The organism is Amycolatopsis sp. lyj-109 (assembly GCF_046548995.1).
GTDB lineage: Bacteria > Actinomycetota > Actinomycetes > Mycobacteriales > Pseudonocardiaceae > Amycolatopsis.
The window spans coordinates 340,211-453,810 of record NZ_JAJPWR010000004.1 but is presented as its reverse complement, the minus strand read 5'-3'; the positions used below and the strand labels follow the sequence as shown (position 1 = coordinate 453,810).

Annotated in this window: 103 protein-coding genes and 1 pseudogene (2 of these 104 running past the window's edge); 45 read left to right on the top strand and 59 right to left on the bottom strand. The window is 69.6% G+C overall.

The annotated features are described in order from the left end of the window. The 7 genes from ACLJQF_RS11895 to ACLJQF_RS11865 form a co-directional block, all read left to right on the top strand. Window positions 1–940, top strand: the 3' portion of a protein-coding gene (locus ACLJQF_RS11895; RefSeq protein ID WP_410608321.1) for an ABC transporter permease. The gene continues 50 nt to the left of window position 1, outside the view; 940 of the gene's 990 nt are visible here — the last part of the coding sequence; its start codon lies beyond the left edge, outside the window; its stop codon occupies window positions 938–940. A 15-nt stretch (window positions 941–955) separates the two neighbouring features. Further along, entirely contained in the window at window positions 956–2,770 is a 1,815-nt protein-coding gene (locus ACLJQF_RS11890) for a dipeptide/oligopeptide/nickel ABC transporter permease/ATP-binding protein (RefSeq protein ID WP_410608320.1), read from the top strand. Beyond that, complete coding sequence (locus ACLJQF_RS11885) at window positions 2,767–3,729, top strand: ABC transporter ATP-binding protein (protein WP_410608319.1); 963 nt, start codon at window positions 2,767–2,769, stop codon at window positions 3,727–3,729. Before ACLJQF_RS11890 ends, ACLJQF_RS11885 begins: the two co-directional genes overlap by 4 nt. 288 nt (window positions 3,730–4,017) lie before the next feature. Next, entirely contained in the window at window positions 4,018–6,459 is a 2,442-nt protein-coding gene (locus ACLJQF_RS11880) for a glycoside hydrolase family 2 protein (RefSeq protein WP_410608318.1), read from the top strand. Further along, window positions 6,460–7,308: a LacI family DNA-binding transcriptional regulator gene (locus ACLJQF_RS11875; protein WP_410608317.1), complete on the top strand. Its 849-nt coding sequence runs from the start codon at window positions 6,460–6,462 to the stop codon at window positions 7,306–7,308. It begins immediately after the preceding gene. Between the two features lie 251 nt (window positions 7,309–7,559). Beyond that, window positions 7,560–9,002 carry a glycosyl hydrolase gene (locus ACLJQF_RS11870; RefSeq protein ID WP_410608316.1) on the top strand — a complete coding sequence of 481 codons (1,443 nt, stop codon included), beginning with the start codon at window positions 7,560–7,562 and terminating at the stop codon, window positions 9,000–9,002. A 111-nt stretch (window positions 9,003–9,113) separates the two neighbouring features. Further along, complete coding sequence (locus ACLJQF_RS11865) at window positions 9,114–10,130, top strand: LacI family DNA-binding transcriptional regulator (protein WP_410608315.1); 1,017 nt, start codon at window positions 9,114–9,116, stop codon at window positions 10,128–10,130. Between the two features lie 49 nt (window positions 10,131–10,179). Here the strand turns inward: ACLJQF_RS11865 and ACLJQF_RS11860 are convergent, their stop codons facing one another. Both ACLJQF_RS11860 and ACLJQF_RS11855 read right to left on the bottom strand, forming a co-directional pair. Continuing rightward, complete coding sequence (locus ACLJQF_RS11860) at window positions 10,180–11,280, bottom strand: ricin-type beta-trefoil lectin domain protein (protein WP_410608314.1); 1,101 nt, start codon at window positions 11,278–11,280, stop codon at window positions 10,180–10,182. Between the two features lie 101 nt (window positions 11,281–11,381). After that, entirely contained in the window at window positions 11,382–12,545 is a 1,164-nt protein-coding gene (locus tag ACLJQF_RS11855) for an ROK family protein (protein WP_410608313.1), read from the bottom strand. 125 nt (window positions 12,546–12,670) lie between these two features. Between ACLJQF_RS11855 and ACLJQF_RS11850 the strand changes: the two genes are divergently transcribed. From ACLJQF_RS11850 to ACLJQF_RS11835, 4 genes are read left to right on the top strand one after another with little or no spacing between them, the layout of a single operon-like run. Then, entirely contained in the window at window positions 12,671–14,833 is a 2,163-nt protein-coding gene (locus tag ACLJQF_RS11850) for an alpha-galactosidase (protein WP_410608383.1), read from the top strand. A 10-nt stretch (window positions 14,834–14,843) separates the two neighbouring features. Next, window positions 14,844–15,722: a carbohydrate ABC transporter permease gene (locus ACLJQF_RS11845; protein WP_410608312.1), complete on the top strand. Its 879-nt coding sequence runs from the start codon at window positions 14,844–14,846 to the stop codon at window positions 15,720–15,722. A gap of 10 nt (window positions 15,723–15,732) precedes the next feature. Then, window positions 15,733–16,668 carry a carbohydrate ABC transporter permease gene (locus ACLJQF_RS11840; RefSeq protein ID WP_410608311.1) on the top strand — a complete coding sequence of 312 codons (936 nt, stop codon included), beginning with the start codon at window positions 15,733–15,735 and terminating at the stop codon, window positions 16,666–16,668. Between the two features lie 20 nt (window positions 16,669–16,688). Then, window positions 16,689–18,038 (top strand): ABC transporter substrate-binding protein, encoded by a 1,350-nt coding sequence (locus ACLJQF_RS11835; RefSeq protein WP_410608310.1) that lies wholly within the window; start codon window positions 16,689–16,691, stop codon window positions 18,036–18,038. Here the strand turns inward: ACLJQF_RS11835 and ACLJQF_RS11830 are convergent. After that, the gene (locus ACLJQF_RS11830) at window positions 18,016–18,681 is read right to left on the bottom strand and encodes an NAD(P)-binding oxidoreductase (protein WP_410608309.1); all 666 of its coding nucleotides are present in this window, start codon (window positions 18,679–18,681) and stop codon (window positions 18,016–18,018) included. The two genes, ACLJQF_RS11835 and ACLJQF_RS11830, sit on opposite strands and share 23 nt — an antisense overlap. Before the next feature lie 19 nt (window positions 18,682–18,700). Beyond that, on the bottom strand, window positions 18,701–19,132 hold the full coding sequence (locus tag ACLJQF_RS11825) for a VOC family protein (protein WP_410608308.1): 432 nt from the start codon (window positions 19,130–19,132) through the stop codon (window positions 18,701–18,703). Between the two features lie 153 nt (window positions 19,133–19,285). Here ACLJQF_RS11825 and ACLJQF_RS11820 point away from each other — a divergent pair, with 153 nt between their 5' ends. Next, window positions 19,286–19,963 carry a GntR family transcriptional regulator gene (locus ACLJQF_RS11820; RefSeq protein WP_410608307.1) on the top strand — a complete coding sequence of 226 codons (678 nt, stop codon included), beginning with the start codon at window positions 19,286–19,288 and terminating at the stop codon, window positions 19,961–19,963. Here ACLJQF_RS11820 and ACLJQF_RS11815 read toward each other — a convergent pair. Beyond that, window positions 19,929–21,590 (bottom strand): AMP-binding protein, encoded by a 1,662-nt coding sequence (locus ACLJQF_RS11815; protein ID WP_410608306.1) that lies wholly within the window; start codon window positions 21,588–21,590, stop codon window positions 19,929–19,931. The two genes, ACLJQF_RS11820 and ACLJQF_RS11815, sit on opposite strands and share 35 nt — an antisense overlap. Before the next feature lie 11 nt (window positions 21,591–21,601). Further along, window positions 21,602–23,266 (bottom strand): CocE/NonD family hydrolase, encoded by a 1,665-nt coding sequence (locus ACLJQF_RS11810; RefSeq protein ID WP_410608305.1) that lies wholly within the window; start codon window positions 23,264–23,266, stop codon window positions 21,602–21,604. 134 nt (window positions 23,267–23,400) lie between these two features. On the opposite strand from ACLJQF_RS11810, the gene ACLJQF_RS11805 reads away from it, so the two are divergent. The 3 genes from ACLJQF_RS11805 (at window position 23,401) to ACLJQF_RS11795 (ending at window position 25,846) form a co-directional block, all read left to right on the top strand. Further along, entirely contained in the window at window positions 23,401–24,504 is a 1,104-nt protein-coding gene (locus ACLJQF_RS11805) for a GAF domain-containing sensor histidine kinase (protein ID WP_410608304.1), read from the top strand. Then, the gene (locus ACLJQF_RS11800) at window positions 24,498–25,103 is read left to right on the top strand and encodes a response regulator (protein ID WP_410608303.1); all 606 of its coding nucleotides are present in this window, start codon (window positions 24,498–24,500) and stop codon (window positions 25,101–25,103) included. The genes ACLJQF_RS11805 and ACLJQF_RS11800 overlap by 7 nt, the downstream gene beginning before the upstream one ends. Before the next feature lie 584 nt (window positions 25,104–25,687). After that, on the top strand, window positions 25,688–25,846 hold the full coding sequence (locus ACLJQF_RS11795) for a hypothetical protein (protein ID WP_410608302.1): 159 nt from the start codon (window positions 25,688–25,690) through the stop codon (window positions 25,844–25,846). 199 nt (window positions 25,847–26,045) lie between these two features. On the opposite strand, the gene ACLJQF_RS11790 is transcribed toward ACLJQF_RS11795, so the two are convergent. The 3 genes from ACLJQF_RS11790 to ACLJQF_RS11780 form a co-directional block, all read right to left on the bottom strand. Then, on the bottom strand, window positions 26,046–26,654 hold the full coding sequence (locus tag ACLJQF_RS11790; RefSeq protein ID WP_410608301.1) for a hypothetical protein: 609 nt from the start codon (window positions 26,652–26,654) through the stop codon (window positions 26,046–26,048). A gap of 97 nt (window positions 26,655–26,751) precedes the next feature. Further along, complete coding sequence (locus ACLJQF_RS11785; RefSeq protein ID WP_410608300.1) at window positions 26,752–30,297, bottom strand: CHAT domain-containing protein; 3,546 nt, start codon at window positions 30,295–30,297, stop codon at window positions 26,752–26,754. A gap of 10 nt (window positions 30,298–30,307) precedes the next feature. Then, window positions 30,308–32,863 (bottom strand): caspase family protein, encoded by a 2,556-nt coding sequence (locus tag ACLJQF_RS11780; RefSeq protein ID WP_410608299.1) that lies wholly within the window; start codon window positions 32,861–32,863, stop codon window positions 30,308–30,310. A gap of 116 nt (window positions 32,864–32,979) precedes the next feature. Here ACLJQF_RS11780 and ACLJQF_RS11775 point away from each other — a divergent pair, with 116 nt between their 5' ends. Further along, complete coding sequence (locus tag ACLJQF_RS11775) at window positions 32,980–33,516, top strand: response regulator transcription factor (protein WP_410608298.1); 537 nt, start codon at window positions 32,980–32,982, stop codon at window positions 33,514–33,516. A gap of 11 nt (window positions 33,517–33,527) precedes the next feature. Here the strand turns inward: ACLJQF_RS11775 and ACLJQF_RS11770 are convergent, their stop codons facing one another. Together ACLJQF_RS11770 and ACLJQF_RS11765 are read right to left on the bottom strand one after the other, a co-directional pair. Next, window positions 33,528–33,776, bottom strand: coding sequence for a hypothetical protein (locus ACLJQF_RS11770; RefSeq protein ID WP_410608297.1), 249 nt, complete (start codon window positions 33,774–33,776; stop codon window positions 33,528–33,530). A gap of 3 nt (window positions 33,777–33,779) precedes the next feature. Next, entirely contained in the window at window positions 33,780–37,214 is a 3,435-nt protein-coding gene (locus tag ACLJQF_RS11765; RefSeq protein WP_410608296.1) for a helix-turn-helix transcriptional regulator, read from the bottom strand. 1 nt (window position 37,215) lies between these two features. Here ACLJQF_RS11765 and ACLJQF_RS11760 point away from each other — a divergent pair, with 1 nt between their 5' ends. Further along, window positions 37,216–37,713, top strand: a complete 498-nt coding sequence (locus tag ACLJQF_RS11760) for a hypothetical protein (protein ID WP_410608295.1) — start codon at window positions 37,216–37,218, stop codon at window positions 37,711–37,713. A 34-nt stretch (window positions 37,714–37,747) separates the two neighbouring features. On the opposite strand, the gene ACLJQF_RS11755 is transcribed toward ACLJQF_RS11760, so the two are convergent. The 4 genes from ACLJQF_RS11755 to ACLJQF_RS11740 all read right to left on the bottom strand — a co-directional run bounded on the left by ACLJQF_RS11755 (window position 37,748) and on the right by ACLJQF_RS11740 (window position 44,378). Continuing rightward, entirely contained in the window at window positions 37,748–41,350 is a 3,603-nt protein-coding gene (locus ACLJQF_RS11755; protein WP_410608294.1) for a hypothetical protein, read from the bottom strand. Continuing rightward, entirely contained in the window at window positions 41,347–42,297 is a 951-nt protein-coding gene (locus ACLJQF_RS11750) for a hypothetical protein (RefSeq protein WP_410608293.1), read from the bottom strand. The genes ACLJQF_RS11755 and ACLJQF_RS11750 overlap by 4 nt, the downstream gene beginning before the upstream one ends. 1 nt (window position 42,298) lies before the next feature. Further along, window positions 42,299–42,733: a hypothetical protein gene (locus ACLJQF_RS11745; RefSeq protein ID WP_410608292.1), complete on the bottom strand. Its 435-nt coding sequence runs from the start codon at window positions 42,731–42,733 to the stop codon at window positions 42,299–42,301. A 793-nt stretch (window positions 42,734–43,526) separates the two neighbouring features. Next, on the bottom strand, window positions 43,527–44,378 hold the full coding sequence (locus tag ACLJQF_RS11740; protein WP_410608291.1) for a LysR family transcriptional regulator: 852 nt from the start codon (window positions 44,376–44,378) through the stop codon (window positions 43,527–43,529). Window positions 44,379–44,446: 68 nt separating this feature from the next. Between ACLJQF_RS11740 and ACLJQF_RS11735 the strand changes: the two genes are divergently transcribed. Together ACLJQF_RS11735 and ACLJQF_RS11730 are read left to right on the top strand one after the other, a co-directional pair. Further along, entirely contained in the window at window positions 44,447–45,424 is a 978-nt protein-coding gene (locus ACLJQF_RS11735; RefSeq protein ID WP_410608290.1) for an EamA family transporter, read from the top strand. Then, on the top strand, window positions 45,372–46,640 hold the full coding sequence (locus tag ACLJQF_RS11730; RefSeq protein ID WP_410608289.1) for an alpha/beta fold hydrolase: 1,269 nt from the start codon (window positions 45,372–45,374) through the stop codon (window positions 46,638–46,640). Before ACLJQF_RS11735 ends, ACLJQF_RS11730 begins: the two co-directional genes overlap by 53 nt. A 257-nt stretch (window positions 46,641–46,897) precedes the next feature. Here the strand turns inward: ACLJQF_RS11730 and ACLJQF_RS11725 are convergent, their stop codons facing one another. Continuing rightward, the gene (locus tag ACLJQF_RS11725) at window positions 46,898–50,248 is read right to left on the bottom strand and encodes a glycosylhydrolase-like jelly roll fold domain-containing protein (RefSeq protein WP_410608288.1); all 3,351 of its coding nucleotides are present in this window, start codon (window positions 50,246–50,248) and stop codon (window positions 46,898–46,900) included. Between the two features lie 263 nt (window positions 50,249–50,511). On the opposite strand from ACLJQF_RS11725, the gene ACLJQF_RS11720 reads away from it, so the two are divergent. Beyond that, window positions 50,512–53,700: a family 78 glycoside hydrolase catalytic domain gene (locus tag ACLJQF_RS11720; RefSeq protein ID WP_410608287.1), complete on the top strand. Its 3,189-nt coding sequence runs from the start codon at window positions 50,512–50,514 to the stop codon at window positions 53,698–53,700. Between the two features lie 17 nt (window positions 53,701–53,717). Here ACLJQF_RS11720 and ACLJQF_RS11715 read toward each other — a convergent pair whose 3' ends face one another. Both ACLJQF_RS11715 and ACLJQF_RS11710 read right to left on the bottom strand, forming a co-directional pair. After that, window positions 53,718–54,416, bottom strand: coding sequence for a TetR/AcrR family transcriptional regulator (locus ACLJQF_RS11715; protein ID WP_410608286.1), 699 nt, complete (start codon window positions 54,414–54,416; stop codon window positions 53,718–53,720). Continuing rightward, window positions 54,382–55,155 (bottom strand): TetR/AcrR family transcriptional regulator, encoded by a 774-nt coding sequence (locus ACLJQF_RS11710; protein WP_410608285.1) that lies wholly within the window; start codon window positions 55,153–55,155, stop codon window positions 54,382–54,384. Before ACLJQF_RS11710 ends, ACLJQF_RS11715 begins: the two co-directional genes overlap by 35 nt. 107 nt (window positions 55,156–55,262) lie before the next feature. On the opposite strand from ACLJQF_RS11710, the gene ACLJQF_RS11705 reads away from it, so the two are divergent. The 3 genes from ACLJQF_RS11705 (at window position 55,263) to ACLJQF_RS11695 (ending at window position 57,846) form a co-directional block, all read left to right on the top strand. After that, window positions 55,263–56,321 (top strand): zinc-binding dehydrogenase, encoded by a 1,059-nt coding sequence (locus tag ACLJQF_RS11705; protein ID WP_410608284.1) that lies wholly within the window; start codon window positions 55,263–55,265, stop codon window positions 56,319–56,321. Between the two features lie 37 nt (window positions 56,322–56,358). After that, window positions 56,359–57,072 carry a DUF998 domain-containing protein gene (locus tag ACLJQF_RS11700; protein WP_410608283.1) on the top strand — a complete coding sequence of 238 codons (714 nt, stop codon included), beginning with the start codon at window positions 56,359–56,361 and terminating at the stop codon, window positions 57,070–57,072. Window positions 57,073–57,336: 264 nt separating this feature from the next. Continuing rightward, window positions 57,337–57,846, top strand: a complete 510-nt coding sequence (locus tag ACLJQF_RS11695; protein WP_410608282.1) for a nuclear transport factor 2 family protein — start codon at window positions 57,337–57,339, stop codon at window positions 57,844–57,846. A gap of 62 nt (window positions 57,847–57,908) precedes the next feature. Here ACLJQF_RS11695 and ACLJQF_RS11690 read toward each other — a convergent pair whose 3' ends face one another. Then, window positions 57,909–58,244: an ArsR/SmtB family transcription factor gene (locus ACLJQF_RS11690; RefSeq protein ID WP_410608281.1), complete on the bottom strand. Its 336-nt coding sequence runs from the start codon at window positions 58,242–58,244 to the stop codon at window positions 57,909–57,911. A gap of 176 nt (window positions 58,245–58,420) precedes the next feature. Here ACLJQF_RS11690 and ACLJQF_RS11685 point away from each other — a divergent pair, with 176 nt between their 5' ends. Together ACLJQF_RS11685 and ACLJQF_RS11680 are read left to right on the top strand one after the other, a co-directional pair. Then, the gene (locus tag ACLJQF_RS11685; RefSeq protein WP_410608280.1) at window positions 58,421–59,272 is read left to right on the top strand and encodes an NAD(P)H-binding protein; all 852 of its coding nucleotides are present in this window, start codon (window positions 58,421–58,423) and stop codon (window positions 59,270–59,272) included. Window positions 59,273–59,424: 152 nt separating this feature from the next. Then, a complete protein-coding gene (locus ACLJQF_RS11680; protein WP_410608279.1) occupies window positions 59,425–59,928 on the top strand; it encodes a MarR family winged helix-turn-helix transcriptional regulator in 504 nt (167 codons plus the stop codon). Here ACLJQF_RS11680 and ACLJQF_RS11675 read toward each other — a convergent pair. The 6 genes and pseudogenes from ACLJQF_RS11675 to ACLJQF_RS11650 all read right to left on the bottom strand — a co-directional run bounded on the left by ACLJQF_RS11675 (window position 59,890) and on the right by ACLJQF_RS11650 (window position 64,365). Next, the gene (locus ACLJQF_RS11675) at window positions 59,890–60,741 is read right to left on the bottom strand and encodes an Lrp/AsnC family transcriptional regulator (protein ID WP_410608382.1); all 852 of its coding nucleotides are present in this window, start codon (window positions 60,739–60,741) and stop codon (window positions 59,890–59,892) included. The genes ACLJQF_RS11680 and ACLJQF_RS11675 overlap by 39 nt on opposite strands. 3 nt (window positions 60,742–60,744) lie before the next feature. Then, window positions 60,745–60,912: pseudogene (locus tag ACLJQF_RS11670) on the bottom strand (AsnC family protein); the annotation flags it as partial. Continuing rightward, window positions 60,909–62,132 carry an FAD-dependent oxidoreductase gene (locus ACLJQF_RS11665; protein ID WP_410608278.1) on the bottom strand — a complete coding sequence of 408 codons (1,224 nt, stop codon included), beginning with the start codon at window positions 62,130–62,132 and terminating at the stop codon, window positions 60,909–60,911. The pseudogene ACLJQF_RS11670 and the gene ACLJQF_RS11665, both read right to left, overlap by 4 nt. Beyond that, window positions 62,129–62,611, bottom strand: coding sequence for a cupin domain-containing protein (locus ACLJQF_RS11660; protein ID WP_410608277.1), 483 nt, complete (start codon window positions 62,609–62,611; stop codon window positions 62,129–62,131). The genes ACLJQF_RS11665 and ACLJQF_RS11660 overlap by 4 nt, the downstream gene beginning before the upstream one ends. Before the next feature lie 156 nt (window positions 62,612–62,767). Next, a complete protein-coding gene (locus ACLJQF_RS11655) occupies window positions 62,768–63,406 on the bottom strand; it encodes an NADPH-dependent F420 reductase (protein ID WP_410608276.1) in 639 nt (212 codons plus the stop codon). Beyond that, window positions 63,403–64,365 (bottom strand): NAD-dependent epimerase/dehydratase family protein, encoded by a 963-nt coding sequence (locus ACLJQF_RS11650; protein WP_410608275.1) that lies wholly within the window; start codon window positions 64,363–64,365, stop codon window positions 63,403–63,405. Before ACLJQF_RS11650 ends, ACLJQF_RS11655 begins: the two co-directional genes overlap by 4 nt. Window positions 64,366–64,496: 131 nt before the next feature. Between ACLJQF_RS11650 and ACLJQF_RS11645 the strand changes: the two genes are divergently transcribed. Further along, window positions 64,497–65,438, top strand: a complete 942-nt coding sequence (locus tag ACLJQF_RS11645) for a LysR family transcriptional regulator (RefSeq protein ID WP_410608274.1) — start codon at window positions 64,497–64,499, stop codon at window positions 65,436–65,438. Here ACLJQF_RS11645 and ACLJQF_RS11640 read toward each other — a convergent pair. After that, window positions 65,429–65,644 (bottom strand): hypothetical protein, encoded by a 216-nt coding sequence (locus ACLJQF_RS11640; RefSeq protein ID WP_410608273.1) that lies wholly within the window; start codon window positions 65,642–65,644, stop codon window positions 65,429–65,431. The two genes, ACLJQF_RS11645 and ACLJQF_RS11640, sit on opposite strands and share 10 nt — an antisense overlap. Window positions 65,645–65,698: 54 nt before the next feature. On the opposite strand from ACLJQF_RS11640, the gene ACLJQF_RS11635 reads away from it, so the two are divergent. From ACLJQF_RS11635 to ACLJQF_RS11625, 3 genes are all read left to right on the top strand, one after another. Further along, window positions 65,699–66,067 carry a DUF1330 domain-containing protein gene (locus tag ACLJQF_RS11635; protein ID WP_410608272.1) on the top strand — a complete coding sequence of 123 codons (369 nt, stop codon included), beginning with the start codon at window positions 65,699–65,701 and terminating at the stop codon, window positions 66,065–66,067. After that, complete coding sequence (locus ACLJQF_RS11630; protein ID WP_410608271.1) at window positions 66,067–66,819, top strand: alpha/beta fold hydrolase; 753 nt, start codon at window positions 66,067–66,069, stop codon at window positions 66,817–66,819. Before ACLJQF_RS11635 ends, ACLJQF_RS11630 begins: the two co-directional genes overlap by 1 nt. 305 nt (window positions 66,820–67,124) lie before the next feature. After that, window positions 67,125–68,060 carry an alpha/beta hydrolase gene (locus tag ACLJQF_RS11625; protein ID WP_410608270.1) on the top strand — a complete coding sequence of 312 codons (936 nt, stop codon included), beginning with the start codon at window positions 67,125–67,127 and terminating at the stop codon, window positions 68,058–68,060. Here ACLJQF_RS11625 and ACLJQF_RS11620 read toward each other — a convergent pair. From ACLJQF_RS11620 to ACLJQF_RS11610, 3 genes are all read right to left on the bottom strand, one after another. Beyond that, window positions 67,999–68,601, bottom strand: coding sequence for a TIGR03086 family metal-binding protein (locus ACLJQF_RS11620; protein ID WP_410608269.1), 603 nt, complete (start codon window positions 68,599–68,601; stop codon window positions 67,999–68,001). The genes ACLJQF_RS11625 and ACLJQF_RS11620 overlap by 62 nt on opposite strands. An 87-nt stretch (window positions 68,602–68,688) precedes the next feature. Further along, entirely contained in the window at window positions 68,689–69,582 is an 894-nt protein-coding gene (locus tag ACLJQF_RS11615) for a TIGR01777 family oxidoreductase (RefSeq protein ID WP_410608268.1), read from the bottom strand. A 21-nt stretch (window positions 69,583–69,603) separates the two neighbouring features. After that, on the bottom strand, window positions 69,604–70,677 hold the full coding sequence (locus ACLJQF_RS11610; RefSeq protein ID WP_410608267.1) for a medium chain dehydrogenase/reductase family protein: 1,074 nt from the start codon (window positions 70,675–70,677) through the stop codon (window positions 69,604–69,606). Window positions 70,678–71,112: 435 nt separating this feature from the next. Between ACLJQF_RS11610 and ACLJQF_RS11605 the strand changes: the two genes are divergently transcribed. Both ACLJQF_RS11605 and ACLJQF_RS11600 read left to right on the top strand, forming a co-directional pair. Beyond that, complete coding sequence (locus tag ACLJQF_RS11605) at window positions 71,113–71,973, top strand: NAD(P)H-binding protein (protein ID WP_410608266.1); 861 nt, start codon at window positions 71,113–71,115, stop codon at window positions 71,971–71,973. Window positions 71,974–72,112: 139 nt separating this feature from the next. After that, complete coding sequence (locus tag ACLJQF_RS11600) at window positions 72,113–73,012, top strand: NADP-dependent oxidoreductase (protein WP_410608265.1); 900 nt, start codon at window positions 72,113–72,115, stop codon at window positions 73,010–73,012. A gap of 31 nt (window positions 73,013–73,043) precedes the next feature. Here the strand turns inward: ACLJQF_RS11600 and ACLJQF_RS11595 are convergent, their stop codons facing one another. Together ACLJQF_RS11595 and ACLJQF_RS11590 are read right to left on the bottom strand one after the other, a co-directional pair. Then, a complete protein-coding gene (locus ACLJQF_RS11595; protein ID WP_410608264.1) occupies window positions 73,044–73,952 on the bottom strand; it encodes an SDR family NAD(P)-dependent oxidoreductase in 909 nt (302 codons plus the stop codon). Beyond that, window positions 73,949–74,560, bottom strand: a complete 612-nt coding sequence (locus ACLJQF_RS11590; RefSeq protein ID WP_410608263.1) for an NAD(P)-dependent oxidoreductase — start codon at window positions 74,558–74,560, stop codon at window positions 73,949–73,951. The genes ACLJQF_RS11595 and ACLJQF_RS11590 overlap by 4 nt, the downstream gene beginning before the upstream one ends. An 84-nt stretch (window positions 74,561–74,644) precedes the next feature. On the opposite strand from ACLJQF_RS11590, the gene ACLJQF_RS11585 reads away from it, so the two are divergent. Continuing rightward, the gene (locus ACLJQF_RS11585; protein ID WP_410608262.1) at window positions 74,645–75,214 is read left to right on the top strand and encodes a helix-turn-helix domain-containing protein; all 570 of its coding nucleotides are present in this window, start codon (window positions 74,645–74,647) and stop codon (window positions 75,212–75,214) included. A gap of 188 nt (window positions 75,215–75,402) precedes the next feature. Here the strand turns inward: ACLJQF_RS11585 and ACLJQF_RS11580 are convergent, their stop codons facing one another. Then, a complete protein-coding gene (locus ACLJQF_RS11580) occupies window positions 75,403–76,605 on the bottom strand; it encodes a sensor histidine kinase (RefSeq protein WP_410608261.1) in 1,203 nt (400 codons plus the stop codon). Further along, on the bottom strand, window positions 76,602–77,261 hold the full coding sequence (locus ACLJQF_RS11575; protein ID WP_410608260.1) for a response regulator transcription factor: 660 nt from the start codon (window positions 77,259–77,261) through the stop codon (window positions 76,602–76,604). Before ACLJQF_RS11575 ends, ACLJQF_RS11580 begins: the two co-directional genes overlap by 4 nt. A 96-nt stretch (window positions 77,262–77,357) precedes the next feature. Between ACLJQF_RS11575 and dacB the strand changes: the two genes are divergently transcribed. Both dacB and ACLJQF_RS11565 read left to right on the top strand, forming a co-directional pair. Further along, window positions 77,358–78,860 carry a D-alanyl-D-alanine carboxypeptidase/D-alanyl-D-alanine-endopeptidase gene (dacB, locus tag ACLJQF_RS11570; protein WP_410608259.1) on the top strand — a complete coding sequence of 501 codons (1,503 nt, stop codon included), beginning with the start codon at window positions 77,358–77,360 and terminating at the stop codon, window positions 78,858–78,860. A gap of 11 nt (window positions 78,861–78,871) precedes the next feature. Then, complete coding sequence (locus ACLJQF_RS11565) at window positions 78,872–80,008, top strand: serine hydrolase domain-containing protein (protein ID WP_410608258.1); 1,137 nt, start codon at window positions 78,872–78,874, stop codon at window positions 80,006–80,008. 84 nt (window positions 80,009–80,092) lie between these two features. On the opposite strand, the gene ACLJQF_RS11560 is transcribed toward ACLJQF_RS11565, so the two are convergent. Continuing rightward, complete coding sequence (locus ACLJQF_RS11560; RefSeq protein WP_410608257.1) at window positions 80,093–81,757, bottom strand: aminotransferase class V-fold PLP-dependent enzyme; 1,665 nt, start codon at window positions 81,755–81,757, stop codon at window positions 80,093–80,095. Here ACLJQF_RS11560 and ACLJQF_RS11555 point away from each other — a divergent pair. Then, on the top strand, window positions 81,705–82,118 hold the full coding sequence (locus ACLJQF_RS11555) for a LysR family transcriptional regulator substrate-binding protein (protein WP_410608381.1): 414 nt from the start codon (window positions 81,705–81,707) through the stop codon (window positions 82,116–82,118). The genes ACLJQF_RS11560 and ACLJQF_RS11555 overlap by 53 nt on opposite strands. Window positions 82,119–82,350: 232 nt before the next feature. Beyond that, entirely contained in the window at window positions 82,351–83,403 is a 1,053-nt protein-coding gene (locus ACLJQF_RS11550) for a methyltransferase (RefSeq protein ID WP_410608256.1), read from the top strand. A 68-nt stretch (window positions 83,404–83,471) separates the two neighbouring features. On the opposite strand, the gene ACLJQF_RS11545 is transcribed toward ACLJQF_RS11550, so the two are convergent. The 5 genes from ACLJQF_RS11545 to ACLJQF_RS11525 form a co-directional block, all read right to left on the bottom strand. After that, window positions 83,472–84,173: an AfsR/SARP family transcriptional regulator gene (locus ACLJQF_RS11545; protein WP_410608255.1), complete on the bottom strand. Its 702-nt coding sequence runs from the start codon at window positions 84,171–84,173 to the stop codon at window positions 83,472–83,474. 677 nt (window positions 84,174–84,850) lie between these two features. Beyond that, on the bottom strand, window positions 84,851–85,126 hold the full coding sequence (locus ACLJQF_RS11540) for an acyl carrier protein (protein WP_410608254.1): 276 nt from the start codon (window positions 85,124–85,126) through the stop codon (window positions 84,851–84,853). After that, window positions 85,123–86,346: a ketosynthase chain-length factor gene (locus ACLJQF_RS11535; RefSeq protein WP_410608253.1), complete on the bottom strand. Its 1,224-nt coding sequence runs from the start codon at window positions 86,344–86,346 to the stop codon at window positions 85,123–85,125. The genes ACLJQF_RS11540 and ACLJQF_RS11535 overlap by 4 nt, the downstream gene beginning before the upstream one ends. Then, the gene (locus ACLJQF_RS11530; protein WP_410608252.1) at window positions 86,343–87,605 is read right to left on the bottom strand and encodes a beta-ketoacyl-[acyl-carrier-protein] synthase family protein; all 1,263 of its coding nucleotides are present in this window, start codon (window positions 87,603–87,605) and stop codon (window positions 86,343–86,345) included. The genes ACLJQF_RS11535 and ACLJQF_RS11530 overlap by 4 nt, the downstream gene beginning before the upstream one ends. A gap of 184 nt (window positions 87,606–87,789) precedes the next feature. Beyond that, window positions 87,790–88,200 (bottom strand): lipocalin-like domain-containing protein, encoded by a 411-nt coding sequence (locus ACLJQF_RS11525; RefSeq protein ID WP_410608251.1) that lies wholly within the window; start codon window positions 88,198–88,200, stop codon window positions 87,790–87,792. 291 nt (window positions 88,201–88,491) lie between these two features. Between ACLJQF_RS11525 and ACLJQF_RS11520 the strand changes: the two genes are divergently transcribed. Then, complete coding sequence (locus tag ACLJQF_RS11520; RefSeq protein ID WP_410608250.1) at window positions 88,492–89,313, top strand: aromatase/cyclase; 822 nt, start codon at window positions 88,492–88,494, stop codon at window positions 89,311–89,313. Next, complete coding sequence (locus tag ACLJQF_RS11515; protein WP_410608249.1) at window positions 89,310–90,065, top strand: cyclase family protein; 756 nt, start codon at window positions 89,310–89,312, stop codon at window positions 90,063–90,065. The genes ACLJQF_RS11520 and ACLJQF_RS11515 overlap by 4 nt, the downstream gene beginning before the upstream one ends. Before the next feature lie 58 nt (window positions 90,066–90,123). Here the strand turns inward: ACLJQF_RS11515 and ACLJQF_RS11510 are convergent, their stop codons facing one another. Continuing rightward, window positions 90,124–90,531 carry a MerR family transcriptional regulator gene (locus ACLJQF_RS11510; RefSeq protein ID WP_410608248.1) on the bottom strand — a complete coding sequence of 136 codons (408 nt, stop codon included), beginning with the start codon at window positions 90,529–90,531 and terminating at the stop codon, window positions 90,124–90,126. Between the two features lie 187 nt (window positions 90,532–90,718). Between ACLJQF_RS11510 and ACLJQF_RS11505 the strand changes: the two genes are divergently transcribed. Continuing rightward, window positions 90,719–92,134 (top strand): MFS transporter, encoded by a 1,416-nt coding sequence (locus ACLJQF_RS11505; protein WP_410608247.1) that lies wholly within the window; start codon window positions 90,719–90,721, stop codon window positions 92,132–92,134. 83 nt (window positions 92,135–92,217) lie between these two features. Here the strand turns inward: ACLJQF_RS11505 and ACLJQF_RS11500 are convergent, their stop codons facing one another. The 7 genes from ACLJQF_RS11500 to ACLJQF_RS11470 form a co-directional block, all read right to left on the bottom strand. Beyond that, window positions 92,218–92,805, bottom strand: coding sequence for an NADPH-dependent FMN reductase (locus ACLJQF_RS11500; RefSeq protein WP_410608246.1), 588 nt, complete (start codon window positions 92,803–92,805; stop codon window positions 92,218–92,220). A 159-nt stretch (window positions 92,806–92,964) separates the two neighbouring features. Continuing rightward, window positions 92,965–93,399, bottom strand: a complete 435-nt coding sequence (locus ACLJQF_RS11495; RefSeq protein WP_410608245.1) for a group I truncated hemoglobin — start codon at window positions 93,397–93,399, stop codon at window positions 92,965–92,967. A 25-nt stretch (window positions 93,400–93,424) separates the two neighbouring features. Next, complete coding sequence (locus tag ACLJQF_RS11490; protein ID WP_410608244.1) at window positions 93,425–94,480, bottom strand: aldo/keto reductase; 1,056 nt, start codon at window positions 94,478–94,480, stop codon at window positions 93,425–93,427. A gap of 29 nt (window positions 94,481–94,509) precedes the next feature. Then, window positions 94,510–95,322: an LLM class F420-dependent oxidoreductase gene (locus ACLJQF_RS11485; protein ID WP_410608243.1), complete on the bottom strand. Its 813-nt coding sequence runs from the start codon at window positions 95,320–95,322 to the stop codon at window positions 94,510–94,512. Beyond that, complete coding sequence (locus tag ACLJQF_RS11480; protein ID WP_410608242.1) at window positions 95,319–96,392, bottom strand: methyltransferase; 1,074 nt, start codon at window positions 96,390–96,392, stop codon at window positions 95,319–95,321. Before ACLJQF_RS11480 ends, ACLJQF_RS11485 begins: the two co-directional genes overlap by 4 nt. 138 nt (window positions 96,393–96,530) lie before the next feature. Further along, entirely contained in the window at window positions 96,531–96,965 is a 435-nt protein-coding gene (locus ACLJQF_RS11475) for a cupin domain-containing protein (protein ID WP_410608241.1), read from the bottom strand. Between the two features lie 134 nt (window positions 96,966–97,099). Continuing rightward, on the bottom strand, window positions 97,100–98,407 hold the full coding sequence (locus ACLJQF_RS11470; RefSeq protein ID WP_410608240.1) for an amidohydrolase family protein: 1,308 nt from the start codon (window positions 98,405–98,407) through the stop codon (window positions 97,100–97,102). Window positions 98,408–98,676: 269 nt separating this feature from the next. Between ACLJQF_RS11470 and ACLJQF_RS11465 the strand changes: the two genes are divergently transcribed. Genes ACLJQF_RS11465 through ACLJQF_RS11445 form a run of 5 tightly spaced genes read left to right on the top strand, consistent with a single transcriptional unit; the run spans window position 98,677 to window position 102,934 of the window. Next, window positions 98,677–99,942, top strand: a complete 1,266-nt coding sequence (locus tag ACLJQF_RS11465; protein WP_410608239.1) for a cytochrome P450 — start codon at window positions 98,677–98,679, stop codon at window positions 99,940–99,942. After that, window positions 99,939–100,343: an SCP2 sterol-binding domain-containing protein gene (locus ACLJQF_RS11460; RefSeq protein WP_410608238.1), complete on the top strand. Its 405-nt coding sequence runs from the start codon at window positions 99,939–99,941 to the stop codon at window positions 100,341–100,343. The genes ACLJQF_RS11465 and ACLJQF_RS11460 overlap by 4 nt, the downstream gene beginning before the upstream one ends. After that, a complete protein-coding gene (locus tag ACLJQF_RS11455; RefSeq protein WP_410608237.1) occupies window positions 100,340–100,645 on the top strand; it encodes a hypothetical protein in 306 nt (101 codons plus the stop codon). Before ACLJQF_RS11460 ends, ACLJQF_RS11455 begins: the two co-directional genes overlap by 4 nt. A gap of 19 nt (window positions 100,646–100,664) precedes the next feature. Continuing rightward, window positions 100,665–101,990, top strand: a complete 1,326-nt coding sequence (locus tag ACLJQF_RS11450; protein ID WP_410608236.1) for an alpha/beta hydrolase family protein — start codon at window positions 100,665–100,667, stop codon at window positions 101,988–101,990. Beyond that, the gene (locus ACLJQF_RS11445) at window positions 101,987–102,934 is read left to right on the top strand and encodes a quinone oxidoreductase family protein (protein ID WP_410608235.1); all 948 of its coding nucleotides are present in this window, start codon (window positions 101,987–101,989) and stop codon (window positions 102,932–102,934) included. Before ACLJQF_RS11450 ends, ACLJQF_RS11445 begins: the two co-directional genes overlap by 4 nt. Window positions 102,935–102,969: 35 nt before the next feature. On the opposite strand, the gene ACLJQF_RS11440 is transcribed toward ACLJQF_RS11445, so the two are convergent. The 12 genes from ACLJQF_RS11440 to ACLJQF_RS11385 all read right to left on the bottom strand — a co-directional run bounded on the left by ACLJQF_RS11440 (window position 102,970) and on the right by ACLJQF_RS11385 (window position 112,667). Further along, complete coding sequence (locus ACLJQF_RS11440; protein WP_410608234.1) at window positions 102,970–103,899, bottom strand: NADP-dependent oxidoreductase; 930 nt, start codon at window positions 103,897–103,899, stop codon at window positions 102,970–102,972. Next, complete coding sequence (locus ACLJQF_RS11435) at window positions 103,896–104,357, bottom strand: cupin domain-containing protein (RefSeq protein WP_410608233.1); 462 nt, start codon at window positions 104,355–104,357, stop codon at window positions 103,896–103,898. The genes ACLJQF_RS11440 and ACLJQF_RS11435 overlap by 4 nt, the downstream gene beginning before the upstream one ends. Further along, on the bottom strand, window positions 104,326–105,330 hold the full coding sequence (locus ACLJQF_RS11430; RefSeq protein WP_410608232.1) for a helix-turn-helix domain-containing protein: 1,005 nt from the start codon (window positions 105,328–105,330) through the stop codon (window positions 104,326–104,328). The genes ACLJQF_RS11435 and ACLJQF_RS11430 overlap by 32 nt, the downstream gene beginning before the upstream one ends. A gap of 127 nt (window positions 105,331–105,457) precedes the next feature. Then, window positions 105,458–105,724, bottom strand: a complete 267-nt coding sequence (locus ACLJQF_RS11425; RefSeq protein WP_410608231.1) for a DUF6510 family protein — start codon at window positions 105,722–105,724, stop codon at window positions 105,458–105,460. Between the two features lies 1 nt (window position 105,725). Further along, window positions 105,726–106,448 carry a ferredoxin reductase gene (locus tag ACLJQF_RS11420; protein WP_410608230.1) on the bottom strand — a complete coding sequence of 241 codons (723 nt, stop codon included), beginning with the start codon at window positions 106,446–106,448 and terminating at the stop codon, window positions 105,726–105,728. Beyond that, window positions 106,418–107,008: a sulfite oxidase-like oxidoreductase gene (locus ACLJQF_RS11415; protein ID WP_410608380.1), complete on the bottom strand. Its 591-nt coding sequence runs from the start codon at window positions 107,006–107,008 to the stop codon at window positions 106,418–106,420. The genes ACLJQF_RS11420 and ACLJQF_RS11415 overlap by 31 nt, the downstream gene beginning before the upstream one ends. 295 nt (window positions 107,009–107,303) lie before the next feature. Continuing rightward, complete coding sequence (hpxZ, locus tag ACLJQF_RS11410; protein WP_410608229.1) at window positions 107,304–107,729, bottom strand: oxalurate catabolism protein HpxZ; 426 nt, start codon at window positions 107,727–107,729, stop codon at window positions 107,304–107,306. Next, window positions 107,726–109,339, bottom strand: coding sequence for a regulator (locus tag ACLJQF_RS11405; protein WP_410608228.1), 1,614 nt, complete (start codon window positions 109,337–109,339; stop codon window positions 107,726–107,728). Before ACLJQF_RS11405 ends, hpxZ begins: the two co-directional genes overlap by 4 nt. Before the next feature lie 21 nt (window positions 109,340–109,360). Further along, window positions 109,361–110,053, bottom strand: a complete 693-nt coding sequence (locus ACLJQF_RS11400; protein WP_410608227.1) for a cysteine hydrolase family protein — start codon at window positions 110,051–110,053, stop codon at window positions 109,361–109,363. A gap of 26 nt (window positions 110,054–110,079) precedes the next feature. Further along, window positions 110,080–110,778: a cysteine hydrolase family protein gene (locus ACLJQF_RS11395; RefSeq protein WP_410608226.1), complete on the bottom strand. Its 699-nt coding sequence runs from the start codon at window positions 110,776–110,778 to the stop codon at window positions 110,080–110,082. Window positions 110,779–110,853: 75 nt separating this feature from the next. Continuing rightward, window positions 110,854–111,456 carry a response regulator gene (locus ACLJQF_RS11390; protein ID WP_410608225.1) on the bottom strand — a complete coding sequence of 201 codons (603 nt, stop codon included), beginning with the start codon at window positions 111,454–111,456 and terminating at the stop codon, window positions 110,854–110,856. Window positions 111,457–111,527: 71 nt separating this feature from the next. Next, window positions 111,528–112,667: a sensor histidine kinase gene (locus tag ACLJQF_RS11385; RefSeq protein WP_410608224.1), complete on the bottom strand. Its 1,140-nt coding sequence runs from the start codon at window positions 112,665–112,667 to the stop codon at window positions 111,528–111,530. A 108-nt stretch (window positions 112,668–112,775) separates the two neighbouring features. Between ACLJQF_RS11385 and ACLJQF_RS11380 the strand changes: the two genes are divergently transcribed. Beyond that, a protein-coding gene (locus ACLJQF_RS11380) for an ABC transporter ATP-binding protein (protein ID WP_410608223.1) crosses the window boundary here: on the top strand, window positions 112,776–113,600 show its 5' portion. 60 nt of this gene lie beyond the right edge of the window; 825 of the gene's 885 nt are visible here — the first part of the coding sequence; it begins with the start codon at window positions 112,776–112,778; its stop codon lies beyond the right edge, outside the window.

Below are 113,600 nucleotides of genomic sequence, written 5' to 3'. Positions count from 1 at the left end.
GGCGCTGACGCTCAACTTCTTGATCCCGCGCCTGTTCCCCGGCAACCCGGTGGACGTCCTGCTCGCGAAACTGGCCCAGCGCGGCGCGACCCCCGATCCGTCGGTGCGCCGCGCCTACGAGCTACTGCTCGGCACCCACAGCGACGAGTCGCTGTGGGCCCAGTACCTCAGCTACCTCGCCCGCTTGGCGCACGGCGACCTCGGCGTGTCGGTCAGCGTCTTCCCCGCCAAGGTGTCCGACGTGATCGCCCAGGCGCTGCCCTGGACGGTCGTCCTGGTCGGCATCGCGACCCTGCTGTCGTTCGTGCTCGGCGTCGGGCTCGGCATGTTCGTCGGCTGGAAGCGCGGCACCTGGCTCGACGCCCTCGTGCCGGGGACCACGGTACTGGCCGCGGTTCCGTACTTCTGGCTGGCGCTGCTGCTGGCGGCGCTGCTCGCCGGCGCCCTGGGCTGGTTCCCGCTGCTCGGCGGCTACGACGTGGCCCTCGATCCGGGGTGGAACGCCGACTTCCTCGGATCCGCCGTCTACCACGGCACGCTGCCCGCGCTCACCATCGTCGTCTCGTCGGTCGGCGGGTGGCTGCTCGGCATGCGCAACATGATGGTGTCCACCGGGTCGGAGGACTACGTGCTCACCGCGCAGGCCAAGGGACTGCGCGACGGCCGCGTGATGCTGCGCTACGCCGCCCGGAACGCGGTCCTGCCGTCGGTCGCCGGGTTCGCGATTTCGCTCGGCTTCGTGGTGTCCGGGTCGATCGTCACCGAGCAGGTGTTCGCCTACCCCGGGATCGGCTCGAAGCTGCTACAGGCGGTGCAGAACAACGACTACGCGCTGATGCAGGGCATCTTCCTGATCATCACGGTGGCCGTGCTCGGCGCCAACCTCGTGATCGACCTGGTGTACGGGCTGATCGACGCGCGCACCCGGGTCCGGGCCTGAGAAGGAGAACGACACGTGACGAATCTCAGCCCCGAAACCACCACCGGCGCGCCGATCCTGACCCCCGTCCGCCGGGGCCGCGTCAGCGGACTGCGCGCGGTCCTGCCGGCGTGGTCCCCACGCCTCGGCGTCGGACTCGGCCTGGTCACCGTCATCGCCCTGTTCGGGATCTTCGGCCCGTTGTTCGTCGGCGACCCCGACGCCATCCGTGACGCCGGCCTCGCCCCGCCGGGCGACGGTCACCTGCTCGGCCTCACCCAGACCGGGCAGGACGTCTTCGCGCAGCTGGCGTACGCCACCCGCGGCTCCCTCCAGATCGGCCTGATCGTCGGGGTGCTGGCGACCGTGCTCTCCGCGTTCTTCGGCGTCATCGGCGCCTACGCAGGCGGCGTCGTCGACGAAGTGTTCTCGCTGTTCTCCAACATCATGCTGGTCATCCCCGGCCTCCCGCTGGTGATCGTCATCGCCGGGTTCGTGCCGCCCGAATCCCGCGGCGCGTGGACGGTCGCGCTCGTCCTGGCCATCACCGGATGGGCGGCTTCGGCCCGCGTCCTGCGCGCCCAGACGCTGTCGCTGCGCAATCGCGACTACGTCGCCGCGGCGCGGGTCGCGGGGGAGAAGCGCTGGCGCGTCATCACCGTCGAAATCCTGCCCAACCTGCTGCCGCTGCTGGCGTCGCAGTTCGTGTTCGCGGTGATCGCGGCGATCCTGTCCGAGGCCGGGCTGTCGTTCCTCGGTCTCGGCGCCTCGAACTCCTCGACGCTGGGGACGATGCTCTACTTCGCCCAGAACGGGTTCGCCCTCCAGCGGGACGCCTGGTGGTGGTTCGTTCCGCCCGGGCTGGTCATCGCCCTGTTCGGCTGCGGGCTCGCGTTGATCAACTTCAGCATCGACGAGATCATCAACCCGAAGCTGCGGGTGGCGGGCCGGCGGCGCCGGGCCGAACGGCCGGAAACCCGGGCGGTGGCCGAGGTCGGGGCCGACGTCGTGCTGAGCGTCGACCACCTCGACGTCGTCTACCGCACCGCGAACCCGGTCCACGCGGTCAAGGACGTGTCCCTCACGCTCCGACGTGGCGAGATCCTCGGCCTGGCCGGGGAGTCCGGGTGCGGGAAGACGACGCTGGCCTACGCGATCAACCGGCTGCACCGGCCGCCCGCGGAGGTCACCGCGGGCGCGGTCGTCCTGCACGACCGCGACGGGCCGGACATCGACGTGCTGGCCCTGGAACACGAGCAGCTGCGCGCGTTCCGCTGGGACCGCCTCTCGATGGTCTTCCAAGGTGCGATGAACGCGCTGAACCCGGTGACCACCGTGCGTTCGCAACTGGCCGACGTCCTGACCACCCACCGCCCGGAAATGCCGAAGGCGCAACGGAAAGCCAAGTGCGAGGAGGTCCTGCGGCTGGTCGGCGTCGATCCCGGCCGGCTGGGCTCGTACCCGCACGAACTGTCGGGCGGGATGCGGCAGCGCGTGATGATCGCGATGGCCCTGCTGCTCGACCCGCAGGTGATGATCATGGACGAGCCCACGACCGCACTCGACGTCGTGGTGCAGCGGGGGATCCTGAAGGAGATCCTGCGGCTGCGGGACGAGTTCGGCTTCGCCGTCATCCTCATCACCCACGACCTGCCGCTGCTGCTGGAGATCGCCGACCGGATCGCGGTGATGAAGGACGGCGAGATCGTCGAATACGCCGCGGCCGAGCGGATGTACCGCGCGCCGTCGCACCCCTACACCCGGACGCTGCTCGAGTCGTTCCCGAGCCTGACCGGGGAGCGCGGGGCGTTCCTGCGCGACCAGGCCCTCGCCGAAGGAGGCGTCCGGTGACCGAGCTGGTGGTCCGCGACCTGGTCAAGGACTTCCGGATCCGCGACGGGGTGCGCCGGTCCCGGCTGCGCGCGGTCGACGACGTGTCCTTCACCCTGACGCCCGGCCGGACGACGGCGCTGGTGGGCGAGTCCGGGTCGGGGAAGTCGACGATCGCCCGGATGGTCGCGCGCCTCGAGTCGCCGACGTCCGGCCGGATCGTGGTCAGCACCGACGACGGCACCGAGGTCTCCGGCCGGACGTATCGCGACCACGTGCAGATGGTCTTCCAGGACCCGTTCGCCTCGCTGAACCCCTTCCACACTATCGAACACCACCTCGCGCGGCCGCTGCTGCTGCACGGGCGCGCCAAGGGCCGCGAGGACACCTGGCGGCAGGTCCTGCACCTGCTGGAGCGGGTCAACCTGACCCCGGCCGACGAAATCGCGAGGCGGCGGCCGCACGAACTGTCCGGCGGTCAGCGCCAGCGCGTGGCGATCGCCCGGGCGCTCGCGCCCGGCGCGAAGGTGGTGATCGCGGACGAGCCGGTGTCGATGCTCGACGTCTCCATCCGCCTCGGGGTGCTCAACCTCCTGGGGCGGCTGCAGCGCGAGGACCACCTGGCGGTGCTGTACATCACGCACGACCTGGCCACCGCCCGCCACTTCGCCGACGACATCGCGGTGCTCTACCGCGGCCGGATCGTCGAACGCGGACCGGCCTCGGAGGTGATCCTGCGGCCGAAGCACCCGTACACCCAGCTGCTCGCGGCGGCGGCCCCCGATCCCGACAAGCGGGGGACGGTGGTGGCGGAGCCGGCCGATCCGGTGGGCGGCGGCCTCGGTCCCGGCGTCCACAGCGGCTGCACGTTCCGCGACCGATGCCGCTTGGCAATGGACGTCTGCGCCACGACACCGGTGGAGGAGAAGGTGGGTGAGGCGCACTTCGCGCGATGCTGGTTCTACGGAGCGCGCCCATGACATCGAGGGTTCTTGGCCGCGAGTGACTCATTCGGGACCTCAGGCGGTGCTGTTGGCGAAGTCGGGCCAGGGTCCGGCTTACCGTCCTGCCGCAGGTTGTCGTGAGTGGTATTTAGGGTTCTAACCCTAAATACCACTCACGACAAGTCGCGAGACCACCCGACTACCGAAGCGGCTTTGCCGCGGCCCTGCTGGAGTGTTGTCTGAACCATAACGCGTTGACTTACTTAAGTCAGTTGAGTAACAATCTCGCAAGAGGACGTCCCTGTCGCGTTAGGAGTGCCCCAGATGAACCGCCAGGAACTGCACGAGGGCTGGCGGATCGAGGCCGTGGCCGGTCCGGTTCCGGACCCGGTCCGGGGCCGGGCGCTTCCCGCCACCGTGCCGGGTTCTGCCCATCTGGACCTGCTGGCCGCCGGCTTGATCGATGATCCCTACCGTGACACCGCCGAGGCCGACGTGGCGTGGATGCACCGGGCCGGATGGCGCTACACGCTCGAGTTCGAGTCCTCGGCGCCTGCTGCGGCGGAACGCGCGGATCTCGTCTTCGACGGCCTCGACACCGTGGCGACCGTGACCCTCAACGGCCGGCAGCTCGGGCAGGTTGCCAACATGCACCGCACGTTCCGCTTCGACGTCCGCGGGGTGCTGCGGGACGGTACGAACACCCTGGTCGTCGAGTTCGCGAGCGCGCTGACCCACGCCGAGGCGGTCGAGGCGGAGCTGGGCTGGCGCGACCACGCCTACCCGAGCCCGTTCAACATGATCCGCAAGATGGCCTGCTCGTTCGGCTGGGACTGGGGACCCGACCTGCAGACCGCGGGCATCTGGAAGCCGGTCCGGCTCGAGCGGTGGACCACCGCCCGCCTCGCGTCGGTGCGGCCGCTGGTGACGGTCGACGAGGACGGAAGCGGTCGCGTCACGGTCCACGCGGACGTCGAGCACGCCGTGGCCGGCGAGCGGCTCGAGCTGGTGGCGTCGATCCCAGCCGGAAACCGGACCGCGCGCGCCACCATCGAACCGGGCGAAACCCGGGGGATCGTGACGCTGACGGTGCCGGACGTCCGGCTGTGGTGGCCCGCCGGATACGGCGAACACCCGCTCTACGACCTCGAAGTCGACCTCGTCGGGTCCGGGACGGCGCTTGACGCCTACCGGCGCCGCATCGGGTTCCGGACCATCACCGTCGACACCGAACCGGACGCGATCGGCACCCCGTTCACGTTCGTGGTCAACGGCACGCCGGTGTTCGCCAAGGGCGCCAACTGGATCCCCGACGACCACTTCCTCACCCGGATCACCCGCGACCGGCTCGCCCGCCGGGTCGACCAGGCCCTCGGGGCGAACCTCAACCTGCTGCGCATCTGGGGTGGCGGGATCTACGAGACCGAAGACTTCTACGACCTCTGTGACGAACGCGGTGTCCTGGTGTGGCAGGACTTCCCGTTCGCTTGCGCCTCGTACCCCGAGGAGGAGCCACTGTGGACGGAGGTCGAGGCGGAGGCGCGGGAGAACGTCGCCAGGCTGACGCCGCACGCCTCCCTCGCCCTGTGGAACGGCAACAACGAGAACCTCTGGGGATTCGCCGACTGGGGCTGGCCCGAACAGCTCGATGGCCGCACGTGGGGCCTGAAGTACTACACCGAGCTGCTGCCCGCCATCGTCGCCGAGCTCGACCCGACCCGCCACTACGCACCGGGGAGCCCGTACAGCCCCGGTGACGTCCACCCGAACGACCCCGACCACGGCACCCGGCACGAGTGGGACGTGTGGAACCGGATCGACTACACCCACTACCGCGACCACATCCCGCGGTTCTGCTCGGAGTTCGGCTTCCAGGGGCCGCCCACGTGGGCCACCCTGACCCAGTGGATCCACGACGACCCGCTCACGCCGACCTCGCCGGCGTTCCTGCTGCACCAGAAGGCCGAGGACGGCAACGGCAAGCTCGACCGCGGTCTGGCGGCCCACCTGCCGCGGCCGGAGGCGTTCCCCGACTGGCACTGGGCGACCCAGCTCAACCAGGCCCGCGCGGTGGCCTTCGGGATCGAGCACTTCCGGTCGTGGTGGCCGCGCACCGCGGGGGCCGTCGTCTGGCAGCTCAACGACTGCTGGCCGGTCACCTCGTGGGCCGCGATCGACTCGGACGAACGGCTCAAGCCGTTGTGGTACGCCCTCAAGCACGCGTTCGCGCCCCGGCTGCTGACGGTCCAGCCGCGCGACGGCGAAGACGTCGTCATCGCGGTCAACGACACCGCCACGCCCTGGTCGGGTGATCTCGAACTGGAAACGCGGACGGTCGCCGGGCAGGTCACCGGGCGACGTACACTGCGGTTCACCGTGCCAGCCCGCTCCACAGCCGAGCTGGCACCGGCCGGGACCGGGGAGGAGGTGCTCGTGGCGACCACCGAGGACACCCGGCTCGTGCACGTCTTCGGCGAAGACCTCGAGCACGACTACGAGCCCGGTCCGCTGACTGCCGAGGCCGCGGCGGTGCCCGGTGGCTACCGCGTCGACGTCACCGCGTCCGCACTGGCGCGGGACGTCGCCCTCCTGGTGGACCGCGTGGCGCCCGACGCCGTGGTCGACGACATGCTGGTGACCTTGCTGCCCGGCGAAACCCGGTCGTTCGTGGTCCGCACCGCGGGCACTGTCGATCCGGCCGCGTTCGCCGACCCGCTGGTGCTGCGGTCGGCGAACGCACTCGGCTCCCCGGTGATGAGGTCCTAGATGAGTACGCACCACCCCTCCGGCGCCATCGGCCTGGTGCTGGCCCGCCCACCCCGGCTGCTCGGCACCGAGCCGTTCTTCATGGAGTTCATCGCGGGCATCGAACAGCACCTCGCCGACTGGGACCTGTCGCTGCTGCTGCACGTGGTGTCCACACAGGACGCGGAGCTGGCGGCGTACCGGCGGTGGGCGGTGCAGCGGATGGTCGAGGCGACCGTCGTGGTCAACCTGGTCGACGACGACCCCCGGCCGGCCCTGCTGCGGTCGCTGGACATGCCGGCGGTCCTGGTCGGCGAGCCTGCCGACAATCACGGCTTCCCGGCCGTGCGCACCGACAACGCCGGACCGGTCCGGGAAGCCCTGCAGGTCCTCCTCGACCTCGGCCACCGGCGCATCGCGCGGGTGACCGGCCCCGCGCAGCTGCTGCACACCCTGGCCCGCACCGACGCGCTCGTCACCGGCTGCCGCGAGGTGGGCATCGAGCCGCTCCTCGCCGAGGGCGACTACTCCGAAGAGTCCGGAGCGAAACGCACCACCGAGCTGCTTTCCGGGGCCGAGCCGCCCACCGCCATCCTCTACGACAACGACGTGATGGCGCTGGCAGGACTCGGCGCCGCCAAGTCCCTCGGCGTCCGGGTTCCGGACCAGCTCAGCATCATCGCCTGGGACGACTCGACCCTCTGCCGCCTGGCCACGCCCTCGCTGACCACGATGAGTGTCGACGTGCACCAGTACGGCGTCTCGGTGGCCGAATCGGTGCTCGAACTGGTCGACGGCGGCCCGGTCACCGAACGCTGGTCGCCTGCGGCGAAGTGTGTACTGCGCGCCAGTACCGCTGCGCCTGCCTGAGCCTCGCTATTCGAGGCGGCGCATTTGCCGGCGCGACCCGCCGAGACGTCCTTATTCTGTGCTGCGCAATTCTGTTCGCGTGACGAGCTAAACTTCTTAAGTTTCCCGCGCGAACTTATTTGCGCGGGGTTTCCCGGTGTCGGGTCCGGTTGTTAGAATTTCCGATTGGAAGCGCTCTCAGACGCTGTTATCCCTTCATGCCGTGCCCCCTGCGAGGCGGGCCGGCCTTCATCGCGGTCAAAGGAGATGCGATGTCGTTCCCTCGAAGTTCGCCACAGGCACGAAGCCGGCTGGGCCACTGGGGGAGGAGAGCCGCCCGAGTCCTGGCGGCGTCAGCTCTCGCCGTCCCGTTGCTCGTCACCGGCGGTACCGCGTCGGCGGCCCAGACCGGAGCGCTCGTCAGCGCGGCTTCCGCCCGCTGCCTCGACGTGACCGGCAACGTGCAGACCGCCGGCACCGGGATCCAGATCTGGGACTGCAACGGTCAGGCCAACCAGCAGTGGACCGTTACGGACGCGGGTGAACTGCGCGTGTTCAGCGGTTCGATGTGCCTGGACGCCGGGCAGACCGCGGCGGGCACAAAGCTGCAGATCCAGGCCTGCACCGGTGCCGCGAGCCAGAAGTTCACCCTGCGTTCCGACGGCAGCATCTACGGCGCCCAGTCGGGATTGTGCGCCGACGTGAACGCCGCGGCGACCGCGAACGGCACGACGGTCCAGCTCTGGGGTTGCCACGGCCAGACCAACCAGCGGTGGACCGTAGGCGGCGGCGGGTCGAACCCGCCCGGCCCCTGCTCGGCCAATCCCGTCAACCCGCGCGCGACGACCCAGGCGAAGAAGCTGCTCTGCTACTTCTACAGCCAGTACGGCAACCACATCATCTCGGGGCAGGAGGAGTCCACCTGGGTGGCCGGCTCCGAGTACGAGATGAACTACATCCACGACCGCACGGGCAAGTACCCGGCGATCCGCGGCATGGACATCGAACAGGACGGCGTCGGCGGACGCGGCGTGTCCTGGTGGAACGCCGGTGGCATCCCGATGGTGGGCTACCACATGGGTGCGCCGACGAAGCCGGACACCTACGAGGGCAGCCAGATGGCCGTGTCGATCAACGCGGTGCTCACGCCGGGAACGGCCGAGTACGCCTCGTTCACCCAGCGGCTGGACAAGGCCGCCGCCCAGTTGCAGATCATGGAAAACGCCGGAGTTCCCGTGCTGTGGCGCCCGTTCCACGAGGCCGGGGGCACCTGGTTCTGGTGGAGCAAGGAAGGCGGCTCCCAGTACAAGCGGCTGTGGCAGTTCGAGTACAACTACTTCACCACCACCAAGGGGCTCGACAACCTGGTCTGGCTGCTGCCGTTCAACGGTCAGCCGAGCTCGTCGTTCTACCCGGGAAAGTCCGTCGTCGACATCGCCGGTTCGGACACCTACGCCGGTGACTACGGACCGCAGACCAGCCTGTTCAACGCCACCAAGAACATCGTCGGTGGCACGATCCCGATCGCGCTGCACGAGAACGGCCCGATCCCCGACCCGGACCAGCTGCAGTCGTCGAACACGCGGTGGGTCATGTTCAACACCTGGCACACCGACTGGCTGACCAACACCTCGCACAACTCGATCAGCCAGCTGCAGAAGACGTACAACAGTTCGTATGTGGTCACGAGGGACGAAGTTCCCAATCTGAAGTGACCGGCTCTCGCCCCGGACGGATTCTTCCGTCCGGGGCGGGTCCAGTCGAATTCGCGAAGATTTGCGACTGCGGGGTGCCCCACGGCTGAACCGGTTTTGTCCGGAGGTGTGATGAAGCGTCCGACCATCAGGGAAATCGCCGCGCAGGCCGGGGTGTCGCAAGGGGCCGTATCCTATGCGCTCAACGGCCGCCGTGGGGTCTCCGAGGCGACGCGCAACCGGGTCGTCGAGATCGCCCGGCAGCTCGGCTGGACCCCGGGCGGCGGAACCCATCGCCACGTTCGCCGGTCCAGGGCACTGGGAATGGTGGTCAACCGGACGGCGACCGGGCTCACCGGGGAGCCGTTCTTCGGCGCCCTCATGTCCGGGATCCAGCGAGAGCTGGCCACGGGATCGGTGTCACTGCTGATGCAGACCGCGCCGAGCTGCTCCGCCGAACTCGAGATCTACCGGCGCTGGCACCGCGAGCAGACCGTGGGCGGCGTCCTCCTGCTCGACCTCCGGATCGGCGACACCCGGCCGGACGAGCTTGCCGCGATCGGCTTGCCCGCCGTCGCGCTCGGCGGCCCGCTGGACCGGTCCGATGCGCCTTCGGTGTGGATGAACGACCGGCAGGCGATGCGGGGTGTGCTCGAATACCTGGCCGCGCTCGGGCACCGGTCCGTGGTCCGCGTCGCTGGTCCCGAGACGTTCGTGCAAACACGGACCCGGACGGATGCGTTCGCGGCCGCGGCATGCCACCTCGGTCTGGCGGACGCGCGCACGGTTCACGCCGACTACAGCGAGGAAGGCGGCGCGGACACGACTCGCCGCATCCTGAAGTCGAAGCGGCCCCCGACCGCGCTGATGTTCGACAACGACGTCATGGCGGTGGGTGGCCTGGGGGCCGCGCAGGGGCTCGGTCTCCGGGTTCCGGCGGACCTGTCCATCGTCGCCTGGGACGACTCGGTGCTCTGCCGGCTGGTCCACCCGGCGTTGTCCGCGGTGCAGCGGCCGATCGCCGAGTTCGGTGCGCTGGCGGTGTCCGTGCTGCGGCGGAAGATCGACGGCGGGAACGCTGTCGACACGTGTACCTCGACTCCGGTGTTCGCCGTCCGGGGGAGCACCGGGCCGCTGCGCCGGCGCTGACCTCCCGGGGACACGCGGACCGGGTGGGCCCGGTCCGCGTGCGGTCTTCTCAGCGCCGGGACCAGCGCTGGTTCGCCTGCCCGTTGCAGGTCCAGAGCGCCACCGGAGTTCCGTTGGCCGTCTGCTGACCACTGGCGTCGAGGCAGAGGCCGGACTGCCGTCCGGTGATCGAGCCGTCGGCGTTGAGCGTCCACTGCTGGTTGGCCTGGCCGGTGCAGTCCCAGATGTCCACCGCGGTGCCCGGTGACGTGCCTTGCCCGGCGGCGTCGAGGCAGCGGCCGCTCCCGCCCCTGATCTCGCCGGCCGAGCCGAACGTCCACGCCTGGTTGGACTGGCCGTTGCAGTCCCAGAGCTGGAGCTTGGTCCCGTTGGCCGTGCCGGCCCCGGTGACGTCGAGGCACCGCCCGGATTGGCCGCCCACTACGGTGGCGCCGGTCGGCGTGCTGCCACCGCCGAGGGCGGCGGTCAGCGCCGGGTACCACCGGCTTTCCATCTTCTGGATTCCGGTGGTGCTGTTCGGGTGCACGCCGTCGACGGTGTCGGCGGACGTGCTGAACCCGGTCCACTGGTCGACGACCGTGATCGGGGACGCGGCCGTCGAATGGGCCTGGACCCAGCCGGGGATGGCGTTGTCGAGGTCGACGACGCGCTGGCCGCAGGCGGAACAGTTGGCCGGGTTCATCGGGAGGATCTTCGCGACGATCACCTTCATCGCCGGATTGCTCGCCCGCATCTGGCCGAGCAGACGGCTGTAGGCGTCGAGGATGGCCGTGGTGCCGATATTGCTCCAGATGTCGTTGGTGCCGAGGTGCATGAGCACGATGTCCGGCCGGGTCGCGCCGAGCCAGCCGGGCAGTTGGTTGTTGTTGGCGATGCCGGTGGCCAGGTAGCCACCGTGGCCTTCGTTCTCGCCGTCATAGGAAAACCCGCAACCGGGAGCCGGCAGCGTTCCGACGAAGTCGGTGTTGGTGTGTCCGGTGTTCTGCAGGTGCCGCCAGAGCAGCGCGCGCCAGCAGCCCGGCGAGCCGGTGATCGAATCGCCGAGCGCCATGATGCGCACGGGCGCCGCGGCGGACGCGGCCGTGGGGACGGTGAGAACGGCGACCAGCGCGGTGAGCACAAGTGCGCAATAGCCGAGGAATCTGTGCACGATACCTCCTGAGGGCGATCGACCGGCCACTGTGGACGGTCGACTTGGAAGCGCTCTCAGGCGGGGAAGACGTTAGCTGCACGCGATCGAGTTGTAAACCCTCAGCCGACGCTGACGGTCCGGCCGGTGAGCGCGGCGCGGATGGCCAGTGCGGCACCGGAACGCGCCCATTCGCCGAAGTCGAAGGCCTGCACGTCGAGGTCTAGTTGCGCGGGATCCGGTTCGTAGGACTTCCCGATGCCTTCCCGCACCCGGTCGGCGGCCACCTCGTACAGCGGCAGCCCGTCGCCGGTCAGCACGACCTTCTGCGGGTCGACGAGGTTCGCGACCGTGCCGATGATGATGCCGAGGGCGAAGCCGGCATCACCGAACACCCGCCGCGCGGCGGGCTCGCCCGCCCGTGCCCGCGCGACGGCGTCGGCGTAGTCCGCGGCGCCGAGTGCCCGCACGATCGACTCGTTCAGGAGGTAGCTGGCGGCGCAGCCGCGGTGGCCGAGGTCGCACACCGGGCCGGACTGGTCGACGACGAGGTGGGCTGCCCGCCCGGCGGTGCCGTGCGCGCCCTCGACGAGTTCGCCGTTGAGCACCAGACCGCAACCGATGCCGACGCCGATCGTGACGAGGACCAGGGACCGCAGCCCGGCACCGGCGCCGAACCAGTGCTCGGCGGCGGTCAGTGCCTGGACGTCGTTGTCCACCGCGGTCGGGAGGCCGGTCGCCTCGGCGACGAGGTCGGCCAGCGGGACACCGGACCAGTGCAGATACGCGGATCCGTGCACCGACCCCGCGCGTACCGTGCCGGCCAGCGTCACGCCCGCGGCGGTCAGGTCCGGGAACGTGGTCCGCAGCGCCGAGGCGACTTCGGCGATCTGGCCGACGACCTCGGTGACGTCCGCCGAGCGCAGGGGAGTGTTGATCGACGCCACCACCTCGGCGTTGAGGTCGGTGACCACGGCGTAGAGGTGGTCGCCGGTGAGCTTCACGCCGAAGAAGTGCCGGGCGGCGCCGTTGACGTGCAGCAGCTCCGAAGGGCGCCCGGTCGTCGAACGCAGCTGCGTTCCGCCTTCGGCCAGCAGGCCGTCGTCGAAGAGCTGTCGCGTGATCCGGCTCAGCGTCGGCCGCGACACCTGCAGTCGCGCGGCGATTTCGGCGCGCGAGATGGGGCCGTGGACGAGTACCTCGAGGAGCACCTGACGGGCGGCCTCGGGCAGCTGTGGCCAGGGCGCTACCGCCTGTGCCCGGCCTTGGCGGGTTCCGGAACTCACCGGCCGAGCGTACCCGCCGGAGCGCCCTGTTATGTCACTTCTGAAACAAAGTGGCGCGGAGATGGAGCTGGAAGCGGGTTCTTGACACACGTTAGTGTTGTGATGAAACTAACTGCGTGCTGACGATGACGTTCACCGAAGGCAACGACGAACCGGCGGGTCCCGGCGCGGTCCACCTGGCGGCCGCCGGCACCAGCCTCCTGCTCGACGCGACCGGCGACCGCCTGCCTCGCATCGTGTACTGGGGCGCCGATCTCGGACAGCCCACCGAAGCCGAGCTGGGGGACTTGGTGCGCGCGGCCCGGCCGCCGGTCGTCTCCAACAGCATCGACGACCCGCTCCCCGTCGGCGTCCTCGCCGAGGCCGCCACCGGCTGGTCGGGAACACCCGGCATCAGCGGCAGCCGCGCCGGTCGCGCGTTCTCCCCGCTGTTCACGAAGACCGCGGCGGACCTGACGGCGGACGGCACCCTGATCACTGCGGCACAGGACGCCACCGCCGGACTGGCGCTCGAGCTGCGCGTGGCGCTCTCGCCGTCGGGGGTGGTGCGGCTGGGCGCAACGGTGACGAATATCGGCAAGGACGACTACGGCCTCGACGCGCTGACCCTCAACCTGCCGGTCCCGACGACCGCACTGGAACTGCTCGACTTCTCCGGGCGGCACTTGCGGGAGCGCGCCCCACAACGGCACCCGTTCACCTTGGGTTCCTACGTGCGCAGCGGACGCCGCGGCCGGACCGGCCTCGACGCGACCCTGCTCATGCTCGCCGGTGAACCCGGCTTCGGCTTCCGCCGCGGCGAGGTCTGGGGCGTGCACACGGCCTGGAGCGGGAACCACACCACCTACGCCGAGCGCGACGCCGCGGGCACCGCGATCCTCGCCGGCGGCGAGATCCTGCTTCCCGGCGAGGTGATCCTCTCTCCGGGCGAGTCCTACGCCTCTCCGACGCTGATGGGTTCCTACGGCGACGGGATGGACGAGCTGTCCGGGCGGTTCCACGCCGACCTGCGGAGCCGGCCCGAGCACCCCGGTACGCCGCGGCCGATCGCCCTCAACACCTGGGAAGCGGTCTACTTCGACCACGATCCGGCGAAACTGCGCGAGCTCGCCGAGCTGGCCGCGCAGGTCGGCGCGGAACGGTTCACGCTCGACGACGGCTGGTTCCGCGGCCGCCGGGCGGACAACGCGGGACTGGGTGACTGGTTCGTCGACGAGGGAGTGTGGCCGGACGGCCTGCGCCCGATCGCCGACCACGTCCGCTCGCTCGGCATGCAGTTCGGGCTCTGGGTCGAACCCGAGATGATCAACCCGGACTCCGACCTCGCTCGCGCGCACCCGGAATGGATCCTCCGGCCGGACGCGCGGTTCCCGCCCGAGGCGCGGCACCAGCAGGTGCTGGACATCTCCCGGCCGGACGCCTACGCCTACGTGCTGGAACGCCTGGACGCACTGGTCGTCGAGAACGGCGTCGACTACCTGAAGTGGGACCACAACCGCGATCTCGTCGACGCCGGGCACACCGCGAGCGGCACGGCCGGGGTACACGACCAGACCCGAGCCCTCTACCGGCTGCTGGACGAACTCCGCGCCAAGCACCCGGGCCTCGAAATCGAGTCCTGCTCGTCGGGCGGCGGCCGCGCCGATCTCGAGATCCTCGCCCGGACGGAACGCATCTGGGCCAGCGACTGCCTGGACGCGCTCGAGCGGCAGCACATCCAGCGCTGGACCGGTTTACTGCTGCCCCCGGAAATGCTCGGCTCGCACGTCGGCGCGCCGACGGCGCACACCACCGGCCGTACGCACACCCTCGACTTCCGTGCCGGCACCGCGTTCTTCGGCCACTTCGGCATGGAGTGGGACCTGACGTCGGCGAGCGAGACCGAACTCGCCGAACTCACGGCCTGGATCGCTCTGCACAAGCGGTTCCGGCCGCTGCTGCACAGCGGCACCGTCGTCCGCGGCGACCACCCCGACCCGGCGCACTGGCTCCACGGCGTCATCGCCCAGGACCGCGCCGAAGCGCTCTTCGCGTTCGTCGCCCTGCAGACCGGCGCCTGGGCGCCGCCGGGACGCATCCGGCTGCCCGGGCTGGCCGCCGGAACCCGGTACACCGTGCGGTTCCTGTCCGCCGTCGACCGGGTGCGGCGGCACGGGCTGCCCGCGTTCCCGGACTGGGTGGACCAGCCGTTGACGATGTCCGGCGCCGCGCTGGCCACGGCCGGGTTCCAGGCACCCGCACTGCAGCCGGAACAGCTGCAGCTGATCCACGTGATCGCCGAGCACTGAGGAGGCGGAGGTGAAGTTCCTGCCGGCCCGGGAAACGCGCGCCGCCTGGCTGTTCGTCGCGCCCGCCGCGGTGGGCTTGCTCGCCTTCACCCTCGTCCCGGCGGTACGCGGGCTCTACTACAGTTTCACCGACTTCAGCGTCTTCCGGCCCGGGAAGTTCGTCGGGGCCGACAACTACCGGCAGCTCGCCGCCGACCCGGTCTTCTGGAACGCCCTGTGGGTCACCCTCGAGTACGTCGTGATCAACATCGGCGTACAGACGGTCTTCGCACTGGGGATCGCGGTGCTCATGCACCGGCTGACGCGGTCCATGGTGATCCGCGGGCTGATCCTCACGCCGTACCTGGTGGCGAACGTGATCGTCGCCCTCGTCTGGTTCTGGATCCTCGACTACCAGCTCGGGATCGGGAACCAGGTCCTGGACTGGCTGGGCCTGTCACGGATGGCGTTCTTCGGCGACCAGGCGCTGGCCATCCCGACGATCGCGCTGGTCAACGTCTGGCGGCACCTGGGCTACACCGCCCTGCTCATCTTCGCCGGGCTGCAGACGATCCCCAAGACCGTTTACGAAGCCGCGGCGATCGACGGGGCGACCGAGGCGAAGATGTTCTGGCGCGTCACGCTCCCGCTGCTGCGCCCGGTGCTGGCCCTGGTCCTCGTCGTCAGCGTGGTCGGCTCGTTCCAGACCTTCGACACCGTCGCCGTCACCACCCAGGGCGGTCCGGTCAACTCGACCCGCGTCCTCTACTACTACATCTACGAACTCGCCTTCGGCCGGTTCAAGTTCGGCTACGCCTCGGCGGTGTCGGTCGTGCTGTTCGTCGTCCTCGCCGTGGTGAGCCTCCTGCAACTGCGGCTCACCCGGGCCGGCCAGTCGGACCTGGCGTGAGGAGCATGCCGTGACCACCGTACTGACCCGAACCTCCGCCTCGCCGCCCGAGGCACCCGCACCGGTGCGCAGGCCGCGCGGGATCGGCCGGACGATCGCGTGGATCATCCTCGGCCTGGTCCTGCTGGTGACGTTGTTCCCCTTCTACTGGATGTTGCGGACGTCGTTCTCCAGTAACGGCGCCCTGGCGGCCAACAGCGGAAACCTGCTCCCGGCCGACTTCAGCCTGGGTGGCTGGAAACGCGTCCTCGGGCTGGCCACCCCGGCAGAGGCCCGAGCCGACGGCGGTTCGGGTGCTTCGCTGCACTTCTGGCTCTATCTCCGCAACTCCGTGATCGTCGCGACCTCCACGACGGTGTTCCAGACGTTCTTCAGTGCCATGGCGGCCTACGCCTTCGCCCGCTTGCGGTGGCCGGGGCGCAACGCCGTGTTCTTCCTGTTCCTTTCGGCCATGATGGTGCCGCCGATCTTCACCATCCTGCCGAACTTCGTCTTGATGCGGGACCTCGGGCTGTTGAACACCTTCCTCGGTATCGTCCTGCCCACGCTGCTGATGGCGCCGTTCGCGGTGTTCTTCCTGCGCCAGTTCTTCCTCGCCATCCCGCGGGAGCTCGAAGAAGCCGCGATCCTCGACGGCGCGGGCCGCCCCCGCATCTTCTTCCGGCTCATCCTCCCGATGAGCTCCGCCCCACTGTCCACATTGGCCATCCTGACCTACATCACGTCCTGGAACGACTACTTCTGGCCGTTGCTGGTCGGCAAGGCCGACGACGTGCGCGTGCTCACGGTCGCGCTCGGCGTGTTCCGATCCCAGACGCCCCAGGGAAATCCGGACTGGGCCGGCCTCGTGGCGGCGACCCTGGTTTCCGCTCTCCCCATCCTCGTGCTCTTCGCCCTGCTCGGCAGACGCGTCATCAACTCGATCGGCTCGACCGGGCTGAAGTAGCCCGGCGGAAAGGAACCCCGATGAAGTGGCAACGAAGCCGGTTCGTCGCCGCCGCGGCGGCGAGCGCGCTGGTACTGGCCGGCTGCTCGAGCACGGCGGGCAGCTCCGGAGACGTCACCCTGAACTACTGGCTCTGGGACTCGGCGCAGCAGCCCGGGTACCAGAAGTGCGCGGATGCCTTCACCAAAGCGAGCCCGGGCATCGGGGTCAAGATCACCCAGTACGGTTGGGACGACTACTGGACCACCTTGACCGCCGGCCTGGTGTCCGGTGAAGGCCCGGACGTGTTCGTCTCACACCTGAACCACTACCCGGAGCTGGCCGGCCAGAACCAGATCATGCCGATCGACGACGTGGTCGAGTCGAAGCAGGCGGAGCTGTCGAGCTACCGCAAAGGCCTGGCCGATCTGTGGGTCGGCCAGGACGGCAAGCGCTACGGCCTCCCGAAGGACTACGACACCGTCGCGGTCTTTGCGAACCAGAAGATGCTCGACGACGCCGGGATCACGGCCCAGCAGCTGAACTCGATGGCCTGGAATCCGCGGGACGGCGGGACGTTCGAGAAGACGATCGCCCACCTGACCGTCGACAAGAAGGGCGTCCGCGGCGATCAGCCCGGCTTCGACAAAGCGAACGTCGCGGTGTACGGCCTGGGCTTGAACGGTTCGGGCGGCGGCTTCGGGCAGACGGAATGGAGCCAGTACGCCTTCAGCGACGGCTGGACCCACGCCGACAAGAACCCGTGGGGCACCCGGTGGAACTACGGCGATCCGAAGTTCCTCGAGACGATCGGGTGGTTCCAGTCCTTGGCGAAGAAGGGGTACCTGCCGACGCTCCAGGTGGCCGGCGGGGGCAAGGTGGGGCGCCAGCCCGACAACTACGGCGCGGGCAAGTACGCGATGGTCACCGAGGGCAGCTGGAACACGAAGACCTACTTCCAGCTGAAGGGCGTGAAGACGACGATCGCCCCGGTGCCGGCCGGCCCGAACGGTCAGCGCGCGTCGATGTTCAACGGGCTCGCCGACAACATCGCGGCCGGTACCAAGCATCCCGACGAAGCCAAGAAGCTGGTGGCCTTCCTCGGGTCCAAGGCCTGCCAGGACCTGACGGCGGCCGAGGGGGTCGCCTTCCCCGCGGTGGAATCCTCGGCGCAGATCTCCAAGGACGCCTTCGCCAAGCAGGGCATCGACACGGCGTCGTTCCAGGTGCCGATCGACGGGAACAGCACGCACCTGGCTCCGGTGGCGCAGCACTGGACCGAGTTGCAGGCGGTGATGAACCCGGCGATGGACGCGATCATGAGCCTCACCGCCGAACCGGACTCGCTCAAGGCGGCCAACCAGCAGGTCAATGCCCTGTTCGCGCAGTAGTCAACCGGTCGATAGCCTCGGCGATCGGGGTGTCTCCGGCGGTGACTTCGACGATGACCCGCCCGAGAGCGGGCTCGTGCAGGGCCGCGTCGATGAATGCGGCGACGTCGTCCCGGTGGACGTCGCCGTATTCGATGGCGGGTCCGGCGGTGACGCGACCGGTGCCGGGTTCGTCGAGGAGAGTGCCGGGGCGGACGATGAGCCAGTCCAGGTCGGTGTGGGTCAGGAACACGTCGGCGGTCTTCTTGACCTTGACGTAGTGCTCGAAGCCCTCGGTGCTGTCGTTGCCGCGCAACGCGTCCGGGAACACGGAGACGAGGACGAACCGGGACACTCCGGCCTGCACGGCCGCGGTGGCGGCCTTTTCGAGGCCGCGGCCGTCGATCAGCGTGGTCTTGTCCATGCCGGTTCCGTGGGCGCCGGCGGAGAACACGACGGCGTCGTGGCCGCTGATCTTCTCCGCGAGCTGGTCCACGGTGTCCTCGATGAGGTCGCCGCTGAGCGGGCGGGCGCCGGTGTCGCGCACGGTTTCGGCCTGAGCGGGGTTGCGGTGCATGCCGGTGACGGTGTCGCCGCGGGCGGTGAGGAGCCGGGCGAGGCGGTTTCCGATGCCTCCGGCGGCTCCGATGACGAACACGTTCATGATCGTTCTCCTAGGGTGTTCAGGCGGCGAAGACCTGCGAGTCGTCGGCGAAGGCCTTGAACTCCAGGGCGTTGCCCGCCGGGTCGAGCAGGAACATCGTCCACTGCTCGCCGGTTTGTCCCTCGAACCGGACGTAGGGCTCGATGACGAACTCGGTGTTGGCGGCGCGCAGCCGGTCGGCCAGTTTCTGGAACTCCGGCACGGTGAGGATCAGGCCGAAGTGGGGGACGGGCACGTCGTGTCCGTCGACCGGGTTGTGGATCCGCTGGGGCCGCGCCGGCGCGAGGTGGGTGACGAACTGGTGGCCGCGCAGGTTCCAGTCGATCCACGTCTCGGAGCTGCGGCCCTGGGGCAGGCCGAGCACGTCGCCGTAGAAGGTGCGGGCGGCGGCCAGGTCGTCGACCGGCACGGCGAGGTGGAAGCGGGGGATGGGTGAGTCGAGAACGGTCATGTCCGTGGTGGGCCCTTCCAGTAGGCTGATGCTTGTAGAAATGTTAACATTGCGACAAAGATGCGCAAGAGGTTCGAGTGTGAGGCCCCGCACGGCTGGTGGGCACTGGCGGCGGTCATGCTGAAGGGGGACGTTGCGTGAGGGAGGACGACGATGAGCGAACCGGGCCGGGTGGCACCCGCGCGCCGCAGGGGGCTGGCCGACGAGGTCGCCGACCGGGTCCGGGACGCCATCTTCGGTGGCGCCTACCCACCCGGCGTGCAGCTGCGCGAAGTCGAGCTGTCCGCGGCGCTGGGCGTCAGCCGTGGCCCGGTCCGCGAAGCCCTGCTCCGGTTGGAACGCGAAGGTCTGGTCCGCAGCGAATGGCATCGCGGTGCGACGGTGACGACGCTGTCCGATGAGGACGTCGCCGAGCTCGACAGCCTGCGTTCGGCGCTGGAGCAGCTCGCGGTCGAGTTGGTGGTCGCCACCGCCACGGACGCCGAGCTGGCGGCGATCGAGCAGGTCGTCGAGCGGATGGAGCGGGCCCGGGACGAGCACGAGATGGTGCGCTGCGACATCGACTTCCACGACGCCGTCTACGCCGCGGCCGGACATCGGCGGCTGACCGAGGCGTGGCAGGCCATCCGGTCCCAGGTGTACTTGTTCCTGCTGACCCGTATCGGTGTCGACTCCGAGGGCTACCTCACCTGCGTCCCGGCTGAACACCGGCGCCTGTGCGACGCCCTGCGCGCCCGCGATCGGGACACCGCCCTCGAACTCTTCGCGGCCCACCGCGGTGAAGCCTTCGACATCCTCATCGGACGCCGCGGGCAGCCGGCGAAGCCGTGATCGCGGCTTCGCCGAGGTCGAGGAGCCGGACGGATTTTTCCCGCATTTCGACCTTGCGGACCTTGCCGGTGACGGTCATCGGGAACTCGTCGACGACCAGGACGTACCGCGGGATCTTGTAGTGCGCGAGCTTCCCGGTGGCGAACGCGCGCAGGCTCTCGGCCGTCACCTCGCCGGCGCGATCGCGCACCTTGACCCAGGCGCAGAGCTCTTCGCCGTATTTGACGTCCGGGACGCCGATGACCTGCGCGTCGACGATGTCAGGGTGGGTGTAAAGGAATTCCTCGATCTCGCGGGGGTAGATGTTCTCGCCGCCGCGGATGACCATGTCCTTGATGCGGCCGGTGATGTTCACGTACCCGTCGGCGTCCATCACCGCGAGGTCGCCGGTGTGCATCCACCGGGCCGCGTCGATCACTTCGGCCGTCTTTTCCGGGTCGTTCCAGTAGCCCAGCATCACCGAGTACCCGCGGGTGCACAGCTCGCCCGCCTCGCCGCGGGGCACGGTCAGGCCGGTCGCCGGGTCGACCAGCTTGATCTCCAGGTGCGGGTGCACCCGTCCGACGGTCGAGACGCGCAGTTCGAGCGAGTCGTCCACGCGGGTCTGGGTCGAGACGGGGCTGGTCTCGGTCATGCCGTAGCAGATGGTGACCTGCTCCATGCCCATCCGGGACACGACCTGCTTCATCACCTCGACCGGGCACGGTGACCCGGCCATGATGCCGGTGCGCAGGCTCGTCAGGTCGTAGTCCGCGAAGTCCGGGTGGTTGAGTTCGGCGATGAACATCGTCGGCACTCCGTAGAGCGACGTGCACCGCTCCTGTTGGACCGCTTCGAGCGTCGCCTGGGGGTCGAAGCCCGGTGCCGGGATGACCATCGTGGCGCCGTGGGAGGTGCAGGCCAGGTTGCCCATCACCATGCCGAAGCAGTGGTAGAACGGCACCGGGATGCAGACCCGGTCCTCGGCCGTGTAGCCGCAGAGTTCGCCGACGAAGTAGCCGTTGTTGAGAATGTTGTGGTGCGACAGCGTCGCGCCCTTGGGGAAGCCGGTCGTCCCGGAGGTGTACTGGATGTTGATCGGATCGTCCGGTGACAGCGCGGCCTGCGCCTCCGTCAGCCGGGCCGCGTCCTCGCCGCGGCCGGTGTCCAGGAGGGCGTCCCACGTTTCGGAACCGATCAGCACCACCGAGCGCAGCTGGGGGCAGTTGCCACGGACTTCGCCGATCATCCCGGCGTAGTCGGAGGTCTTGAACTCGCGCGCCGACACCAGTACCGAGATCCCGGCCTGCTTCAGCACGTACTCGAGTTCGCGCGTCCGGTAGCTCGGGTTGATGGTGACCAGGATGGCGCCGATCTTCGCCGTGGCGTACTGCAGCAACGTCCACTCGGCCATGTTCGGCGCCCAGATGCCGACCCGGTCGCCTTTCCCCACACCGGTTTCCAGTAATCCGAGGGCCAGGACGTCGACGTCGGCGCGGAGCTGCGCGTAGGTCCACCGGCGGCCCGTGGGCACCTCGACCAGTGCTTCCCGGTCCGGGCCCGCGGCGACGGTGCGGTCGAAGTCGTCCCCGATGGTGTCGCCGAGCAACGGGACGTCGGAAGTGCCGGAGGCGTAACTGCCGTTCACGCTTGCTCTCCCTACGCCGGGATCACCGGGAGCACGATCCGGGAAGGCCGGGCCGTGTCGTGGGCGATTTCCTGGTGCGCCGGGCGCGACTGTGTTCCCTGGTCGATGGGTTCGCCGGTGTTGAGGTTGCGGTCCCACCGGGGGAAGTTGCTGGAGGTGACTTGCACCCGGATCCGGTGCCCGGCGCGGAACACGTGACTCGTGGACCAGAGGTCGACGACCTGTTCGGTGAACTCGCCCGGCGTCGCCACCGCGCGCACGATGCCGTCGACGATGTTCCGCGAGACACCGCTGGGGTCGACGTCGCAGAGGCGGACGACCCAGTCGGTCGCCGGTGCGTCGGTCGCCGCGGTGAGGTGGGCGCGGACGCGGCCGGTGACCTCGAGATCCTCGGCGAGCGGGTCGGTGGTGTAGACGAGGACGTCGGGCCGTGCTTCGACCTTGGCCTGGTCGAACGGGCCGGGTGGGAACTCGTTCGACATCAGCAGCGCGCCACCGGTGGTCGGCACCGGGTCGGCGGGGTCGTAGGTGAAACTGTCGGTGCCTTCTCCGGCTTCCGGGACGGCGAAGGCGAGCCGGTCACCGGAGCGCAGGAACAGGTCCGTGTCGACGGCCCGGGCAAGGGGCCACTCCTGCTCTTCGCGCCACTGGTTGATCCCCATGACGAACAGCAGGACGGGCGGCAACTCAGGCTGCAAAGGACTGTCCTCCGGCGCGAGCCACTGGCGGAGCCAGCCGAGTTCGAGGTCGGCGAACCGGCCGCGGAAGCCGAGGAGCTCCGTGCTCGCGGCCAGCCCGAAGTTGACGTCGCCCAGGTAGCCCATCTGGCCGGTGTGCGACCACGGGCCCATGACCAGCTTTGCCGGGCGGCCGGCCGCCTGCATGGCTGTGAAGTTGTCGAGGGTGCCCTGGCAGAAGATGTCGTACCAGCCGCCGGTGTGCAGGCTCGGCAGGTCGACCTCCGCCTGCCGGCCGGCGACGCGGCAGGCCGCGCTCCACTCCGGCTCCCGGAGCGATCGTTCGAAGCCGAGCTCGGCGATGCCGTGCCGTTCGAAGAGGGGAAGGTGACCGGTGGGCAGCTCCCAGTACGTGGTGTCCGCGACCGCGTCGGTGTCACCGATCAGGGCCATCAGGGCCTGCCCCTGGGCCATCGGGTCGTCGGCGTGCCGGCGGAGCAGGGTGTCGGCGCCCTGCATGAGCGACCACGCCACCGTAATGCCGAGTTCGACGGCCCCACCGCGGGCGAAGAGCCCGTCGCCGGGCTCGGACCAGGTGATCATCGGCGAGATCGCCTTCAGCTCCGGCGGCTTGGCGAGGGCGGCCATCCACTGGGTGTTGCCGAGGTAGCTGCCCCCGAACATCCCGACGGCCCCGTTCGAACCCGGGAGCGCGGCCGCCCAGCGGACGGTGTCGTAGCCGTCGTCCATCTCGTAGGTCCACGGCTCCCACTCGCCGTCGGAGGCGAAGCGGCCCCTGGTGTCCTGGACGACGACGATGAAGCCGCGCCGGGCCTTGCCGACCGGGTCCATCACGGCGGCGAGCAACGACTGGTTCTTGCCGTAGGGCAGCCGGGTCAGCAGCACGGGCCACGGCCCCTCGGCCGAGGGCCGGTACACGTCGGCCCGCAGCACGACGCCGTCGCGCATGGTGGCCGGCACGTCGTGTTCGATCGTCACGTCAAGCACTGATGGCCTCGTTCCTCGCACCGATGAGAGCGACCGGACCCTGACAGACCCGGCGCCACCCCGGCACACCCGAACGGGTGTAGCGACCCGTGACAGGGACCGGTGGGGGAGTGTTTGATGTGGACATGCGGGCGCACCACCTCGTCGATCTCGAGGAGCAGTACGCGGACCTGCTCGCGACGCTGGACCGTGGCGAGGCGCTGCGGCGCGCCCTGGCGCTGCTCACCGAAGGCTCGGAGGTCGCCTGGACGGCCCGCCCCGACGCGGACGGCGTGCTGACGCTCGACCAGGTCACCGGCGACCGGACAGGCGTGCTCCGCGCCCTCCGGGTGCCGCCCAGCACGGGGTTGACCGGCAAGGTGTTCCAGGCCGGGCGCGCGGAGTGGGTCGACGACTACTTCGGCAGCCAGGAAATCACCCACGACTTCGATCGCCACATGGCAGGAGAAAAGGTGCGGCGCGTGCTGGCCGTCCCGCTGCTGCGCGACGGGGAACCGCTCGGTGTCCTCGCCCTGGGCCCGCGCGAGGACGGGACGTTCGGTGACCGTGACATCGAACGTGCCTCGGCGATCGCGGCCCAGGCCGCGCTTGCGGTCTCGGTCGCCGAACGCGCCCGGCTGAGCCGGGAGATCGCGGTCCACGAGGAACGCCGCCGGATGGCGGCCGACCTGCACGACAGCGTCGGCGCGCTGCTGTTCGCCATCGGCTCCGGCATGGCCGACCTCGCCGAAGCCACCCAGGCCGATCCGGACCTGCGCGTCCGGCTCGACCGGCTCCAGCGGCAGGCCGTCGAGGCGACCACGGCGCTGCGCGAGTCGTTGCGCACGCTGCGCTCCTCGCCCGCCGCGCTCGCGCTCGGTGTCGCCCTGCGCGCCGACTGCGCGGCCTTCGCCGACCGCACCGGCCTGCCCGCCGAACTCGTCATCCTCGACGAAGACCCGCCCGAACTCGCACCGTCCCGAGCGGATGTCCTGCTCACCGCGGTCCGTGAAGCCCTGCTGAACGTCGAAAAGCACGCCCAGGCCAGCGCTGTCACCGTGTCGGTGCAGCGAAACTCGCCTTGGCTCACGATCGCCGTCCACGACGACGGAGTCGGGCTTCGCCCCGATCACACGCCGGGGCTCGGCCTCACCAGCACCGCCGAAGCGCTCGGCCGGCTGGGTGGCTCCGTCCGCGTCGTGTCCGATCCGGACGGTGGCACCAGCTGGCGGGCCCGGTTGCCGTGCTGACCCGCACCCCGACCCGGATCGTGGTTGTGGACGACCACCCGGTCGTCCACGACGGGGTCGCGGCCCAGCTGCAGCGGTACCCGGACATGGTCGTCGTCGGTCACGCCGCCACCGGCGCGGACGCGGTGACCGTCTGCGCCGGGGAACGGCCCGACGTCGTGCTGCTCGATCTACGGCTCCCCGACCTCCTCGCCGCCGACGTCGTGCCCGAAGTGCACCGGGTCAGCCCGGACAGCCGCGTCCTGCTGTTCACGGCGTTCCCCGAACACGCCGCCGTCGCGCCGACGCTGGCCGCCGGTGCCTGCGGCATCCTGGTGAAACACGCGGGCGGCACGGCCCTCCGGGACGCGATCCGCAGCGTCGCGCGCACCGGCACCTTCCATACCGGACCATCCGCCTCATCCACTGCGCCGGTCACCGCCCGCGAATACGACGTCCTGCGCCTCGTCGCCGCCGGGCACACCAACCCCGAGATCGGCACCGAGCTGAACCTGTCGATCAACACCGTCAAGACCTACCTGCGCACCGTGATGCACAAGCTCGCCGCCCGCAACCGAGCCCAGCTCATCGCCAACGCCCGTGGCCAAGGCCTGCTCTGACCGGCGCCTCTTTTCCTCCCGTGGTGCGGCTCCCCGCTGTCCTGAGTGGTACCGCTGGACCTTGCCGGCCAGACCTTCGACAGGGCGTCGACAAGGGCACCGAGCGGGGATAGGCCTGTCTGGAGTTCTTGTCCCACAAGAGGGTTCGAGATCCTGAGTCCGGCTCGCCCGCGCAACGTCGCGCACTGCGGCGGCCGAACGCCGTCACTACCGCCGAGCCAACTGTCGGCCGTGGACTGTCCGAGGTCGCCGGGCGATCTGCACGTCGCCACGGTCGGCAAGGCCATTATCGCGAGGCGCCCGATGAACGGCGACCAACTCGGCAGCGTCGCTCGGTCAGGCGCGCGGCGAGTTCGGTGGTCTGCGCCCGATCCGGCCGCCGGTACGCTCGTCGTCTGCTTGCGCGGTCACCGGCTCGACCTCTACGACAAGTGTGATGGCAGACGGTGTCTTCCGCTGCCTGGAGCGGTGTATCTCCGCTGACCTGCGGGCAATCCGCAAAAGCGTCACAGCGTGTCTCCGACTGGGAGAACGACCGGAGTTGGAGGCGTCCCGGTCCCACCCAGAACCGGGACGCTACCGGAGTGACGCTGCTGGCCGCCGGCAACGCGTTCGGAAGCATCGCAATGCAGTTGCCAACCAACAGCCGCCGACGCGACAACTCTGGCGCGAACGGAGCGGGCGGTAGCGATGCCGTGCGCGTCACGACCGCAACACCGGCGCGACCCTTCGAACAGGTCTAGGGCAGCTGCTGGCCGTTTCCTTCGGCGTCCGCGGCAGCAGGAACGAAAATTTTGGCGAACAGAGGGCGGCCGAGATGCTTTCCCGCAAGATCACCTGAAGCGGCCGAGCTGGCCGTGTCTGATGACATGGGCCGCCTCGCCCCGGCGAGGTGTCGCTGGGGCGAGGCGGTAGCGGTAGCTCACCGCCTTTCGGCGCTGGTCACCACCAGACGTTCAGCGAAGAACCCGCGTTGTCGAACCCGTAGGTCGAAAGGTTGACCCACCCGTCGCCGATCACCCAGAAGTAGCCGCCGCCGTAGCCGGGGTCGCGGTAGAGGTACTGGTAGCCGTGGATCTCCACCGACGAGATCACGTCGTTCCAGTCGCCCGCGCAGCCGAAGATGCCGCAGCCGCGCGCGACCGCGCGAAGGTCGTTGTAGCCGGATCCGGAATTGACCCTGAGCCAGTCTCCCTTCAGTTCGTCCGCGGAGTAGTAGACCGCGTACTGATTCGCCGACGCCGTGGCAGCCCGGTCGTGGTACGCCGCCGTCTGAGCGGTGACGGCCGTCCGGAAGCCCGTTTCCGAGGTGAACGCGAGCAGCACGTCCGAATGCGTCAGATCCAAGACGAAGTAGAGCTCGCGGCCGTCGAACCGGTGGATTTCCTTCGGTTCGTACCGGACTCCGTCCACGATCACGGGCACCTTCGGCTCGGCGTGCACCAGACCCTGTTTCGATGCTCCTTGGTCCTGGGGCGTTGCGTGCGCGGCGCCGGCGAACCCGGTGGCGAGGCACAGCACAGCCGCGGCGGTGACAACAAATCTGGTCATCGATCCTTTTCTCATTTCGACCCCTGTTCGATCCTTGGATGGTCCTTTAAATAATGCCTCGACCGGACCGGTGAAGAAATGGGAAAAACTGCGTAGGTCATCCGGTAGAAATGAGCGCGAACGGCGCCCAGTGGTAGGGGTGGGAAAACGGCAGGGGATCGGGTGACCACGGCCCGAAACCGCGTCCTGTTCCGTCCGGGCCTGGCGTGACGCCGGGGTCGGCCTGGCGCAGGGCCTCGAAGGCGGCCAGCGCCGCGGCCCGGTCGAGCCCGCGCAAGTAGTTCGAAGCGGCTCGCAGCGCCTGTGGCTCGGTATCACCCGCCCGCAGCCGGCGGTGGAATTCGGTCATCAGCAAGGCTGCCGATCGATCGTCCACGGCCCAGAGGGTGACCACGGCCGAACGGGCTCCGGCGGCGAAGAGAGCTCTGCTGAGCCCGAGGAGTTCGTCTCCGCGAAGAACGTTTCCCTCACCGGTGTGGCACGCGCTCATCACGACCAGCCCGTGGCCGAGCCGCTCGCCGACGAGGTCCGCGGTGGTCAAGGCGGCACCGGCGGCCAGCAGGACCGCCGAACCGAGCGGCGAGTCGGTGTCCAGGACGCCGTGCGTCGCGAGGTGGGCGACCGGCGCCCGAGACAGCAGCGGCCTGATCCGGTCCTCCGTCGCGTCCGGCCCCAGCAGCAACTCGGCTCCCGGGTACAACCGCGCGACGCACGTCGCTTCCAGGCGAGCACCCGGCAGGGGATCGAGCGGAACCGGTGGACGGCCCGGCACGAGGTCGATGGCCATGTCCGCCGGGTCACCGACGACCACCACCGGGCCGGCGTCCACGAACGGAGCCGTAGGTGCCTCGAGCGCACTTGCGCTCGGGGTGACCACGATGGGGAATCCGGCACCCAGGACGGAGCCTTCCCACGGCAGTACGGCGAAGGGCAGCCGCATCAGCGCTCCAGCCGGCGCGATGAAGAGGGACGTGCAGTTCCGGATCGCGTCCCGCACCGGTGTCAGCAGCAGGGCCGCCAGCCGGTCGGCCGAGTCGCCGTGGCCGGTGCGGTGCGCCGCTGCTTCGACGATTGTCCGAACGAGTGCCTTGACGTCGTGTTGCCCGCTGAACCGGGACGAGGCGATCATCCCCTCTCGGGTCACCACCCACGAGAACAGGTCGGTTCGGCCCATCGCGAACTGCACGAGTGCGGTATCCACGGGAAGGGTGGCCGCAACCACGTCGAGCGTGCTCACGTCGGCTTGCGGGTTGACCGCGTCCCAGAACCGGGGGTTGCTCAACTGGAGCTCTTCCTCGACCAGACGCAAGGCCTCGATCGCGGCGTCCAGCTGCCGCCGCAGCTGCGCCAGTTCGACGGCGGGCGTTTCGCGCTCACTCGCCCGGACGAGCGCGTCCTGGGCCAGGGCCACAGCCGCACCCGTCGAACGCCAGCGGTCGACGAGGCCTCCGGGCAGCCCGGCGCGTTCTGCTCCGGTCGCCGACATCATCAGATCGAGCAGGGCGCGTGCCCGGCCGCGCTCGACATAGGCGAAAGCGGTCGCGCCGTGGTTGCGAGCGGCATCGTCGTCACCCGCCGACTGGGCATTCTCCCGTAGCCGCACGACGACCCTCGTCGCATCGAGGTATGTCTGCTGGACGTCGCGGCCGGCGAAGAAGGAACGTTTCGACGCATCGCTTCTCAACGTGGCGCGCGTCAGTTCGATTTCGGAAAGCGACTGGTCCAGCGCGGCGGCCGCCGCGGCCAGGTCGTTCTCCTGTTCCAGCAGCCTGCCTTCCGCCGCGAGCGCCTGCCAATGCGGACCGAGACCCGTCCACCACGGCGTACCGGACGTGACCAGCACCTCGTAGTGGTGCCGCGCCCGGATCGTGTTCTCGACGTTGAGCTGGAACGCGAGGCCCTGCCGGTGCAGCATCCGGACTTCTGCCGGGTCACTCGTCATCACCTTCGCTTCGACATAGCGTTCGAAGGCATCCGAGGCGCCCGCCTTGTCCCCTTCGTAAGCGAGCACGAGCGCTTCGTCGATACCGCGCTCCTCGACGGCTGTCGCCTCCAGAACCGCCCGGGCCTCCGCGAAAAGGAACGCGGCGCGTTCGGTGTCGCCGTCGTCCGCCGCGTCGCGAGCGCGGTACAGGAGGGTCGCCACGGTCCGGCCGGGCAGGTTGGTGAGTTCGAGCAGCTGGGTGGCGAACACCTTGCCGAGGTCCGAGAGTGTCGGAAGGATCGCGCGCAGCGGATCGAGCGTCTCGTGGATCACCCAGCTCGCTCGATCCATTCCTTCTACGTCCATGATCTCGCTCGCCATGTTGTACATGCGTCCGGCCAGGAACGCGCGTCCGACTCGCCGCCCGTCGAACGGGTCGGCAGGTTCGGCAAGAGGAGTCGGGTCGGCGGCCAGCGCATCCAGCAGAGCTACCCGCGCCGCGGTGAAGTCGCCCACCGATACGGCGCTCTGCGCGACGTCGGCGAGCGTCCGGGCGCGCAGCCAGGGTTCGTCAATGGCCGCCCAGATCCGCTCGGCCAGCCGGAACGTGGCTCGCGCGCGTTCCGGCTGGGGCACTCCCGCCCAGTGCCGGCCCACGCGGACGCAGAGGAGGCCGAGGCCGAATGCGGCAGCGTGGCCCGCTGTGCCCAGCCCCACGGCTTTCACGACGTCGGCCGCGCCGAGGTCGGCCGGGAAACGGTCGCCCGCGATCGCGGCCAACGCCCGGTGAACGGCCGCGACGGCAGCGTCCATGGGGCGTCCGGCGGCTTCGAACTCCAGCCGGGCCAGTTCGGCGAACTCGATCGCCTCGCTCGGCTCACCGGCGATCACAGCCAGATAGCCCCTCCGCAGCGCGACGGCGGCCCGTCCCGCTTGGTCGTTCGCGTCGGCGTAACAACGGGCTGCTTCGGCGTAGGCCGCTTCGGCGCCGGCAGGGTCCGCACCCGAGCCGGTGAATTCCGCGGCCTCCACTTCGTCCGGCAAGGCGTTGTCGGCTGTGTCGGCTGTATGCGCCAGGACGCAGTTCCAGGACACCGGCGAAGTCAATGGGGCGGCGAGCCGGTCACCCGCGACGAGCGCCGCCGCTCCGCGGCCGGCCACGTCACCGGCGGCCGTCAGACGCTGGTCCGCGGACCGGAGGAACTCCTCCACGAGGGAGGACTCGCCGGCGCGCACCGCCAGGTCGGCGGCCAGCAGGTCCAAGTGCCCGAGGAGATCCGGCCGGGCGGCCAGTGCCGTACGGGCCTGGTCGATGGCGTCGAGCCCGTCCCGGAACGCGTCCGCCACCAGCGCGGGCTCGGTGGCCCGCAGATCCGGCGAAAGTACCGACCGGATGTTGCGCAGGTCGGTGAGCAAGGGGCACAGGATCCAGTCCGGCACCTCGATCGGGGGTTCGATCTCCGCCGCCGGTGGCCGTTCGAGCAGCTTCGTCCCGAGTTGCGCCATCGGCCGGTTGGTCTCGTCCGGCAGTGTCAGCCAGACGCCGTCCCAGGCGAGGCTCCGCCAGACGGCTCCGGTGGTTCCGCGCGCGGCCGTCCGGTCGAGCTCCCCGAGCGCCGCCGCGTAATCGCCCACCGCGCAGGAAGCGCGTACTGCGGTCGTCTCCGCGGTTCCCGCCGACGCCAGGTGCGCCAACAGTCCGCCAGGCAGGGTTTCCATGTCCTTCTCCTCAGATGACGGGGTCGACGCGGTAGGCGAACGAGAAGTCCCCGATGCGTACCGCTCCCGTCGCGGGGTGCCTGCCGGTACCGAACCCTCCGGCCGGCACCAGGGTGGTGCGCAACAGGCCGGTGGTTGTCCCGCTCGTGGCGGTGAGGGCGTCGTGGGCGGCATCGACGATCGAGGCCGTGGCGTCGATCGCCGCCACCGGCGCCGCGGCGCTCGACTGAGCGGGGACCATCGCGGCTAGCCGCGCCGCGTTCTCCCGGAACTCCTCCGGAGTGAAGCGGTCCACCAGCAGGTCGTCGAGGTCCGCACCGTCCGCCTGGTCGGCGGAAATCCACCAGGCGAGGTCTAGGTAGTCCCGCACCGGGCCTTCGTAAATGACAGCGTCGCCCAGCTCCAACGGCACGTTCTCCGGTACGCCGGAGAAGCGCAGCGTCCGGAACCGGTACACCGGCAAGCCGTCGTCGCCAGCGGTGATCGCCAGCCCGTCGACCCGGATGCCGGCGTCAGCGGGGAAGCGCGTGGCGTGGATGATCAGTTCGGCTGGGCCGACGGCCACCGTGACGGGTGGACCGGACGCGTCCGGAGCGAAAATCCGGACCGAGGTCAGCGGTCGTTCGTCGACGAGGAACCGCGCGGCTTCGACGCGTGGTGCGGGAAGCGGACTCAGCAGGTAGTCGAACTGACAGGTCGCGTACGCGCCCGCCGATCCGCGCGGAACCGGCCCGAACCCCCGCGAACCGCCGATCGAAGCCTGCGCGAGCGCGCGTTGCAGAGGCGACCCCGAGTCTTTGAGCCGCTCGATCACCGGCGTGACCTTCGCTGCGACCGCCGGGTCGCGAGCTCCGGCCTGCGCGAGGCTGGACAGGTCCTCGGCGGAGGCCGTCACCAGGAAGAGCAGCGACTCCGGCCGCGGCAGGCCCTTCGGCACTCCGTCGGGCCAGCCGATCGGAATGCCTTCCAGCTCACCGCTGTCGAGGGTGCCCAGCACTTCTTCTTCGCCGGGCTTGAGCCGGAGGCCCGACGGATTGGCGTCGTCGATCAAGATCACCGCGCCGTCCACCGCCAAGCTGAACTCGAAGAAGAACAGGTCGCGACTGCTGTCGTTCCGCAACCGCACATACGCGTTGTCCCCGGCGAACACCAGGCCGCCGGATCCGGGCATCGGCTCGGGTTTTCCGGCCCGCACTTTCCCCCATTCCACCGTGAACGCCTCGTGCAGCGCGAAAGCCGGCCCCGGGGTGAAGTCGCGCAGAGCGGCCGCCTTCGCCAGCAGAGCGGCGTTGGCCACGACCCGCCCGATGCCGTTCGGGTCCGCGCTCTTGGGCTCGGTCAGCGGTCCGGCGTCGTCCCGCAGCGCGAGTTCCGTACCCACCTCGACTTCGGCCAGAGGGGTGGCTTCGTCCAGGTCTTCCCGGGACACCGCACGTAGAGTCGGCCGCGCCGAGACTTCGGTGCGCAGCCCGTCGGCCACCGGGCCGGTGCCGGTGACGAGCACCGGCCAACGCGGCGCCGAAGTGCTCAGCAGCCGGGCTCCCGCGTTGAGCGGAATCCGGGAATGGCCGTTCCGGAAGGCGAGCGCGGCTTCGAGGCCGCCCCCACTGACCCGGTCGACGGTGGCGATCGCGAAGACTGCGGTGTCGATGACCTCGGTGGTCCCGGCCGGCAGGATCGCGAACGTGTCGTCGACGCCGGCTCCGGTCAGCCGTGCGCCGGGAAGGAGTACGCGGCCGGGGCCGGTCGGCGTCACCGGCAGGTCACCCGCGGGATCGGCGGTCGCGGTGTCGAACAGCAGTCGTCGTGACTCACCTTCGGCGTCCGGTCGCTGGTTGCCGAGGTAGCGCACCCTGGCCCGGATGCGGTTGACGACCATTGCCCACGTCACCGGGGTGTCACCGGCTTCCCCCAGCGCGACGGCGAGCGACTCGGTGAGCAGGCCGGTCGGTACGCCGTCCCGGTTGACGTACTCGTAGGCGAACTGCCACGGCGCGCAGGCCACCAGCCTCACCGCGGACCGGTTGCTGACCGGATCGGGCAGGTCGGTGCGCAATCCCGCCGCACGCATCCGCTCGATGTGGGCGGCGATGTTCAGGTAAGCCGGATTGAGCAGCGCCTTCGGCCGCATCTTCCGGTCACGGGACATGTGCGCGGCGTGGCAGCAGTCGAGGATCACCGTGCAGTTGCCGGTCTTCAACGTCAACCTGGCCAGGAGAACCCGCAACTCCAGCGCGGTGATCCCGCGGAAGTCGAGCGGCGTCGACTCGTCGCAGTCGAACGGAACGATGTACTGCAGGTCCGGATCGGGGCCCGAGCCGTCCTCGACCGCCGGCTCGAGGCCCCCGTGGCCGCTGTAGAACACCGTCGCCCGGTCGCCGGCTTCCGTCTCGGCGATCAGGCGTTCGTACTCATCGAGGATCCCCGCCCGGGTCGCCGCCTTGTCCTCGCAGCGGCGAACCTGAAATCCCCGCCTGTCCAGCAGCAGCGACATGGTTTCCACGTCGTTGCCCACTCCCAGCAATTGCCCGGCCTGGACGCCGATGAGCAGTGCTCGACTCTTCAAGATTCTCTCCGTACTGGTCGGGGCGGCTTCGATGCCGGCCGCTAAGGGGTCGTCGGGGGTCCGAATACGGATTTGTCCCCATGACTGGGGCCGCCCACGGCGCGAGGCTTCTTTCCATGAATGAACTGCATTGCGCGCAGGTCGCGGCGATCTTCGGCGGGCCGGTGACCGACGAGACGCTCTGTCTCCTCCAGGTCGCCAGCCACGGCGACCTGGAGCTCGCCCGCGCCTTGGTCGCCGCCGGGCTCGCACTCGGTGAACTTTCCCGCCACGACGGTCGGTGGCGCTGGGATCCGGCAGCCGGCCCGGCGACCCGGCTGCGCGAGATCGTCGAAACCCGGGCGGAGGTTCTGCTCGACGCCCAGCTGGACGCGCTGGAACGGCTGACCCGCCCACTGACCGGGCCGGCCGCCGCAGTGGCGCGAATCCGGTTCTGCCGACGGGCCGGCCTGCGGCTGACCCCGCGTGAACAGGACGTTCTCAACCTGCTCTGCGAGGGGCTGACCGCAGCCGCCATGGCCCGGCGGCTGGGCGTGTCGCCGCGCACCGTGACCAAGCACCAGGAGCGGCTGTACCGCAAACTGGGTACCTCGGACCGGCTCGGCACGGTGCTCCGGGCCCAGCGTCTCGGCATCGCGGCGACGCCGTCGTGAGTACCGGACGATCAGGAGAACTCGTGCGGCTTGGGCCCGGCACCGGTGTCGAACGCCACCCCCTCAATGGTCCTCGGATTCAGGTACAGGTCCATGACCCGCTTGTTTTTATCCAGCACGGGAACTTTGACCAGACCGCCGTCCTGTGTGTTCAGCGCATCGACGATGGCGGCGATCGCCTCGGCACCGTCCACCGCCTCGTCCAGGTCCAGCTGGTAGTCGAAGTGGTTTCCGATGATGCGGAAGAGTCGTTTGTCCATGATTCACTTCTCCTTGTCGTTCCTGGTCAGGTCGAGATTGAGCCGATGGGCCACTGCGGCGGCCTCGGTCCGATTGGTCACGCCCAGCTTCATCAGGATTCTCGTGACGTGCACACTGGCTGTTTTCTCCGAGATGAACAGCGTTTTCGCGATCCGCCGGTTCGTGTCTCCCGTGCAGAGGTGCCGGAGCACCTCTCGTTCCCGCGCTGTCAGCCCGAACGGATCGGCGGGTGTGGCCGGGCGGGCGGCCGACGCCTGCGGGTCGGCCAGGTCGAGGCGCGCGTGCCTCGCCAGGGCCTCGATCTCCCGGCGCAGCGGTTCCGCACCGAGCTGAGCAGCGGAGCGGTGGGCACTGCGGGCGGCTCGGGTCGCCACCGCCGTCTGATGGGCGAGAACAGCGGCCTCCGCCTCGCGCCACCGTGTGTAGGCCGCGGGATGAGGTCGGTCGAGGGCGTCCCAGTTCCGGCCGGCCTCCGCCCACCGCTCCGGAGTTGTGGAACCGTCGAACCTGGTTCGTTCGGCCGCCAGCGTCAAGCGCAACGCCTCGGCTTCGGGAAGAACGTGGTTGTCGCCCGGTTCCAGGAGCGCATCCGCTCGCGCGCACAGGTCATCCACGGCGGAGGCGAACAGTGCGTGCTCTCCACCGGAGCGCCCCGGCAGGGCGGACACCCGTGCCCAGTCGTCCGCCTCGACCCTCATCCCGAGCGCGTACATCCGCAGCAGCACCACGATGTCTTCGGTGTGCTCGAGCTCGACCAGGCCGGCCTTCACCGCGGACCGCGCCACGTCGTATTGGTGCTGCCAGAGCGCCCGTTCGGCTTCACAGACGTACCAGGCCCCGACGAAAGCGGGTTCCGCACTGTCCTTCCCCGCCTCACGCACCGTCGTCAACAACCGGCCGGCCTCGTCGAACTCGCCGCGAGCCACGGCTATCTCCGCGAGGGTGAGCCGGGGGTAGAGACTTTCCCTGACCGGCCGCTCCAGCAGCACCTCGGCGATGATCGCTGCCGCTTCCTCCCAGCGACCGAGGAGGACGAGCGCGACACTGGCGTTGTTCGCGAGCACTCCGCCACACCTCGCGAGTTCCAGGCCGAACCGGCGGGCGTGGGCGAGTCCCTCAAGCGCGACGGAAACCGACTCCTCCAACCGGCAGGCGCTCTCCAGCGCCAGCACCAGGTTCCCGTAGGCGCGGTAGAGATCTTCGAGGTGATCGGTGGATTCGGCGATTCGCAGGGCCTCCCGGAGCGCCTCGATACCCGGCGTGGTCCGGCCGAGCATCGTCTGCGCCACGCCGAGGATGTTCAGCGCCCGGCCTTCCTCGGCCTTGGCCCCGATCGCCTGCGCCATGTCCACCGCGGCACCGGCCAGGCGGAACCCGGACTCGTAGCTCCCGGCGCGGACGTCCGCGATGGCACGCCCGGCTAGCACCCGCACCACGACCGCCGACGGCTTTTCGGCCGACAGGATCCGATGGGCTTCGGCGTACGCTCGCTTCGACCCCACGCTGTCACCGGCCTCCCACCGGTAACTTCCCAGGCGTTCCAGGAGTGCGCCCCGCCGTGTGCTCGGCGCCTGCGCCAACGCCCGCTCGATGAGTTCGATCGCACGATCAACGTGCCCGGCCCACCTGGCCGCCTCCGCCGCCACGGCGAGCAACTGGTCGTGAGTGAGCGGTGTTTCGACGTCGGTGTCCGCCAGCCGCGGCCAGACTTCGAGCGCCCGGCCGTACTGGCGTTCCGCCTCGGGGAAGGCGCGCACCCGCAGGGCGGTCGCGCCGGCCAGGACGGCGGCCGGAAGTGCTTTTTCGAAGGCCCTGGCTTCGAACCAGTGGTAGGAGAGTTCCGCCGCGACCGTCAGGTCCTCCGCGTAGCTGAGCCGGGTGTCGGAGGTGAGCGCGGCGGCCATGGACGCATGGAGGGCCAGCCGTTCACCGGGCAGCAGTTCCTGGTGCACGGCCTCACGGAAGAGCGCGTGCCGGAAGACGTACGTGTCGTTCACCGGGTCGACGGTCAGGACGTGCCGAGACACGCACTCGCGGAGAGCGGCCAGCAGCCGCCGCTCGTCGAGATCGCACACGGTCGCCAGAAGCCGGTGGCTCACCCGGCGACCGGCTGTCGCGGCCACTCGCATCACTTCGTGGGCGTCGTCTCCCAGGAGCTCGAACCGGGCCAGGACGAGTTCCCGCAGCGAACCGGGCAGCACCTGCGCGGTGTCGCGGCCTTCCGCGCGCCGGAAGATCCCCGCGGCTACCAGCTCTTCCGCGAAGAAGGCATTTCCGTCCGAAAGTGCGAAGAAGTCGTCCACCAGCCCGCGGTTCACGTCGGTTTTCAGTGCTGCGGCAAGGAACTTCCTCAGCTCAGCCGGTGTGAAGGGGGCCAATTCCAGTCGTTCGATCCGGTGAGACTGCCCGAGTTCGGTCATGGCCAGTTTCAGTGCCTGGTGCGGCTCGGGGTCGCTGGACCGGTAGCTGCACACGAGCAGCGTTCGCTCGTCCGTCTGTACGCGTGCCAGGTACGCCACGAGGTCCAGGGTGGAGGAATCGGCCCAGTGCAGGTCTTCCAGCACCAGCACCACGGCGCGATCGCTGCCGAGCAGGTCGAGCAGCCGGAGGACGGCGCCGAACACCCGGAGTTGGGAATCGCGTTCCACGGCCGGTCCTGCGTCTTCGGCGGTGAAGTCCGCGACCAGGTGTGCCAGGTCCGCGTATGCGCCGGCCGCACGCTCCCGTATCCACTCCGCGCCCACTTCCCGGACAAGCCGCCGCAGAGCGTCGATGAGCGGCGCGTAAGGGATCTCGCCGGCGCCGAGCGGGACGCACCAGCCCGTCAAGACCCGGGCGCCGGAAGTTCGCGCGCGATCGGCGAATTCACTCAGCAGCTTGCTCTTGCCGACGCCCGCTTCGCCCAGGACGGCCACCGCCCGCGGCCGGCCCGCCGCGGCGCTCACCAGGAGGCGATCCAGCAGGGCGGACTCCGCTTCTCGCCCGACGAAGCCCGGTTGCTCTGCACCGAGCCGATCGGCCAGGTCCGCCATCGCGATCTCGCCTCCTCGAGAGCACCGGGCGGCGACAGGGCGCGTTCGGCCAACGGGGAAGGGCGTCGGCGTCGGCGGTCGTGCCGACGTTGGCCTGCCCGACGGAGAAAGCCCGGTTCTGCGGCGCGAACGTCGCGCTGGACAAGTCGCGTCGCACATCCGATCGTTACTTGATCGCACACCAATCACCCGATCAGCCGTCCTGGACGCAGCGATTCGATCAAAACTGCTCGATACGTTCTGACTTTGCCGCTTCCCGAGTCGCTGGTAAATACGCAGAAGTACGACCAGTGACAGATTTATCGATACGAAGAACTCCCCATTGTTCCGGTTTGCTTCTCGGTTGACGCTGAAAGCGTCGGCTTCCCGTGCGGGACGGCCGATCCCGACGCACGAGGAGGACATCATGGGAACCGTAGCCGTCATCCTGGGACTGGCCGGAGTTCTGTTGCTGCTGGCCGGACTGATCGGTGGAGGGTTTTCCTTCTCCGGCTCGGTCATCCCGGTGGTGAGCGGCGCAGCACGAATCCCCTGCTTCTTCATCGGCGGGCTCCTGATCGCCGTTTCGATCCTGATGGCCGTGGTCGAATTCACCGGTCCCGTCGAATCGGCGGCCTCCGTCGCGGAGCCCTCGCCGGTATCGGCGTCGACGTCGGTAGAGCCGTGGGTCGGCTACGTCGTGACGCCGGTGGATGTGCACCAGGGGCCTGCGCTGGATTCGGCGACCATCGGCCGGCTCGAAACCGGAGCTCCGGTGGAAATCCTGTGCACCGTGCAGGGCGACACCGTGACGCGGACGGCTGATGGTGTGACAAGCAGCCTGTGGGACGGGATCAGCGGCGGATACGTGCCGGACGTGGCGATCGACACGGGCACGGACCAACCCACAATGGGCCCCTGCTGACCGCGGGTCGACTTGACCACCGTGCTCGCCGATCTCAGCCACAGGGGTTGACGGTGGTTCCAGCCGGCAAGTACCGGATCCGTTCCTCGTCCGTCAGTGTGCGCTGGGCCAGCCCGCAAGCACGACTGACCCACGCCTGCTGACTGAAGGGCCAGTCGACGACTGCGCTGCCGTTGGCGGCGGTCAGCGTTCCGCCGTCGGCTGAGGCGGCCAGTGACCACACATAGCCGTCGCCGAACTGCAGTGGATGTCCGATTTGGAGACCGCTCTCGATGTCCCACAAGCGGAGCGTGCCGTCCTGGCTGCCGGACGCCAGTGTCTTTCCGTCAGGGGTGTAGGCCAGCGCGAGGACCATGTCCGTGTGGCCGTGCAGAATGCTTTTCGTCGAACCGCCGGCCAGAGCCCAAACCCGGACGGTCGTGTCGTCGCTGCCACTGACGAGAAACTGGCCGTCGGGGCTGAACGCGAGACTCGTGATCGGCAGAGTGTGGCCGCTGAGCGTCCGGACGTCGTGGAAGCCGTCGCCTGTTTCAGCCACAGAAATCGTGGGGGGCCCGGAAACGCCGTCGCCGGAGGCCACGGCGATCGTGCTTCCGCCCGCATTCATCGCCAGCGCCGTCACCGGAGCGTGCGTAGCGGGGAAGGTCACTCCGCCCCGGCCGGGAAAGACCACCTGACCATCGCTGAACGCCGCGACGAGAATTCCCGGAGCGGCCCAGAGGCCGCTGACGCTGGTGCCCGGGCGATCGAGAAGTGAGTGCACCGCGCCCGTGACCGGATCGAGCTCCTCCACGGACCCTTGGTCGGTACCGACGGCGATCGTTCCGCTGGTTTCCCAGGCAAGGTGGGCCACCGAGACGCCGAACGCGTGGGCCTCGGTCGTGGCGCTCCCTCGGGTCACCCGGACGACGCCGTCCGCGCCGCCTGACGCGATCGCGCCCTCGGGGCTCCTCACGACCGTCTGGATCGGCCCGGGTGCCTCGGCTCGGAGGGCGGCGGCGGGGGATCGCCGTTCGTTGAGGTCCCAGGAAATCACCCGGCCGTTCTGATCCGCTCCGACCAGGAAGTCGCCGCGGGCGGCGAGCGCTACGACGGGTGGGGCGAGCCCGTACCGGACGGGGTCGATGGCCAGTGGGCCGGGTGCGAGACGCCACGCGGTGACGGCCCCGGTGGCGGTTCCGACGTACACGGTCCCGTCGGCGGGGTTCGACGTCATGGCGGTGCCGCCCGGAGCGTCGGTCCACACCGGCGGCTGCGTGGTGCGGAGGTCCCAGACGCCGATCCGGTTTCCGTCCACCGTCACCAGCCGGGTACCGCCGACGATGTCCAACCGAGTGCTCGTGCTCGGGGTCACGGTTCCAGGGTCGGCGAGGGCCGGCAGTTCGACTCCGTCGCCGAGGTTCCAGCGCTTGACCGCCCCGTCCGTGGTGACGGCGAAGACTTGGCCGGTTTCGTCGGCGACGGCGAGGGCGACGACGCCGGAACTGTTTGAGAGGGCGGGTAATGCTGTGCCTCGATCGGTCAGCGGCCAGCGTTCGGCGGCGCCGAAGCGAGTAGCCGCGAGCAGCTGGTCGTGGGTCGGGTCGAGTGCGACGTCGACGACGGTGGAGTCGGCCATCACGGAGCGGATCGGCGTTGCGTTGCCCTGCCGGTGCAGGGTCACCAGGCCGGTGGCGTCGGCGGCCGCGATAAGGCCGGCGGCGGTGGTGATGGCAGTGATGTTCGAACGGTGGCCGTCGAGGCAGGGGCTGGTTTGCCGGCCGTCGGCGGGGGACAGCACGCACACTTCGCCGTCGTTGGTGCCCACGATCGCGGATCCGTTCTCGGTGAACCGGGAACTCACGGTCGTCGCGTGGCGTCCGCCCGGCAGGAGGTAGGCGAGTGGGCCGCTGCGCGCCGTGACGACGTCCTGGACGGCTGCCCGGGTGACTGCGTTGTCGTCGGTTTGTGCTCCGGCGACGGCCAGCACGGCACCCAAATCCCGTTCTTGCGGACTGACCGAACGCGATTGGGCGGCGAGCGATACGGCATCCGCGACGGTCTTTCCGTGGTTGATCTGCTGCTGCTGGCCGACGAGCACGAACGTGAGGGTGATCGCGGCGGTCAGCCCGGCGGCGAGGAGTCCGAGCAGACGCGACCGCCACCGCTGCCCGTGCTCGAGCCGCCGGCTCACAGCGAGAAAGCGGCTTTCCTTGTCGTTGACCGTGAGATCGCCGGCGCGGCGCGCGACGTCGACGGCAGCGAGCCGGGCACCGCGAAGCAGGTAGCCTGCGTCATTGCCGTGCCGATCCCACGCGGCCGCGCCGGTGCTGAGGTCGTCCTGGGCGCGCTTGGCGTCTCGATCTTCGGTCAGCCAGGTCTGCAGTCGGGTCCACGCGCGCAAAACGGCTTCGTGGGTGATGTCCACGATCGGCACGCGGGTCGAGGGGTCTTCACCGGTGGTGAGGATTCGCGCGTTGGCCAACCGGTCGACGACCTCGTGGACGGTGGTTTCGTTGTCCGCATCGGTGACCAGGTCCTCAAGCCGGGCTTGGCGTCGCACGGCGATGGCGTTGTCGCCGAGGTGGGACAGCCGGAGCATGACTCGCCGAGCCGTCGCCCGGTAGCCGTCGCCCAGTCGCTCCCAGACCCGTTCGGCGGCTCGGTCGATGGCACCTTCGAGGGCGCCGGCTTTCGCGTATTCGGCGAGTGTCAGCCAGCCGTTGTGCCGACGCCGCCACGTTTGTTCGAGCGCGTAGGACAGCAGCGGCAGCGCGTTGTCGGCGGCTCGGGTGTCGGCCAGCATCTGTTCGATCAGTGCGGGCTCTACTCGCAATCCGACCTGCTGGGCCGGATTTTCGATCACGTCGCGTATTGCCTGCGGTCCCATCGGCAGCACGCGGTGCTGCGCATCCGCGACCGCAGCGGCGAGCGCCGGTTCCTGATCGAGGTGCTGGTAGAAGTCCGACCGGAGGGCCAGGACGACCTTGCTCCCGGGTGCCGAGCGCATCCTGGCGATCGCGGTGAGGAAGGCGGCCCGGGAATCGGCGTCCACGGCCGGGTCGAACACCTCTTCCAGCTGGTCGATGACCCAGATCGCGGGTTCGCTGACGATGGTGGTGAATCCGGAGGGGTTCGCCCGGAGCGCAGCAGCGGTGACTTCGGTCGGTTCTGTGCCGGTGATCTCGGCTACGGCGGTTGCCAGGTGCTCGACCGGCTGGCTACCCGGGCGGACCGGCACGACCCGCCACGCCTTCGAGCCCGAGATCTTTCCCTGGGCGAGCGCGGGAAGCACGCCGGCGGACAGCAGCGACGACTTGCCGCTGCCCGAGGATCCGACCACTGCGACGAGCGACGCTTTGCGCAGCAGGGCAAGCACGGCGTCGACATCGGCGTCGCGGCCGTGGAAGTATGCGGCTGACCGGGTGTCGAAGGCTTCGAGCCCGGGATACGGGCAGACATCGGAGGACCGGCCGGGCCGAGCGGCCAGGTCGCCGAAGGGCGGACCGTCGTCGGCCAGGACGTGGACCGGGCCGTGGATGGTGAGGTCACGGCCCGCCACCAGCGCGCCGGTCATTTCGAGGTCGCCGTGCTGGACGACCGGCCCGGTGTTTTCGACCGACGCCAGCCTGGCCTCCTCGTCGTCTCCCCGCTTCATCTCTTGACGGTGTAGTGGCGGCTGGCACCTATGACGGGGTCGACGTCGATGACCTGATTCACGTGCACGCTGACATTGATGTCGCAGTCGCCTTGGGCGGTCAGGGTTATCTCGACGTTGACGATGATGTCCCGGCCACCGGTTCCCCCGACACGCATGCTATTGGGCGGGGAGCACGCTCCGGTGGCTTGCGTCGACATTTCCACCTGCGGGATGTCGTGGATGGCCGTGAGGCGCACCTGGATGGTTGCCTTCGGGTTGGCTGCCGAGTAGGTCAGGTATTCGGCCGAACCGAGCACGCCGTAGGTGATCACCATTTTGTTCACCGCCCAGGTGCCCGTGACCGGCGCCGCCGGCGCGAAGGCGGCGTTCCCGGCCTGGGTGGCCGTCACCTGGCAGCTGATCGGCACCCCTTGGGAACCGTAGGTGGTGCCCACGGGATCGGACACCCGGCAGGACCCGCCGCGCCCGCCGTTCTCGAACTGGTAGGTGACGGGCAGGCCCGACGTCGCGCACGCGTGCATGGTCACCTGCGTGTCCGGCCATTGGTGGGCGCCGGGCGAGGGAAAGACTATCCGCTGCTGCGCCCGGCCGTCCGGCGCGCGTCCGGTCGGCGGCGCGCCACATGCGTTCGCCGGCGTTCCGGGGCCGGCGGGCTTGCTGGTCTGGCCGGGACCTGAACCGGGCCTGGACGACTGGTTCGATGCCGGTCCGCTGGTCGGTGTGCTGCCGGGGTGCCCCGGCACGGGCGATCCCGGCGTCAGTGAGGAATCGCCCGCTTCCGCGGTGGCTCCCACCGAAGGATCCGTCGGCGCGGCGCTGACGGAGAGACCGGGAAGCGATGGTCCGTCCGGGGGCTTGGCGGCGGGCTTGTGCCCGCAAGAGGTCAGTGCGACGAGGACGACGAGCGCGGCGCCGGCTCGTCCGAATACTTTCGCGGCGGCCATGTCATGAGCCTGGTAGAGGTTCGTTCGTGCCGACGATGACGTCCCGGCCGGCTACGTGATGGGTGCCCTTGATGGACACGTTCCCGCCCACGGCGACGGCTCCGGCATCCCGTACCTGAATGGTCCCGTACCCCGCGGTTTTCACTTCATCGGCCAGCTTCGCCAGTGCTTCGACAAAATCGGGGTCGGCCGACATGAAATCGTCGAGATGATCTTCTACGGCGCCTTGTCGGCGCTCGTTTTCCGGCTGTTCGGCGAGTCGCGCCAGAGCACCGGACGCCTGCTCGTCACCGGAGAACCGGCTGCGGACCTTTTCCCACAGGGCTCGCAGCCCCCGGGTGACTCCGTCGTCTATAGCGTCGCTCGCGACACCGGCGAGATGTTTGCCGTAGCTCACCAAAAGCGAAGTGATCGCAGCAGCGGTTACCATGTCCATGCCCACCCCTCCTAGACCCTCGGGCACATGCCGGACAACGTTCAGAGTACTCACATCAATGAGAAACAGAAAGCGGATTGATGATCTCCTCTTAACTGGGCAACTTTTGACCGAAGTCGTGAATTTTTTTCGATTTGGAGGGGCTTGAGCTTGCCGTAAAGGGCGACTGGTGACCGCGCAGGCAGGCGACGAGCTTACGGATTGCGATGTGGCGATGGATCAGTTGGACCGGGTGCATGAGCGGATCGCTGCCGGGTTCGCGTGGTCGGAGCTCCTGCGCCCGGGCGCAGGAGCTGTTGCGCTGGGCGGCCTGTCGTTGTGCGTTGACGTCGGATCCACACAGGACCACACGTGTTCCGCGTCATCGTGGCAGCCCGCCCGCCGCTGGCCTTGCTTTGGCTGTCGAACTGCTCAACCGGGCTTGCGCCGTCGCCGCGCGCAGGTCGAGACCGATAAGATCACCACGATGCCCGAACGAGACGTCGTCTCGGAGGAGGTAGAACCGACGGCGGAGCAGCGGATGTGGCGGACTACGTCCGTTAGCCGGATCCTCCGCACCTGGAAGGCCACCGGCGGCCTGGGACACGTTCGCCTGCACGCTCGTGTTCCTCGGCGCCCTTGCGCTCATGGTCGCCGCGGGATGGGGCTGACCTGAGTGTGGGTCGCCGGTGGGCTGCTCACCCTCGCCCGGCTCGCTGCCTTCCGGACCCGCTCCGCGGGCAGCGCGTGGCTACGGGTCGGCGCGTAATTGGATAGGGCCGTGCGTCCGCGCCAGGTCTACGGTTCGACGAGGCTATGTGCGGTAAACCTCGGTGAGAAGCTCGAGCACGGTGCGGGTGGCCGGGTGGGGGTCGTCGCGCCACCAGGTCAGTCGTACGGCGATCGGTTCGGCGTCGCGGACCGGCCGGTAAATGATGCCGGGCCTGGGATATTGGTCAACGACGGACTGCGCGGTGACCCCCACGCAGCGGCCGGTGGCGATGACCGTGAGCCAGTCGTCGATGTCGCGGCTCTCCTGTTCCACGGGGCGCGCGTTCGCGGGCCACAAATCCGCGGTCGTCGTTCCGGTGCGCCGGTCGACGAGCAGGACGCGGCTGCTGAGATCGGCCAGACGCACCGAGCGGCGCCGCCCCAGGGGGTCGGAGGCGGCCATCGCGCACCAGCGTGGTTCCAGACCCACGATGGCGCCCTCGAAGCGGCGGTCGTCCAGGGGCCTGCGGATGACCGCGAGGTCCGCGGTGCCCTCGGCCAGGCCGGCGCTCGGGGAGTTGATGCGAAGCAGGTGCAGTTGCGTTTTCGGGTGCGATTCCCGCCACCGGTGTTGAAAGGCGAGTGTGCGTCGGCCGAGTGCCGACCAGGAGTGGCCGATGCGCAGTTCGACGTGGCCCGATGTCGCTACCTGGACCAGGTTGTCGACCTCGGTCAGCACGCGCCGGGCGTGCGCCACGACGCGGAGTCCGATCGCGGTCGGCGAGGTTTCGCGGGACGTACGTCGCAGCAGCCGTACGCCGAGGCGCTTCTCGAGCGCCGAAAGTGTGCGTGAGACCGCAGCCTGTGAGACACCCAGAGCGATCGCGGCGTCGGTGAACGTACCTTCGTCCACGATCGCGACGAGGCAGCGCAACTGACGCACTTCGACATCCATAACCAAATCGTATAGCCGGCGGGCTCCATGCATTTTGCGCACGGTCCGGCGCGGCACAGGATCGAGGCATGCCAGCCGACCCCACCACTCGCACCGCAGACCGCGCCGTCCTGCCCACGCGGCGTGGCGCCGTGCCCATGGCCGGGGTTGGCGCGATGCTCGCCAGCGGCCTTTCGACCCAGCTCGGCGCCGCGATCGGGTCGCTGGCCTTCCCGGTGCTCGGCCCTGTCGGCGTCGTCGCGGTCCGCCAGTGCGTCGCGGCGGCGGTGCTGCTCGCGGTCGGCCGGCCCCGCCTCCGGTCCTTCACCCGGCGCCAGTGGGGGCCGGTGCTGCTGCTCGCGGCCGTCCTTGGCGTGGTGAACCTGTCGCTCTACACCGCGATCGACCGGATCGGTCTCGGCCTGGCGGTGACCCTGGAGTTCCTCGGTCCGCTCACGATCGCGCTGGCCGGCTCGCGCAGACGCGTGGACCTGGGCTGCGCCGTACTCGCCGTGACGGGAGTCATCGTGCTGATGCGCCCGCGCCCCAGCGCCGATTACCTCGGCATGGGGCTCGCGCTGCTCGCGGCGGCCTGCTGGGCCGCTTACATCCTTCTCAACCGGTCCATCGGGCAGCGCGTCCCGGGGGCACAGGGCACGGCCGCCGCGGCGGGGCTGTCGGCCTTGGTTTACCTGCCCATCGGAGCCGGCGTCGTGGTGCACCACCCGCCGTCCGCCGGGGCGGTCGGTGCGGCTGTTGCGGCCGGGATCCTGTCCTCCGCAGTGCCGTTCCTCGCGGACTTGTTCACGCTGCGTCGCGTTCCCGCGGAGGCGTTCGGGTTGTTCATGAGCGTCAACCCGGTGTTCGCCGCCGTCGTCGGCGTACTCGTTCTGGGGCAGGAGCTGGATGTGGCCGCCTGGTTGAGCATCGCGGTGATCATCGCGGCCAACGCCATCAGCATTCTCGCGAAGCAACGTCCCGTAAGATCACTTCACCACCGCAAAGGAACCTCCCATGCCCGGTGTCACCCTCACCGATCATCGCTTCTCCGTCCCCCTCGACCATGATCGGCCGGAGGGCGAGCACATCGAGATCTACGCACGCGAGGTCGTGGCCACCGGACGCGAGCGCGAGCAGCTTCCCTGGCTCCTGTTCTTGCAAGGCGGCCCCGGCATGCTGCCGCCGCGCCCGGTCGGCCGGGACTCCTGGCTGGACCGCGCCCTCGACGACTACCGCGTCCTGCTGCTCGACCAGCGCGGCACGGGCCGCTCCAGCCCGATCACCCGGCAAACGCTCCCGGCCCGTGGCGAGCCCGCCGCGCAGGCCGGCTACCTAGCCCATTTCCGCGCCGACTCGATCGTGCGCGACGCCGAACTGATCAGGCGCGAACTGTCCGGCGCACCGTGGTCGGTGCTGGGCCAGAGCTTCGGCGGTATGTGCACCGTCACCTACCTCTCGTTCGCACCCGAGGGCCTGAGCGAGGCCATCATCACCGGCGGACTTCCCGGGTTGCGCGTCACCCCCGACGAGGTCTACCGCGCCACCTATCCGCGCGTGCACCGCAAGAACACCGCGTACTACCGCCGCTACCCGCACGACACCGCCTCGGTCCGCCGCATCGCCGCGCACCTGATCGAGCGCCCGGCCCTCTTGCCGGACGGATCCTCGCTCACCGTCGAGGCTTTCCAGTCGCTCGGGATGGTGCTCGGCACAAGCGACGGCGCGGACGTGCTGCACTACCTGCTCGAAGACACCTGGGCCGGAGCGGAGCTGTCCGACAGCTTCCTTGCCCGCGCCGCGGCTTTCCTCAGCTACGCCCAGCTGCCGCTGAACCCGCTCATGCATGAACTCACCTACGCCCAGCGCGGCACCGGCGCGACGAACTGGGCGGCTCAGCGGGTGCGCGGCGAGTTTCCCCAGTTCGACGCGCGCATGGGGTTGGCCGGGGACGACCCGGTGCTGTTCACCGGCGAGATGACCTACCCGTTCCACTTCGACCAACCCTGTCTCGCACCCCTGCGCGAGCCGGCCGAGGTGCTGTTCGCCCGCGGGGACTGGCCCGACCTCTACGACCCTCAGCGCTTGGCGGCGAACGACGTCCCCGTGGCCGCCGCCGTCTACCTCGACGACATGTACGTCGACGCCCGTCACTCGTTGCAGACCGCTGAGGCCATCGGGGGCCTACGGCTGTGGGCGACCAACGAGCACGAGCACGACGGGCTTCGCGTCAGTGGCGGACGCGTCCTCGACCACCTGCTGCGAATGCTGCACGACCAGATCTGAAGCGGAGCGCCAACCGGTTCGGCGGGTGTGTGCGACTTCGCCGCCCATGATGTGCGACCCCGTGATGCCATGACGCCGCTCAGCTTCGGTGCGCACTCCTCGCGATGCACGAAACAAGCCGCAGGCCGCCGGCCACGCCGGCGTCGGCGAGCACGACGGAGTACGGGGTCGGCCTCGCCGGCGGCTGCCCTCCGCCCTGCCAGGAGCGGAGGGCCCAGACCGTGCGCGGCCGGCAGATCGCGAAGCCGGATCGGCGCCTAACGTGCGTTCAAGGCCACGTCGATCAGCCGGTGGGGGCGAAGGGTCACCGGGCCGAGCAGGCCGGACGCGACCGTTTGGCCGCGCGTGTTGGCACCGGTGTTGGTGACCCGCACCCGGATCCGGTTGCGGCCGGGCCGTAGGGCGGCCGTCACGTCGAACCGGTACGGCGGCCACAGCCGTGACCCGAACGGTTTGCCGTTGACCTCGAGTTCGGCCACCTCGTGGACCTCGCCGAGATTGAGGGTCCACCGACGGCCGGCCACGGCGGTTGCCTCGAATTCCTTTTCGTACCAAGCCGAACCCGAGTACGCCGGGTCCAGTTCGGTCCAGGAGCCGAGCGGGCGCGTGCTCACCGGCGCGCCTGCCCGGTCGAAGTGGAACGCCCAGTCGCCCCCGAGCGGGACGGCCGTGAACGGATCGGAAACCGTCGCGCTGCCGGAGAACGTGCGTCCGCCGTCGGTCGCGGTGACCGTGACCGGTCCCGGTCCGGTCACGCGCAGCGTGGCGGTCGCGGCGCGGCCGTCGATCCGCACGCGGTCCACCGGTGCCGACGCGGACACCGCGTGCGCGGGTTCCGGCCCGGTGCGGAACACCACCAGCAGTGTTGCCTTCGGCTCCAGCCGCAGCACCACCGCCGTGCCTCCGCGGGGCTCGCCGCCGAACGGTGCCCGCCGCCACACGCCCGCCGGTGCCGTGCTGCCCGTGTCGGGGTCCCACACCTCGGGCACGCCGGTCGCCGGGAACGTCGCGGTGAGGTCCACGGCGTCGGCGCGCTCATTGAGCACCACGAACGTCGCGCCACCGGCGCCGTCGAGGCGCAGCACCCGGACGTCGTCGTGGCGTGGCTCCAGCACCGCCGCCGCGCCACCGGCTTCGGCGGCGGCCGCGGCCGCCGCCGGGTCGGCCACCCGGAGCACCGAGCGCGCGGTGAACAGCTCGTTCAACGCGGTGCGCAGGCCCGTGTCGTTGCCGCCGGCCTCGCGGCTCGGCGGCTCGCCGACGACGATCACCGTGCCCCCGCCGCGGACGAAGCGAAGCAGGGTGCGTACCGACCCGATCGCGAGGACGGGCGTCCGGGGCACCACCACGATCCGGTACGCCTGCTGCCCCACGACCAGCCGTGGCCCGCTCGGCCGGGCGTGCGTCACCAGGGCGGGGTCGGCGTCGAGCGCGCCTTCGTCGAGGAAGTCGAAGTCGACCTGGACGTCCTCCAGCGCGTGCGCGGTGGTCAGGAACGCCGTGTCGAGGCCGGCCATCGCCGGGGTGTCCTGTGTGGACTCGACCGCGCGTTGCGGCTGGAGCAGCGCGGTCCGGGCCTTCGCGGGCGCGCGGCAGGCTTCCATCAGCCGGCCGATCCAGTCGTTCAACGGCGCGGACACTCCCCACCACGGGTTGACCGGCTGGAACGGGGGAGGGTAGACGATCTGGTTCTCGTCGCTGAACCTCGCGTGCAGCAGCGTGTGGTTGACCCCGCGCACGGCGAAGGCCCCGACCACCTCGCGGATCAGCGCCGGCGTGACCGCCCAGCCGGTGCCGCCCATCGCCTCCAGGTAGACCCGTTCCAGCCCGAGCTGGTGCGCGGTGCTGGCCGGCCACCGGGACAGCGTGCGGTGGTAGCCGCGCTGGTAGTGGTCGAAGATCAGGTCGGTGCCCGGGACCTGCGCCCACTGGTTGGTGGTGTTCAGGTTGCCGGAGCTGCGCAGCTGTTCGCCCGGGCCGTACTCGTCCCACAGCGGGTTCGAAATCATCTTCAGGCCGTGCCCGGCCATCCAGCGGCCCTGGTTCCGGTAGTACGCGGCCGCGAACCGGTTGCTCACCGCGCGCCAGAAGACTCCGTGCAGCCGGAGGCCGGCCGGGCCGAGCTCGCTGTCGTGCACCGCGGTCAGCGCGATGCCCGGTGCCGTCCCGAGCCGGCGCAGTTCCGCGTCCAACGTGGGGGACCAGGGCACCGTGTTGAAGGGTCCGTCGGCCGAGGCCAGGTAGGGCTCGTCGTCGGCGAAGCCACGCAGGACCGCGCCTGCCGCCCACGGGAACCTGCGCACGTACTCGCCCGGCACGGCGTCCATGAACAGCCGCACCGCCTCGTCGTCGAGCAGGTCGAGGTAGGCGCGGCCGGTTCCGGTGGGGGTGCTCAGGGGACGGACGGTGAACAGGTCCAGCCGCCAGTGTCCGGCCGGCGGTGTCCACGTGCCGCCCGCGCGGGCCTGCTCGGTCAGGTCGATCAGCGCGGCGGGGTCGGTCGAAGACTCCGGCCGGGCGGCCGCGGCGACCAGTGGCAGGCCGGTCGCGGGCAGGTCGAAGGCGTCGAGCGCGGCCGCGCTGTCGAACGCCTCGGCGTACAGCACGCGGCCGTCCGGATCGCGCACGGTCAAGCTGTCCCAGGACGACCGCTGGCTCGCGACCGCGCGCACCCCGACCCGGCCGGTGGGGTACCGCAGGTCGGCCGGGGCCTGGGCGGCGCCGTCGAGCGACACCGTCAACGTCGTCTCCCGGACGCGTACCACCAGCTCGTGATCCGCGGCCGGGTCGAACCCCGGCACCGGCGAGCCGCTGCGGACCAGGCTGAACGCGCCGCCGGTCTGCTGCCAGACGTCCACCGCGCCGTCGGAACGCAGGTCGGCGAGGACACCGTTGCCCTCGTCGGCGCTGCGGACCATCAGCCCGGCCGTGGCGCTTTCGACCCGGACCTTCGCCACGACGTCGTAGTTCTGCCACTGCGCGCCCTCGCGCAGCAGTGTCACGCCGTCGCGGGTGGCGGCGTCGACCAGCAACCTGCCGTCCGACACCGACAGTCCCCGGCTCACCAGCGGCACCGGCACGCCGCCGTCGACGGTCAGGACCTGGTGTCCCACCCCCTTGAGCCGCAGGTCCGGCCGCGGCTGGTAGCTCCGGTCGCCGACCTTCCCGCCGTCGACGACGAGCCCGCCGGCGCGGCCGCTCGGGAAGTAGTCGTCGTTGAACAGCCACAGGTGCATGCCGTGCCGCTGGGCCTCGCGCAGGGTGAATTCGATGAGCGCGAACCAGTCCTCGGTGAAGAACGCCGGTTTCAGCGCCGCGGTGTCGAACGGGAACACCAGCACCTCGTGGATGCCTTTGTCGCGCAGGTCCGCCAACCCGGTGGCCACGAGGTCCGTGGTGACGGTGCCGTTCCAGAACCACAGCACGGTGGGCCGCGAGTCCGGGCGCGGATCGGCGAACCGCTTCGCGGGGTCCCCGGGTCCGGGCGCGGCCTCGGCCACCGGCCGGCCTCCGGCCGTTCCGACGATCACCGCGGCCGACGCGAGCGCGAGCACGTGCCGCCGGGACAACGCCGAGTCGCTTCCGGCCGTTCTTTCGCGCTCGCTCATCGGCTTCTCCTTGCTCGATTGGAACGGGAATTGACCGCATATTGAAACGATTCAATCAAACACCGTACGTGTTGCGAGTCGTATCAGTCAAGCAATGGCGGGGATGTTGTCCGGTCGGCGCCGGTTGTCATTCCGAGGTGTCGGGGGACCAGTCCTGGCACTTGTCATCGGGAAGTCGTTCTGCCTACTATGTCGTCCGCCGCCATTATTGAAACGATTCATATATTGGCGACGCCGACCGGTCAACGGAGATGAGGAACGCGATGGTTTCGCGCCTGCTGACGGCCTCGTCGGCCTCGCTGATCTTGCTGGTACTGGGAGTGACGCCCGCCGGGGCTTATCCGGTGGCTCCCCTCGGGGGCCTTCAGGCCGACCGGCTGCAGGTCGAACACCAAGTCGATCCGCTCGGTGTCGACGTGGCTCAGCCGCGGCTGGGCTGGGTGCTGAACGCCAGGGGGAGTGCCCGCCAATCGGCGTACCGGATTGCGGTGTCGACCGAGCGCGCCGGGCCGGCGAACGTCTGGGACAGCGGCGAAGTGCGGTCTTCGCAATCCTTCGACGTCCCTTACGCCGGGCCCGCGCTGCGACCGCGCACTCGCTATTTCTGGCGGGTCCAGGTGTGGGACGCCGCTCAGCGCGCTTCGCGGTGGAGTGACCCGGCGTGGTTCGAGACCGCGTTCCTGGCGCCCGGCCAGTTCCGGGGTGAGTGGATCGGCGCGCCGGCGGCTTCGACGCCGCCGTCGTTCGACGGGGCGAGCTGGATCTGGTATCCCGAAGGCAATCCGGCCGACTCGGCGCCGGCCGGGACGCGGTACTTCCGGCGCACCTTCGAACTGCCCGCCGGTGAGCAGATCACCGCGGCCCGGCTCGATCTCACCGCCGACGACAGCTTCACCGTCTACGTCAACGGACAGCGGATCGCCGCCTCGCCACCCGTGGCCGATTCATGGCGGACGGCGACCGTCGTCGACATCGCGGCCGCCCTGCGTCCCGGCCGCAACGTGATCGCCGCGCAGGCGGCCAACGCCGCGCCGGGTCCGGCCGGGTTCCTGGGCAAACTCCGGGTCGAGAGCGCGGGGGCCCCGGCCGACCTCAGCACCGACGGTGCCTGGAAGTCCGCCGACACCGCCCCGGCCGGTTGGCAGGAGCCCGGCTTCGACGACTCGGCCTGGCCCCAAGCGCTGGTCGCGGCCGCGTACGGGGCCGGTCCGTGGGGCAGCTCGGTCACCACGCCGCCCCCGCCGGAACCTCTGCTGCGCAAGGAGTTCACCGCGGACAAACCGATCCGATCCGCCCGCGCGTACGTCGCCGGTCTCGGCTACCACAAGCTCTACCTCAACGGCGGCCGGATCGGCGACCACGAGCTCGACCCGGCGTTCACCGTCTACGACAAGACCGCTCTTTACACGACGTACGACGTCACCGATGCCTTGCGAGCGGGCCGGAACGCGGTGGGCGTGAGCCTGGGACGCGGGTACTACGCGATGACGAACCCCGACGAGTGGGTGGCTTCGCCCTGGCACAGCGAGCCGAAGCTGAAGCTCGAGCTCGACATCACCTATCAGGACGGCAGCACCCAGCAGGTGATCAGCGGCAGCGGCTGGAAGGTCGCCGACGGGCCCACCCGCACGGAGTCGCTCTGGTTCGGCGAGTCCTACGACGCGCGGCTGGAGCAGCCGGGCTGGAACCGCCCCGGGTTCGACGACGCCGGCTGGCGGCAGGCATCGGCCGTGTCCGCCCCCGCGGGCACGCTCCGCGCCGAGGCGTTCCCGCCCGTCAAGGTGACCGACCGGCTGCCGGTCACCGCGATCACCGCGCCCAGCGCCGGCGTGCACGTCTACGACGTCGGCACCACCACGGCCGGCTGGGCGCGGGTCGCCCTGCGCGGGCCCGCCGGCGCCCAGGTGAAGATCACTTACGGCGAGAAGCTGCGTCCGGACGGCACCGCCGACAACACCGGCGGGTTCGGCATGCAGCTGCAGTCCTACACGTACACCCTCAAGGGTGACGGCCTGGAGAGCTACCAGCCCAGCTACAGCTACGCGGGATTCCGGTACGTCCAGATCGCCGCGCCGCCGGGAGTGACCATCGAATCGGTCACTCCGGAGCGGGTCCACACGGCGGTCGCCACCACCGGCGACTTCACCAGCTCCAGTCCGCTGCTCAACCGCTATGACGACGCCGAGGCGAACACGATCCTGAACAACCTGCACTCGGTCCCGACCGACACCCCGATGTACGAGAAGCGGCCCTACACCGCGGACGCACACCTCTCGGCCGACTCCGCGATTGCCCACTTCGACATGCGGGACTTCTACGAGAACTGGATGCGCGCGCACCGCGACGACCAGAACCCGGACGGGACGATCGGCCAGACGGTGCCCGCGACCGTGGGCGGCAAGCAGGTCACCGACCCGGTCTGGTCGGCGAGCTTCGTCCTGATCAACTGGGACCTCTACTGGTACTACGGCGACACCCGCCCGCTCGCCGACAACTACGGCGCGATGAAGGCCTGGCTCGGCCACTACGAGCAGGACATCGCCAAGACCGGGAACATCTACACGGGCTTCAGCTACGGCGACTGGCTCGCCCCGGGTGCCGCGTTCCCGCCCGAAGGCACCCGGCTCGCCGGCACCGCCTACCTCCACCAGACCGCCACGACGATGGCTCGGATCGCGCACGCCCTCGGCCATGACGACGATGCCAAGCACTTCGAAACCCTGGCGGCCACGATCGCGAACGCGCTCAACGCGACGTTCTTCGACAAATCGGCCGGCGCCTACTACGACGACCGCGCCGCCGGCTACCGCCAGACCTCCAACCTGCTGCCGCTGAGCCTCGGCATCGTCCCCGCGGCGGATCGCCCGGCCGTCGTCGCCCACCTCGTCGACGACATCAAGACGCGGGGAGTCCACCTGAACACCGGCGCGCTGGGAACGAAGCTCATCCTCCCGGCGCTCACCGACGCCGGTTACGGCGACCTCGCCTACCAGGTGGCCACGAATCCGGCGTATCCCGGCTGGGGGTACTGGTTCACCGCGCTGGGCGCCACCACGATGTGGGAGGAGTGGCCGGCCACCTCGCGTTCGCACGACCACGCCTTCCTCGGCACCGTCGACGACTGGCTCTACCAGCGCGTCGCGGGGATCCAGCCGGCGGCGCCCGGCTACACGACGGTCAAGATCCAGCCCTACCCGGTCGGCGACCTGACGAACGCGTCGGCGCACGTCGAATCCCCGCTGGGCCGGGTGAGCTCGGCTTGGACCCGCGACCACGGGCGCTTCACCCTGCGCACCGGGGTGCCCGCCGGAGCGACGGCCGAGATCTTCGTTCCCGCGCGGGACGGCCGCGCCGTCCAGGCGCCGCCGGAGGCGAGGTTCGAGGGCTTCCGCGACGGCTACGCGGTCTTCCGCGTCGGCTCGGGCGACCAGGTGTTCCGCTCCGCCCTGTGAGGGAGGGGGTTGCGGTCCTACGCGGGTGTCGAGAGTGACTTGACGGCGTCGTCGATCTCCAGGTCGATCAGGCGCTGGGCGTCGATGCTCTGGTCGTCGAACATGCCGGTGAGTTCGAGGCTGACGATCCCGTGCACCCGCGTCCAGACCACGATGGCGACGCGGGCCACCCGAGCGCTCGTGTCCGGCCGCTCCTGCGACCGGGCCCACTTGTTCAATTGCCCGTCGAGTGCCCGGTCGCCACTGGTGTTGTCCGCGGGCGAGCCGTTTCCGACGGCGGTGAGCAGGTCGATCAGCAGCGCCATCGCCTGGTCGAGCGGCGTCGGCCCGGGGGCGTCGGCGGGCAGGTCCTCGCCGCGTTCGCCGAAGAGCATCCCGTAGCGCCGCCGGTGCCGCAGCGCCCAGTCGCGGTAGGCGGTGACCAGCAGCCCGATCCGCGCGCGCGGTGCTCGTCTGCTGCCCTGCACCGCCTGCGCCATGGCGTCGGTGAGCTGCCGGTAGGACAGGGTGATCAGGTGGGTCACCAGCGCGTCCCGTGACGCGAAGTAGCGGTAGACCGCCGGCGCGGACATCGCCATGCTCCGGGCCAGTGCCGCGATCGACAGTGCGTGGACGCCTTCCGCGTCGATGATCGCGAACGAGTTGTCCTCGATCTCCTGCAGCGTCTGGGCGCGCAGCCGTTCACGTCGGCTCGGCTTCGGCGGTTCTCCGGTCATCGCCGCATCCTAACGGACCGTCGCACTGTTGCCGGGTACATCGCCGCGCAACGCACCCTAACGCCCGTGGCGCGATCGTCACGCCGTGCCGCAGGCTGTCCACCATGGTTTCGACCTCGCTGCGGTAGAGCAGGCCGGGATCGATGCCGGTGCCCACCGTGTGCTGCGCCAGTTCCAGGCTGATCAGTCCGTGCAGCCTGCTCCACCAGACCAGCCCGAAGTGCAGTACGCCGGCCGGGTGCCCGCGTTGACCCGGGCCGTCGTTCCAGCGGTGCAGCTGCGCGCGCAGCGGGGCCGGGATCGCCGCGTCGGGGGGAGCGCCGGCTTCGGCCACGACGTCGAGGAGCACGTTCATGCTCCGCTGCGCGGCCGAGGCGACGCAGCCGTGGGGGGACTCGCAGGCCAGGCGATAGGCGTGGGGCTGGGCCAGCGCCCACTCCCGGTACGCGACGGCGACCGCCCGCAGCCGCGACGCGGGCGTGGTGGCGCCCGCCGCGGCGGCCTCGAGGGTGCAGGCCAGCGCCAGGTGCGCGTCGACGGCCAGTTCGGCGAGCAGTTCGTCCCGGCCGGCGAAGTAGCGGTACAGCGCGGGGGCCGACATCGCCATGGTGCGCGCGATCGCGGCCAGCGACAGCGCCTCCGGTCCGCCCGCCCGCACCTGGGCCATGGCCGCTTCCTTGATCTCGGCCACGGTCCGGCGCCGGTACCGGTCACGTCGGGTCAGCTGCTGCTCGGGCATCACGAGAACCTCATTCCGCGTTATGGGTTGACTCAGTATGACATGTCAATGCATAGTTACGATCATTAACAGAGCGACAAAGAGTCGCTGAGGCCGAGGAGTTCGCCGTGACCGAGAACAACGCCACCACCGTCACCGAGGTGGTCCTGCCGGGCAAGGTCGAGCCCGCCGGCCTGCAACTGGCCCGGCGCACGCTGCCCGCCCCCGCGGCCGGTCAGGCGCTCGTCCGCGTCGAGTCGACGGCCGTGTCCGCCGCCGAGACCGCCATGCGCCGGGCTCGCTACGTGCCGCAGCCCCCGTTCCCGTTCGTGCCGGGCTACGACCTCGTCGGCGTCGTCGAGGCCGTCGGGCCAGGCGTGGACCGCGCGCTCGTCGGCCGCCGGGTCGCCGCTTTGACCAAGACGGGCAGCTGGGCCACGGCGGTCCTCCTGACCGCCGCCGACCTGGTCGAGGTGCCCGACGGGATCGACGCGGACGACGCCGAGACCGTGATCGTCAACGGGCTGACCGCCTACCAGATGCTGCACCGCGTCGCGAAGGTGCAAGCGGGGCAGACCGTGCTCGTGCTGGGCGCGGGCGGCGGTGTGGGCACCATCCTGGTGCAGCTCGCCTGGCACGCCGGCGCCCGGGTGATCGGCACGGCCAACCCGCGCCACCACGAGGCGCTGCGCGCGATGGGCGTGGAGCCGGTCGACTACCGCGATCCCGAATTGGCCGCGCGGGTGCGGACGCTGGCCCCGGACGGGGTGGACGCCGTGTTCGACCACCTCGGCGGGGACAGCATCGATACCTCGTACCGGCTGCTCAACCGCACCGGAACCCTGGTCTCCTACAGTCTCGCGAGCAAGATCGACGAGACCGGCCCGGTGCTGCCCGTCTTCCTGAAGCTGGTGGCGAAGCTGGCGTTCTGGAACTCCCTGCCCAACGGCAAGCACGCGAGCTTCTTCAACGTCTGGACCGGTGCGGGCAAGCCGGACTCGGCCAAGCGCGCCGAGTTCCGGACCCGGATCCGCACCGACCTCCGGCACGTCTTCGGCCTGCTGCGCGACGGCGTGCTCACCGCGAAGATCGCCGCCCGCTTCCCGCTGGCCGAGGCGGCCGCGGCCCTGGAGATGTCCGAAAGCTCCGGCCGGACCGCCGTCGGCAAGATCATCCTGGTGCCCTGAAAGTTCTCTCTTTCCGCCTCCAGCAAGGAAAACGTCGATGCACGACAGACCTGCCACCCGCCGCGCCTCGGTGGCGCTCGCCGCCGCCGCGATCGCTCTCGTCCTGGGCGCACTGGTGTTCGTGATCGGCGAAACCGTCGCCGCCGCCGCGTGGACGACGCCGGGCTACAGCTACAGCGCCAACTTCGTGAGCGACCTGGGCAACCCGCAATGCGGCCCCTACGGCGGCCGGGTGGTCTGTTCCCCGGCCCACACCCTGATGAACACGGCGTTCGTCGTCCAGGGTCTCCTCGTCGGAGCCGCCTCCTGGCTGCTCGGACGGGTCCTGCCGCACCGGTCCCGGGTCCTGGTGCGCGGCCTCGGCGTGGCCATCGCCGCGGGGTTCGCGCTGATCGGCATCGTGCACAGTTCGACGGCGGCTTCGGCGGACGGCACGCTGTGGCTGCACTACCTCGGTGCCACGGTGGCCATCCTGGGTACCAACACCTTGGCCGTCCTCCTCGGCCGGCAGTGGCCACGGCTCCGGATCCCCGCGGCAGTGGGTCGCGCCGGAGTCGTCCTGGGCGGAGCCGGACTCGTCGCCGCGGTGACCTGGCTCGCGACCTTCACGCTCCTGCCGCCCGGCATCCTCGAACGCACCGCCATCTACGCCTTCGTGCTGTGGCAGCTGCTCCTCGGCGGCTTCCTCCTGCACGTCACGCAGCCGGTGCGCCTGCTGCTCGAACGCTCTTCCGGCGCGCCGCGGCGCTAGTACTACAGGGACACTTGTGTGCGTGACCTGGGGAAAGTCACCGTTTGCCGTGGCTGGTGTCGTGAGTGGCAATTCGGGTTCTAACCCGAATTACCACTCACGACCAGCTGCGGCAGACCGGCAGGCCGGCGTCCAGGATTGTCCTGGCCGGCCATCTTCGGCCGCACCGAACAAAGATCTCGCCCTGCAGTACTAGCCGTCGTGCCAGTCCCTTTCACCACTCCCTTTCACCGCAGTCCCTTTCATCACAGTGAGGAAACCACCATGAAGATCTCCGCAGTGAAGCGCGTCCTGGCCGTTCTCGCCGTCGCCGTTGTCGGTGTCACCGCCCTGAGCGGCAGCGCGTCCGCCGACCACCGCCAACCCGGGCACGGGCGTCCTGGCATCGTGGCGGCCTGGGCGTCGGCGTGGAGCGGTACCGACCCGCAGGCGCTGGCGAAGCTGTTCACCGCCGACGCCACCTACACCGACTTCGGCGTCAACGTGGTCTCGACGGGCCGGGACGGGGTCGCGTCCTGGAAGCAGCGCACCGACCTGTTGATCGCAAACGTGCACGTCACGGTCAAGGAGTCGTTCCGCGACCGCGACCACATCGCCGTCGAGACCGTCTACTCGGGACAGATCCACGGTGCGCCGGCACCGTTCGCGGTGCCCGCCACGACGATTCTCGAACTGCGGCGGGGCCTGATCGTCAGCGACCGGGACTACTACAGCCTCGCCACGCTGCTGGCCCAGTCCGGCCTGCCCGCCACCTGGACCCCGCCGACCTCCTGACGGGAGGCGGCAGCGGCGGCGGGATGCCCTGACCACAACTTTGCCTCAGCCCTGGCTGCCGATCAGCGGCCAGGGCTCTGGGCTTCGTCTCCAAGTACCGCGTTCAGCAGGCCGGGGAAACGCGCCTCCATGTCGTCGCGGCGCACATTGACGATCCGCTTGCGTCCCTCCGCGACAGTGCTGATCAGGCCCGCTTCCCGCAGGACGCGGTAGTGATGGGAGATCGTCGGGCTGCTCAGGCCCAGGCCGGCGGTCTCGACGATGATTGCGCAGTCGACCGGCTCCGGACTGCGGTACAGCTCGGTCATCAACGCTCGCCTGCCCGGTTCGGCGAGCGCGCCGAGGATGACCGTGAGGTCGAAGGAGTCGATCGAGGGCTCGGGTAACGCGCGCGGCATCCAGCTCCTTGTTCGATCATTTGACGTCCATCGAAGTATAGCTTACCGTGACACCTTGTGATACTTCGACAAGCATCAAACGATATGTCGGCAGTGTGGCCACTCACCGTCGGAACGCTCGGATCGGTCCTGATCGAAGGAGACACCGTGCCGAGTGCCTCCGGGGAGCCGACCCGATGACCGGCGTACTCGTGACCGGCGGCACCGGAAAAACCGGCCGCGAGCTGGTGAACCTGTTGCGCGACAGCGGCGTTCCGGTTCGAGTGGCCAGCCGCAACCCGGCCGCCGACGACCCCGATGCGATCCGGTTCGACTGGACTGATCCGGCCACCCATCCGGCCGCGCTGAACGGACACGACCGGGTCTTCCTGGTGCCGCCGGTGCAGAGCGTGGACCCCATGCCTTTGGTGGGACCGTTCCTGACCGAGGCGCAGCGGCTCGGCGTCCGCAAGGTGGTCCTTCTCGGCTCCGCCATCCCCCTCGCCCCCAAAGCACTGGACCTGGCCGGCCAGGTCGAGGCCCAGCCCGGCGGGGTCGTGCTGCGCGCGTCCGGGTTCATGCAGAACTTCGTGCCCCCGCACCCGCTGGGCCGGCGGATCCGGCGAGACGGTGAGATCCGCACCGCCGCCGGTGACGGCCGGGTGGCGTGGATCGATGCGCGCGACATCGCGGCAACCGCCGCCGCCCTGCTGTCCGATCTCGACGCCGTCCCCGGCGATCAGCACGACTACCTGCTCACCGGCCCGCAGGCACTGAGCTACCCGGAGGCGGCCGCGATCATCACCGCCGTGACCGGACGGCCGGTCCGGGTAGCCCACGCCGGCGCGGACGAGCAGGCAGCCGACCTGCGGGCCGCGGGCATACCCGCAGAGTTCGCCACGATCCTCGCCGCCGCCGACGCCGGCGTCCCGGCCGGCCGGGAAGACGAGCTCAGCACCGCGGTGCTCGCCCTGACCGGCCGGCCGCCCCGCACTTTCACCCAGTTCGTCCAAGAACACGCGGCCCGGTGGGCGACACCGGCCGCGTGAATCCAGTCATCAGCCGCTGTTTCTCTCGTGGCCGGACCGTCCGGCGCCAGCACAGCGGAGCGGGAGAGCTCGATTTCGCCACCTAGGTTACTGCTAATCTAAATTATGTTAAGCTACTTGCTGCTGAGCCAGTCGGGGCTACCGTGTCCGTGGTGATCGTCGGCGAGGGAAGGGAAGCGATGGGGCTGCGGCGGGTGTTCGACGACCTGGTCCGCTTCGAGACGGCCCTGTGGAACACCGTGGACGTCCGGCTCAAGCAGGAGTGCGGGGTGCCGCTGGGCAACCTCAACGCGATGATGATCATCGCGGCCACACCCGGGTGCCGGGTTCAGGACATCGCCGCCGCGCTGGAGATCACGGTCGGCGGGACCAGCCAGGCAGTGGATCGCCTCGAAAAGCTCGGCCACTGCGTCCGCCGCCCGAACCCCGCCGACCGCCGGTCCTCCGTCATCGAGCTCACCGCCGCGGGGCAGGAAGTGCTGGAGAGGGCCGGGACGGTCTTCGACCGGGAACTCGAGAAGTTCCTGCGCGTGCCACTGTCGGTTGCCGCCCTCGACTCTCTCGGCGCCGCGCTCGCCACGCTTCGTGCCGCCGCGTCCGGCGAACCGATCAGGGCTCTATCCGCTGGGGCGCAGCGCTCCAGCGACGACCAGTGATGCGGCCTGCTTGAGCTTGCGGGTGGTAAGGCTGATCTCGTAACCGGCGACCCCGGGCAGTGCGGCGATCGTCGTGGTCAAGTGGTGATAGAGGTCGTGATCGTCGCGGCAGACGAGGACGGCGACGACGTTGTGCCGGCCGGTCGTCGCGGCCGTGAACACCACCTGCGGGTCGGCGGCCAGTGCCGTCCCCAATTCGTCGATGTACGCGGGCGTGACCGACAGCCACAGCACAGCCTGCGTGGTGAACCCGAGCTGCTCCGGGAGCACGTCGACGTCGAGCACCAGGGTCCCTGCTCGTTCGAGGACACCGATGCGGTGGGCGACCCGGTCCTGGCTCCACCCGGTCGTCGCCGCCAGCGTCGCGTAGTCCGCCCGGCCATCCTCAGCCAGCGCCGCCAGCAGCGGCGCGTCTTCCGGCCCTGGAAAGATCACCGCTCCGGTGCGCGGACGCCGGGTGGCCTCCAGCGCGCTGCGTTGCTCCTCGTCGAGGCCGTCGGGGAAACCGGTCCAGTCGTCGGATGCGCCGGGGCTGCCGTACCGGTGGAACGCCAGGTGCACCGAGACGTCGAGGACGGCAGTCGCTCGCGGCAGTCGCTCGAGCAGCAGATCGGTGCCGGCCCCTGAGGCAGGCGAGTGGATGAGGCACACGATCTCCGCGCCCCCCGCCGAAAGATGCACGAACTGGGCTTCGGGGTAACGGGCGATGGCTTCGGCGACGGACACGATCCGGCTGGGCAGGCACCGGATCCGCGCGAAGAATGCCCGGCCTGCTCCGTCGGCCGCCGGCCTCCGGCCGATCACCCGGATCACGCCGTTTTCGCGTAGCTTTCGGTAACGGCGGCCGACGGTCTGTTCAGAGACGCCCACTACCTGTGCCACCACGGAGAACGGCGCACGAGGTGAACACTGCAGGGCGTGGATCACCTGGCGATCTATCCGGTCGATCACGGAACGATTGTGCCACTCGAATCGAGATGTCATTGCGTGAGTGGGTTCTGGGCCATGCGTTGTTCGCCGATGCGTGCCGCGGACCGCACGACGTCGAATCCATAGGAGAGCATGGTCTGCTCGTAGCCGGCGAGCGCGCTCGGCAGCTCGCGGTGCCCGGCGGCGACTGCTGCGAGGGCTCGCCCCAGCAGTGCTCCGTCGCGCATGGCGACGTTGGCGCCACGACCGAGCGTAGGGGTCATGGCGTGGATGGCGTCCCCCAGGAGCGTGACGTTGGTGGGCTCGTCCAGCCCGTGCGGAACGCTGGTGGACATCCGGACCGAAAAGAACGACTCGGGATCAGCCACGTCGAAGAGCTCCGTGACGGTCTGGGGCCAGTCGCGGACGGTGTAGGCGGCGAGACTACGGAGGTCGTGGCGGGAACGAGCAGTCGCTGCCTCGGCGAGCCGGGGGAAGTGTTCATGTCGGCCGCCGACGATGCACACGAGGTAGTCCTCGCGCGGGATCATCGCCATCCCGGGGGTGAGCTCGGCCGCGGCCTGGCCGGGCGGTTGGGGGAAGCGGACCGAGCCCAGGCCGAGGAAGACCTTCCGCGAGTCGGCGGCGATGGTGAAGATATCGGTCAACACCGGGTCCGGAACGAGCGGCTCTGCGGCCTTCAACGGCAAGCGCCCGTAGATCGCGGTGATGCCGGCGTCGACCGCGTCGTGGCCGGGCGCACGCCGGCGGCGGACGGCGGAGCGGATCCCGTCGGCGCCCACAAGGACGTCCCCGCGAGCGGACGTGCCGTCGGCGAAGTACGCGGTGACTCCCTTGCCGTCGGTTTCGTAGTGCGTGAGCGCCTTGTTGTAGTGCACGGCGTCCTCGACGTCGTGGAGAAGGATTTGCCGGAGCGTCGCGCGGTCGACGTTGGCGTGTCCGACCGGGACCGGATGGTCGGGCCACGTCGCCGGATCGTGCTCGTCGACAGTGGGGAGGCGCTTGATGACCGAGAGGTCGGTGTCGAGGATCGTCGTGAATGGCTCGGTGCGTTGCGCTGTGGCGTCGAACACGGCCTGGTGCGCCGGCGGGAGTACTTCGGCGACAGTGTTCAGCGCGTCGGCGTCGAGATGTAGCCGGTAGCCTTGTGGACGGTCCCATGGGCTCGAGTCGCGCTCGAACAGCGAGACGTCGACGCTGTGGCCGCGGAGCGACTGTGCGAGCGTCAGCCCGCCGAGTCCGGCGCCGGCGATGAGGACTTTGAGGGTGTTCACGATGGCTCGGCTCCCGGGTAGAGCTCCGTGGCAAAGCGTTCCATCAGCTCTGCGAGGACATCGCGGTCGAGCCGAGCTGAGCCGCGGGTGAGCGCTTGCAGCTCACGGAAGTAGTCGATGTACTTTTGCGGCGAAACGGTGCACAGCATGAGCGCTGGTTCGCCGGCCGCGTTTCCGAATCCGTGCGGAGTGCCCATCGGCGCGCTGAAGAAGCCGCCTGCCGAGACGTCGGCCACGAGGTCGGCGCTGGCGAACCGGACTGTTCCTTGCACGACGTAGAACGTCTCATCGTGAGCGCGGTGGACGTGTTGCGGCGGTCCCGCCCAGCCGGCGGGCAGCCGACACTCGAGTACCCCCAGGCGCCGGCCGACGACGCTGCCGTCCTCGAGCACGCGGTTCACGACGCCGCCTGCGGCGTGCAGGAGTTCCCCTTCGTCCGGCTGTACCAACCGCCGGGTGAACGGTTGTGGCATGGACATCACGGGCTCCTGGATCGATGGTCTGTGGGCGTCGAAACGATCGCCGTGGCCTCATCATCGGCTCCGTGACCGCCGCTCGCCGCAAAGATCACCTCAACTGCCGGATATCCGCCAACCTGCGCCCTGGATCCCCGAGATCCGTCCATGTGTGCTCGATCAAGACGTCAGATCTTCCACGTTGAGAACAGCGCGGACCTGGCCGGCGTCGAGCCGGACGTCGAACGCGGGACTGCGCCGGCCGATGCGATGGCCGGCGTCGAGCGAACCGATGTCGACCGTGTCGAAGCCGATCTGGTCCACCACGGCCGCCACGGTGGCTTTCGCCTCGGTGTCGTCCCCGGCCATGGGCAGTGCCCGCCGCCCCGGCGAACCTGTCGGTTGACCGTGGTCACGGAGGTGCTCGTAGTAGATGGTGTTGAACATCTTGACCACCTGGCTCCGCGAGAGCTTGGCGGCGAGCAGCTCGGTGTCGGTGGTCAGCTCGTCGTCGAGCGGGCGAATGGGCCCGTCGCGTTCCGGGTCGTAGTTGCCGGTGTCGATGACCACCTTGCCGGCCAGCAGGTCGGCGGGGAGATCCTGATAGGCGCGGACGGGGACGCTGACCACGACCAGTTCCGCGGCCCGGGCGGCTTCGGCGACCGTAGCGGCGTGTGCGTGCTCACCGAGCGGGGCAACCAGGCCCGTCAGGCTCTCCGGGCCGCGGGTGTTCGCCAGCCACACTTCGTGCCCGGCCTTCACCAACAGCGCGGTGAGCGTGCCGCCGATTTGCCCGGCTCCGATGATCCCGATCTTCATCGCGCCGTGACCGCCTTTGTCATGGGCGCGGACCTGGCGCCGGTCACCCAGTCCTTGGTGGCGGCCAGGCCGTCGACGTGCGACACGATGGGTTTGTATCCGAGTTCGGCAACAGCCTTGTCGGTCCGCAAGATGCACGGTTGCCCCAGGAACCACCGGTCCGGTACGGGTACTTCGCGGGCGGCGGTCTCGGTGTCCATGTCGGCCGGCGACGCAGGGACGCCGTAGATGTCGAAGATGGTCTCCATGAATTCGCGGAAGACGACGCGATGCCGGTCGGTGATGAAGTAGGCCTGGCCTGGGCGACCCAGCCGCCATCCGAGCATCAGGCCTTCGACGACGTTGTCGACGTAGGTGACATCCGTCGTCTGCCGACCGCCGTCGATCCAGGCGAATTGCCCGGCCCGGGCCGCTTCGGCCAAGCCGTCGATGAGGAAGCTTTCCGGACCCCAGACGAACCTCGGCCGGATCGACACCGTGGCGAAGCCGGATGAATTCGCGTCCAGCACGATCTTCTCGGCGATGGCCTTGGTCGCGCAGTAGGAGGCCGCCGAGTCCGGCCGAAGTGGTGCGGTCTCGTCGATGTCGACCAGCGGATCACCGGCGAGAAGTGCGGCTTCGGTCCCGCAGTGGACGAAGCGGGCAACACGCCCCGCGTGTGCCGCGTCGACGACCGCCTGGGTGCCTTGCACCGTCACGTATTCGTGACGGGCGCGATCTGCGGCGATGTCCGTCTCGGCAGCGAGGTGGAAGACCACCGCACTACCCTCCACCTCATGCCGCCATGCGGCCGGATCGTTCAGCTCGCCCCGCACCGGCGTGGCGCCGAGTGAGGCGACCAAAGCTGCCGACGCTTCGCTGCGTACCAGCACCCGGACCGCATTGTCTTCCTTGACCAGCCGGCGCACCAGTGCTCGGCCGATGAACCCGGAACCACCTGTGACGAATACCTGATCCACGGGTTGTCTCCCTTTGCCGATCTCCGGCCGGGCCTCTCGCGCGGACGGTGCAAGTCAGTAGAGCAACAGGCGGCGCCTGCACATTCCCTCAATGAGATTCATGTTTCTGATGCCAGGTATATGATTAATGGATGGCTTCGCTGAGGGCGTTGGAGTGTCTCGTCGCGGTTGCGGACACCGGGTCGATCACGCAGGCCGCGCGGCTGCTGCACTCGTCGCAGCCCGCCGTCTCCCATCAGCTCGCCACGCTGGAACGGGAGACCCGGACGCTCCTGGTGCGTCGCGAACGTCGCGGCGTCACATTGACGCCCGCGGGGCGGGCCGCCGTCGAGGACGCCAGACGAGCGGTCACCGCCGCCGCGGCCGCGGTCAGGTCCGCCCGCGCGACCGGGGAGGCGGCCGGCGGGACGCTGCGGCTGGCATGCGCGCAGAGCCTGTGCGTGCCACTGGTGGCACCGATCATCCGACAGTGGCACCGTCATCATCCGGAGGTGCGGATCACCCTGCGGGAATCCGCCAAGATGGCCGAGCTGGTCGGATTGCTCGACTTCGGAGAGGCCGACCTGGTCCTGGCACCGGCTCCCGTGCCCGATCGCCTTGCGGCCGCTGCCGTCACGGTGGCCGAGGAAGAGATCGTGCTCACGACGTCGACCGGTCACCGCCTGGCCGACCAGCCGACCCTGCGGCTGGCGGATCTCGACGGCGCCCCGCTCGTGCACTTCGCACCGGACAACGGTCTCAGTGCATGGCTCGACCGATCGCTGGCCGAGGCCGGAGTGCGCCCGGAACCGGTGATGAGAACGTCGGTGACCACCGCGGCGCCGCAGCTCGCGGCCGCCGGCATCGGCGTGGCCGTATCACCGATCAGCGCGGTCAGCCCCGGATTGCCGGGTGCCGTCAGATCGTTCTCGCCGCGCTGGTTCAGGCAATTGGTCGCACTGCGGCCCGCCAAGCCGGAACCGCTCACCGACCGGTTCATCGAGGACGTGCGAACCCGCGGCGTACACGTGCCCGAGGACATCCGAATCCAGCTCGCCGAGGACGACTCCCGGCCGCGGACATCTCATCGGTGACAACCGGGTGACCTGCCGACAAGTGGCTGCAGGGCGATCCCGCGTAGCTGCCCGGCGATGGCGACCGCGACATCGTCGGGCCTCAGGCCGGGATCGATGACACCGGCCTCGACGTCGACGCGCAGGTCGGCGCGGAAGGTGTCGCCGCGCTCGCGGAATAGGTGACCACGTCTGGAGTCTGGCAAAATAACTTGCGTGTCGCCCAACAAGTATGTGTAAGGTGGGTGACGTATCCAGTACCCCGCTGCAGGAGGCTTGTGATGATCGAAATCGACGACCGCGCACTCGACGCTCTGCTGGCCGATGACCCGGGTGGTCCGGTCGTGATGCTCAACCTGTTGCGCTTCCGCCCGGACGGCGGCCGTGAGAGCTACCAGCGCTACGCGGAGGCACTCGGCCAGTCGATCAACGCCCGCTACGGTGTGAGCCTGGAGTATTTGGGCGACGGCGGGCGAGCGCTGGTCGCCGAGGACGGACAAGCCTGGGACATGGTGGTGCTGGTCCGCTACCCGGACCGGCAGGCGTTCGCGGCCATGATCGGCGATCCCGACTACCAGGCGGCGGCTCACCTGCGCAGTGAAGCGCTGGTGGAATCGGTGCTGCAGCCGACCACGCCGTTCGCTGTCTGATGCCCGCGGTCTTCGTCCACGGGAACCCGGAGACGACGGCGGTCTGGGAGCCGTTGCTGGCCGAGCTCGCGGGCGTCCGGTCCGACCTGATCTGCCTGTCGCCGCCCGGTTTCGGCGCGCCGCTGCCCGCCGGGTTCGGCGCCACCCAGGCGGATTACCGGGACTGGCTGGTCGGGGAGCTCACGGCGTTGGGGGAGCCGGTGGACCTGGTCGGGCACGACTGGGGCGGTGGCCACGTGATGAACGTGGTGCTGAGCCGCCCGGACCTCGTGCGCAGCTGGGTCAGCGACGTGCTCGGGATCTACGACCCCGGCTACCGGTGGCACGAGCCGGCCCGCCTTTGGCAGACCCCGGATGTCGGCGAAGCCGATGTCGTAGCGCGGTTCGGCGGTACGGCCGAGGAGCGTGCGGGGGTGTTGGCGGAGCGGGGAATGGAGCGGCGGGTCGCGGCTCGCGTCGCGGCCGGGCAGGACGCGGCGATGGGCCGAGCGGTCCTCGCGCTGTACCGCTCGGCCGCCGATCCGGGCACGCTCGGGCTCGGGCTGGATTTGGAGCGTGCGGCGGCGCGTCCGGGGCTGGCGATCCTGGCCACCGCGGACCAGGTCGTCGGCACCGAAGAACAGCGCCGGCGAGCCGCCGCCCGTGCCGGTGCCCAGGTGGTGGTTCTCGAAGGCTTGGGCCACTGGTGGATGACCGAAGACCCGGCTCGTGGCGCTGCGGTCCTGACGGGCTTCTGGGCAACGGTCCCCTGAGTGTGGACCGTTGCCCGGCCAATCCGCCCCGGCCCTCGATCCGGCTGGTTCCGCAGCGATGCCGCACCGGGAACGCTGTCCAGAAAAGACGCCACCAGCGGCGCCGGCTGCCGGCGGAACTCTCCGGCCGGTACCTGCCAGTGCGTGGTGGCGATCTCGTGAGGAAGGTCAGATCAAGGTGTGCCGCAGACCCTGCTGCTCGGAGGACCACTTAGCACTAACTAGATTAGGTCTAATCTAGTTAGTGCTATCATACTGTGACAGCGGCCCCGTAAGCGTCGCCACCACCTGCGGACAGGACGATCATGAGCAAAGCGCAGCGCGTAGCGATCCACGAACTCCTCCGGAACGCAGACTTCGATCTGGGCGGCGACGTCGTCACCCAGCGATCCCTGCTGGAGCAAATGCTCACTGCCCATCCCTTGCCGGACGATGTCCGCACCGCCACCGGCGATCTCGGTGGCGTGCCCGTCGTGTTCGCAAACCTGGCCGGCGTGGACGCCTCCGGAGTGCTTTTCCACCTGCACGGCGGCGGGTTCGCTCTCGGCTCGGCCACCGGGTCGGTCGGCCTGGCCATGAGCCTGGCCCGCCTGGCCGGACTGAGCATCGTTGCGGTCGACTACCGCCTGGCTCCGGAGAACCCGTATCCCGCCGCCGTCGAGGACGTGGTCAACGCGTACCGCGCCCTCCTCGAACGCGAAGGAGGCGCGGCGAACATTGTCGTGACCGGTGAGTCGGCCGGCGGGAACCTCGCGGTCGAGCTACTCCTGGCCATCCGATCGGCAGGGCTCGCGCAGCCGGCTGCAGCCGTGCTGTTCTCTCCGATGACCGACCTGACCGTAAGCGGGGAGAGCTTCCGCACCAAAGCCACCGCTGATCCGAACATCACCGCGGCGGCCATCCGCACCAGGGTCGCCGACTACCTGATCGGCACCGACGTCGATCCGGCCGACCCGAGGGTCAGCCCCATCTTCGCCGACCTGGCCGGCCTGCCCCCGCTTCTTGTCCAAGCGGGGTCAAACGAGGTTCTGCTGGACGACGCCACTCGCCTGGCGGTCCGGGCCGCAGCCGACAACGTGCCGGTGATCCTGGACGTCGTCCCCGACGTGCCGCATGTCTTCCAGGCGTTCGCTGCCGTGCTGGAGGAAGGCACCGCGGCTCTCGACCGAGCCGGCCGGTTCATTCGCGGTCACCTACGTGGCCAGCCGTCTTCGGTGACCAGTTCGGGTCGCGGCCGGTAAAAGCGACGAGCCGGTCCAGGACGGCAGCGTTGGGTTCTACGGGGAATTCGTGGTCGAATGCCATGCCGGGACCGCGCCACTCCGGCCTGATGATCTGCCGGTAGAAGGCGAGTGCATGTGCGGAGGTTTCGTCTGCCGGCTCCCAGGGCAGGCCGGCCGCGCGGGCCAGATCCCAGCCGTGGGTTATGACCTCGATCAGCACCATGTCGACGACCATTGCACCGGGGAAGGATCCACCCAGTTCGGACACGTTCACGACAGCCGCCGCCACGCCGGAGTCCAGTGCCGACCGCAGTGTCGCCGAGAGGCGCGGGAGAATTGCGTCGAGCTCGTCCGGCCCGGAGTAGTGGTGGGGATCGGCCCCTCGCTGCCCGGCATCCGGGTCACGGAAAGCGCCCTCGAAGTAGGTCAGTCCGCCGGTGAGGTGCCGCCGAACTCCTTGCACGTCGAACCCGCCGCACGGGGTGGGAAGGGCCTTCTGCTCTTCGGAGGACGAGGCGGCGGCTACCCGCGCCAGATCGTCGAGCACTACAAAGATCATGTCAGGATCTCCTTGCGGTCCGACTCGGCGCCGCGCCGGACGATGTCGAGCACCTCGTCCTCGCGACAAAGTGGGGCTGGACCGGTCTCAGCTCAGTGTGTCGGCCAAGGCCGCGTCGAGGTCCGGGTGCGCGAAGGAGTACCCGCCCTCGAGCGCGCGGTGGGGGACGGCGCGCTGGCCGGTGGTGATCATGTCGGCCATCTCGCCGAGGGCCAGCTTCAGCGCGAACCCGGGTGTCGGCACGAAGGCGGGCCGGTGCACGGCCCGGCCGATGGCCTTCGAGAACTCCCGCTGGGTGACCGGCTCGGGCGCCGTGCCGTTGTAGGCGCCGCTCCACGACGCGTCGTCGATCGCTTGGACGTACAGGCCGACGATGTCGTCGATGTGGATCCACGGCACGAAGAACGCGCCGCCGGCGATCGGGCCGCCCATGCCGATCCGGTAGGTCGCGAGCAGCGACTTCAGCGTGCCGCCATGGGCGTCGAGGACGACGCCGGTGCGCATGCGCACCACCCGCACGCCCGTCGCGGCGGCCTTGGCGGCTTCCGCTTCCCACTGCTCGGAGACCTCGGCGAGGAACGTGTGGCCCGCCGCGGTCGTCTCGGGCACTTCTTCGGCGCCGTGCGGCCCGTAGTAGGCGACACCCGAACTGGAGACGAGTACCCGGGGTCGCAGCGCCTCGGGCACCGCCCGGAGTCCGTCGACGAGGTGGCGGGTGCCCAGCACGCGCGATCGCCGGATGCGCTCCTTGACCTCGTCGGTCAGCCGCCGGCCGATCGGTTCGCCCGCCAGGTGGACGACGGCGTCCCGGCCGGCGAGGGCGTCGGCCGGCGCGGGTCCGGCGAGCGGATCCCACTGCCACGTCCGCGGGTCGTCGCCGGCGGACCGGGACAGGGTGGTGACCTCGTCGCCCCGCTGCCGGAGGCGGGCGACGAGCTTGCTGCCGATGAGGCCGGTGGCGCCGGTGACGGTGATCTTCACGATGACGGTTTCCTTGTGGGGTCAGGGAACGAGGATGATCTTGCCGAGCGCGGTCCTGGCGGACGACTCGTTGAGCGCCAACGCCGCGGCCGCCTCCGTCAACGGGAAGCGTGCGGCGATCTTCGCGGTCACGACGCCCTCGCGCAGCAGCCCGAACAAGTGCGTCAGGTCGGTGCGGGTGCGGTTCTGGAAGGCCGTGCGTTTGGCTGTGCCGGGCTTGCCCGCGCCCGCCCAGACGTTGTAGAAGCTCGCGTGCCGGCGCGTGGGCAGGTATTCCCACAGCGCGAGTTTCCCGAGGAGCCGCAGGAATCCCGGCAGGATCGGGCCGGTTTCGTCGATCTTGCTCGCGATGCTGTAGCAGACCAGCGTGCCGGTGCGGTTGAGCAGTCCGTAGGAGATGGGGACGCTCTCGCCGCCGCGGTGGTCGAACACGGCGTCCACACCGCCCGGGGACAGCTCCCGCACCCGCGCGGCCGGATCGGGATCCCGGTAGTCGATCGGTTCCACGCCCATCGCCCGCAGGGCGTCGTGGTGGCGAGGACTGGCGGTGCCGAGCACGCGGGCACCCGCGTGCCGGGCGAGCTGGGCCAGGATGGTGCCCACGCCGCCGCTGGCGCCCAGCACGAGCACGGTCTGCCCGGCCTGCACCTTCGCGCTGCGGTGCAGCATCTGGTAGGCGGTCAAGCCGTTGACGATCACGGTCTCGGCGTCGTCCGCGTCGATCGCGTCGGGCACCTCGACCAGGTCGGCGGCGGTCAGCAGGACGGCCGTGGCCCACCCGCCGACCTTGGTCAGCGCGGCGACGCGCCGGCCGACCAGGGTGGTGTCCACGCCGGGGCCGACGGCTTCGACGATGCCGACCAGGTCGTAGCCGGGGACGAACGGGAAGGCGGGCTGGCCGTAGTAGCGGCCCCGGCGCATCGCGCTTTCGGCCGCGGACACGGCGGTCGATTCGACGCGCACCAACGCCTGGCCGGCGGCGGGCGCGGCCAGCGTGCGCCGGACGAGGCGCAGGCCGGACGACTCGACCTTGCCCGGCATGACCACTTCGCTGACGGTCAGGGTGGCCCCGGCGGGGGTGGTGGTCTCGCTCATGGTCGGCTCCTCGGCACTCGGTGAGTATCCCTCGCTCTGTTAATGACCGTAACTATGCACCGATGCGTCAGTGTGCGTCAACCCGCAAGGTGGGATGAGTGCTCGGGCTGTCCGAACCGAAGCCGACCCGATCAGCGTCGGCGCGGCCGGGTGCTGGAGGGGTTCGGGCTTGAGCTTGGTGTGGAAGACGTCCCGGAGATCTTGCTGAGGTGTGGTGGCGATCCGCATGAGCGGCTCGGCGTCCTGGTCGGGGGAGTGGGTCACCAGGCGGCCGATGGCGAAGGCTTTGGCGGCCGTGACGAGCGGCGAGTGGTGATCGAGGCCGGACCGGACGGTGCCGGGGTGGAACGCGGTGGCGATGGAGCACTGTTGCCAGCAAAGAGTTTCCGATGTTATCGTTAATTTAGTTCCACTGATAACATTCGGAGGTTCGTCTTGATCGTCGTCACTGGCGCGACCGGCGCGCTCAACGGCGCGACCGTGGACCATCTCCTCGACCGGGTCCCGGTCGAGGAGGTCGCCGTCGCGGTCCGCGATGTCACCAAGGCCCGACGTTTCGCCGACCGCGGGGTCGAGGTCCGCCACGGCGACTACGCCGACGCCGCCTCGCTGCCCACCACCTTCCACGGTGCCGACCAGGTGCTGCTGGTCTCCTCCAACGATCCCGGCGCCGATGCGGCCGCCCTGCACCGCACAGCGATCGACGCCGCCGTGACCGCGGGCGTCGGACGCATCCTCTACACCAGCCATCAGGGCGCCGCCTCCCACTCGCCGTTCCGGCCCGCGGTCGTGCACGCCGCGACCGAACAGCTTCTGGCCGAGTCCGGCGTGGCCTGGACGTCGCTGCGCAACGGCTACTACGCCCACAGCCTCGCGTGGCTGGCCGGCCCCTGGCGGGAGACCGGCGTCATCACCGTGCCCGCCGACGGACCGGTGTCCTGGACCGCCCGCGACGACGCCGCCGAAGCCGCCGCGATCATCCTCGCCACCCACGGCGGCTACGACGGCCCGGTCACGCTCACCGCGGACGCGGCCCCCACCTTCGCCGACCTCGCCCGGATCGCCTCAGACCTGACCGGCCGGAGCATCGGGCTGGCCGTCGTCGATCCCGACCGGTGGGTCGCCGACCAGATCGCCGGCGGCCGGCCCGAACCGATGGTCCGCTTCGTGCTCGGCATGTACCAGGCCGCTGAACAAGGCTTCTTCGCCGGGACCGATCCGCTGCTGCGCGACCTGCTCGGCCGCGAACCGCAGTCGGCGCGTGACGTGCTGGCTCACCAGCCGGCCGCGCGCTAGTACCCGAGCGGCAACGGTCCGGCGCGCTGCCCAAACCCAGGACATGCCTGACCGGCGACGCGCTCATGGCCGATGAGCGGACACCGCGTCCTCACACGCGATCCGGCCGGCTCGAATCACCGGCAAACCAGGAGGCACGATGAAAGCAGTGCGGTACGACCGATTTTCCGGCATCGACGGGATCTACCTCGCGGACATCCCCGAACCCGTGGCCGGCCCGGGCGAAGTGGTCGTGCGCGTCGAAGCCGGTGCGCTCAACCCCGGAGCGCTACCGGCACTGCACGGCAGTTCCTACACGCCGGGCCGCGATCTCGCCGGCGAAGTCATGGCGGTCGGCGCCGACGTGCCCGGCTTCACCGTCGGTGACGCGGTGCTGGGCCGCCTGCAGAGCTGGGACGCCCACGCCCAGTTCGTCGCCATCCCCGCAGACCAGCTGGTGAGCAAGCCGCAAGGCCTCTCCTGGGACGTGGCGGGCTCGCTCTGCACCACACCGATGGCGGGCCTCGGCGCCATCCGGGCGGTGGAACCCCGGCCGGGCGAGACCATCGTGATCTCGGGTGCATCGGGTGGCGTCGGGTTCACCGCCGCCCAGCTCGCACTCCGGGCCGGAGCGACGGTGATCGGCCTGACCAGCGACGCACATTTCGACCTGCTCCGCCACCACGGCATCGAGCCGGTCCGATACGGCGACGGCGAACGAGAACGAATCCTCGCCACGACCGATCGAGTCGATGCCTTCATCGACGCTGTCGGTGGCGGCTACCTCGACCTTGCCATCGACCTCGGCGTTCCGGCAGACCGCATCGACACCGTCGTCGACTATCGCGGAGCGAAAGAGAAGGGCGTCAAATCTGTCGGAACGGCTGACGCCGGCGGTCTCCCGGCGCTGGCTGAACTGGCCGCCCTCGCCGCTGCCGGTGACCTGCGCATCCCCATCGCCGCAACGTATCCACTCAGCGCCGTGCGCGATGCCTATCAGGCCCTGGCCGATCGCAAGGTCCACGGGCGCATCGTGCTGCATCCCCAAGATTTCGTCTGAACCACATGGGCAGCGGACCCCAGCGCCGTTGTCAGGAGGCGAAGTGGGTTTGGCTCAGTGTGAGGAGTCTGTGTTGGGTGGTGGGGTCGTGGGATACCGGTGGGGTGGTTGATTCGGTGTCGCGGTTGAAGTATCGGCCGGTGAGGCCGGCGATCCCGGGGTCGGTCGCGAGCCGTGTCGCGCTTGTCGCTCCTTGGGCAGGGGTGAGCATGCTGCGGCGGATGAGTGTGCGCATGGGGCGCAGGAGTGGGGGTATGAGGTCGTCGATGATGGTGGTGGCGACGATTCCCGGGTGCAGGGCGTTGATGGTTACTCCGTCTGCGGCGAGGGCGTGGGCGAGGGCGTAGCCGGCGGTGACGGTCATGAGCTTGGCGCGTGCGTAGGCCTCGAACGGCGCGAACCCGGCTGCGGGGTTGAGTTCCGCGAGATCGCCGATACCGGCCAGGTCGAGGGTTGCCGGGCGGGGCTTGCCGGCGAGTTTGATCCGGCGGGTGTCGTTGAGGGTGTCGCTGGCGACGTTCACCACGCGGGCTTGGCCGCGTCGCAGCGGTAGGTCCAGCAGGGTGGTGAGGCCGTAGGCGGCGAGGTAGTCGAGGGCGATGTGCATCTCGATGCCGTCGGCCGAGACGCGGTGTTCGGCGAAGTGTGCGCCGGCGTTGTTGATGAGGATGTGGATCCGGTCGTGCCGATCCAGGATGGTCTTCGCCGTGGCCACGACGTCCGCGCGCCGGGACAGGTCTGCGGCGATGACGTCGAGCCGGTTCGCTGCCGGCGAGCCGATGCGTGCGCGCAGAGCGTCCGCACGAGCGGTGTTGCGGGCGACGGTGACCACGTGCGCGCCTGCGCGGACGAGGTCGGCGGCGATGATCTGGCCCATGCCACCGGTCGCGCCGGTGACGACGGCGATCTTGCCCGTCAGGTCGGGGATGGTGGCGTTCATCGGGTGATCCTCGGGCAGGCGTGGGTGTAGCGCGGGGTTTCGGCCTCCTCGACCAGGAACGCGGCGAGATCGGCGCGTCCGACCGAACTCCACAGCCGGATGGGCAGGTCGGTGCCGGCCTGGTACTTCCCGATCGCGTCGTGGTCCGACAGCTTCGGTGGCCGCACGATCGTCCAGTCCAGACCGGAGGCGGTGATGAGCGGTTCCATCGTCTCCTTGTCGTGCATCCGCTCAGCCACATTCGCCCACACCGCCAAGGAATACAGCGACTTGTCGTGCGTCTCCAGCACGCCGTGCGCGCTGAGGGCGATCAAACGGGCCACCCCCGCTGCCTTCATCGCCGTGACCGCGGAGCGGATGCCGTCGGTGCAGACCGTCGTCGGGCCCTTGTCCGCCCCGCCCAGCGCGCTGATCACCACGTTCGTGCCCGGCAGCGCACGGGTGAGGGTCGAGGCGTCCGTGACCTCGGGCCAGGTCACCTCGCGGAGGCGTTCCCTCGGTGTGAACGTGCCTGTCCGGCGGACCAGTGCGACGACGTGGTGCCCGCGCTGAAGAGCCGTGGACACCACGTGACGGCCGGTGGCACCGGTCGCTCCGAGGACCGCCACCGTCTTCTGTGATACATCTTGTCTCATAATTCAAGCATGCATCCCGGCTGTACTACGAGTCAAGTTGTCTCATAAGATTGGTTCGTGACCAGCGAGGCAGACCCCCGGTTCCTGCGAAGCCGCGAAGCGATCCTGAACGCCGCCCGTGAGCTGCTGCTGGAACGTGGCCCGACCGCGGTGACGCACGTGCAGGTCGCTGAGCGCGCGGGAGTGGGACGGGCGACGGTCTACCGCCACTGGCCTCAGGCTGAATCCCTCCTCCTCGAGGCCATGGCCACCGTCCCGATGCCGTTCCTCGACAAACCCACCACGCCCACCCGGGACTGGCTACGACGAGAACTGACCGCGATCGCTCGCCAGCTCGAGCTCGACGACGTCCGTGCGGTGTCCACGACCCTGGCCAACACCGCCCTGTGGGACGAGAACATGGACGCCCGTCGCGCGCAGTTCGCCGGCATCCTCGCCGACCGACTCGCGGCCGCCCTCGACGACGCCCGAGCACGCGGCGAGATCACCCTCACGCTCACCAGCCGGAACGCCGCCGCCATGGCCATCGGGCCGATGTATTACCGCAGCACCATCGAGCGTGCTCCGATCGACTCCACCCTCGTCGAAGCCGCCATCGCCGCCCTGGGTACCTGGTCCACCGACTGATGAGCGTCCCGAAACGCACTGGGCACCCGCATTGCACCAGGCCCGCCAGCCGGTGGACCCGTTTCGTGCCGTCGGACGCTGTCCGGGTGACCCGGACGGCCTGGGCGGCGGTGAAGTCCCGTTCGATCACCAGCGCTGGATGCGAGGGCCCGGCGGCGATGGTCAACCCGGCAAGACCGACAGGCACGTCACGACGTTCTGGATGCGGGCGCCACCTGGCTCGGTGCTGCGACAACAGCATCAGCCGAGAGCCGGACGGTCACAGTCAGCCCGCCGGTGGGCAGCGGGCGGGCGTCGAGGTGACCCTCGTGGGCGGCGACGATCGCGGCGACGATGGGGAGTCCCAGGCCGAGGCCGTCGGGGGCGGCGACGCGTTCGCCGATCAGCCGGGTGAAGGGTTGGAACAGCTGGTCCAACTCGTCGGCAGGAATCACCGGTCCTGTGTTGGTCACGGTGGCGGTACTGGAGCCGGTCGCGATAGTGACCGTGCCGCCGGGGATGTTGTGGCGGATCGCGTTGTCCACCAGGTTGGCCATCATGCGCTCGGCCAGGCGGGCGTCGCCCAGGACAGGGGCGCGCATCAGGTCGGTGGTGACGATCACCGACCGCGCCTGCGCCTCCGCCAGGCGAGCCTCGACGACCGAGCTGGTGATTGCTTGCAGGTCGACAGGTTCCCGACGATCGAGGCCGCGTTCGCTGCGGGCCAAGGTCAGTAGCGCTTCGATGAGTCGTTCTTGTTGCTCGCCTGCCGCGAGCACCCGGCGGCACACGGTCTGCAAGCCGGTGAGGGTCGGGGCCGGGTCGGCCAGTGCCACCTCCAGCACGGTTCGCTGACGGGCCAGCGGGGTGCGCAGTTCGTGTGAGGCGTTGGCCACGAACTGGCGTTGCGCGTCGAACGCCGCCTCCAGCCTGGCCAGCAATCCGTCGAACGTGTCGCCCAGTTCCCTCATCTCGTCCTGCCGGCCGGTCATCGCGAGTCGCTGGTGCAGGTCGCCCGCGGAGATGTCTCGGGCGGCCGCGGTGATCGTCCGCAGTGGACGCAGCACCCGGCCGGCCATGATCCAGCCCGAGCCGACGGACACCACCGTCATGATCGCGAGCGCGCCGCCGGACCGCAGGACCAGCCGGCGCACCGTCTCGGCCTGCTGGGTCGTCATCAGCGCGCGTGCTTTTTCCGCGCAGGCCGTGAAGTCGCGGTCGGTGGCCACCGAGCCGTCCGGTTGGGCGCAGAGCCGCACGATTCCGTCGCCGTCCGGCGCGTCCTGGAGCCGGATGACCGGGAACCCGCCTGCCACCAACAGGTACGTGATGACGAGCAGTGCGGCGCCGGACAGCAAGAACAGTCCACTATAGACAATGGTGAGCCGCCACCGCACCGTCCCCCGGGTCATGGCCCGATCCGGTAGCCGGCCTGGGGCACGGTCTCGATGACCGGCGGGTCGCCCAGTTTGCGGCGCAGCCGGCTGACGGTCACCTTCACCGCGGTCGTGAACGGGTCGGCCATCTGGTCCCACACCCGCTCCAGCAGCTCCTCCGCCGGCACGATCCGGCCCTGCGCGGCCAGCAACAGCTCCAACACGCCGAACTCCTTGGGCCCGAGATCCAGCTGACGGCCGTCGCGGGTGGCGGAGCGGCGCGACGGGTCGAGCACCAGACCGGCATGTGTCAGCACTGGGGGCACAGCGGGTTGGGCGCGCCGGAACAACGCACGCAGCCGGGCCACCAGCTCGGCGAACGCGAACGGTTTCGGCAGGTAGTCGTCGGCGCCGAGGCCGAGGCCGTCGACGCGGTCCTCGATCGTCGCCGCGGCGGTCAGCATCAGCACGCGGCCTCGGCGCCCGTCTGCCACGAGGCGTGCGCACACGTCGTCGCCGTGCCGGCCCGGCAGGTCGCGGTCGAGCACGATCACGTCGTAGTCGGCCGTCTGCGCGTGCTCCAACCCGGTCGCGCCGTCGAACACCACGTCCACGGCCATCTGTTCGCGACGCAACCCCACCCCGATCGCCTCGGCCAGCTCCGCGTCGTCCTCGATCACCAGTACCCGCACCCGTGCGAGCTTGCCCCAACCGACGTTGCGTGGCGGTTACACCAGCGCTGTAACCGTCGTGCAACCGTGCGCCGCGTACCTCTGGCGACCATGAATGTGCACTCACGCAGAACCGTGCTCGGCGCCGCCGCGGTCGCCACCGCCGGTCTGCTGTCCACACGAGCCACGGCGCGGGCAGAACCCGCGCTCGCCGCACGTATCCAGGAGATCATCACCCGGTCCGAGCTGGCCGGGTCGCGGTGGGGCATGCGGTTTCATGTTCACCACACGGACGAGCCGGTCTACGCGCTGAACCCGGGTCAGCGGTTCGTGCCGGCGTCCTCGCTCAAGGTCTTCATCGCGGGGTCGGCCTTCGAGGCGCTCGGACCTTCGCACCGGTTCCGGACCAGGGTGAACGCTCACGGTCCCGTCCGCCGTGGCGTGCTCGACGGCGACCTGGTCCTGGTGGCCGGCGGCGACCTGGTGCTCGGGCCCCGGCTCCGGTCGCACGGCACGATCGCGCTGCCGAACCCCGACCACACCTACGGGAGCGCGACCGAGCCCATTCCCGGTGACCCGCTCCGGCAACTTCGCGAGCTCGCCGGCCAGGTGCGACTTCGCGGCGTCCGGCGCGTCACCGGCCGGGTCCGGGTGGACGCCTCGCTGTTCCGGCAGGGAGAGGAGGACATCTTCAACGGCCTCGGCCCGATCCCGGTGTCCCCGATGATGGTCAACGACAACGTCGTCGACGTCGTGGTGACACCGGGTCGCGCGGAGTTGCGGATATGGCCGGAAACCTCTTACGTCACCGTGGTCAACGAGGTCACCACGGTCGACCGGCCGGCGCGGCGGTTGGCGTTCACACCGGTCGCCACCAACCCCGACGGCACGCGGACCGTGCGGCTCACCGGCGACATCCAGGCCGGCGGTCAGCCTGTCGTGTGTCCGTACTTCGTGCCGGACCCGGTCCGCTTCGCCGAGATCGCCTTCGCGCAGGCGCTGACCGATGCCGGCGTCGACATCGCGGACGGGAGGACCGGGGACGGGACGCGCCGCCTGCTCGCCGAGCACATGTCGCCGCCGCTGTCGGAGCAGGCCAAGGTCATGCTCAAGCTCAGCTCCAACGTGCACACCGTGTACTTCCCCTACCTCGTCGGCGCGATCGCCGGGCACGACGCCGACAACGCCGAGGACGCGGGCGCACGTCTCCAGGCCGCGTTGTTCGAGCGCGCCGGCCTCGAGCCGGTCGACCCGACCGGCGGCACCTTCAGCCCGGACTTCTTCGTCCAGTTCCTGCGGCACATGGCACGGCAGCGGTACTTCACGGCGTACCGCGACGCGATGGCGATCCTGGGCCGGGACGGCACGCTCACCGACACCACGCCCGACTCTCCCGCCGCCGGCCGCACGTTCGCCAAGACCGGCACGGGCTTCCTCGGCACCGAGCTGCACAAGGCGCTGGCCGGCTACCTCGTCCTGCCGGACGGGCGGCTGGTGGTGTTCTCGCAGCTCATGGACATGGCGGCCAGATCAGCGGCGGAAGCCATGGCACTACAGGACAGGGCCGGCGTCGCACAGGCTGACGTCGTCACCGCCGTCTACGAATCACTTACCAGGTAAGGGGAATCTCCATGCACACGACACGAAGGTCGGTCTTGGGCCTGTTCGGCGCCGCCGCCGGTCTGCTCGCCACCGGCGTCCCCGGCGACGCCACGCCGTCCGGCGCCGTGCCGCGCGATCTGTTGCCCGGCGGCAGGTTCGACCGGTTCATCGCCGAGCGGGCTGCGGCCGACCAGTTCTCCGGCGCGGTCCTGCTGGCCCACCAGGGCAAACCGGTGCTGACCAGGTTCCACGGCTTGGCCAAACAGGGCGTCCCCAACGCATCGGGCACCCGCTTCGACGTCGCGTCGATCACCAAGTGCCTCACAGCGGTGGCGGTCACACAGCTCGCACAGCAGGGCGCGGTGGCCTTCCACCAGCCGCTCGGCGCCTACCTCGACGGGTTCCCCGCCGACGTCTCCCGCGCGACCGTGCACCAACTGCTGACGCACACCGCGGGCGTCGGCCGGCCCGGCCTGACCAACCAACGACCGGCCGACGAGGACACGTGGGACAGCGTCGACGACGCGTGGCAGGGCATGTCGGCCTACCTGCGTACGTTGCCACTGCGGTTCACGCCGGGCAGCCAGTTCAGCTACAGCAACGACGGCTACTTCGTGCTCGGCGCCATCGCAGCCGCGGTGTCCGGGCTGTCCTTCTACGATTACATACGCCAACACGTGTTCGCCCCGGCCGGTATGACCAGCTCGGCTTTCTTCGCGAAGCCTCAGATCCGCGCCGACGACAGCATCGCCCTCGGCTACGCGACCCGACCCGGCGGCCCGCGCGTCGACGCCACGACCCTGCCGGGGTTCCCCTACGTCGGCGGCCCGTTCACCGGCGCATACTGCACCGCGCAGGACCTCCTCCGCTTCGCCATCGCCCTGCACGGCGGCAGGTTGCTGAACCCCGCGTTCACCCACCTGGCCACGACCGGAAAGCAGGCCGTGAGTCCGGTCGACCTGCCACAGGGCCAGTTCTACGGGTACGGTCAGGTCGAGGCGATCACCGGAGCGCACCGCATAGTGGGACACACGGGCGGCGGCCCCGGCCGATCGAACAACCTCGACGTGTTCCCGGACGCCGGCTGGGTCGCCGTCGTGCTCAGCAACTACGACACCAGCATCCGGCCGATCGTCGATCTCGCCCGTCAGCTGATCGTGAGCTGACACACCAGCCGCGTTTCGTGATGATGAGCGTGTCTTCGCTGGTAGTGGGCTTGTCGGGCGCGGTGCGGGTGTCGTCGGCCGGGGTCATGTCAAGCACTCCGACGGCAGCTCGAACCAGTCCGGATCCTCGAAGCCTCGGGGCGCTCGCCCGAAATCCGCGTCCCGCGACCCGTTCGCCGCGGCGAAGATCCGGTCCGCGTCTTCGAGTTGCGCCGGCAAGGCGTCCTCCCGCAGCGTGTCCGGCGCGGGTGGTTGGCGCACGCCCCCCGGGGTGTATCGCAGGTCGGACAAGCTCAGCCGGGGTCCGGAAGCGCGGCGGTGGCGCCAGCGTCCGGTCGCCGGATCGAAGCGGTAGTCCGTCAGCAGCGTCCATCCCCTCGCCGCCACCCGGTGCACCGCCTGGATCACGTAGCCGACCACCGCGTCGGACATCGTGTAGTCGAAGCTGATCCGCGCCCAGCCCGGTTTGCCGCCCTCCTGGCCGGCGAGGACCTCGTTCCGCAGCTGCCGCGAACGAGCCGGGCTGATTCCGAGCAGGCGGTGCCCGTAGGGGCCGGCACAGGAACAGCCGCCGCGGGCCTGGATGCCGAACAGGTCGTTGAGCAACGTCACCACGTAGTCGTGGTGCAGCCGCTTCCCGCTCGGCCCGCGCACCAGCAGTGACACGATGGCCACCCGGTCGGCGTCGGAGTTGCCGAGCACCTCGAGGTTCGGGTCGGCCGACCACGATTCGAGCGCGCGCCGCAGGACCGCCTGCTCCCGTTCGCGGATGGCCGGGACGCCGACCGCCTGCTGCAGACCGAACACCAGCCCGGCCCGGACGGATTCGACGATCGCGGGAGTGCCGCCTTCTTCGCGGTGCGCGGCGTCGCCGAGGTAGTGGTGATCCGTCGTGCTGACGTAGTCCACGGTGCCACCACCGGGCACGCTCGGAACCCGGTTCCGCAGCAGTTCCCGGCGCACCACCAGCACCCCCGGGGTGCCGGGGCCGCCGACGAACTTGTGCGGCGAAAGGAACATCGCGTCCTTGCGGGAACTGCCCCGGTGGTACATGCGCACACCTCCGTGCGGCGCGGCGGCCGCACAGTCCCAGAACGCGAGCGCGCCGTGCTCGTGCAGGAGATCCGAGATCGCCGGGGCGTCGGAAACGATGCCGGTCACGTTCGACGCCGCGGAGAAGGACCCGATCTTCAGCGGCCGGGCGGCGTGGCGAACCAGTTCGGCACGGAGGGCGTTCCGGGACACGCCGCCGTCGGCGTCTTCCGGGATCGTGACCACGTCGCAGCTCGATTCCCGCCAGAGCAGTTCGTTGGAGTGGTGCTCGAAGGGGCCCAGGAAAACGACCGGCCGGTCCTCCGGAGCGATCGCGTCGGCAAGCCGGCAGCGGTCCGGCAGCCGCAGGCCGAGGATGGTGATCAGCTTGTCGATGGCTCCCGTGGAGCCCGAGCCGGTGAAGATGACGACCGTGTCCTCGTCGCCGCCGACGGCGTCCCGGATCACCGACCGGGCTTCCTCACGCAGCGAGGTGGTCTGCGCCGCGGTGGCCGAGGACTCGCTGTGGGTATTGGCGTACCAGGGGAGGACGTGGTCGCGGATGAAGTCCTCGACGAACGAGACCGCGCGCCCCGAAGCGGTGTAGTCGGCGTAGATCACGCGGCGAAGGCCGAAGGGACCGGCCATCGCCAGGTCGTTGCCGATGATCGACTGCCGCACCCGGTGCATCAGCGCGTTCTCCTCCACTCTTCCCATTGGAGACCTCCCCACGGCCGGGCGGCAGAGGAAAAGGGGCAGTTCTCGTGGCCGTTTGCCTGCTGGGCAGCCGGTCACAGCTTTCGCCGCCGCGGGAGTGGAGAGGGAGATCACGGTCGAGGTCGCGAACGTCGGAACCGCGGTCAGCTTCGTCCGGGCCGGGCTGGGGATCGCGTTTCTCGGTCGGCTACTGGTCCCTGACCGGACGGGCCTCGACACCGTGCGGGTCGCGGACGGCGAAGTGCGCTGGCAGGTCGCCGTCGCCACCGCCTCGACCAGGCGGCCCAGCGCGGCGACCGAGGCGTTCCTGAACCTGCTTCGTGAACGACATCCCGCACCGGAGGCGTCGGCAGCGCCATAACAGCGGCACCACGCCGCCGCACATGGATCCGGTGGGCCACCGTGGCATGCCTGGCGCTGACGGTGGTCGGCGTACTCCTTCGGTCCATTGTGGATCTGTCGATCGCGGCGGGGCTCGGGGGCGCGGTTTGTGCATCAGCCGGGCTTGAGCACCACTTTAACCTTGAGTTCCATTGTTTGTGGTGAGCGACCCTGTTCCTCCTGTAGATCCCGGCGACCCCGAAGCAGGACAGATGACCATTGTGGAAAGCAATTCATCCGGCATCGGCGACGAGCAGATCGCGCCGGTCACCACGCTGCGCGAGCTCGCGCTGGCGGCCGCCGCGCCCGCCGCGCTGCGGGCCGCCATCCGGATCGGCGTGGCCGAACAGCTCGGGGACGTGCCTGTCCCGGTGGAGCAGCTGGCGAAGAACCTCGATGTCGACGCCGGCGTGCTCGAACGACTGCTGCGCAACCTCGGCTGTTACGGGATCTTCGCCGACACCGCCGATGGTGTGATGCACACGTCGGCGTCGGCGTTGCTGCGCGAGGACCACCCGCAGAGCCTCAAGTACTGGGTGCTGTGGGTCACCGAGCCGTGGACCTGGCAGCTCTGGCCGCACCTCGAGGAGGCCGTTCGCCGCGGCGGGCAGGGGCTGTTCGAGGACAAGTACGGCACCGAGTTCTTCGCGCACCTGCACCAGGAATGGGCGGAGTCGACCGAGGTGTTCAACCGGTCCCAGACCGAGCTGAGCCGGATCACCTCCGCGACCATCGCCGACACGCTCGACCTGAGCGACGCCGGAACGATTGCCGACGTCGGCGGTGGCCGGGGATACAACCTGTCCGTCCTGCTGGAGAAGAACCCGCACCTGAAAGGGGTACTGGTCGATCTCCCGGCAGCGGTGGCGAACCCGGACCCGCGGTTGCGCCCCGGTGGCGCGCTCGCCTCGCGGGCCGAGGTGATGGCAGGCGACTGCTTGAAGAAGATTCCCGTCGAAGCCGACGTGTACCTCTTCAAGAGCATCCTCGAGTGGGACGACGACCGCACGGTGACCGCGTTGCGCAACGCCGCGGCGGCGGGGCGGCCCGGCGGCCGGGTGCTCATCGTGACGAACCTCGTCGACGACAGCCCTGAGATCCGGTACGCCACCGGGATCGATCTGCTGTTCCTGCTCAACACCAACGGCAAACGGCACACGATGAAGGGCGTCACGCAGCTCATCGAGCGCGCCGGCCTGTGCTTTGAGGGTGTTTCGCCGATCAAGCCGCTGCTGCACCTGGTCGAGGCTTCCATTCCCCGGTGAGATCCGCGCGGGGAAACGGGTCTGCCCGCCCTCCGAGGAGGGCGGGCAGACCCGGTCGTTTCCCGGCGTCAGCGGCTGTTGAGGATATCGTGCTGTAACTGCTGTGCCTCGAACGACGGCTCCAGACCCAGGTCCTGGTCGAGGATCCCGCGGAGCTGGTGGTAGACGCTCAGCGCCTCGCCACGGCGTCCGGACCGGTGCAGTGCCTGCATGAGCCGGATGTGGAAGGGCTCGTGCAACCGGTGGGTGGCCACCAGGCGCCGGAGCTCACCGACGACCTCGCAGTGCCGGTTGTTGGCCAAATCCGCCTCGATCCGCGCGGACACCGCTTCCAGCCGCTGTTCCTCCAGATACACCGACAGACCCTGCAGGTTCGGGCCCATGGTGACGTCCGCGAGGACGATGCCGCGCCAGAGCGCCAGCGACTCGCGGAGCAGGTCGGCGGCGTTGACGGACTTGCCGTGCCGCAGCGCGGCCCGCCCCCGTGCCATGAGGTCCTGGAACTGGAAGATGTCGACGTTTTCCCGCGGCACGGTGAGGAGATAGCCACCGGGCCGGGTGGTGAGCAATGTCGTGCCCTTGGTGGAGCGCGACGCTTCCCCGAACAGTTTACGCAATTGATACACGTAGGTCTGCACGATGGTTTTGACCGTGCTGGGCGGGTTGTCCGGCCACAGCTCGTCGATCAGCTGGTCGGTGCTGACCATGGCGTTGGCGTTGACTGCCAGCATCGCCAGTACCTGGCGCATCTTGGCTGCGGTGATCTGCACTGAGCACCGGTCTTGTGTCGTTCTGTATGTGTGGCTGACTTCGAGTGTCCCGAGAAGGCCGATCCGAATCTGCTCACTCAGCATAAGAAACTCCGGTGAAAGCCGACGACTGGCAGCTGACGAGGTACTTCCGTCGCATGGGGGTCGGATGATCGCATTCAGCGAATATGGCCGGCGGGTGCGCCGATCAATTTGATCATCGCGACAGTGGCCGACCGCACGGGAAATCCAATGCCGGTCCAGTCGCTTTCAGTATGAGCTCGTGGTTCGGGGAGATCGTCGGGCGGCAAGCAAGGAACACTTCCCCCTCGACGCGAAAATCCACCCAGCATCCCTACTATTCCACCAACGAGTTCTACTGCCCCAGTACTTTATAGTTGAATACTACACATTTGATCGCCTGTCGGCAAGTTTTTCCCAACTAGGTGACTGGTATGTCGGTATCTGGTCATCGTGGTCGGCCACCGGCGGCATGGCTTTGTTCCATCTGGCCTAATATTCGCAAAGATGATCAGATGAAGGAGTGTGTTCGCGGCAACATGAGTCGATTCTGTCCGGTTTGACGCAACCGGTTTCTCCCACGGCAACACGAGAACGGACGGGCCTTCGGACGGCGGATCACGGAGGTGCCGTGATCACGTCGTCGGAAGACCCGCCCGTCGCGGCCGGCTCGGTGGTCAGTCGCCGGCCGGGTGGCTCGCCAGGGCAACCGGTACGAGCCGGTCGTTGACGAGCGCCAGCAGTTCGGCCGGCGTCCGCAGTTCGGTGAGCTGCTCGTCCGGGATGAGGACGCCGTACTCGCGTTTGAGCGTGGCCGAGGTCTCGATGAGGACCAGGGAGTCGTACCCGAGTTCCTCGAACGGGACGTCCACCAGGTCGCGCGGCAACGCGTCGGCGTCGCCGCCGGCGCACTCGACGAGTATGCCGCGCAGCTGGTCGATGCTCATGGTCATGTCAGCTTCCCTTCCGGTGATTTGCGGATGACGGTGGCCGCATTGAAGCCCCAGCGGCCACGGGCGAGCACCAGAGCGGTGTTCACCTCGGCCGGACGGGGCTCGCCGAGCACGACGTCGACGCCGTAGCCGGCCGGTACCTCGGTGGTGCCGAAGGTCGGCGGGATAACGCTTTCCTGGATGCTCATCAGCGCCGAGACGACGTCGAGCACCCCGCCGCCGGACAGCAGCCGCCCGGTCAGCGCCTTGGGGGCGGTGACCGGGACCGCGTGCGCGCCGAAGACCTCGCGCAGGGCCTGCGCTTCGAGGCGGTCCAGCTCCGGGACCCCCACCGCGTCGGCGAACACGACGTCGACGTCGCCGGGGGCGATCCCGGCGTCCGCCAGCGCGGATTCGGCGGCCCGTCGCAGTCCCGGGGGGCGGCCGCTGCCGGGGGCCGGGTCGAAATTGGCCGCGTAGCCCGCGATTTCGCCGTACACCCTGGCGCCGCGGTCGCGCGCGGCGCCGGCGTCCTCGAGCACGCACATGGCCCCGCCCTCGCCGGGGAGGTAGCCGGCCGCGCGCACGTCGAAGGGCCGGTACGCGGTCGCCGGGTCGGGGTCGAGGCTGACCCGGCCGCCGGCCAGGTGCGAGGCCCAGCCCCAGGGGTCGAACGCGGAGTCGACACCGCCGCTCACCACGAGCGGGATGCCCGTGCGGACCGTCCGCCTGGCCTGCCCGAGCGCGTCCAGGCCGCCCGCCTGCTCGGCGACCAGCGCTGTCGACGGCCCGCGCATGCCGTGCCTGATCGAGATCTGGCCGGTGTTCACCGCGTAGAACCAGGCGAAGGATTCGTACACGCTGACGTGTTCCGGGCCCTGGCTCCAGAGCTTCTTGAACTCCCGGTGCGTGAACTCGAACCCGCCGGAGGCGTTGGCCGTGACGATGCCCATGTCGTAGTCGGCCATGGCACTCGTGTCGACGCCGGCGTCGTCGAGCGCGCTCTCCGCGGCGATCAGGGCCAGCCGCGTCGACACGTCCGTCTGCGGCAGCAGCCTGCCCGGCAGGTGCGCGGCCGGGTCGACGTCGGCGACCAGCCCGGCCAGCCTCGCGGGGTACCGGGCCGTGTCGAACCGGTCCAGTACGGCGATTCCGCTCCGGCCGGTCAGGGTCGCGGCCCAGTACTCCTTCGCGCCGAACCCGTTGGGCGCGACGACGCCGATCCCCGTGATGACGGTCATGCGCTCGCCCGCTTCGGCCGGGTGAGGACCATTGCGCTCTGGAAGCCGCCGAAGCCGCTGCCGACGGTGAGCACGGTGTCGACGCGGTGTTCGCGGGCCACGTTCGGCACGTAGTCCAGATCGCATTCCGGATCGGCGACCTGCAGGTTCGCCGTGGGCGGCACGGCATGGTGCTCCATGGCCAGCAGCGAAGCGGCGATCTCCACCGACCCGATGGCGCCCAGTGAATGGCCGACCATCGACTTGATGGAGCTGACCGGTGTCCGGTACGCCTTCTCGCCGAGACTGCGCTTGAACGCCGCGGTCTCGTGCCGGTCGTTCTGCTTGGTGCCCGACCCGTGCGCGTTGATGTAGTCGACGTCCGACGGGTTGAGCCGGGCCTGGTCGATGGCGACCCGGATCGCCTCGGCCATCTCCCGGCCGTCGGTCTTGAGCCCGGTCATGTGGTAGGCGTTGCACCGGGTGGCGAAGCCGCCGACCTCGGCGTAGATGTGCGCGCCCCGCTGCACCGCCGACGTCAGCTCCTCGAGCACGAACACGGCCGCGCCCTCGGCGAGGACGAAGCCGTTGCGTGTGCCGTCGAACGGCCGTGAAGCGTGGGCCGGGTCGTCGTTGTAGGTGGTCGTCGCCTTGATCGCGTCGAAACAGGCCACCACGATCGGGGTGATCGGGGTGTCCGTGGCCCCCGCGATCATGACGTCCGCGCTGCCTTCGCGGATCAGCGCGACGGCGTGCCCGACGGCGTCGAGCCCGGAGGTGCATCCGTCCGACACCATGGCGACCGGCCCCTCCGCGCCGACCGCCCAGGCGATCTCGGCGGGCATGCTGCTCGGGACCATGTAGTCGAACATGTGCGGGGACAGGTGATCGGGTGACACCTCCCAGTTCCGGCCCGAGTCCGACAGCACCAGGTACTCCTGTTCGAGGCTGGTCGCCGCCGCCACCGCGCTGCCCAGGCTCACGCCCACGCGGTGCGGTGACCGCAGGTCGATCCCGCTGTCGGCGAGCGCCTCACGGGCACACACCACCGCGAACTGCGTCGCCCGGTCCATCCGCCGGATCTCCCGAGGGCTCAGGCCCTCCGCCGCGGCGTCGAAGTCGACCTCCGCGGCGACCTGCGACCGGTAGGGTGCGGGGTCGAAGAAGGAGATGCGCCTGGTTGCGGTCCGCCCCGCCGACAACAGCGCCCAGAACTGTTCTCTGCCCAGGGAGCCCGGTGCGCGAACTCCCATTCCGGTGATGACGACTCGGCAATTCACGAGGCGCCACCTGGCACGTGCAAGCCGTTCATTTGCGTGGCCTCCGCGCTCAAGTTTCAGACAATTACCATCGAATTAAGAAGCTAAGCAGAGCCGCTCAACCGCGACTCAACCGACGCTCTACCTCTAATGCGAAACGTGCCGTTAACGAACCGGTAATGGCATTCGGAGAATGCGCGCCTGATCAGGCGCGCCGCCAGTCCATGACGACGTAGTCGTGCGGCTCGCCGAGCCGGCGCAGCAGCCGGAGGTCGGTGTCGCTCACCTTGACCTCCCGGACCTGCCGGGTGTCCACCACCCGGGGGTGCGAGCCGATGACGACGTCGTGCACGACGGTCTCGTCGCGCACGTGCCAGCGCCCGGCGTAGGCCAGGTAGTTGTCCGTCGAGCCGAGGTAGGTCGGTGGTGGGGCGCCGTTCAGGCTGGTCAGCGGCTCGGTGCGCATCAGGCTGGCCGACATGTAGCCGTCCTCGTGGTAGATCAGCAGTCCGTCCGCCTGGTCGCCCATCGGGCCTTCGCTGGTGGACCCGTCGTCCTCCAGGTAGTAGTGGGCCACCAGCCGCCAGACTCCGGCGAGGTCCTTCTCGAAGATCATCTGTGCTCCCGGCGTGACAGAGTGCGGGCAGGATACAACTCGTTGTGACCGTGCCGGGACGATCTCAACGCTCACTCAAGCCGGTGTGTGAACCACCTTTCCGCATTCGGTCGAAATCGTTCAATTTGGTCATTTCGGGAGATATTCCATGATCGTCCTGGTGCGAGGAAGTGATCGGGTCCCGCACTGCCGTCCGGTGGTTCAGTACCGGTTGAGGACGCCTTGAGGCCGCATTCATAGCGTCAAATCGTCGCCCCGTGCCTGCGTGCAGTCCACCATTCGGAGGAAATCATGATCGTGCACACCCTCATTTACCGATTTTCGCCGGAGGCTGGTGAGGAAAAGATCAGGAGTTTCTTCGACGGGCTGCGTGAGGTCACGGTCGAATCCGGTTTGATCTCGGCGTTCGGCTGGAAGCCGCATGTGCTCTTCCCGGTCGACGAACAGGCGAAGGGGATGACGGCGACACACATCGCGCAGTTCTCCTGCGAGGACGTGGCGACCCTGCGGAAGTTTTCCGAAATGCCCGTTGTGCACCAGTTCATCACCAAATGGCGGGGTGAGCTGAACTACGAAGCCGCGTATGCCAACCACGAGGAGATGCTGCCGTCGGGCAGCGGAAAGGGGAACGCCATGTTCCACACCGAGCACACCGTGACCGTCGAGGCGCCGGCGGACGTCGTCTACGCCGTGCTGGCCGACATCGAGGGCTACGCGGACCTGTTCCCGCCGACCCGGGAATCGACGATTCTGGAGGAGAGCGAGACCCACCAGATCGCGCGGCTGGTGGTCGACGTCAGCGGCCAGATCCAGAGCTGGGTGAGCCGCCGCGACCTCGACCGCGGGCGACGCACCATCGCCTACCGCCAGCTGGAGAACGCGCCCATGATCGAGTTCATGGGCGGCGAGTGGCGCGCGCTCCCGCTCGACGACGAGCGCACTCAGCTGGTCATCACCCACGACTTCGCCGCCCGCCCCACCGAGGCCGTCCCGTCCGCGGAGCGGGCCACCGAGCTGCTGCAGGCCGCGGTCGAGCGGAACAGCCACGCCGACCTCGACGCGGTGCGCAAGGAGTCGGAGCGGCGCGTGCAGGTCGTGGGCAGCCCGGCGTGAGTCCCCGGCTGATCGATCTGAGCGTGCCGGTGCTGGACGGCCCGAGCGAGGCCACCCCGGTCGAGGTGTCGCTGCTCGACCACAAGGCGGCGCCGGCCGCGCTGGGTCTGCGGCCGGAGGACTTCCCGGAGGGCGAATCGATCTCCAACGAGACGATCACGCTCACCACACACACCGGCACCCACATGGACGCGCCGTTGCACTACGGCCTCCGCAGCGGGGGAGAGGCCGCGGCGGCCATCGACGAGATCCCGCTGGAATGGTGCTTCGCCCCCGGCGTCCGGCTCGACCTGCGGCACGTCCCGCCCGGCGCCGGGATCACCACCGCCGACGTCGAGGACGCGCTGGCCAAGATCCCGTACGAGCTCCGGGCGGGGGACATCGTGCTGCTCTGGACCGGGGCGGACCGGCTGTGGGGTGCCGAAACCTATCGCACCGACCACCCGGGAATGACCCGGGAGTCGACGGCCTACCTCGTCGAGCGCGGGATCAAGGTCATCGGCATCGACGCCTGGGGTTTCGACCGGCCGTTCGCCTCGATGGTGGGGGACTACCGGGAGAACCGGGACAACCGGGTGCTCTGGCCCGCGCACCTCTACGGGCGCGAGAAGCCGTATTGCCAGCTGGAGAAGCTCGCCAACCTCGACGCGCTGCCCGAGGCGACCGGGTTCACCGTGGCCTGTTTCCCGGTCAAGCTCGCCGGGCTCGGCGCGGGCTGGACGCGGGTGGTCGCGGTCGTCGACGAGGCGTGAGGCGTGCGGGACCCGGGGCCGGTGGCGTACCGGCCTCGGGTTCGGGCACGTCCGGGGTTCAGCCGTGGGCCCTCTTGCGGGTGGGCGCCCAGAGCCGGTCGGCGTCGTCGGCCGCGAGCCGGCCGCGGTAGACACCGATCTTGTGGTTGATGAGCTGGAGGTTCTCCTGCAGCTCGGCGATCTTGGCCGTCACGTCGGCGGCGTGCGCCTCCATGAGCGCGAGCCGCTCCTGCTCGTTGCCGTGTCCCTCGGCCACGAGGTCGGCGTACTGCTTGATCGTCTTGATGGGCATGCCGGTGGCTCGCAGCTTGGTGCAGACCGAGATCCAGTCGAGGTCGACCTGGTGGTAGCGCCGCCGTCCGCCGTTGGTGCGGTCGACGTCGGTGATGACCAGGCCGGCGCGTTCGTAGTAACGCAGCGTGTGCGCGCTGACGCCGGTGCGGCGAGCGGCTTCGGCGATGCTCATCCCCACCTCGCCGGCGGGACGAGTGGGCCGGGGTCGCGACTGTTGCTTGACTTCGAGCACGCTCTAAATCCTAGCATCGGGTACAGCCACCCGCTCCTGATCGCTGGCCGCGCACTCTGATTGGATTCGAATGACGGAACTCAGCCCACGCCAACGATCACTGGTGCTTGCCATCTGCTGCGCCAGCATGATCGTCGTGGTCATGGACATCTCCATCGTCAACACCGCCCTGCCGACCATCCACCGTGACCTGAACGCCTCGGTGACCGGCCTGCAGTGGACGGTCGACGCCTACACCCTCGTCCTGGCCAGCTTCCTGCTGCTGGCCGGGTCCACCGCCGACCGCGTCGGCCGCAAGCGCATCTTCCAGATCGGCCTCGTCGCCTTCGGCGTCGGTTCGCTGCTGTGCGCGCTGGCGCCGAGCATCGAGTGGCTGATCGTGGCCCGCGCCGTGCAGGCCATCGGCGGGACCATGCTCAACCCGGTGGCGATGGCCATCATCGCCACCACGTTCACCGTCCCGGCCGAGCGGGCGAAGGCCATCGGCGTGTTCGGTTCGATGTCGGGCCTCTCGCTGGCGCTGGGCCCGATCCTCGGCGGTGCACTGGTCGACGGCTTCGGCTGGCGCTCGGTGTTCTGGATCAACGTGCCGATCGTGCTCGTCGCGGTCGTCCTCACCACGCTGTTCGTGCCCGAATCCCGCGCGCCGCGGGCACGCCGGTTCGACCCGGTGGGCCAGCTGCTGGTGATCGCCGTGCTGGGCAGCGTCGTCTACGCGATCATCGAAGCCAACCGCCGTGGCTGGACCTCGCCGCTCATCCTCGTGCTGCTGGCCGTCACGGTGGTGGGCGTGCTCGGTGTCGTCGCGTACGAGACCCGCCGGACCGACCCGCTGCTGGAACTGCGCCTGTTCCGCAGCGTGCCGTTCAGCTCGGCGATCCTGATGGCGCTGTTCGGCCTGTGCGCCTTCGGTGCGTTCCTGTTCGTCACGACGCTGTACCTGCAGAACGTCCGCGGCATGTCGGCGCTGACGGCCGGGCTGAGCCTGCTGCCCGTCGGCGCGCTGATCGCCCTGCTTTCGCCGCGCACCGGGAAGTTCGTCGGCGCGCACGGTCCCCGGATTCCGCTGGTGGTCTCCGGCACCGCGCTGGCACTGGGCGGCCTGCTGTCGCTGGTGTTCACCCCGGCGACGCCGCTGGTGCTCGTGCTCGCGGTCTTCCTGTTCTTCGGCGTTTTCCAGGGCACCATCAACCCGCCGATCACCAACACGGCCGTCTCCGGGATGCCGCGGTCGATGGCGGGCGTGGCCACCTCGCTGGCCTCGGCCGGCCGGCAGACCGGTACCACGCTGGGTGTCGCGATCGCCGGGACCATCGTCGGTTCGGTCAGCGGCGGGACCGCGTTCACCGACTCCGAACACGGCGTGTGGTGGCTGATCTTCGGCCTGGGCCTGGGGATCCTGGCGCTGGGCCTGATCAGCACCGGCCCGTGGGCCAAGACCACCGCCGCGCGGGCCGCGGCACTGTTCGAGGAGGTCGAGGCAGGTGCTCCCGCGCCGGCCGCCCCTGCCCCGCAGCCGCAGGTGCGTGCCGAGCGGAGCTGACCACCGTCCCCAGCGGTGGTCGGTGGGTGGTGAGCCGGATTCCGAGCCGGCTCACCACCCCCGACAGCTTCCGGGACCGGGGTTCAGCTGGTGGACAGGGCCCGGCGGCTCGAGGCTCGCAGTGGCCGCAAGGCTTCCTCGGTGCGCACCAGTTCGTCGAGCATCGCCGCGGCGGCCTGGTCCATGGCCCCGTCGGCGTGGAATTCGCCTTCGCGGATGAACTGCGGGTGCCACGCGATGTTCACCCCCTCGAACACCGGCAGCATCCGCAGTGTCGTCACGACCTGCTTCAGCTGCTGAACCGCGCGGGTTCCCGCGGAAACGCCGCCGTAGGAAACGAACCCGACCGGCTTGTGGTGCCATTCGGCGTGCAGGTAGTCGATCGCGTTCTTGATCGTGGCCGGATAACCGAAGTTGTACTCCGGCGTGATGAACACGACGGCGTCCGCGGCGTCGACCACGGCGCTCCAGTCGAGGGTGTGCTGCCGGGTGTACTGCCGCAGTCGCGGAACGTTGGGCTCGTCCAGCAGCGGCAGGGCCAGTTCGGCGAGATCCGTGACGGCGGTTTCGAAGCCACCGTGTGCTTTCGCCTGGTCGGTGAACCACCGCGAAATGGGGAGGCCGGCGCGGCCGGGCCGGGTCGATCCGACGATGATCATCAGCTGGGGCATGAGACCTCATGTCTTTCTGCTGCGGGTATCTCGGGGGAGAGCAGCGCCAATGCTGCGAACTGCCTGGATCTTACCGCGAACTGCCGCCGTATCGGGCCGTTCGGACGACAAAACCACCCCTGCGCAAAGCGCGGGGTGGTTCTGTGGCGGGCCCGGACCTTATTTCTTTCTCGCGGCTTCGTTCGCCGGGGCGTCGATGACCTCGCGCCGGTAGCTTTCGATGATTTCCAGGTATTCCTTCTGCTCCTGCACGCCCACGCCGCAGTAGCTCAGCGACGCGGCGATTTCGAGGGCCACCACGTCGAAGTCGTGTTCGGACGCGATCATGTCCACGTGCGCGTAGTGCATGTCACGGCCCGGGTAGCACTTCGGGCCGCCGGTCTGTTCGGCCGACCACGCGGTGACCATGAACTTGAACCCGGGACGTCCGTTGCGCTCGTGCATCTTGGCCACGTACGGGTTCCGGTTGGCCCAGACGTTTTCGAAGAGCCGGTCGGTGAGCACGTCCATCACGGCGGCGATGCCGAAGATGCCGCCGAGGCGCTCGTAGAGGGATGGCGTCTCCGCCGGTTCCGTGAGGTCGGTTTCCGTCATGGCGTTCTCCTCGTGTGATCAGCGGTTACCTGGTGATGTGCTGGCGGAGCAGGGTTTCGTCGGCCGCGCTGAGCCGATCGGCCGCGAGCTTCGCCTGGTGCCAGTACGGGTAGAGCAGGGGCGAAACGCTCACCTCGTCCAGCCGGGCGCGTTCGTCCGCGGCGAGCACCAGGTCGGCGGCGCCGAGGTTGTCCGCCAGCTGCTCGTCGGTCCGGGCGCCGATCACCAGCGACGTCACGGCCGGCTTGGACAGCAGCCAGGAAAGCGCTACCTGGGCCGGGGAAACGCCGCGGTCGCCGGCGATCTCCGACAGGACGTCGATGACGTCGTACAACTGCTTTTCGTCGCGCACCGGCGGTTCGTTCCACCCCGCGAACCGCCGCGACCCCTCCGGCGGCTGCTCGCCGCGGCGGTACTTGCCGGACAGCAGCCCGCCGGCCAGCGGGCTCCACACCAGCACGCCGACGCCCTGGTCGACGGCCGCCGGGATGAGCTCGTACTCGGCTTCCCGTGCCTGCAGGGAATAGTAGATCTGCTGGCTGACGAACCGGGTCAGGCCGAGGCGGTCCGAGGTCGCCAGCGCCTTCATCAGGTGCCAGCCGGCGTAGTTCGAGCAGCCGAGGTAGCGGATCTTCCCGGCGTGCACCAGATCGTCCAGTGCGGACAGGGTTTCCTCGAGCGGTGTCGCGCCGTCCCACTCGTGGACCTGGTAGAGGTCGATGTGGTCGGTGCCCAGCCGGCGCAGGCTCGCCTCGCACGCGTTGATCAGGTGGTGGCGCGAAAGGCCGGCGTCGTTGGGACCGGTGCCCGTCGGCATCCGCGCCTTCGTCGCGACCAGCACGCGATCCCAGCGTCCTTTCAGGGCCTGGCCGACGATTTCCTCGGACGCGCCACCGGAATACGCGTCGGCGGTGTCGACCAGGTTGACGCCCGCGTCGAGCGCGCGGTCGACCTGGCGGGTCGCGTCGGGCAGGTCGGTGGTGCCCACCTTGGCGAAGACACCGCTCGCGCCGAAGGTCAGCGCGCCCATGGTCAGCACGGACACGCGGATCCCGGATTTGCCCAGCTGCCGATATTCCATACCGAAACCCCTTGGCGTTCAACGATTTGCTACCGGTTGGCGTCGCGCCAGGCCAGCAGTCCGGTCAGTGCCGTGAAGTCGTAACCCTCGTCGGTGGGTTTGAGTTCCGTGACGTGCAGCGTGATGCCCTCGGCGAGCAGCTCGTCGGCCCTGGCCGCGGTGGTCCAGTTGGTGGCCCGTTCGATCGCGCTGTCGTCGCGGCCCGCCGCGGCGGCGTGCTGCTTGACGATGTCGTTCTTGGTGCGGAACTTCTCGAGATCGAGCCCGCTGTGCCAGATGTGGGCGTGTTTCCCCACGAGCGGCAGGGTGCGGCGCTCGCCGGCGCCGCCGATGAGGATGGGGATCTGCCGCAGCGGCTTCGGGTTCAGGTTCTCGAGCCGGTGCTCGATGCGCTGCACGCCTTCGGTGAACAGGTCCATCCGGGAGCGGAGCGTCCCGTAGTCGTAGCCGTAACCCCGGTAGTCCTTTTCGTACCAGCCGGCGCCGACGCCGAGGATCAGCCTGCCGCCGCTGATGTGGTCGACCGTGCGGGCCATGTCGGCGAGCAGGTCGGGGTTGCGGTAGCCGATCCCGGTGACCAGCAGCCCGATCTCGGCCTTGGTCGTGATCTCCGCCCACGACGCCAGCGCGGTCCAGGCCTCGAAGTTGCTGACGTCCGGCTGCACCGGTTCGAGCGCGATCCCGGTGGCGGTGCGGCGGACCGCGGGCTTGTGGAAGTGGTCGTAGCCGAGCACGACATCGGCGCCCAGCTCCTCGGCCCGCAGCACCGCGGCCCGCCAGCTCCGGTAGTCCGGAGCGCCGCCGGGCCAGACGTGCGCGGCGGCGCGGACCGGTCGGGTCACGCGATCTTCTTCGCCGACATGATCCCGTGGACGACGAACGTGCCCGGCAGGAGCCGGGCCGGGTCCTGGGTCACGGTCTTGGTGACTTCGAACCCGCACTCCCGCAGCAGTTCGCAGTAGGTCGACAGTTTCTGCGGTCCGCCCTGGCCCATGGTGCAGCCGAGGAAGAACGCGGGGAAGAAGTCGACGTCGACGGCGGCGGAGTCCCGGGTGTTCTCGGGGTACACGGGCACAAGGATGTGCACCGATCCGCCGTCGACCAGCGCCGCGTGAACCCCGCGGAGGATCTTGCGCACCTCCTCCTTGTCCCACATGTCCAGGAAGTGCTTGATCAGGGCGACGTCGTAGCCGTCGGGGAGGGTCTTGAAGACGTCGCCACCGACGAAGGAGCACTCCTGCTCGAGGCCGTGGGAGCGGAAGTTCTCCAGGGCCTCCTTCTCCTTCTCGGGCAGGTCGAAGGTGGTCACGTGCAGTCCGGGCGACGCCTTGAGCTTGTGCGTCAGGATCGCGCCGAGGCCGGTGTTCCCCGCGACGTCGAGGACCCGGGCGCCGTCCGGGATGTCGATCTTGTCGAAGAACCAGGGGTCGATGTGGGCGGTGACGTTGTCCATCAGCGTCGCCCACGACTCGCGCAGATCCTTGTGCTCGGCCACGGCGTCGTAGAGGGTGCCGCCGGTGAACCCGTACAGCTTCTCCAGGCCGACGATGGTGCCGGTCTGCACGCTTTCGGTCAGGTAGAAGACCTGCCGGAGCATGGTCACCTTGATCATGTCCAGCAGCTTGAGCACCCGCTGGATGTCGGCCTCCGCGACGTCGGCGAGCGCGTCGAGGGAGTACCCGCCGGTGGCCTCGTCCTGGGCGACGAAGCCCTCCTTCACCAGCAGGAGCAGCAGCTGTTCCACCGCGTCCGGCGTGGTGCCGACGGCCGCGCCGAGCTCGGCCGCGGTCCGTCCGCCCTGCCGGCGGATGGCGTCGATCAGGCCGAGCTCGAAACAGCTCAGCAGGTTCATGAACCTCGCGGGTCCCACCATGAAATCGGTGAACCGGTCGAGCGTGGCCTTCGCGGACATGTGCGGTGTTCCCTTCGGGTGAGGTGGTTCGCGGCGGTCTCCGGCGCGAGGAACGGTCCTTTCCCTGCGGGTTTCGCAACGAAAGGACCGTTCCTCGCCTGGGGGTGATGTCGATCCTGGGCGATGGGGAAGGTCGCGTCAGGCCCCAGGGGAGCCCGCGGCGCGGACGGGCGGGCCGAGGTGCTGCACCTGGAACTCCGGCGGCGCGGGTTCGCCCGCGTTGAGCTTCGCGAAGACGTTCTCCAGGCCACCGGGCGTCGAGACGGTCAGGCCCGAGGCCGCTTCCGGGCCCGCGTTGGAGAACGAGTGCGGGGTGTTGCGGGGCATCCAGGCCAGCTGCCCAGGGCCGAGGACGTGGCGCTCGCCGCGAATCTGGAACACCACCTGCCCCCGCAGCACGTAAAATGCCTCGTCGAAATTGTGCTGGTGCAGACCGGGGCCTTCCTGCCACGGTTCAAGATGCCATTCGAGAAGGCTGAACGCGTCCGCGGTGTCCCGGCCGAGAAGCTTGAAGGCGGTCGTGTAACCCGTACCACCTTGCGAATTCGGGCGGGCCTCGGACGGCTCCAGCACAAATGGTTTCGATCGTTCCACGATGACCTCGTCAGCATTGGGCGATTCGGTGTTCGGACGTTGTTCTGCCGATTGTTTCCCGGGAGCGACGCTGCCCCTGCCCCCGATGGTGGCGCCCCGCGTTAGAGCACTGCTCAAGCGGCGGGGACCGGCTGGGCGGCGACGTGGTCCGCGGCCTCGCGCGCCTTGGCGCGCACGGCGGCGAGGTCGTGGCCGGCCAGCTTGCCGTCCCGCTTGACGACCTTGCCCGCCACCAGCACGGTGTCGACGTTGCCGGGGTGCGCGGCGGTGACCACGCTGCCGATCGGGTCGTGCGCGCACGCCAGGTTCAGGTCGTCGGCCCGCAGCAGCACCACGTCGGCCTGCTTGCCGACCTTCAGCGAGCCGACCTGGTCGCCGAGACCGAGCGCGTTCGCGCCGTCCAGGGTGGCCATCCGCAGCAGGTCGCCGGGGGTCAGGTGCGGGCCGGGGGCGAGGTAGCTGGTCAGCAGGCCGGCGCGCATCACCGAGAACATGTCGCCGCCCACCGTGGTGACCACGTCGACGCCGAGCGCGGTGTTCGCGCCCGCGGTGCGCAGCCTGCCGAGCAGCGGGCCGCCGTGGCCCAGCCGGGCCTCCACCGCCGGGGTGACGGACACCGCGGCGCCGGAGTCGCCGATCATCTTCAGTTCGTCGTCGGACAGGTCGTTGCCGTGCACGTACAGGATGTCCGGGCGGAGCAGGCCGTTGTCGCGCAACAACTCGATCGGCCGTTCGTTGACCGGGCCGCTGCCGATGTGCGTCACCAGCGACAAGCCCAGCTCGTCGGCCAGGTTCCAGTCGGCGACGATCGATTCCACGTGCTGGTTCGACGGCCCGAGCGAGGCCGCCACCATGGTCAGCAGCGGGGCATCGGTGCCGAACAGCGCGTGCGCCCGGCGGACCGCGGCGGTGTCCTGGGGGGTGAGCAGGTAGCCGAAGACCGCGCGGACGCCGGCGGTGCGCAGTCCTTCGAACGCGGCCTCGGCGTAGTCGTAGTCCGACTCGCCGGCCACGTAGCCGTCGGGGGTGACGCGGTCCGCACGAGCGTAGGCGAAGTCCTGCACGGTGGTGACGCCGGCGTCGAGGCACTCCAGCGCGCCGAGCGTGTTCGCCGCGAGCACGTCCTCCGGCCGGAACCGCGGGCCGAGCTGCTGGCGCACCAGGGTGAAGTACTCGGGCAGGTCCATGTCGACCGCGATGGAGCGCAGCACGGCCTGCCAGACGTGGCGGTGGGTGTCCACGAAGCCCGGCAGCACGATGCGGTCGGTGGCGTCCAGCACGGTCGTGCCCGCCGGGGTGGGCAGTCCGGGGCCGACCGCGGCGATGCGGCCGTTTTCGATCAGTACGTCGCAGTTGTGACGCGCGATCGGCGTCGGTTCGGTGTCGATGACCAACCCGTTGCGCAGCAGCAAGGATTCCACTGCACACCTCCCATGCTCGTGCGAAGAATTTCTTCGAAGCTAGCACGGTGAAACGGCAGCATGAAAGCACCGGAATAAATTGCCGACCGGGTTAGCCGTACTTGAGTGGCGCTATAACCTCGGGCTTCATCCTGGGCTCCAGCGACGTCGACCGTGCCGTTTGAAATCGGTGAACGCAATTGACGACGAATGGTATCGGTCTGTGTTCGGATTAGTGAATGCTTCCGGCACGTGGCACGGCCTGAATTCACCCGATCGAGGAGTCCACGATGACCACCCATATCGCCGCCCCGGACGCCGTCGCGGAGCATGCCGCGAACGAAGCGTTCGCGGAGCTCCTGTTCTCCCCGGAGGGGCTGGTCGACCCGTACTCGCGCTACCACCGGCTCCGCAAGGCCGCGCCCGTGCACCGCAGCAGCATGGGCACCTGGGTGCTCACCCGGTACGACGACGTCGACGAGTTCCTGCGCGGCAAAGAGGTCGACAAGGACATCGAGACGTGGATGGCGGGCCGCTTCGCCGGCGAGTGGGACCAGCACCCGGCGCTGGGCAAGCTGGCCGCGAACATGCTGTGGGCCAATCCGCCGAACCACTCCCGCCTGCGCCGGATCGTCAACCGCGCCTTCACCGTGAAGCGGGTGATGGAGCACCGGGCTTACATCGAGCGCCGGTTCGACGAGCTCATCGCCCCGCTCGCCGAGGCGGGCGGCGGCGACATCTGCAACGACGTCTGCTTCCCGCTCGCGCTGAGCGTGATGGCTCAGCTCGTCGGCGTCCCGCAGGAGCAGGCGCCGCTGCTGCGCGACAAGATCCGGGACTTCCAGCGGGTGTTCGAGCCGGGCATGACCGCCTCGGAACTGCGCACGGCCGACAAAGCGGCGGTGTTCCTGGACGACTACTTCGGCGACCTCGTGCGCCGTCGGCAGGCCAAGCGGGAGGACGACCTGCTTTCCGCGCTGATCGACGCCGTCGACGAGGACGGCGAGCGGCTGGACTTCTTCGAGCTGGTCCAGATGTGCCACATGATCATCGCCGCGGGCAGCGAGACCACCACGTTCTTCATGACCAACGGCATCCGGCTGTTCATCGAGCACCCGGATCAGGCGGAGCTGCTGCGCCGGGACCCCAAGCTGCTCGGTCAGGCGGTCACGGAAGTCCTGCGCTACGAGCCCTCGGCGCACATGATCCCCCGGACGACGACCGGGCCGGTGCGGCTCGGCGACGTCGAGATCCCGGCGCGTTCGCGGGTCATGGTGTGGATCGCCGCGGCCAACCGCGACCCGGAGCACTTCCCGGACCCGGACCGGTTCGACATCACGCGGACCGGGACTTCGCCGATGGCCTACGGGCTGGGGATTCACTTCTGCCTCGGCTGGCGGCTGGCCAACCTGCAGGCCGAGACGGTCTTCCCGGCGATGCTCAACCGGTTCCGCGACCTGGAGATCACCGAGCCGCTGCGGCACCGGCCGCGGGTGGCCTTCCCGCAGGTCGAATCCCTGCCGATCCGGTTCGCCGAGAACGGGGACCCGCGATGACCACGCAGACGAAAGTCCGGTTCCTGTCCGAGGCGTACCTGGCCGAGATGGAAAACCTGGCCTCGGCGAACCAGCAGCCCATCCCGCACGTGAACGTCCGGGTCCAGTTCCACGCCACGGACACTCCCGAGTCTACAGTGGACTATTACCTGCGGATCGAGAAGGGCATCATCGTCAAGGCCGGTCGCGGCCGGATCGCCGACCCCGATCTGGCGATCACCGCGACCTACCGCGATCTGGTGGACTTCCAGTCCGGCGATCTGCACGCCGCGACCGCCTTCGTCACCGGGCAGTTCGCGGTCACCGGGGACAAGGCGAAGCTGCTGGAGCTGATGATCGTGTTCCAGTCCGGGGCCTACCACCTGTTCGTCGCCGACCTGTGGGGCCGGACCTCATGGTGACGCACACGATCTTCTTCGCGTTCCCCGACGAGATGACCGAGGCCGACCGCGCGGAGTTCTTCCGCGAGGGCACCGCGATGGCGCTGGCCTCGGACCTGGTGGAGTCCTACGTGCACAAGCCCAGCATCCCGTTGCCGACCCACGTCGCACCGGCGTTCGTCCCTTCGGCGATGGCGCAGATGCGCTACCCCGACCTGGCGTCGCTGCAGAAGTACCTGACGCACCCGCCGGTGGGCGAGTTCGTGCGGAAGTGGCAGCAGAAGTTCCCCTACCAGGCCGTCTCGGTGAACACCGAAGACTAGTCGACCGGAGCGCGTAACCATGCCCGTGAACCCGCACGCCCTCGCCCATCGCGACCCCCGCTTCGCCGACCAGCGGTGGCTGCTGGACCTGGTCATCGAAGTGCTCGGCCCGGAATGGGACCAGGACCGGCTGCACTATCTCTCGGCTCCGGTCAGCGCCGACCACAAGGGCGCTGTCCTCGGGCTGCAGCATTCGATCCGCAAGTTCGACGACTTCACCCGGGAAATGGTCAAGCTCGCCCACCACTTCGAACGTCGCGGTGCCGGGCAACTGCAGTCCGAGCACCCGGTTTCCGCGGGCGACGACTACTTCACGGCCGCGATCCTCTACGGCGGCGCGCAGTGGCCGATCTTCGCCAACACCGAGCTCAACGTCGTCCTCGAGCAGAAGAAGGTCGACTGCTACACCGCCTACACCGCCACCGCCGACCACCACATCGAACCGGTCGAGATCCCCTACGAGGGACGGACGCTGGCGGGCTGGCTGCACCTGCCGGCCGGCCGGGTCGGCAAGCCGGGAGCCCTGCCGTGCGTGGTGATGCTGTCGGGCATGGACGGCTTCAAGGAGATGAACGTCTTCGCGTCCGCCGACCGCTACCTGCGCCGCGGCATGGCCGTGCTGTCCTTCGACGGTCCCGGGCAGGGTACTTCGCTGGTCCGGGAGATCTGGTACGACCCCGACGAGTACGGGCAGGTGGGCACCGCCGCCTACGAGCTCGTCGCGGCGCGGCAGGAGATCGATCCGGCCCGGGTCATGCTCTGCGGAGTGAGCCAGGGTTCGTTCTGGGCCACGCAGATGGCCGCCGCCGAGCCGCGGTTTTCGGCGTGCGCGGTGATGTTCACGTGCTTCGACCCCGGCAACACCACCATGCTCACCATGCACTCGCCGACGTTCCGGCAGCGCTTCATGTACATGACCGGCACCTCCAGCGTGGACGAGCTCGAGGCGAAGCTGACCACGATGACCGTCGCCGGGCTCGGCGAGCGGATCGCCATGCCGTACCTGGTGGTCATGGGCGAGGACGATCCGCTGTGCGACCCGGCGGAAACCTACGATCACCTGAACGAGGTGCCGGGGCCCAAGGAACTGCTGTTCTACACGGGCGAGCACCACGCGCCGGTGACCCGCACCTCCGGCAGGCTCGGCCCGGCCGTCTTCCTCGCCGTCGCCGACTGGCTCGCCGACCGGGCCGCGGGCAACCCGCTCGCGTCCCGGCACGTCACCATCGACTCCTTCGGGCGCAGCCACATCGAGCCCTGGGGCGAGGAGCGGTACTACAACTACGGCGCGCCCCTCGACCCGCAGACCTTGTTCAAGGACGGCCCCGAAACCGGGCTGGCGTGAAGGCCGCGGTCCTGCACGCCCTCGGCGAGCTTCCGCGCTTCGAGGACGTCCCCGAGCCGGTTCCGGGCGAGGGCCAGGAAATCGTGCACGTGACGGCGTGCCCGCTGACGAACCTGGACCGGGTCCTCGCGGCCGGGACGCACTTCGCTTCACGCGCCGAGCTGCCGGCGGTGTGCGGCACGCTCGCCGTCGGCCGGCTCGCGGACGGCCTGCGCGTCCTGTTCCGCTCACCCGGCGGGACCATGGCCGAGCGGGCGGTGACCCGGCGGGAGTGGTGCACGCCCATCCCGGACGGCCTCGACGACGAGCCGGCCGCGGCGATCCAGAACCCGGGCGTCTCGACGTGGGCCGCGTTGGAGTGGCGCGCGAAGCTGCGGGCGGGGGAGCGCGTGCTCGTCCTCGGCGCGACCGGAGTCGCGGGCCGGATCGCGGTTCAGCTCGCCGAGCGCCTCGGCGCGAGCCGGGTCGTGGGCGCGGGCCGCAACCCCCGCGTGCTGGCGTCCCTGCGTGAACTCGGCGCCGACGCGACCATCCGGCTCGACCAGCCCGAGGACGCCTTGCGCGCGGCCTTCCGCGCCGAAGGCGGTTTCGACGTCGTCGTGGACTACCTGTGGGGCCGGCCGACGGAAGTCTTCATCAGCACGCTCGGCAGCAGCGATATGGAGCTGAGGTTCTCGCGCACCCGGCTGATCCAGGTCGGCACCATGGCCGGGGCGCAGGTGGCGTTGCCGGCCGAGATCCTGCGCAGCAGCGGCCTCGAAGTCGTCGGCTTCGGCACCGGCAACGCGCCGCCCGCCGCGGATCTTGCCCGGCTCCTCGGCCGGGTCCTGGACCTCGTGGCGGGCGGCGACCTGCGGATCGACGTCAACCGGGTCCCGCTGGCGCAGGTCCAGGAGGTGTGGAACCTCGACCAGAAGGGCACCCGGACGGTCCTGATCCCGTAGTAGTGGTCACCACCAAGAGCAGTCACGAGACACCCTTAACTCGGCCCGGCTTGGCCTCCGGCCATGGCGATGACCAGTTTGCCGCCCTTCGGGCGCCGCTCGCGCTCCAGCTCCGTCAGGGCCTGAATCGCCTCGGCCAACGGGACCGTGCGGGCGATGGGCAGGCGCAGGGTCCGGGCCACCTCCTCCAGGTCGGCGGTCACCGGCCGGCCCATCATCGCCCGGAACGGTCCGGGCAGGGCGCTCCTGAGCATTTTGGCCGGGGTCGGGACGATGTCGACGATGGTTCCGCGGGGCTTCAGCAGCGTTCGGGCCGCGGCGAAGGGAAGGATGCCGGGCGTGTCGAAGACGAGATCGAACCGTCCCGCGAGGGCGGCCGGGTCGAAGCCGAAACCCACGACAGGTTCGACGCCGAGCTCGCGGGCCTCGTCAGCCGAGGTGTCACGGCAGCTGCCCGCGACCGAGGCTCCCCGCGCCTGGGCGAACCGGACGGCCGCCCGGCCCACCCCGCCCAGGCACCCGTTGACGAAGACCGCCTGCCCGGGCCGGACATCCGCCGTGGCCTGGTAGGCGGTCACGCCCACGGTCGGCAGCGCGGCGGCCCGCTCGTACGAAAGGTCCACCGGTTTGAGCACGACCGCCTTCTCCTGGGCCGTCACCATCTCGGCGAACGCCCCCGCCTGCCGGAACCGAGCCACGCCGAGTACCGCGTCGCCGGCCTTCAGGCGGGTGACGCCTGCGCCGACCGCCTCGACGACTCCGGCGAAGTCGTGCCCCATCGCCCGGGGAAAGGAGCGACCGGTCATCAGCTTCATCTCGCCGTTGCGCATCTTCCAGTCCAGCGCGTTGGAAGCCGCCGCCCGGACGCGGACGCGGACCTCGTCCGGACCAGGGCGTGGTGGCTCGAACTCGGCGAGCCGCATCACCTCCGGGCCGCCGTAGCGGTCGTACTGAAGGCGCTTCACGAGGCGTATTCGTCCGAGATCTCGGTGGCGTAGTTCTGCCACAGCGGTTTCATGGTCTCGGCGTTGACCGGCTGCCCGGAATCGATCATGGCCTTGAAGTCGCGGAAGTACTGCACGTACAGGTCCGGCGTGAACGTGTTCAGCATGACCGCGTTCTCGGCGCCGACGTTGGCGAACGTGTGCGGCGCCCCGGTCGGCACGATGACCCAGGTGCCCGGCCCGGCGTCGTAGTGGTCCTCGCCGACGGTGAACCGGAACGTTCCCGCCAGCACGTAGAAGCCCTCGTCGTGCTGGGCGTGGCGGTGCTGCAACGGGCTCGGGGTGCCCGGGGGAATAGTGACCTCGGCGAACCCCAGCCGGTGGTCGGTGTGCTCGCCGTTCTCCAGGATCCGGATCTGCTGCGCCCCGCTGCCGAGGATCTCGCCCTCACCGGGGCGGACGATGTTCACCTTCGCCACGACTTTCCCATCTATTGCTCTGTTGCCGACCTTGGTGACCACCATCCTGTTCCGGGCCGGCTGTGCGCGTCTTGGTCGCCCGTGCACGGTTGCTGGTGACCAGTGCACGGGCGTTGTAGCCGTACGTCGCCTTGAAGAGCTTGCTGAAATGGGTGGGATCGGAGAATCCCCACCGGGCGGCCACGGCGGTGACCGTACGTCCGCTTCCGGTCAGCTCGGCCCGGCAGCGCTCGAGGCGGCGACGGCGGATCAGGGCCGCGACGGTGAGCGGCTGATCCTCGAACAGCTTGTGCAGCCGGCGTACGGAAATGTGGTGGGCGGCGGCGATACCGGGCGGGGACAGATCGGGATCAGCCAGCCGGGCCTCGATGTAGCCGGCGATCCGGTCCCGCAGCCGCTCGTCCGGGACCGGTTGTCCGTCGCCCAGCCGGGCCTCCAGCGCGACCGCGATCAGCTCGACGACGGCCGCCGCCGACCTCAGCGCCTCCGCCTCGCGGAACTCGGTCGCCAACCGCGCCGACTCCCGAACCAGCACGGAGACCAGAGCGCCCGGACCGTGCCTGCCGTCGATGCGTACGCCGATGAGCCGGTCGAGCTGCGCGGGCCGGATCCGAAGCTCCCGGCGCGGAACCAGGATGGTGACGTGCGCCGCGGCGGTGCTCTCGAACCGGATCGTGCGCGTGGGATCGAGCAGCACCAGGTCGGCCGGCCCGAGTTCGGCTTCGCCGCGCCCTTGCTCGATCCGCGTCCGGCCCCGGGTCATCACCTTGATCGCCAGGTTCTCGCCGTCGGAGGCGGCGCGCTCCCGCCCGATGCAGGAGCTCTCGGGCGTGGCGAGGGAGACCAGCCGCAGCGGCCCGAGGTCACGGGTGGCGATCCGGCCACGGAAGCCGGGCCCGGCCTGCTTGTTGACCAGCGACGGAAACCCGCTGGCGGCCAGCTCGTCCTGAAAGGTCTCAAGGTTGCCGATCACCAGTCAACGATAGCGCCGGCACTCCGGTGGGCACGGCGTTCGACGGGCGCAGGCCGTCAAGGGCGAGACGGTGAACTCCGGTGCGTAGCGGCCCTCGTCACCGGGACCGCGCCGCGGAAGACGAGCGTCAGTCCGCCGTGGTCAGCCGCAGCGTGGCGATCCCGCGCATGTCGAGCGTGGTGCCGGCCGGGGCTTCGGCGTAGCGGAGCAGGACCTGGTCGCAGCCGGGGCACCGGGCGACATAGCCCATCGGTGCGCCGAACACGCGGGCCGCGGCGAGGGGGCCGGATCGGCCGCAGCCCGCGCACGCCGCGACCGCGGTGCTCACCTCGGCGGTGAACACGCTGCTCAGCGGCCCGGCCAGGACGTTTCCGTCGAGGTGTCCGTCGGTCATCTCACCCTCCGAAGCGTTCGGCGCGCACGCGGGCCGGGTCGTGGCCCGCGTCGATCAGCAGGCCCGTGACCGTCTCGACGAACGACGTCGGCCCGCACACGTAACAGGTCGGTTCTTCCGCGGCCGGCAGCCCGTACGCGGTCAGGTCCGCCACGTCGATCCGGTGCGGCGTGCGCTCGACGCCGTCCGGCGCCTCCCGGGTGTACAGCACGGTCACCTCCGGGCCGTCCAGCTCGCCGGCGAAGTAGCCGTCCGAAGGGGTCCGGACCGAGTAGAGCAGCCGGAACGGCGGGCTCGCCGCCGAGCGGGCGCGCAGCATCGCCCTCAGCGGGGCGATCCCCGAGCCGCCGCCGATCAGCAGCACCGGGCCGGGTTGCTCCGGCCGCCACACGAACCAGCCGCCGAGCGGGCCGAGCACCTCGACCTCGTCCCCGACCTCGATGTCGCGCACGAGGTAGGGCGAGACTTCGCCGTCGGGGACCAGCTGCACGGTCAGTTCGACGAACTCGCCGTCGGCGGGGGCGGACAGCGAGTAGCTGCGCTGTGCGGTGTAGCCGTCCTCGGCCGTCAGCCGGAGGTCGGCGTGCTGCCCGGCGAGGTGTCCCGGCCACCCCGGCACGGCGAACCGCAGGGTGCGCGCGGTGGCCGTCTCGTCGCGGATCGCGACGAGCCGGGCGGTCAGCCGGCGGTGGCCTAGTCGCCGTCGTAGCGCTGTTCCCGCCACGGGTCTCCGTAGTTGTGGTAGCCGAGCTCTTCCCAGAACCCGGGCTGGTCGTCGTGCATCAGCTGCAGCCCGCTGATCCACTTGGCCGACTTCCAGAAGTACAGGTGCGGCACGAGCAGCCGGACGGGGCCGCCGTGCACCGGCTCCAAGGGCTCGCCCTCGAACTCGAAGGCGAGCCACGCCTTGCCGTCGAGCACGTCCTCCAGCGGCAGGTTGGTGGTGTAGCCGCCGTGGCTGTGCACCAGCACGTAGTCCGCGGCGGTCTCGACGTCCTCCAGCAGCACGTCGAGCGACACGCCACGCCACGTCGTGCCGAACTTCGACCAGCGGGTGACGCAGTGGATGTCGACGGTCGGCTCTTCGGCGGGCAGCGCCATCAGGTCGGCCCACGTCCACGCATGCCGTTCGCCGCTCTCCGTGGTGACCGTGAACGACCAGTCGCCGGTCGACACCGGCGGGGTCGGCCCGGCCGAGAGGACGGGGAAGTCCTCGGTGAGGTACTGACCCGGCGGCAGGGCGGGGTCCTGCTCTCGACGCCCGTGGAACGCCCGGCTGAACACGGCCACGCCATCCCCCTTTCGTCGGGCGCTCAATCTAACCCACGCCGGATGCCCGGCGCACCAGCGGATCGGGGACCCACACCCGTCGTGAGTCCCTGATGTCTTTGCGGACGCCTCTGCTGCGGTGAAAACCGCAGCGGCCAACTCGCCAACCGCAGCGGCCAACTCACCTGCGTGCCCGGTGAGTTGGCCGTTCCGGTGTGTGAGTTGGCTGCTGCGAGCGGTGAGTTGGCCGTTCCTGTCCCGGCAGACCAGCCACCACGGCCACGCCGACCGAAGAACTGTCCCTGTGGTACTAGTCGATCTCGGTGCTGATTTCCGAGACGTGTGCACTGACGATTCGCCAGCCGGCAGGCATCCGTACCCACGTCTGGCTCTGTCGGCCCACGACCGGCCGGCCCGGGTAGTGAAACAGGGTGGTCACCACGGCGGTGTCGGTGCCGAAGGTGGTGATCCGGGTGTTCTGGGTGGCCCGGCCGTCGAGTGGTCCCTGGGTGGCGCGCCACGCGCGCAGTTCGTCGATGCCCTGCTGGTGGTCGGCGATGCCGAACCGGACGGTGGCCGGGCTGGCCCAGAACGACTCGTTCAGCACGGCGTGGTCGCCGGCCGACAGCGCCGCTTCGTAGCGGGCGAAGGCCGCCGACACCTCGGCGTGCACCGCTGGATCGTCGACAACGGGGCCGGTGGTCCCGTTGCCGGCGATCCTGCCGGTGGTGTTCATGAGGCGGATGCCGCGGGCTTCGCGTCGATCAGGTCCGTGGCGAGCGGTTGCGGCTCGGCGTCGGAGGTCGGCTCGCGGTGGAACACTGCGAACACCGCGCAGACCACGGCGAAGAACAGGTAGCCCAACGCGACCTGACCGCCACCCGCGTTCCAGCCGACCTGCTCGGCGTGGATCAACCCGACGAACGACAGCACCGCGCCGGCCGCCGCGTATCCGGCGGCCCACCAGAACTGCTTGTCGATGAGGAACGCGGTGATCGCGCCGAGTACCAGTCCGGCCAGGATGGCGCCGTCGCCGAGCAGGTGCAGGCCCTGGTAGACCACGCCCGCGCTCTCCAGGGCGGGTTCACCGACCTTGGCCGCGCTGGTGCCTGCCGCCGACAGCACGTTGTCCATCTGGCCGGTCGCCCAGGCCGCGACGTTGGGGATGATGGCCATGACCACCGCCACCGCGTGCGGCCGCGGTACGACCCGGAATGCCTGCGCGCCGATCAGCAGGCCGATGTACAGCAGGATCGGCACGATCGCCGGCACCGGCAGCAGCGCACTGAGCAGACCGAACAGGCCGCCGAAGCACATGAGCGCGATGACGACGCCGGTCAGCATCGAGTACGCCGTGCGGCCGCCGACCTCCTTCCAGCCCGGATGTCCGATGTAGACAGCGGGCGGGAACGGCGAGCCGAGCGCCGAGCCGACGATCGCGCCGATGCCGTCGGCCAGCAGCACGCTGCGCAGGTTGAAGTTGTCGCCGGCGGCAGCGGCGCTCTCCACGTTGGTCATGCCCTCGGTGAAGTTGTAGATGCCCAACGGGATGGCAGTGGCCAGCAATGGGCCGATCTCGGACAGGCCGTGCCCCAGCAGGTCGAACTGGAACGACGGCAGGCCGGCCACGATGTCGTGAACGGCCGCGGACACGTCCGCAGGGTGCATGTAGCCGCCGATCCAGCCGATGCCGGTGCCCACCACCAGCGCGGCCAGGCCGATCGGGATGCCGAACGGCAGCTTCACACCGGCGAAGAAACCGATGAGCAGCAACGCGAACACCGGCAGCGCGATCCACGCGGCCGCCCACATCTGGCCGGCCGGACGCATCGAAATGAAGGCGATGGAGATGCCGGCGAGCGTGCCCAGCATCGCCGCCTGCGGCGTGAACCTCCGGATGTACGGGCCGACGAACGCACCGGCCAGCACGATCAGCCCGATGATGAACGACCACGCCAGACCCGCCTGCCACGCCTTGATCGGGTCGTTCGTGCGCAGGTACACCGGCAGCATGATCACGAACGTCACGATGAACATGTGCGGCACGCTGGGCCCGTAGGGCATGGCGGTGACGTCGGTGCGGTTCTCCTTGTGGGCCAGGCGTCGGCCGAGCCAGGCGTAGTAGACGTTGCCGATCAGCAGCTGGATGCCCAGGGCCGGCAGGATCACCCCGTACACGTCGCCCGACGAGATCTTCGCGACGCCCAGGCACAATCCGGAGAGCACCAGGACGTTCACCAGGACGTTGAAGCCAAGACCGAAGAAGGCGTTGAGGTCACCGCTGACCCACAACGGCAGTTCGACATCGGAATCGGAGCGGCTGCGGGCGCGCGTGAAGATGGACATGACCGGTTCCTTCCGCGGGTCTCAACGGGCCGGGGTGGCAAGAACGGAAAGCGCGGCGAGGTAGGCGGACGACGGAGCGACCCAGCCGAAGATGCCGCCCTGCGCGGAGATCATGGCCAGACCGGCGTCCTGGAACTCGGGGAAGTACGAACCGACGCAGTCCGACAGCACCAGGCATTCGTAGCCGCGGTCGTTGGCCTCACGGACGGTGGTGTGCACGCAGACCTCGGTCGTCACGCCGGTCACCACCAGCGAGGTGATCCCTGCCGCGGACAGCACCTTGCCGAGTTCGGTGCTGTAGAACGCGCCCTTGCCCGGCTTGTCGATCACCAATTCGCCGTCGACGGGCGCGAGTTCGTCGATGATGCCGTGGCCGTGTTCACCGCGGATCAGGATGCGGCCTCCCGGACCGGGATCGCCGATGCGCATCGACGGGCGACCGCGCTCGAGTTTGGCCGGCGGGCAGTCGGACAGGTCCGGCAGATGGCCCTCGCGGGTGTGGATCACCATCACGCCGGCGGCACGCGTCGCGGCGAGGGTTCGCTGGAGCGGAGCGATGACCCCGCGCAACCGGCTCACGTCGTTGCCGAGCGTTTCGCCGAACCCGCCCGGTTCGACGAAATCCCGCTGCATGTCGATCACCAGGAGCGCGGTTGTGGTCGGCTCGAACAGGAACGATGTGGGGTCGGCGTCGACCTTGAGGGGAGTGGTCATCGGCTGTCGGGCCCTTTCGTTTTCGATCAGTCGTCGGTGGTGATCGCCCCGATCACGGCATCGGAAGTGGCCACGGCCCCGAACACGCCGCCCTGCATGGTCACCATCTTCAGCGCGGCCGCGTGGTTGCCGGGATCGGTCGCGCCGGTGCAGTCGGACAGGATCAGGCATTCCAGACCGCGGTCGTTGGCCTCGCGCATCGTGGTGTGCACACACACGTCGGTCGTGATGCCGGTCAGGATCAGGTGGCTGATCGCGTTGGCGCGCAACACCAAATCCAGGTTGGTGGCGTAGAACGCGCCCTTGCCCGGCTTGTCGATCACGACTTCGCCGGGCACCGGCGAGACCTCGTCGACGATCTCCCAGCCCGGTTCGCCGCGGACCAGGATGCGGCCGGCCGGCCCGGCACTGCCGATCTCCGCGCCGATCCGGGCCGAACGCCACCGCTTGTTGGGCGGCAGGTCGGTCAGGTCCGGCAGATGACCTTCCCGGGTGTGAATCACCAACATGCCCACGTTCCGGGCGTGGGCAAGGAGTTTCTGCGTGCCGGGCAGGCCGGCTCTGGTGAGTTCGAGGTCGTAGCCCATCCGCTCGACGTAGCCACCAGGTCCGCAGAAGTCGGTCTGCCAGTCGATGCACAGCAGGGCGACCCGGTCGATCGGCACCACCGTGTCGTAGGGCCAGGGGTAGGGATCTGCCTGAACCGGTCCTATCCGCGCGGTCATAGTCGTCGATTGTCGGCCGCTTCGTTTCCGGCGGGAACGTAGTGAGTTACGTCTCAGTTACCAGCTCGGTTGACGCTACAGCCAGTCGTGCTCACGGGCGTATCGGGCCGCTTCGTGGCGGGTGCGGGTCTGGGTCTTCTGCATCGCGTTGGACAGGTAGTTGCGGACCGTCCCCTCCGCGAGGTGCAGCTGCCCGGCGATGTCGGCCACCGAAAAACCCTCGCGGGTCGCCCGCAGGACGTCCAGCTCCCGGTCGGTCAGCGGGCAGTCGTCGACGACGGCGAGGGCCGAGACGTCCGGGTCGATCCAGCGCTTGCCCGCGTGCAGGGTCTTGATCACTGCCGTGATGTGGGCCGGTTCCGCGGCCTTGCTGACGAAGCCCTGGACGCCGAGCTTCAGCGCCTTGCGGAGCACGCCGGGGCGGGCGTGGCGGGTCAGCATCAGGATCACCTGCTCCGGCCGGGCCCGGCGGATCTGCTCGACCGCGCCGAGCCCGTCCACGCGGGGCATCTCGAGGTCGATGACCAGCACGTCCGGCCGGTGCTCGAGGGTGGCCGCGATCGCCGTTTCGCCGTCGTCGGCCTCCGCCAGCACCGTGATCTCGCCTTCCATCGGCAGCAGCGCGGCCAGCGCCTTGCGGAGCAGGGCTTCGTCGTCGGCGAGCACCACCGTCGTCATCGTCGGGCCTCCTTCGGCGCTTTTGGGGGTCCGGGTGGCGAAGCCCCCGGCCCGGGGCGAAGCCCCGGTTGTCACGGCGCGGGGAAGGTCGTCGCGGTGCGGAAGCGGCCGCCCTGGTGCGAGACTTCCAGCTCGGCGCCGTGCTCCGCCAAGCGCTGCCGGAGCACCGCGAGCCCGCCGAGCTCGAGCCCGCCGAGCTCGAGCGGGCCGGTGTCCGGGGCGCCGTCGTTGACGATCGCGATCCCGCGCCGGGTGAGCGTGATCCCCACCTGGCGGGCTTCGGCGTGCCGCAGGATGTTGGTCGTCGTCTCGCGCAGGACCTGGCCGAGCAGTTCGCCCGCGGCGGCGTCCACTTCGGACTCGCGCGTGACGCGGACGTGGATCCCGGCGGCCTCGAAGAGGTTCTTGGCGTTCTCCAGCTCGGCGGACAGGTTCAGCCGCCGTTGGGCGTAGGCGAGTTCCTTGGTTCGGACGATGGTTTCACCGACCAGGTCGTGCACTTCACGCAGTTCCTCGCGCGCCCGATCCGGTTCGCGGTCCAGCAGTTTCTCGGCCAGGGCCACCTTCAGCTTCACCACGTGCAGGGTGTGCCCCTGGATGTCGTGCAGGTCGGACGCGAAGCGCACCCGTTCCCGGGTGACGGCGAGGTCCGCTTCGCGCTCGCGAGACTGCTCGAGCTCCGCGATCAGGTCGAAGAAGCGCTGGCTGACGAACATGAACGCGGTCGAGACCAGCATGGCGGCCGCGGGCACGGCAGCGAACTGGAACAGCCGCCAGCCGATCCGGTCGTCGTGCACGAGGACGTTCGCCGCGCCCAGCCCCGCGATCAGGACGGCCAGCCCGGCCAGCGCGGCGAGCCGGTGGCGGGGCAGCGGCGGGATCAGGAACGACCCGACGACGGACAGCCCGAAGAACGCGGACGTGTCGTCGGTCAGCGCCCCGGCCAGCCAGACCACCGCCGCGACGACCAGGCTCGGGCGCGCGACGCGGAGGTAGTCGCCCGCGGTCCAGCGTTCGGCCGTCGCCAGCGCCGCGATGAGCCCCACGGCCTGGATCACGACGTGCCACCAGGACCGGGCGTTGACCAGCAGCAGGAACACGCCGACGATCGCCAGCGGCGGGACGGTCGTGATCAGGTTCAGCCGACGCAGCCGTTCCTGGACTTTTCCGCCGGTCCAGGACGTCCTGCGCGCGATCGCCGGCATCTCCACCAGCCGAGCGTATCCGGCTGAGCGGGCCGCACCAGTGACACCACGTCATGTATCCGGGTGACGCCGCCGCACTGCCGGGCCGCGCCGATCCACGCTGGAATTCGAGGCATGTCCACGACACCGGTCATCGACGTCGATCGCCTCACCCTCACCTACGGCGGCTTCCCCGCCGTGAAGGACCTTTCGTTCCAAGTGGATCGCGGGGAGCTGTACGCCCTGCTCGGCACGAACGGCGCCGGCAAGACCTCGACCCTGGAGACGGTCGAAGGCCACCGCGCGCCGACCTCGGGTGCCGTGCGGGTGTTCGGGAAGGACCCCCGCGACCGCGCCGCCGTCCGCCCGCGGCTGGGGATCATGCTGCAGGAGAGCGGGTTTTCCGCCGATCTGACCGTGCGCGAGACCGTCGGGCTGGTCGGGCGGCTCACCGGACGGCACGACGACGTAGGGCGCCTGCTCGGCGTGGCCGGCCTCACCCGCAAGGCGGGCACCAAGGCCGGGCAGCTCTCGGGCGGGGAGAAACGGCGGCTCGACTTCGCCACCGCCGTCTACGGCACGCCCGAGCTGGTCTTCCTCGACGAGCCCACCACCGGCCTCGACATCCAGTCGCGGGACGCGCTGTGGAACGCCGTCGACCGGCTGCGGGAGGACGGCTCCACGGTCGTGCTCACCACGCACTACCTCGAGGAAGCCCAGCAGCGCGCCGACCGCATCGGGCTCATGCACCAGGGTGCCCTCCACCGCGAGGGCACCGTCGCCGAGCTGACCCGGACGCTGCCCTCGACCATCCACTTCGGACTCCCGGCCCACGCGCCGTCGCCGCCGCTGCTCGCCACGCGCGGGGTGGACGGCAAGTTCCTCGTCGAGACCTTCGGCCTGCAGAAGGACCTGCACACGTTGCTCGCCTGGGCGCAGGACCAGGCCGTGGAGCTGCTG

Excerpts from the sequence above, each read along its gene's own strand:
- ACLJQF_RS11880 (WP_410608318.1), top strand. The coding sequence starts at position 4,018 with ATGAACCGCCAGGAACTGCACGAGGGCTGGCGGATCGAGGCCGTGGCC.
- ACLJQF_RS11875 (WP_410608317.1), top strand. The coding sequence starts at position 6,460 with ATGAGTACGCACCACCCCTCCGGCGCCATCGGCCTGGTGCTGGCCCGC.
- ACLJQF_RS11870 (WP_410608316.1), top strand. The coding sequence starts at position 7,560 with ATGTCGTTCCCTCGAAGTTCGCCACAGGCACGAAGCCGGCTGGGCCAC.
- ACLJQF_RS11865 (WP_410608315.1), top strand. The coding sequence starts at position 9,114 with ATGAAGCGTCCGACCATCAGGGAAATCGCCGCGCAGGCCGGGGTGTCG.
- ACLJQF_RS11850 (WP_410608383.1), top strand. The coding sequence starts at position 12,671 with ATGACGTTCACCGAAGGCAACGACGAACCGGCGGGTCCCGGCGCGGTC.
- ACLJQF_RS11835 (WP_410608310.1), top strand. The coding sequence starts at position 16,689 with ATGAAGTGGCAACGAAGCCGGTTCGTCGCCGCCGCGGCGGCGAGCGCG.
- ACLJQF_RS11830 (WP_410608309.1), bottom strand. The coding sequence starts at position 18,681 with ATGAACGTGTTCGTCATCGGAGCCGCCGGAGGCATCGGAAACCGCCTC.
- ACLJQF_RS11825 (WP_410608308.1), bottom strand. The coding sequence starts at position 19,132 with ATGACCGTTCTCGACTCACCCATCCCCCGCTTCCACCTCGCCGTGCCG.
- ACLJQF_RS11820 (WP_410608307.1), top strand. The coding sequence starts at position 19,286 with ATGAGCGAACCGGGCCGGGTGGCACCCGCGCGCCGCAGGGGGCTGGCC.
- ACLJQF_RS11805 (WP_410608304.1), top strand. The coding sequence starts at position 23,401 with ATGCGGGCGCACCACCTCGTCGATCTCGAGGAGCAGTACGCGGACCTG.
- ACLJQF_RS11790 (WP_410608301.1), bottom strand. The coding sequence starts at position 26,654 with ATGACCAGATTTGTTGTCACCGCCGCGGCTGTGCTGTGCCTCGCCACC.
- ACLJQF_RS11785 (WP_410608300.1), bottom strand. The coding sequence starts at position 30,297 with ATGGAAACCCTGCCTGGCGGACTGTTGGCGCACCTGGCGTCGGCGGGA.
- ACLJQF_RS11775 (WP_410608298.1), top strand. The coding sequence starts at position 32,980 with ATGAATGAACTGCATTGCGCGCAGGTCGCGGCGATCTTCGGCGGGCCG.
- ACLJQF_RS11770 (WP_410608297.1), bottom strand. The coding sequence starts at position 33,776 with ATGGACAAACGACTCTTCCGCATCATCGGAAACCACTTCGACTACCAG.
- ACLJQF_RS11765 (WP_410608296.1), bottom strand. The coding sequence starts at position 37,214 with ATGTCCTCCTCGTGCGTCGGGATCGGCCGTCCCGCACGGGAAGCCGAC.
- ACLJQF_RS11760 (WP_410608295.1), top strand. The coding sequence starts at position 37,216 with ATGGGAACCGTAGCCGTCATCCTGGGACTGGCCGGAGTTCTGTTGCTG.
- ACLJQF_RS11755 (WP_410608294.1), bottom strand. The coding sequence starts at position 41,350 with ATGAAGCGGGGAGACGACGAGGAGGCCAGGCTGGCGTCGGTCGAAAAC.
- ACLJQF_RS11750 (WP_410608293.1), bottom strand. The coding sequence starts at position 42,297 with ATGGCCGCCGCGAAAGTATTCGGACGAGCCGGCGCCGCGCTCGTCGTC.
- ACLJQF_RS11745 (WP_410608292.1), bottom strand. The coding sequence starts at position 42,733 with ATGGACATGGTAACCGCTGCTGCGATCACTTCGCTTTTGGTGAGCTAC.
- ACLJQF_RS11740 (WP_410608291.1), bottom strand. The coding sequence starts at position 44,378 with ATGGATGTCGAAGTGCGTCAGTTGCGCTGCCTCGTCGCGATCGTGGAC.
- ACLJQF_RS11735 (WP_410608290.1), top strand. The coding sequence starts at position 44,447 with ATGCCAGCCGACCCCACCACTCGCACCGCAGACCGCGCCGTCCTGCCC.
- ACLJQF_RS11730 (WP_410608289.1), top strand. The coding sequence starts at position 45,372 with ATGCCCGGTGTCACCCTCACCGATCATCGCTTCTCCGTCCCCCTCGAC.
- ACLJQF_RS11725 (WP_410608288.1), bottom strand. The coding sequence starts at position 50,248 with ATGAGCGAGCGCGAAAGAACGGCCGGAAGCGACTCGGCGTTGTCCCGG.
- ACLJQF_RS11720 (WP_410608287.1), top strand. The coding sequence starts at position 50,512 with ATGGTTTCGCGCCTGCTGACGGCCTCGTCGGCCTCGCTGATCTTGCTG.
- ACLJQF_RS11715 (WP_410608286.1), bottom strand. The coding sequence starts at position 54,416 with ATGACCGGAGAACCGCCGAAGCCGAGCCGACGTGAACGGCTGCGCGCC.
- ACLJQF_RS11710 (WP_410608285.1), bottom strand. The coding sequence starts at position 55,155 with ATGCCCGAGCAGCAGCTGACCCGACGTGACCGGTACCGGCGCCGGACC.
- ACLJQF_RS11700 (WP_410608283.1), top strand. The coding sequence starts at position 56,359 with ATGCACGACAGACCTGCCACCCGCCGCGCCTCGGTGGCGCTCGCCGCC.
- ACLJQF_RS11695 (WP_410608282.1), top strand. The coding sequence starts at position 57,337 with ATGAAGATCTCCGCAGTGAAGCGCGTCCTGGCCGTTCTCGCCGTCGCC.
- ACLJQF_RS11690 (WP_410608281.1), bottom strand. The coding sequence starts at position 58,244 with ATGCCGCGCGCGTTACCCGAGCCCTCGATCGACTCCTTCGACCTCACG.
- ACLJQF_RS11685 (WP_410608280.1), top strand. The coding sequence starts at position 58,421 with ATGACCGGCGTACTCGTGACCGGCGGCACCGGAAAAACCGGCCGCGAG.
- ACLJQF_RS11660 (WP_410608277.1), bottom strand. The coding sequence starts at position 62,611 with ATGTCCATGCCACAACCGTTCACCCGGCGGTTGGTACAGCCGGACGAA.
- ACLJQF_RS11655 (WP_410608276.1), bottom strand. The coding sequence starts at position 63,406 with ATGAAGATCGGGATCATCGGAGCCGGGCAAATCGGCGGCACGCTCACC.
- ACLJQF_RS11645 (WP_410608274.1), top strand. The coding sequence starts at position 64,497 with ATGGCTTCGCTGAGGGCGTTGGAGTGTCTCGTCGCGGTTGCGGACACC.
- ACLJQF_RS11635 (WP_410608272.1), top strand. The coding sequence starts at position 65,699 with ATGATCGAAATCGACGACCGCGCACTCGACGCTCTGCTGGCCGATGAC.
- ACLJQF_RS11630 (WP_410608271.1), top strand. The coding sequence starts at position 66,067 with ATGCCCGCGGTCTTCGTCCACGGGAACCCGGAGACGACGGCGGTCTGG.
- ACLJQF_RS11625 (WP_410608270.1), top strand. The coding sequence starts at position 67,125 with ATGAGCAAAGCGCAGCGCGTAGCGATCCACGAACTCCTCCGGAACGCA.
- ACLJQF_RS11620 (WP_410608269.1), bottom strand. The coding sequence starts at position 68,601 with ATGATCTTTGTAGTGCTCGACGATCTGGCGCGGGTAGCCGCCGCCTCG.
- ACLJQF_RS11610 (WP_410608267.1), bottom strand. The coding sequence starts at position 70,677 with ATGAGCGAGACCACCACCCCCGCCGGGGCCACCCTGACCGTCAGCGAA.
- ACLJQF_RS11600 (WP_410608265.1), top strand. The coding sequence starts at position 72,113 with ATGAAAGCAGTGCGGTACGACCGATTTTCCGGCATCGACGGGATCTAC.
- ACLJQF_RS11595 (WP_410608264.1), bottom strand. The coding sequence starts at position 73,952 with ATGAACGCCACCATCCCCGACCTGACGGGCAAGATCGCCGTCGTCACC.
- ACLJQF_RS11580 (WP_410608261.1), bottom strand. The coding sequence starts at position 76,605 with ATGACCCGGGGGACGGTGCGGTGGCGGCTCACCATTGTCTATAGTGGA.
- ACLJQF_RS11565 (WP_410608258.1), top strand. The coding sequence starts at position 78,872 with ATGCACACGACACGAAGGTCGGTCTTGGGCCTGTTCGGCGCCGCCGCC.
- ACLJQF_RS11555 (WP_410608381.1), top strand. The coding sequence starts at position 81,705 with ATGATCGACTGCCGCACCCGGTGCATCAGCGCGTTCTCCTCCACTCTT.
- ACLJQF_RS11560 (WP_410608257.1), bottom strand. The coding sequence starts at position 81,757 with ATGGGAAGAGTGGAGGAGAACGCGCTGATGCACCGGGTGCGGCAGTCG.
- ACLJQF_RS11550 (WP_410608256.1), top strand. The coding sequence starts at position 82,351 with ATGACCATTGTGGAAAGCAATTCATCCGGCATCGGCGACGAGCAGATC.
- ACLJQF_RS11540 (WP_410608254.1), bottom strand. The coding sequence starts at position 85,126 with ATGACCATGAGCATCGACCAGCTGCGCGGCATACTCGTCGAGTGCGCC.
- ACLJQF_RS11535 (WP_410608253.1), bottom strand. The coding sequence starts at position 86,346 with ATGACCGTCATCACGGGGATCGGCGTCGTCGCGCCCAACGGGTTCGGC.
- ACLJQF_RS11525 (WP_410608251.1), bottom strand. The coding sequence starts at position 88,200 with ATGATCTTCGAGAAGGACCTCGCCGGAGTCTGGCGGCTGGTGGCCCAC.
- ACLJQF_RS11520 (WP_410608250.1), top strand. The coding sequence starts at position 88,492 with ATGATCGTGCACACCCTCATTTACCGATTTTCGCCGGAGGCTGGTGAG.
- ACLJQF_RS11510 (WP_410608248.1), bottom strand. The coding sequence starts at position 90,531 with ATGAGCATCGCCGAAGCCGCTCGCCGCACCGGCGTCAGCGCGCACACG.
- ACLJQF_RS11505 (WP_410608247.1), top strand. The coding sequence starts at position 90,719 with ATGATCGTCGTGGTCATGGACATCTCCATCGTCAACACCGCCCTGCCG.
- ACLJQF_RS11500 (WP_410608246.1), bottom strand. The coding sequence starts at position 92,805 with ATGCCCCAGCTGATGATCATCGTCGGATCGACCCGGCCCGGCCGCGCC.
- ACLJQF_RS11495 (WP_410608245.1), bottom strand. The coding sequence starts at position 93,399 with ATGACGGAAACCGACCTCACGGAACCGGCGGAGACGCCATCCCTCTAC.
- ACLJQF_RS11490 (WP_410608244.1), bottom strand. The coding sequence starts at position 94,480 with ATGGAATATCGGCAGCTGGGCAAATCCGGGATCCGCGTGTCCGTGCTG.
- ACLJQF_RS11480 (WP_410608242.1), bottom strand. The coding sequence starts at position 96,392 with ATGTCCGCGAAGGCCACGCTCGACCGGTTCACCGATTTCATGGTGGGA.
- ACLJQF_RS11465 (WP_410608239.1), top strand. The coding sequence starts at position 98,677 with ATGACCACCCATATCGCCGCCCCGGACGCCGTCGCGGAGCATGCCGCG.
- ACLJQF_RS11460 (WP_410608238.1), top strand. The coding sequence starts at position 99,939 with ATGACCACGCAGACGAAAGTCCGGTTCCTGTCCGAGGCGTACCTGGCC.
- ACLJQF_RS11450 (WP_410608236.1), top strand. The coding sequence starts at position 100,665 with ATGCCCGTGAACCCGCACGCCCTCGCCCATCGCGACCCCCGCTTCGCC.
- ACLJQF_RS11425 (WP_410608231.1), bottom strand. The coding sequence starts at position 105,724 with ATGACCGACGGACACCTCGACGGAAACGTCCTGGCCGGGCCGCTGAGC.
- hpxZ (WP_410608229.1), bottom strand. The coding sequence starts at position 107,729 with ATGAACACCACCGGCAGGATCGCCGGCAACGGGACCACCGGCCCCGTT.
- ACLJQF_RS11405 (WP_410608228.1), bottom strand. The coding sequence starts at position 109,339 with ATGTCCATCTTCACGCGCGCCCGCAGCCGCTCCGATTCCGATGTCGAA.
- ACLJQF_RS11400 (WP_410608227.1), bottom strand. The coding sequence starts at position 110,053 with ATGACCACTCCCCTCAAGGTCGACGCCGACCCCACATCGTTCCTGTTC.
- ACLJQF_RS11395 (WP_410608226.1), bottom strand. The coding sequence starts at position 110,778 with ATGACCGCGCGGATAGGACCGGTTCAGGCAGATCCCTACCCCTGGCCC.
- ACLJQF_RS11390 (WP_410608225.1), bottom strand. The coding sequence starts at position 111,456 with ATGACGACGGTGGTGCTCGCCGACGACGAAGCCCTGCTCCGCAAGGCG.